General features: G+C 47.4%; 97 protein-coding genes, 11 tRNA genes, 6 rRNA genes, 1 other RNA gene and 1 riboswitch (2 of these 116 cut by a window edge). Of the genes, 101 read left to right on the forward strand and 14 right to left on the reverse strand.

Annotation, left to right across the window (positions count from 1 at the left end; all coding sequences use genetic code 11):
• The 24 genes from spoIIE to MKZ12_RS00395 form a co-directional block, all read left to right on the forward strand.
• Nucleotides 1–2,333, forward strand: the 3' portion of a protein-coding gene (spoIIE, locus tag MKZ12_RS00280; protein ID WP_339238936.1) for a stage II sporulation protein E. Its footprint begins 175 nt before the window's first position; 2,333 of the gene's 2,508 nt are visible here — the last part of the coding sequence; its start codon lies off the left edge, out of view; it ends in the stop codon at nt 2,331–2,333.
• Nucleotides 2,334–2,418: 85 nt separating this feature from the next.
• The gene (locus MKZ12_RS00285; protein ID WP_339238937.1) at nt 2,419–3,171 is read left to right on the forward strand and encodes a VWA domain-containing protein; all 753 of its coding nucleotides are present in this window, start codon (nt 2,419–2,421) and stop codon (nt 3,169–3,171) included.
• Nucleotides 3,155–4,102 carry a serine/threonine protein kinase gene (locus tag MKZ12_RS00290; RefSeq protein ID WP_253428901.1) on the forward strand — a complete coding sequence of 316 codons (948 nt, stop codon included), beginning with the start codon at nt 3,155–3,157 and terminating at the stop codon, nt 4,100–4,102. Before MKZ12_RS00285 ends, MKZ12_RS00290 begins: the two co-directional genes overlap by 17 nt.
• A 44-nt stretch (nt 4,103–4,146) precedes the next feature.
• Nucleotides 4,147–5,586 carry a tRNA lysidine(34) synthetase TilS gene (gene tilS, locus MKZ12_RS00295; RefSeq protein WP_339258170.1) on the forward strand — a complete coding sequence of 480 codons (1,440 nt, stop codon included), beginning with the start codon at nt 4,147–4,149 and terminating at the stop codon, nt 5,584–5,586.
• Between the two features lie 52 nt (nt 5,587–5,638).
• A complete protein-coding gene (gene hpt, locus MKZ12_RS00300) occupies nt 5,639–6,178 on the forward strand; it encodes a hypoxanthine phosphoribosyltransferase (protein WP_017691352.1) in 540 nt (179 codons plus the stop codon).
• Between the two features lie 100 nt (nt 6,179–6,278).
• The gene (gene ftsH, locus MKZ12_RS00305; protein WP_339258172.1) at nt 6,279–8,324 is read left to right on the forward strand and encodes an ATP-dependent zinc metalloprotease FtsH; all 2,046 of its coding nucleotides are present in this window, start codon (nt 6,279–6,281) and stop codon (nt 8,322–8,324) included.
• Nucleotides 8,325–8,623: 299 nt separating this feature from the next.
• Nucleotides 8,624–9,562, forward strand: coding sequence for a quinolinate synthase NadA (gene nadA / locus MKZ12_RS00310; RefSeq protein WP_017691350.1), 939 nt, complete (start codon nt 8,624–8,626; stop codon nt 9,560–9,562).
• A gap of 35 nt (nt 9,563–9,597) precedes the next feature.
• On the forward strand, nt 9,598–11,232 hold the full coding sequence (gene nadB / locus MKZ12_RS00315) for an L-aspartate oxidase (RefSeq protein WP_339258174.1): 1,635 nt from the start codon (nt 9,598–9,600) through the stop codon (nt 11,230–11,232).
• Complete coding sequence (gene nadC / locus MKZ12_RS00320) at nt 11,229–12,095, forward strand: carboxylating nicotinate-nucleotide diphosphorylase (RefSeq protein WP_339258176.1); 867 nt, start codon at nt 11,229–11,231, stop codon at nt 12,093–12,095. Before nadB ends, nadC begins: the two co-directional genes overlap by 4 nt.
• Nucleotides 12,096–12,101: 6 nt before the next feature.
• Nucleotides 12,102–12,872: a type III pantothenate kinase gene (locus MKZ12_RS00325; protein ID WP_026081372.1), complete on the forward strand. Its 771-nt coding sequence runs from the start codon at nt 12,102–12,104 to the stop codon at nt 12,870–12,872.
• 73 nt (nt 12,873–12,945) lie between these two features.
• Nucleotides 12,946–13,866, forward strand: a complete 921-nt coding sequence (gene hslO / locus MKZ12_RS00330; RefSeq protein WP_339238943.1) for an Hsp33 family molecular chaperone HslO — start codon at nt 12,946–12,948, stop codon at nt 13,864–13,866.
• A 23-nt stretch (nt 13,867–13,889) separates the two neighbouring features.
• The gene (locus MKZ12_RS00335; RefSeq protein WP_339238944.1) at nt 13,890–14,840 is read left to right on the forward strand and encodes a peptidyl-prolyl cis-trans isomerase; all 951 of its coding nucleotides are present in this window, start codon (nt 13,890–13,892) and stop codon (nt 14,838–14,840) included.
• 344 nt (nt 14,841–15,184) lie between these two features.
• The gene (gene cysK / locus MKZ12_RS00340) at nt 15,185–16,123 is read left to right on the forward strand and encodes a cysteine synthase A (RefSeq protein ID WP_339238945.1); all 939 of its coding nucleotides are present in this window, start codon (nt 15,185–15,187) and stop codon (nt 16,121–16,123) included.
• A gap of 139 nt (nt 16,124–16,262) precedes the next feature.
• On the forward strand, nt 16,263–17,873 hold the full coding sequence (locus tag MKZ12_RS00345; protein WP_339258178.1) for an anthranilate synthase component I family protein: 1,611 nt from the start codon (nt 16,263–16,265) through the stop codon (nt 17,871–17,873).
• 49 nt (nt 17,874–17,922) lie between these two features.
• Nucleotides 17,923–18,498 carry an aminodeoxychorismate/anthranilate synthase component II gene (gene pabA, locus MKZ12_RS00350; RefSeq protein ID WP_339238947.1) on the forward strand — a complete coding sequence of 192 codons (576 nt, stop codon included), beginning with the start codon at nt 17,923–17,925 and terminating at the stop codon, nt 18,496–18,498.
• A gap of 1 nt (nt 18,499) precedes the next feature.
• Nucleotides 18,500–19,384, forward strand: coding sequence for an aminotransferase class IV (locus MKZ12_RS00355; protein ID WP_339258181.1), 885 nt, complete (start codon nt 18,500–18,502; stop codon nt 19,382–19,384).
• Nucleotides 19,381–20,244 (forward strand): dihydropteroate synthase, encoded by an 864-nt coding sequence (gene folP / locus MKZ12_RS00360; RefSeq protein ID WP_339258182.1) that lies wholly within the window; start codon nt 19,381–19,383, stop codon nt 20,242–20,244. The genes MKZ12_RS00355 and folP overlap by 4 nt, the downstream gene beginning before the upstream one ends.
• Before the next feature lie 116 nt (nt 20,245–20,360).
• The gene (folB, locus tag MKZ12_RS00365) at nt 20,361–20,723 is read left to right on the forward strand and encodes a dihydroneopterin aldolase (protein WP_339238951.1); all 363 of its coding nucleotides are present in this window, start codon (nt 20,361–20,363) and stop codon (nt 20,721–20,723) included.
• A 9-nt stretch (nt 20,724–20,732) separates the two neighbouring features.
• Complete coding sequence (gene folK / locus MKZ12_RS00370) at nt 20,733–21,281, forward strand: 2-amino-4-hydroxy-6-hydroxymethyldihydropteridine diphosphokinase (RefSeq protein ID WP_339258184.1); 549 nt, start codon at nt 20,733–20,735, stop codon at nt 21,279–21,281.
• Nucleotides 21,233–21,436, forward strand: coding sequence for a helix-turn-helix transcriptional regulator (locus MKZ12_RS00375; RefSeq protein WP_026081371.1), 204 nt, complete (start codon nt 21,233–21,235; stop codon nt 21,434–21,436). Before folK ends, MKZ12_RS00375 begins: the two co-directional genes overlap by 49 nt.
• 96 nt (nt 21,437–21,532) lie before the next feature.
• Nucleotides 21,533–22,552: a tRNA dihydrouridine synthase DusB gene (gene dusB, locus MKZ12_RS00380; RefSeq protein ID WP_339238953.1), complete on the forward strand. Its 1,020-nt coding sequence runs from the start codon at nt 21,533–21,535 to the stop codon at nt 22,550–22,552.
• A 244-nt stretch (nt 22,553–22,796) separates the two neighbouring features.
• Nucleotides 22,797–23,276, forward strand: coding sequence for a transcription elongation factor GreA (gene greA, locus MKZ12_RS00385; protein ID WP_076216743.1), 480 nt, complete (start codon nt 22,797–22,799; stop codon nt 23,274–23,276).
• 116 nt (nt 23,277–23,392) lie between these two features.
• Nucleotides 23,393–24,904 (forward strand): lysine--tRNA ligase, encoded by a 1,512-nt coding sequence (gene lysS, locus MKZ12_RS00390; protein ID WP_339238954.1) that lies wholly within the window; start codon nt 23,393–23,395, stop codon nt 24,902–24,904.
• A 206-nt stretch (nt 24,905–25,110) separates the two neighbouring features.
• The gene (locus MKZ12_RS00395) at nt 25,111–26,448 is read left to right on the forward strand and encodes a TrkH family potassium uptake protein (protein ID WP_339258186.1); all 1,338 of its coding nucleotides are present in this window, start codon (nt 25,111–25,113) and stop codon (nt 26,446–26,448) included.
• Nucleotides 26,449–26,533: 85 nt separating this feature from the next.
• Here MKZ12_RS00395 and MKZ12_RS00400 read toward each other — a convergent pair whose 3' ends face one another.
• The gene (locus MKZ12_RS00400; RefSeq protein ID WP_339258188.1) at nt 26,534–27,124 is read right to left on the reverse strand and encodes a TetR family transcriptional regulator C-terminal domain-containing protein; all 591 of its coding nucleotides are present in this window, start codon (nt 27,122–27,124) and stop codon (nt 26,534–26,536) included.
• A gap of 88 nt (nt 27,125–27,212) precedes the next feature.
• Here MKZ12_RS00400 and MKZ12_RS00405 point away from each other — a divergent pair, with 88 nt between their 5' ends.
• From MKZ12_RS00405 to MKZ12_RS00465, 13 genes are all read left to right on the forward strand, one after another.
• Nucleotides 27,213–27,764, forward strand: a complete 552-nt coding sequence (locus MKZ12_RS00405; protein WP_339258190.1) for a hypothetical protein — start codon at nt 27,213–27,215, stop codon at nt 27,762–27,764.
• Between the two features lie 437 nt (nt 27,765–28,201).
• A 16S ribosomal RNA gene (locus MKZ12_RS00410) occupies nt 28,202–29,753 on the forward strand.
• Between the two features lie 339 nt (nt 29,754–30,092).
• Nucleotides 30,093–33,018: ribosomal RNA gene (locus MKZ12_RS00415) — 23S ribosomal RNA — on the forward strand.
• A gap of 76 nt (nt 33,019–33,094) precedes the next feature.
• Nucleotides 33,095–33,211, forward strand: a 5S ribosomal RNA gene (gene rrf / locus MKZ12_RS00420).
• The 16S, 23S and 5S rRNA genes sit together here, the layout of an rRNA operon.
• Nucleotides 33,212–33,577: 366 nt before the next feature.
• Complete coding sequence (gene guaB, locus MKZ12_RS00425) at nt 33,578–35,035, forward strand: IMP dehydrogenase (RefSeq protein WP_339238958.1); 1,458 nt, start codon at nt 33,578–33,580, stop codon at nt 35,033–35,035.
• Between the two features lie 416 nt (nt 35,036–35,451).
• The gene (locus tag MKZ12_RS00430) at nt 35,452–36,840 is read left to right on the forward strand and encodes a D-alanyl-D-alanine carboxypeptidase family protein (RefSeq protein ID WP_339238959.1); all 1,389 of its coding nucleotides are present in this window, start codon (nt 35,452–35,454) and stop codon (nt 36,838–36,840) included.
• Between the two features lie 341 nt (nt 36,841–37,181).
• Nucleotides 37,182–37,772, forward strand: coding sequence for a pyridoxal 5'-phosphate synthase glutaminase subunit PdxT (pdxT, locus tag MKZ12_RS00435; RefSeq protein ID WP_339261265.1), 591 nt, complete (start codon nt 37,182–37,184; stop codon nt 37,770–37,772).
• A gap of 273 nt (nt 37,773–38,045) precedes the next feature.
• The gene (serS, locus tag MKZ12_RS00440) at nt 38,046–39,329 is read left to right on the forward strand and encodes a serine--tRNA ligase (protein ID WP_339258192.1); all 1,284 of its coding nucleotides are present in this window, start codon (nt 38,046–38,048) and stop codon (nt 39,327–39,329) included.
• 192 nt (nt 39,330–39,521) lie between these two features.
• A tRNA-Ser gene (locus MKZ12_RS00445) sits at nt 39,522–39,610 on the forward strand.
• Between the two features lie 192 nt (nt 39,611–39,802).
• Complete coding sequence (locus MKZ12_RS00450) at nt 39,803–40,144, forward strand: hypothetical protein (RefSeq protein ID WP_253428947.1); 342 nt, start codon at nt 39,803–39,805, stop codon at nt 40,142–40,144.
• Between the two features lie 26 nt (nt 40,145–40,170).
• Nucleotides 40,171–40,347 (forward strand): hypothetical protein, encoded by a 177-nt coding sequence (locus tag MKZ12_RS00455; protein WP_017691325.1) that lies wholly within the window; start codon nt 40,171–40,173, stop codon nt 40,345–40,347.
• A gap of 21 nt (nt 40,348–40,368) precedes the next feature.
• The gene (locus MKZ12_RS00460) at nt 40,369–40,521 is read left to right on the forward strand and encodes a small acid-soluble spore protein P (protein ID WP_253428949.1); all 153 of its coding nucleotides are present in this window, start codon (nt 40,369–40,371) and stop codon (nt 40,519–40,521) included.
• Between the two features lie 234 nt (nt 40,522–40,755).
• The gene (locus MKZ12_RS00465) at nt 40,756–41,850 is read left to right on the forward strand and encodes a hypothetical protein (RefSeq protein ID WP_339258194.1); all 1,095 of its coding nucleotides are present in this window, start codon (nt 40,756–40,758) and stop codon (nt 41,848–41,850) included.
• A gap of 264 nt (nt 41,851–42,114) precedes the next feature.
• On the opposite strand, the gene MKZ12_RS00470 is transcribed toward MKZ12_RS00465, so the two are convergent.
• Together MKZ12_RS00470 and tadA are read right to left on the reverse strand one after the other, a co-directional pair.
• A complete protein-coding gene (locus MKZ12_RS00470) occupies nt 42,115–42,684 on the reverse strand; it encodes a GNAT family protein (RefSeq protein ID WP_339258196.1) in 570 nt (189 codons plus the stop codon).
• Nucleotides 42,685–42,727: 43 nt separating this feature from the next.
• A complete protein-coding gene (tadA, locus tag MKZ12_RS00475; protein WP_339238963.1) occupies nt 42,728–43,234 on the reverse strand; it encodes a tRNA adenosine(34) deaminase TadA in 507 nt (168 codons plus the stop codon).
• A 333-nt stretch (nt 43,235–43,567) separates the two neighbouring features.
• Here tadA and MKZ12_RS00480 point away from each other — a divergent pair, with 333 nt between their 5' ends.
• Together MKZ12_RS00480 and rluF are read left to right on the forward strand one after the other, a co-directional pair.
• Nucleotides 43,568–45,907 (forward strand): ATP-binding protein, encoded by a 2,340-nt coding sequence (locus tag MKZ12_RS00480; RefSeq protein WP_339258198.1) that lies wholly within the window; start codon nt 43,568–43,570, stop codon nt 45,905–45,907.
• Between the two features lie 18 nt (nt 45,908–45,925).
• The gene (gene rluF, locus MKZ12_RS00485) at nt 45,926–46,627 is read left to right on the forward strand and encodes a 23S rRNA pseudouridine(2604) synthase RluF (protein WP_339258200.1); all 702 of its coding nucleotides are present in this window, start codon (nt 45,926–45,928) and stop codon (nt 46,625–46,627) included.
• Between the two features lie 122 nt (nt 46,628–46,749).
• Here the strand turns inward: rluF and motB are convergent, their stop codons facing one another.
• Together motB and motA are read right to left on the reverse strand one after the other, a co-directional pair.
• Entirely contained in the window at nt 46,750–47,568 is an 819-nt protein-coding gene (gene motB / locus MKZ12_RS00490; protein WP_339238967.1) for a flagellar motor protein MotB, read from the reverse strand.
• Nucleotides 47,555–48,355, reverse strand: a complete 801-nt coding sequence (gene motA, locus MKZ12_RS00495; protein ID WP_339242860.1) for a flagellar motor stator protein MotA — start codon at nt 48,353–48,355, stop codon at nt 47,555–47,557. The genes motB and motA overlap by 14 nt, the downstream gene beginning before the upstream one ends.
• A gap of 234 nt (nt 48,356–48,589) precedes the next feature.
• On the opposite strand from motA, the gene MKZ12_RS00500 reads away from it, so the two are divergent.
• The 4 genes from MKZ12_RS00500 (at nt 48,590) to rbsK (ending at nt 50,460) form a co-directional block, all read left to right on the forward strand.
• On the forward strand, nt 48,590–48,883 hold the full coding sequence (locus MKZ12_RS00500; RefSeq protein ID WP_253428962.1) for a hypothetical protein: 294 nt from the start codon (nt 48,590–48,592) through the stop codon (nt 48,881–48,883).
• Nucleotides 48,884–48,978: 95 nt separating this feature from the next.
• Nucleotides 48,979–49,104 (forward strand): hypothetical protein, encoded by a 126-nt coding sequence (locus MKZ12_RS00505; protein ID WP_339238970.1) that lies wholly within the window; start codon nt 48,979–48,981, stop codon nt 49,102–49,104.
• 30 nt (nt 49,105–49,134) lie between these two features.
• Nucleotides 49,135–49,431 carry a 4a-hydroxytetrahydrobiopterin dehydratase gene (locus MKZ12_RS00510; protein ID WP_062838136.1) on the forward strand — a complete coding sequence of 99 codons (297 nt, stop codon included), beginning with the start codon at nt 49,135–49,137 and terminating at the stop codon, nt 49,429–49,431.
• Nucleotides 49,432–49,476: 45 nt separating this feature from the next.
• Complete coding sequence (rbsK, locus tag MKZ12_RS00515; protein WP_339238971.1) at nt 49,477–50,460, forward strand: ribokinase; 984 nt, start codon at nt 49,477–49,479, stop codon at nt 50,458–50,460.
• A 74-nt stretch (nt 50,461–50,534) separates the two neighbouring features.
• Here the strand turns inward: rbsK and MKZ12_RS00520 are convergent, their stop codons facing one another.
• The 5 genes from MKZ12_RS00520 to MKZ12_RS00540 form a co-directional block, all read right to left on the reverse strand.
• On the reverse strand, nt 50,535–50,894 hold the full coding sequence (locus tag MKZ12_RS00520) for a cytochrome c (RefSeq protein WP_278297432.1): 360 nt from the start codon (nt 50,892–50,894) through the stop codon (nt 50,535–50,537).
• Nucleotides 50,895–51,044: 150 nt separating this feature from the next.
• Entirely contained in the window at nt 51,045–51,539 is a 495-nt protein-coding gene (locus MKZ12_RS00525; protein ID WP_339258202.1) for a GNAT family protein, read from the reverse strand.
• Between the two features lie 353 nt (nt 51,540–51,892).
• Nucleotides 51,893–52,327 carry a C40 family peptidase gene (locus MKZ12_RS00530; RefSeq protein ID WP_339242862.1) on the reverse strand — a complete coding sequence of 145 codons (435 nt, stop codon included), beginning with the start codon at nt 52,325–52,327 and terminating at the stop codon, nt 51,893–51,895.
• 39 nt (nt 52,328–52,366) lie between these two features.
• Nucleotides 52,367–52,504, reverse strand: a riboswitch (cyclic di-AMP (ydaO/yuaA leader).
• 245 nt (nt 52,505–52,749) lie between these two features.
• On the reverse strand, nt 52,750–53,601 hold the full coding sequence (locus MKZ12_RS00535; RefSeq protein ID WP_339238973.1) for a hypothetical protein: 852 nt from the start codon (nt 53,599–53,601) through the stop codon (nt 52,750–52,752).
• A gap of 10 nt (nt 53,602–53,611) precedes the next feature.
• Nucleotides 53,612–55,603 (reverse strand): M1 family metallopeptidase, encoded by a 1,992-nt coding sequence (locus MKZ12_RS00540; RefSeq protein WP_339258204.1) that lies wholly within the window; start codon nt 55,601–55,603, stop codon nt 53,612–53,614.
• Nucleotides 55,604–55,704: 101 nt separating this feature from the next.
• Here MKZ12_RS00540 and MKZ12_RS00545 point away from each other — a divergent pair, with 101 nt between their 5' ends.
• The gene (locus MKZ12_RS00545; RefSeq protein WP_253428974.1) at nt 55,705–56,208 is read left to right on the forward strand and encodes a YwhD family protein; all 504 of its coding nucleotides are present in this window, start codon (nt 55,705–55,707) and stop codon (nt 56,206–56,208) included.
• Between the two features lie 199 nt (nt 56,209–56,407).
• Here MKZ12_RS00545 and MKZ12_RS00550 read toward each other — a convergent pair whose 3' ends face one another.
• Nucleotides 56,408–58,486 (reverse strand): PBP1A family penicillin-binding protein, encoded by a 2,079-nt coding sequence (locus MKZ12_RS00550; RefSeq protein ID WP_339258206.1) that lies wholly within the window; start codon nt 58,484–58,486, stop codon nt 56,408–56,410.
• A 412-nt stretch (nt 58,487–58,898) separates the two neighbouring features.
• Here MKZ12_RS00550 and speE point away from each other — a divergent pair, with 412 nt between their 5' ends.
• Entirely contained in the window at nt 58,899–59,726 is an 828-nt protein-coding gene (gene speE / locus MKZ12_RS00555) for a polyamine aminopropyltransferase (RefSeq protein WP_339258208.1), read from the forward strand.
• Between the two features lie 14 nt (nt 59,727–59,740).
• Nucleotides 59,741–60,610 carry an agmatinase gene (gene speB / locus MKZ12_RS00560; RefSeq protein WP_278297424.1) on the forward strand — a complete coding sequence of 290 codons (870 nt, stop codon included), beginning with the start codon at nt 59,741–59,743 and terminating at the stop codon, nt 60,608–60,610.
• A 427-nt stretch (nt 60,611–61,037) separates the two neighbouring features.
• Here speB and MKZ12_RS00565 read toward each other — a convergent pair whose 3' ends face one another.
• A complete protein-coding gene (locus MKZ12_RS00565) occupies nt 61,038–61,169 on the reverse strand; it encodes a hypothetical protein (protein ID WP_017691304.1) in 132 nt (43 codons plus the stop codon).
• Between the two features lie 619 nt (nt 61,170–61,788).
• Between MKZ12_RS00565 and MKZ12_RS00570 the strand changes: the two genes are divergently transcribed.
• From MKZ12_RS00570 to argS, 5 genes are all read left to right on the forward strand, one after another.
• Nucleotides 61,789–62,976, forward strand: coding sequence for a hypothetical protein (locus tag MKZ12_RS00570; RefSeq protein ID WP_339258210.1), 1,188 nt, complete (start codon nt 61,789–61,791; stop codon nt 62,974–62,976).
• 218 nt (nt 62,977–63,194) lie between these two features.
• Nucleotides 63,195–64,676, forward strand: a complete 1,482-nt coding sequence (locus MKZ12_RS00575; RefSeq protein WP_339258212.1) for an alpha-N-arabinofuranosidase — start codon at nt 63,195–63,197, stop codon at nt 64,674–64,676.
• On the forward strand, nt 64,676–64,945 hold the full coding sequence (locus MKZ12_RS00580; protein WP_237178610.1) for a DUF6171 family protein: 270 nt from the start codon (nt 64,676–64,678) through the stop codon (nt 64,943–64,945). Before MKZ12_RS00575 ends, MKZ12_RS00580 begins: the two co-directional genes overlap by 1 nt.
• A 265-nt stretch (nt 64,946–65,210) precedes the next feature.
• The gene (locus MKZ12_RS00585; RefSeq protein ID WP_339238980.1) at nt 65,211–65,636 is read left to right on the forward strand and encodes a DUF1934 domain-containing protein; all 426 of its coding nucleotides are present in this window, start codon (nt 65,211–65,213) and stop codon (nt 65,634–65,636) included.
• A complete protein-coding gene (argS, locus tag MKZ12_RS00590) occupies nt 65,633–67,312 on the forward strand; it encodes an arginine--tRNA ligase (RefSeq protein WP_339238982.1) in 1,680 nt (559 codons plus the stop codon). Before MKZ12_RS00585 ends, argS begins: the two co-directional genes overlap by 4 nt.
• A 286-nt stretch (nt 67,313–67,598) precedes the next feature.
• Here the strand turns inward: argS and MKZ12_RS00595 are convergent, their stop codons facing one another.
• Nucleotides 67,599–68,753 carry a S8 family peptidase gene (locus tag MKZ12_RS00595; RefSeq protein ID WP_339258214.1) on the reverse strand — a complete coding sequence of 385 codons (1,155 nt, stop codon included), beginning with the start codon at nt 68,751–68,753 and terminating at the stop codon, nt 67,599–67,601.
• Nucleotides 68,754–69,214: 461 nt separating this feature from the next.
• On the opposite strand from MKZ12_RS00595, the gene rpoE reads away from it, so the two are divergent.
• From rpoE to MKZ12_RS00840, 49 genes are all read left to right on the forward strand, one after another.
• Complete coding sequence (gene rpoE, locus MKZ12_RS00600; protein ID WP_062838121.1) at nt 69,215–69,784, forward strand: DNA-directed RNA polymerase subunit delta; 570 nt, start codon at nt 69,215–69,217, stop codon at nt 69,782–69,784.
• A 453-nt stretch (nt 69,785–70,237) separates the two neighbouring features.
• The gene (locus tag MKZ12_RS00605; protein WP_339238984.1) at nt 70,238–71,842 is read left to right on the forward strand and encodes a CTP synthase; all 1,605 of its coding nucleotides are present in this window, start codon (nt 70,238–70,240) and stop codon (nt 71,840–71,842) included.
• A gap of 229 nt (nt 71,843–72,071) precedes the next feature.
• A complete protein-coding gene (locus MKZ12_RS00610; protein WP_339238986.1) occupies nt 72,072–72,458 on the forward strand; it encodes a response regulator in 387 nt (128 codons plus the stop codon).
• Between the two features lie 261 nt (nt 72,459–72,719).
• Nucleotides 72,720–73,574: a class II fructose-1,6-bisphosphate aldolase gene (fba, locus tag MKZ12_RS00615; RefSeq protein WP_091039193.1), complete on the forward strand. Its 855-nt coding sequence runs from the start codon at nt 72,720–72,722 to the stop codon at nt 73,572–73,574.
• Nucleotides 73,575–73,721: 147 nt separating this feature from the next.
• Entirely contained in the window at nt 73,722–74,975 is a 1,254-nt protein-coding gene (locus MKZ12_RS00620; protein ID WP_339238987.1) for a UDP-N-acetylglucosamine 1-carboxyvinyltransferase, read from the forward strand.
• A 469-nt stretch (nt 74,976–75,444) separates the two neighbouring features.
• Complete coding sequence (rho, locus tag MKZ12_RS00625) at nt 75,445–76,770, forward strand: transcription termination factor Rho (RefSeq protein WP_036607258.1); 1,326 nt, start codon at nt 75,445–75,447, stop codon at nt 76,768–76,770.
• Between the two features lie 97 nt (nt 76,771–76,867).
• Nucleotides 76,868–78,142: a radical SAM protein gene (locus MKZ12_RS00630; protein ID WP_339238988.1), complete on the forward strand. Its 1,275-nt coding sequence runs from the start codon at nt 76,868–76,870 to the stop codon at nt 78,140–78,142.
• A gap of 102 nt (nt 78,143–78,244) precedes the next feature.
• The gene (gene rpmE, locus MKZ12_RS00635) at nt 78,245–78,442 is read left to right on the forward strand and encodes a 50S ribosomal protein L31 (protein WP_056698168.1); all 198 of its coding nucleotides are present in this window, start codon (nt 78,245–78,247) and stop codon (nt 78,440–78,442) included.
• A 151-nt stretch (nt 78,443–78,593) separates the two neighbouring features.
• An RNA gene (ffs, locus tag MKZ12_RS00640) (signal recognition particle sRNA large type) lies at nt 78,594–78,861 on the forward strand.
• A 174-nt stretch (nt 78,862–79,035) separates the two neighbouring features.
• On the forward strand, nt 79,036–80,781 hold the full coding sequence (gene dnaX / locus MKZ12_RS00645) for a DNA polymerase III subunit gamma/tau (RefSeq protein ID WP_339258216.1): 1,746 nt from the start codon (nt 79,036–79,038) through the stop codon (nt 80,779–80,781).
• A gap of 41 nt (nt 80,782–80,822) precedes the next feature.
• Nucleotides 80,823–81,134: a YbaB/EbfC family nucleoid-associated protein gene (locus MKZ12_RS00650; protein ID WP_036607248.1), complete on the forward strand. Its 312-nt coding sequence runs from the start codon at nt 80,823–80,825 to the stop codon at nt 81,132–81,134.
• A gap of 35 nt (nt 81,135–81,169) precedes the next feature.
• Nucleotides 81,170–81,769 (forward strand): recombination mediator RecR, encoded by a 600-nt coding sequence (recR, locus tag MKZ12_RS00655; protein WP_062838113.1) that lies wholly within the window; start codon nt 81,170–81,172, stop codon nt 81,767–81,769.
• 184 nt (nt 81,770–81,953) lie between these two features.
• Nucleotides 81,954–82,229: a DUF2508 family protein gene (locus MKZ12_RS00660; RefSeq protein WP_339258218.1), complete on the forward strand. Its 276-nt coding sequence runs from the start codon at nt 81,954–81,956 to the stop codon at nt 82,227–82,229.
• A 34-nt stretch (nt 82,230–82,263) separates the two neighbouring features.
• Nucleotides 82,264–82,533: a pro-sigmaK processing inhibitor BofA family protein gene (locus tag MKZ12_RS00665; RefSeq protein ID WP_339238991.1), complete on the forward strand. Its 270-nt coding sequence runs from the start codon at nt 82,264–82,266 to the stop codon at nt 82,531–82,533.
• Between the two features lie 347 nt (nt 82,534–82,880).
• Nucleotides 82,881–84,432: ribosomal RNA gene (locus tag MKZ12_RS00670) — 16S ribosomal RNA — on the forward strand.
• A gap of 106 nt (nt 84,433–84,538) precedes the next feature.
• Nucleotides 84,539–84,655: ribosomal RNA gene (gene rrf, locus MKZ12_RS00675) — 5S ribosomal RNA — on the forward strand.
• Between the two features lie 38 nt (nt 84,656–84,693).
• Nucleotides 84,694–84,770, forward strand: a tRNA-Ile gene (locus MKZ12_RS00680).
• A 22-nt stretch (nt 84,771–84,792) separates the two neighbouring features.
• Nucleotides 84,793–84,868, forward strand: a tRNA-Ala gene (locus MKZ12_RS00685).
• A gap of 210 nt (nt 84,869–85,078) precedes the next feature.
• Nucleotides 85,079–88,004: ribosomal RNA gene (locus MKZ12_RS00690) — 23S ribosomal RNA — on the forward strand.
• An 83-nt stretch (nt 88,005–88,087) separates the two neighbouring features.
• Nucleotides 88,088–88,179: transfer RNA gene (locus MKZ12_RS00695), tRNA-Ser, on the forward strand.
• A 43-nt stretch (nt 88,180–88,222) separates the two neighbouring features.
• Nucleotides 88,223–88,299: transfer RNA gene (locus MKZ12_RS00700), tRNA-Met, on the forward strand.
• A 9-nt stretch (nt 88,300–88,308) separates the two neighbouring features.
• Nucleotides 88,309–88,384: transfer RNA gene (locus tag MKZ12_RS00705), tRNA-Val, on the forward strand.
• A 5-nt stretch (nt 88,385–88,389) separates the two neighbouring features.
• Nucleotides 88,390–88,465: transfer RNA gene (locus MKZ12_RS00710), tRNA-Thr, on the forward strand.
• Nucleotides 88,466–88,474: 9 nt separating this feature from the next.
• A tRNA-Asp gene (locus MKZ12_RS00715) sits at nt 88,475–88,552 on the forward strand.
• A 21-nt stretch (nt 88,553–88,573) separates the two neighbouring features.
• Nucleotides 88,574–88,646, forward strand: a tRNA-Phe gene (locus MKZ12_RS00720).
• A 12-nt stretch (nt 88,647–88,658) separates the two neighbouring features.
• Nucleotides 88,659–88,744 (forward strand) — tRNA-Tyr (locus MKZ12_RS00725).
• A gap of 7 nt (nt 88,745–88,751) precedes the next feature.
• Nucleotides 88,752–88,824, forward strand: a tRNA-Lys gene (locus MKZ12_RS00730).
• A 143-nt stretch (nt 88,825–88,967) separates the two neighbouring features.
• Nucleotides 88,968–90,161: a helix-turn-helix domain-containing protein gene (locus MKZ12_RS00735; protein WP_339258221.1), complete on the forward strand. Its 1,194-nt coding sequence runs from the start codon at nt 88,968–88,970 to the stop codon at nt 90,159–90,161.
• Nucleotides 90,162–90,264: 103 nt separating this feature from the next.
• A complete protein-coding gene (gene ugpC, locus MKZ12_RS00740) occupies nt 90,265–91,389 on the forward strand; it encodes a sn-glycerol-3-phosphate ABC transporter ATP-binding protein UgpC (RefSeq protein WP_062837775.1) in 1,125 nt (374 codons plus the stop codon).
• Nucleotides 91,390–91,813: 424 nt separating this feature from the next.
• Entirely contained in the window at nt 91,814–92,752 is a 939-nt protein-coding gene (gene hprK, locus MKZ12_RS00745) for an HPr(Ser) kinase/phosphatase (RefSeq protein ID WP_091011999.1), read from the forward strand.
• Nucleotides 92,753–92,873: 121 nt separating this feature from the next.
• A complete protein-coding gene (gene lgt / locus MKZ12_RS00750) occupies nt 92,874–93,899 on the forward strand; it encodes a prolipoprotein diacylglyceryl transferase (protein WP_339258223.1) in 1,026 nt (341 codons plus the stop codon).
• 6 nt (nt 93,900–93,905) lie between these two features.
• Nucleotides 93,906–94,562 (forward strand): pyrophosphatase PpaX, encoded by a 657-nt coding sequence (gene ppaX / locus MKZ12_RS00755; protein WP_339238995.1) that lies wholly within the window; start codon nt 93,906–93,908, stop codon nt 94,560–94,562.
• Nucleotides 94,559–95,101, forward strand: a complete 543-nt coding sequence (locus MKZ12_RS00760) for a DapH/DapD/GlmU-related protein (RefSeq protein WP_339258225.1) — start codon at nt 94,559–94,561, stop codon at nt 95,099–95,101. Before ppaX ends, MKZ12_RS00760 begins: the two co-directional genes overlap by 4 nt.
• A gap of 389 nt (nt 95,102–95,490) precedes the next feature.
• The gene (locus MKZ12_RS00765; protein WP_339258226.1) at nt 95,491–96,690 is read left to right on the forward strand and encodes an ATP phosphoribosyltransferase regulatory subunit; all 1,200 of its coding nucleotides are present in this window, start codon (nt 95,491–95,493) and stop codon (nt 96,688–96,690) included.
• A 1-nt stretch (nt 96,691) separates the two neighbouring features.
• Nucleotides 96,692–97,351 (forward strand): ATP phosphoribosyltransferase, encoded by a 660-nt coding sequence (gene hisG / locus MKZ12_RS00770; protein ID WP_062837770.1) that lies wholly within the window; start codon nt 96,692–96,694, stop codon nt 97,349–97,351.
• 154 nt (nt 97,352–97,505) lie between these two features.
• Entirely contained in the window at nt 97,506–98,810 is a 1,305-nt protein-coding gene (gene hisD, locus MKZ12_RS00775; RefSeq protein ID WP_339258228.1) for a histidinol dehydrogenase, read from the forward strand.
• A complete protein-coding gene (gene hisB, locus MKZ12_RS00780; protein WP_036674766.1) occupies nt 98,803–99,432 on the forward strand; it encodes an imidazoleglycerol-phosphate dehydratase HisB in 630 nt (209 codons plus the stop codon). Before hisD ends, hisB begins: the two co-directional genes overlap by 8 nt.
• A gap of 3 nt (nt 99,433–99,435) precedes the next feature.
• The gene (gene hisH / locus MKZ12_RS00785) at nt 99,436–100,062 is read left to right on the forward strand and encodes an imidazole glycerol phosphate synthase subunit HisH (RefSeq protein ID WP_339258229.1); all 627 of its coding nucleotides are present in this window, start codon (nt 99,436–99,438) and stop codon (nt 100,060–100,062) included.
• 63 nt (nt 100,063–100,125) lie between these two features.
• A complete protein-coding gene (gene hisA, locus MKZ12_RS00790) occupies nt 100,126–100,860 on the forward strand; it encodes a 1-(5-phosphoribosyl)-5-[(5-phosphoribosylamino)methylideneamino]imidazole-4-carboxamide isomerase (RefSeq protein WP_047841450.1) in 735 nt (244 codons plus the stop codon).
• 30 nt (nt 100,861–100,890) lie between these two features.
• Nucleotides 100,891–101,652, forward strand: a complete 762-nt coding sequence (gene hisF, locus MKZ12_RS00795; RefSeq protein WP_017691268.1) for an imidazole glycerol phosphate synthase subunit HisF — start codon at nt 100,891–100,893, stop codon at nt 101,650–101,652.
• 1 nt (nt 101,653) lies between these two features.
• Nucleotides 101,654–102,379 carry a bifunctional phosphoribosyl-AMP cyclohydrolase/phosphoribosyl-ATP diphosphatase HisIE gene (gene hisIE / locus MKZ12_RS00800; protein ID WP_339261268.1) on the forward strand — a complete coding sequence of 242 codons (726 nt, stop codon included), beginning with the start codon at nt 101,654–101,656 and terminating at the stop codon, nt 102,377–102,379.
• Between the two features lie 12 nt (nt 102,380–102,391).
• Complete coding sequence (hisJ, locus tag MKZ12_RS00805; protein ID WP_339258231.1) at nt 102,392–103,231, forward strand: histidinol-phosphatase HisJ; 840 nt, start codon at nt 102,392–102,394, stop codon at nt 103,229–103,231.
• A gap of 65 nt (nt 103,232–103,296) precedes the next feature.
• Nucleotides 103,297–104,244, forward strand: a complete 948-nt coding sequence (locus MKZ12_RS00810; RefSeq protein WP_036616184.1) for a ribose-phosphate pyrophosphokinase — start codon at nt 103,297–103,299, stop codon at nt 104,242–104,244.
• 255 nt (nt 104,245–104,499) lie between these two features.
• Nucleotides 104,500–106,761, forward strand: coding sequence for a helix-turn-helix domain-containing protein (locus MKZ12_RS00815; protein WP_339239006.1), 2,262 nt, complete (start codon nt 104,500–104,502; stop codon nt 106,759–106,761).
• A gap of 446 nt (nt 106,762–107,207) precedes the next feature.
• Entirely contained in the window at nt 107,208–108,797 is a 1,590-nt protein-coding gene (locus tag MKZ12_RS00820) for an extracellular solute-binding protein (RefSeq protein WP_339239007.1), read from the forward strand.
• Between the two features lie 130 nt (nt 108,798–108,927).
• Nucleotides 108,928–109,827: an ABC transporter permease subunit gene (locus MKZ12_RS00825; protein ID WP_339239008.1), complete on the forward strand. Its 900-nt coding sequence runs from the start codon at nt 108,928–108,930 to the stop codon at nt 109,825–109,827.
• Between the two features lie 70 nt (nt 109,828–109,897).
• Nucleotides 109,898–110,770 (forward strand): carbohydrate ABC transporter permease, encoded by an 873-nt coding sequence (locus MKZ12_RS00830; protein WP_339239009.1) that lies wholly within the window; start codon nt 109,898–109,900, stop codon nt 110,768–110,770.
• A 49-nt stretch (nt 110,771–110,819) separates the two neighbouring features.
• Nucleotides 110,820–111,770 carry a TIM barrel protein gene (locus tag MKZ12_RS00835; RefSeq protein ID WP_339258233.1) on the forward strand — a complete coding sequence of 317 codons (951 nt, stop codon included), beginning with the start codon at nt 110,820–110,822 and terminating at the stop codon, nt 111,768–111,770.
• Between the two features lie 255 nt (nt 111,771–112,025).
• The gene (locus MKZ12_RS00840) at nt 112,026–113,768 is read left to right on the forward strand and encodes a hypothetical protein (RefSeq protein WP_339258235.1); all 1,743 of its coding nucleotides are present in this window, start codon (nt 112,026–112,028) and stop codon (nt 113,766–113,768) included.
• A gap of 164 nt (nt 113,769–113,932) precedes the next feature.
• Here MKZ12_RS00840 and MKZ12_RS00845 read toward each other — a convergent pair whose 3' ends face one another.
• Nucleotides 113,933–114,382: a hypothetical protein gene (locus tag MKZ12_RS00845; RefSeq protein WP_339258237.1), complete on the reverse strand. Its 450-nt coding sequence runs from the start codon at nt 114,380–114,382 to the stop codon at nt 113,933–113,935.
• A 317-nt stretch (nt 114,383–114,699) separates the two neighbouring features.
• Here MKZ12_RS00845 and MKZ12_RS00850 point away from each other — a divergent pair, with 317 nt between their 5' ends.
• A protein-coding gene (locus tag MKZ12_RS00850) for a tetratricopeptide repeat protein (RefSeq protein ID WP_339258239.1) crosses the window boundary here: on the forward strand, nt 114,700–115,343 show its 5' end (the start). 1,090 nt of this gene lie beyond the right edge of the window; only the first 644 of its 1,734 coding nucleotides appear in the window; its start codon is at nt 114,700–114,702; the stop codon falls past the right edge of the window.

The following is a 115,343-nucleotide window of genomic DNA, read 5'->3' on the forward strand; positions in this document are numbered from 1 at the left end:
TCGGAAAGGCGATGATCCTGAATGAGTTATCTCCTTTTGCCATTGCGTACTTCGCCGTAATTGCTTTCATGCGCAGGGATTACATCATTCCGGTAGGCGCCGCTCTACTCGCAGGTAGTCTCTTTGCACCGTTTCCCGTACCACTCATTGTTGCATCAGAGATCGCCATCTTTTATCTGCTCTTCCGCGGTCTGGAGTCATATGATCGTGCTGAATTATCTTATGCGCCGACGATGGTGTTTACCACTACATTTATGGTCAAATTATTCGCGGTTGTGATCGGGCCATCCTTCAGCTGGTACGCTATGCTGATGCTCACGATGGATTCGGTACTAAGCTTTGTGCTTACCCTTGTTTTCATACAAGCCATACCGATCTTCACCTACCGCAAAAAAAAGTTCAGCCTAAAGAACGAGGAGATCCTCTGCCTGATTATATTGCTCGCTTCCGTTATGACGGGAGCCGTGGGGTGGACCATTCAATCCTTATCCGTCGAGCATATGCTCTCCCGTTATCTCATATTAATCTTTGCGCTGGTGGGCGGAGCCCCCCTCGGAGCCTCAGTTGGGGTCATTACCGGCTTGATTCTGAGTCTGGCTGACATGTCAGCGGTGTATCAGATGAGCCTGCTTGCTTTTGCCGGGATGCTGGCAGGGATGCTTCGAGAGGGTAAACGTGCGGGGGTTGCACTGGGCATGCTGCTGGGTTCGTCCATTCTATCCATCTACTTGGGTGGGCCAGGTGATGTGATGAATTCATTATGGGAGACATGTGCGGCTATCGTTCTGTTTATGTTGACACCTAAGAGCTTGATGACGGCGATATCGAAATATGTACCAGGTACGCAGGACCATACCAAATCCCAGCATGAGTATGCCAAGCGGATTAGGGATATCACAGCAGAACGGGTCACTCGCTTCTCGCAGGTATTCCGTCAATTGTCACGCAGCTTTGATCAGATGTCCGGTGCGGGCGAGCCAGTACAGAAAGAAGGTGGAATGGATCATTTCATGAATGCGGTTGCCGAGGGCACATGTGCAAGCTGCTTCAAGCGTACGCAATGTTGGGATGCCAAGTTTATTCAGACCTATAAATACATGACCGATGTGATGAGTACCATTGAAGGGAACCCGGAGATTTCAGGTAAGCAAATTCCAGTCGAATGGAACAGGGTATGTTCCAAGCCGGAAGAGGTACTTGAAGTCATGCGTGCCCAATACGGGCTGCATCAGCATAACATGCAGTGGAAACGCCAGATTATTGATAGCCGGCAGCTGGTTGCAGAGCAATTGTCCGGTGTATCTCAGGTCATGGAGGACCTGGCCAAAGAAATTCAGCGGGAAAGTGAGGAGATGGTGCAACAGGAGGAACAGATTCGGGATGCACTGGAGTCACTGGGCCTGTCCATTCACTCTATTGAGATCATCAATCTGGAAGCGGGCAATGTGGAAATTGAGATAGTACATGCATATACACGGGGATTCGACGAGTGCCGGAAAATGATCGCTCCGCTGATCTCGGATGTACTGGACGAACATATCGCCGTCTTGCATGAGACGATGACCGACCCTCGTCAGGGACTGGCGACTGTTACGTTTGGTTCAGCCAAAACGTTCGAGGTAACCACCGGTGTTGCTGCTGCTGCCAAAGGGGGAGATGTGATGTCAGGCGACAGCTTTAGCACGGTTGAGTTAGGAAACGGTACATTCGCGGTTGCGCTCAGTGATGGAATGGGCAATGGGGAACGGGCTCGCATGGAGAGCAGCGCGGCGCTGAACATACTGGAGCAGTTGTTACAGTCCGGCATGGACGAGAAACTGGCAATCAAATCCGTGAACTCCGTTCTGATGCTGCGCTCCCCTGAAGAGATGTATGCCACAGTCGATATGGCGCTGATTGATGAATATACGGCAGAGACAACGTTTATGAAAATCGGTTCAACGCCAAGCTTTATCAAACGTGGACAGGAGGTTATTCAAGTTTCAGCCAGCAATTTGCCAATCGGTATTATTAAAGATATTGAAGTGGATTTGGTGACGGTACAGCTACAACCAGGTGATATCCTCATTATGATGACGGATGGCATCTATGATGCACCGGGGTATGCTGTTAACAAAGAGCTATGGATGAAACGGCTCATTCAAGAGATTGATACAGACGATCCACAAGATTTGGCCGATTGCCTGCTTGAAAGTGTCATAAGATATCAGCAGCATGAAATTCTGGATGATATGACCGTCGTTGTTGGAAAAGTAGAGCATTTCCGTCCTGAATGGGCCACACTGCGTGTGCCCGGCATTAATCGGATGGAGCGACCACGGACCGTCAGCTAATTGCATATTCTTCTGTTTGAAGTCTCTTCAATCTGGCAATGCTAGTCATAGAGTTGGAGAGTAACGAATAACGGAGGGATATCGGATGAAGCAAATCTTATTGATCACCGACGGTTGTTCCAATGTTGGACCAAGTCCGGTGCTGGCAGCGGCCGAAGCACAGGAAGAGGGCATTACGGTTAATGTAGTTGGTGTGATTGATTATGGAACCATTGGTGAGTTGGGCAGTCGGGAGATTGAGGATATTGCCAGAGCCGGAGGTGGAATCAGCCAAATCGTAGGTACACGGCAGCTTGCCCATACCATGCAGATGATGACAAGGAAAACGGTGGTTCAGACTATTCAGCAGGCGGTTAATAGAGAGTTAACACAAATTTTGGGGGAGAAGGAGCCCAAAACGGTAACCGATCTGGAGCCTGCACAACGCGCCCGGGTCGTGGAAGTGATGGATGACATGGCTGAAACTACAGCCTTACAGGTGATATTGCTAATAGACGTCAGTGCCAGCATGAAGCCCAAACTGGCAGCGGTTGAAGAGGGCATTCGCGATTTAATGTTGAGTTTGCAGGCGCGTGTAGGTCAGAGCAAGCTTTCCGTATTTCATTTCCCGGGACGACACAGTGGAGAAGATGCGGTAATGGATATTGACTGGACAACGGATCCGGGCCGTGTTCGGTCCCTGTTTGGAAGGTTGCAGATGAAGGGCGCAACACCGACAGGTCCTGCAATTCAGAAGGTGATTGATTTTTACCGTTATGGTACACTGGAGGAACAGCAGGAAATAGAAGGGAACTATCGCATTGAAAGAGAAGGGATGCTCGGTGACAACGTTGTCTGACGCCTCTTTCCCGCCAGGAACAGTGGTTACAGGGAAATGGAATCGCAGTCGTTACACGATTCGGAAGCTACTGGGCAAAGGAGCCAATGGCATCGTTTTTCTTGTCCAACGGGGTGAAAATGGCAAACACTACGCGCTAAAAATGGGATTTGATCCGGTAGATCTACAATCGGAAGTCAATGTGCTCAAATCTTTTCAACTACAGCGTAATCATGAAGCCCTTCGGCAGAGCGGCATTCCTTCCTATCTTAAAGATGTGGATGATTATGCCGTTCGTGGCCGGGATATTCCCTTTTATGTGATGCGTTACGTTAGAGGTGAGGCTCTTCATCACTTCATTCGGCGTCAGGGGACAGACTGGACACTTCTGGTGGGACTTAGGCTCTTGCAGAAGCTGGCACAATTGCATCAGGCAGGATGGGTGTTTGGTGATCTCAAACCTCAGAATGTGCTGGTATCCGATTATGGGCAGGTAGAACTGATCGACTACGGCGGAGTTACGTCTATTGGTCGAAGCGTCAAGCAGTTCACCGAATGGTATGATCGGGGCTTCTGGAATGCAGGCAGCCGTACAGCCGATGGTACCTATGATGTGTTTGCATTTGCATTATTGTTGATTCATGTACTTGAAGCAGACGCGCTCAAGGCACTGGCAGCAGAAGGATTACCACAACTGCGAAGTGTGAATCAGCTCGTAGCGCTGGTGGAGCGCAGTGAACGACTGGGTCCTTTTCGCAATTGGACGATTCAGGCACTACGAGGTCAGTTTCGTGATGCAGGTCATGCGGCACAAGCGTGGAAGGAAATGATGGCTCGTCCCACGCCTCTACGCCGTCGTTCCAAAAGTACAACACCGCGCTGGCTTAAGAACGCATTCGCTGTATCTGTGATATTACTTATTGGAGTGCTCATCTATGCACTGCGTTTCTGATCTGTGAGAGTGCATATACATAACGCAAGGAATGAGGAACAGGTATGGAGGCTTTACGCTGGAACATGCTGGTGAAGAACGTGCTGGATGCAGCGGAAGAGCATCAGTTATGGGTTCCCGGGGATCGGATTGTCGTCGCAGTATCGGGCGGGCCGGACTCGGTGGCTTTTTTGCATATCATGCACGAGATCAGCAAGCGGCATGTCCCGCTTGAATTGATCTGTGCGCATGTGCATCATGGTTTCCGTCCCGAATCGGATGATGAAGCCGACAAAATGATGGAACTGGCACAGCAGCTTGGCATTGCATTTGAATGGACCAAGGCCGATGTTCCTTCATATATGGAGCTGACGGGTCAAGGACCACAGGAGGCTGCTCGCAACAAGCGGTATGCTTTTCTACATGAAGTAGCTACCAAGTATAATGCCGCAAGCATCGCTTTGGCACATCATGCGGATGATCAGGCGGAGACAGTCATGCTTCATTTGCTTCGTGGAACCGGCTTGTCGGGACTCTCGGGAATGAAGTTTAAAAGGCAAGAAAAAAATGTGGAACTTATTCGTCCATGCCTTCGTATAAACAAGACAGACCTTGTAGAAGCTTGTAATACCCAGGGTTTTATGTATTTTAATGATGAAAGCAACACCCTGCGTAAATATCGGCGTAATGCCATTCGCTTGGATGTGCTTCCTTTTTTGGGGCAGTATAATGGACAACTCACGCCGTCATTGAATCGGCTTGCCGAAATTGTGGGTGATGAAGACGATTTCATGGAGCAGAGTGCATATGACACATACAGGTGTCTAGTGCAGGTGAACGGCGGAAGGCAAACCTTTGAGGTGCCTTCCTTCTTGAAGTTACATGTCGCTTTACAACGAAGGTTGATTAAACTAATATTGAATTATCTGCCTTTGGACAGTGATTTTGTCGACTTTACCCGTATAGAAACCATTCGACACAAGGTCATGGAGACCGATGTGACGACCTGGAGCCTGGATATAGGACAGACACTCGCCTGCACTCGGGAGTATAATCTGATTTCTTTCGGCATACGGACGGACGTACAGGATCAATCTTACGAGTATCGTCTTGCGCAATGGAGTGGAACTTATGAGCTTTCACTCACCCCAATTAATCGATATATTCGGTTGATGACGGTGAGTCCCGAGGACTATCATGTACCAGAATCGGCGGATCAAGCCGCGTTTGATGCGGATCAACTGCTTATGCCGCTGGTTGTGCGTTCACGGTTACCTGGAGATACCATGAAAGTAATGGGATTAAACGGAAGCAAAAAGGTGAAAAATATTTTCATCGATGAGAAAATCCCCCCATCTGTCCGTCCACGTATTCCTGTGGTATGTGATGGAGCAGGTCATATCATCTGGTTACCGGGTGTTCGACGGTCCAGTGTGGCTCCTGTCAGGGAGGGCACTTCCGCAATCCTGTACATGACTGTAGGCGATTCAGCGATTCAGGGGTAGTGGTTATGGTTCAGGTAAGGCTTTCATAGTATAACTTAGGAGGTTCGCACAGTTGCAGAACGACATTCAAGAAGTATTGATCAGTGAAGAAGAAATTCAGAGTAAAGTCAAGGAATTAGGTGCAACACTAAGTGCCGAATATGCAAACCGCAATCCTTTGGTCATTTGTGTGCTCAAGGGTGCGTTTATATTTATGGCTGATTTGGTTAAAAACATAACGGTACCTGTTGAAATGGATTTTATGGCGGTATCCAGTTACGGCGCTTCCACCAAGTCATCAGGTGTTGTCAAAATCATTAAGGATCTGGATGTGTCCGTTGAAGGACGGGAAGTTCTGATTGTCGAAGATATTATCGACAGCGGACTTACACTCAGCTATCTGATTGAACTGTTAGAAAACCGCGGTGCCGAATCGGTGCGTGTGGTTACGCTGTTCGACAAGCCTTCAGGCCGTAAAGTTGAGTTGGAAGCTCATTACACAGGCTTTGACATTCCTGACGCGTTCATCGTTGGTTACGGTTTGGATTTTGCGGAGAAGTACCGGAACCTGCCCTATATCGGGATTTTGAAGCCGGAAGTCTATAGTAGCTAATATCCTGCCCGACCCAAGCCTTGAGCTGTTCTTGGCTTCTGTTGAGAAGCCATGTCGGGCTATGTTAAAATAATTAAAGTGTCTCGAGAGGAGGTAGGGGATGAATCGGTTCATCCGGAATTCTGGTTTTTATTTGATTCTTTTTTTAGTTGTGGTGGGGATAGTCCAGTTCGTCAGCAATGGCGGCGAAGCCACCGATAATCCTAGATATGATCAGTTGCGTGCAGCGATCAAAGCCAACAATGTCTCTGAATTGACGGTTCAATTCAACGGTCAAACGTATCTCGTGACCGGTCAATACAAGAAGGCACCAGATGGCGCCAAATCAGAAAATTTCTCAACGTATATTCCTCCTACGGATGAGGCAATTAGTGAGCTTGTAGCTGCAAGTGAAACTAACAATTTCCAATATCATCAGGAGCCAATGAAAGGTGACAGCATCTGGTTGACGTTGCTGACTTCCTTTATCCCTTTGATCATTATGTTCCTGCTGTTCTTCTTCCTGTTTAATCAGGCTCAAGGCGGCGGCGGTAAAGTAATGAACTTTGGTAAAAGCCGTGCTCGTCTCTATAACGAAGAGAAGAAGCGGGTTACATTTGAAGATGTTGCGGGTGCTGACGAAGAGAAACAGGAACTTGTTGAGGTTGTAGACTTCCTCAAGGACCCTCGTAAATTCGCAGCAGTAGGTGCACGGATTCCTAAGGGCGTATTGCTCGTAGGTCCTCCAGGTACAGGTAAAACGTTGCTCGCTCGTGCGGTAGCCGGTGAAGCGGGTGTACCATTCTTCAGTATTTCAGGTTCCGACTTCGTGGAAATGTTTGTCGGTGTCGGTGCATCACGTGTACGTGATTTGTTTGAAAATGCAAAGAAAAATGCGCCATGTATCATCTTTATCGATGAGATTGATGCTGTAGGACGTCAGCGTGGTGCTGGTCTTGGTGGTGGTCACGATGAGCGTGAGCAAACACTTAACCAGTTGCTCGTTGAAATGGACGGTTTCGGAGCTAACGAAGGTATTATCATCGTAGCTGCAACGAACCGTGCAGATATTTTGGACCCTGCCTTGCTGCGTCCAGGACGTTTTGACCGTCAAATTACGGTTGACCGCCCTGATGTAAAAGGTCGTGAAGCTGTCTTGAAAGTACATTCCCGTAATAAACCACTGACTAAAGACGTGAAGATGGATATTATCGCGAAACGTACAACAGGTTTCTCTGGTGCAGATTTGGAGAATCTCTTGAACGAAGCGGCATTGCTCGCAGCACGTCGTAATCGTAAAGATATTTCCATGAAAGAAGTTGACGAAGCGATTGACCGTGTCATCGTTGGTACGGAGAAGAAAAGCCGTGTCATCAGTGATCGTGAGAAACGAATCGTTGCTTATCACGAAGCAGGCCATACCATTGTAGGATACTTCCTGGAACATGCTGATATGGTACATAAAGTGACCATTATCCCGCGCGGACGTGCGGGTGGATATGTAATCATGTTGCCAAAAGAAGACCGTATGCTGGTTACCAAGCAGGAACTGTTGGATAAAGTAACCGGACTTCTCGGAGGTCGTGTAGCTGAAGAATTGTTCATCGGAGAGATTGGTACTGGTGCATACAGTGACTTCCAGCAAGCGACAGGTATTGTTCGCAGCATGGTTATGGAATACGGAATGAGTGAGAAATTGGGACCTATGCAATTCGGAAGTTCACAAGGACAGGTATTCCTTGGTCGGGATATCGGTCATGAACAGAATTACTCGGATTCCATTGCGTATGAGATTGATCAGGAAATGCAACGCTTTATCAATGAATGTTATGAGAAATGTAAGGACTTGCTTGTTAAACATTCAAAAGAGATGCATCTGATCGCTCAAACTTTGCTTGAGGTAGAGACTTTGGAAATGGATCAGATCAAGCAATTGATCGAAACAGGTTCCTTAACTCCAAAAGCAGAGAACGACAATGATGGTGAAGGCACACCAACTGAAGGCGGAGAGCCAATCATCGACAACATCGGTGATGTGCGTGTCCGTATTCAAGGTAAAGATGAAACGCCTGAGCCACCAGCCGGAGATATTCCAAACGAAGCTCCGAATCTGGAAAAAGGTAATAACAATAACCCGGATGATGGTGGAACGAAGCCAACGTCTTAATGCATAATCCATCTGGCTAGGATAGCAGGTGAAATCAGGAGAGCCCTCGGGCTCTCTTTTTTTGTCCTTTATTTTAAAAGAGGATAGATAAAGATAAACGGGAGTTAGATGGCGAACCAGTTAGCAAACAGGTGGTTAAGGCGCAGTACTGGGCCTTTTTCATTTATTGACAGAGTCGTGAACGTTGTGTAAATTAGTTGTTAAACCGCTTGTGATTCGTTTCTCAAGCGATGTTAACGACTTAGGTTAGCCCTACGAAACAGCGCATGACGCTGTCCCGATAAAGGAGAGGATCACAGGTGGAAGCTCTGGCTTTAGAGCGCAAGGCTGAGATGAACCGCGAGCTGCGTGAGCGGCTGATGGAATTGAAGAAGGAACGTAATGCCATTATTCTTGCCCATTATTACCAACGTGACGAAGTACAGGAGGTTGCTGACTTCCGTGGAGATTCGTTTCTGTTAGCCCAGAAAGCAGCACAAACCGATGCGGATGTGATCGTTTTCTGTGGTGTTCATTTTATGGGTGAAAGCGCTAAAATTCTGGCGCCGAACAAAACAGTTATTATTCCGGATGAACGTGCGGGCTGCCCGATGGCAGATATGGTGAACGTGGATGGACTACGCAAATTGAAAGCACAACACCCTAACGCCAAGGTGGTTACTTATATCAATTCCTCGGCTGAGATTAAGGCTGAGACTGACATCTGTTGTACTTCAGCGAATGCAGTTCGGGTTATTCAATCGGTGGATTCCGACGAGATTATTTGGGTACCTGATAAAAACCTGGGACATTACGTGCAGCAGCATACAGACAAAAAAATGATTATCTGGGAAGGTTACTGCAACACGCATGATATGCTCACAGTCAAGGATGTGGTGGAGATGAGAGCCAAGCATCCAAATGCAGAGTTTGTTGTTCATCCAGAGTGTCGCCCTGAAGTTGTGGAAATGGGTGATTTTGTGGGCAGCACAACAGCTATTCTGGAGTATTGCAAAAATTCATCAGCGAAGGAATTTATCGTAGGTACCGAAGATGGCACAGGATATCAGCTTCGTCTGGACAGTCCGGATAAACAGTTCCACTTTGCTACCAAGTTCCTCGTATGTCCCAATATGAAGGTGAACAACTTGAAGAAACTGGTGAAATGCCTGGAAACGATGAAGCCGCAGATCTACGTGCCACCGGCTGTTGCCGACAAAGCCAGAGAATCACTAGAGCGCATGTTGTTGGTAAAATAGGATGCGCTACTCTTGCTCCAAGACAGGTGAATAACATGATACCGCAATATTTAGTTAATTTTGATCTGTCTGCGCTACCCATGGTAGAGACGGATGTACTCGTTATAGGCTCAGGGATTGCTGGCTTGTTTACTGCTATTAAGGCCAGTGAACAACAACGTGTATTAATGATCACGAAGAAGTCATTACTTGAAAGTAACACCAGATATGCGCAGGGAGGAATCGCTGCGGTTATTGCTGAGGATGATTCACCTGCTTACCACTTGCAGGACACACTTGTTGCAGGAGCGGGCTTATGCCGCTCCGAGGCGGTAGAGGTATTGGTGAATGAGGGTCCGGACGGAGTGAAGGAACTGATTCGTCTGGGTACTTTGTTTGATCTGGAGAACGGCGAGTTGGCATTGACGCAGGAAGGTGCGCATAGCCACCGCCGTATTTTGCATGCCAACGGGGATGCCACGGGATATGAGATTGTACGTGCACTTGCTGTCGAAGTGAATGAGCATCCCGGGATTGAAGTATGGGATGAGCATTTTGTTGTTGACCTGATTACAGAGCGAGGGGAATGCAATGGCGCACTGGTTCAAAAGGATGACGGATCGCAAGTGTTCGTGAAAGCACAGGCAACCGTTCTTTGCTCTGGCGGGGCAGGGCAACTATACCGATACACAACGAACCCGGATGTAGCTACTGCCGATGGTGTAGCAATGGCCTACCGGGCTGGGGCTATCGTGCGTGACATGGAATTTATCCAATTCCACCCCACCTCTCTTTGTTACCCGGGGGCCCCGCGTTTCCTTGTGTCAGAAGCCGTACGTGGTGAAGGAGCATACTTGCGCAATGTGAAGGGCGAACGTTTCATGGATCGTTATCATGTCCAGCTTGAACTGGCCCCACGCGATATCGTGGCACGAGCGATTGTTAGTGAGATGGAGTCCACCAACAGTACGTTCGTGTATTTGGACATTACGCATGAACAGCCAGAGATGATCAAGCACCGGTTTCCTACCATATATGAGACTTGTATGCGTTATGGATTGGACATGACAACCGACTGGATTCCCGTTGCACCTGCTGCCCATTACATGATGGGTGGCGTGAAAACGGATTTAAGTGGAGAAAGCAGTATCTCCCGATTATTTGCTTGTGGCGAGGTATCTTCTACAGGAGTGCATGGAGCTAACCGACTGGCAAGCAACTCCTTATCAGAAGCGATTGTATTTGGTCGGAGAATTGTTGAGCGTATTCAATCTCTTCCTCCGCTTGGTTCATTACAAGCAAGAGCGGGTGCGCCTTCATCTGCGGGCATGAATAGCAAGATCAACAAGATCATGGAAGAGCAAAAGCCGGTATCCGAAAGACGCTTACGATTACAGAAAATGATGGTTCGTCAGGTAGGCTTGCGCCGGAAAGGTGAGGACCTGCGGAAGGCCATGGAGAAGCTGCAACAGGAATTGCAGTTTTTTGATCAGACACTTACTCATAAGGAAGAGTTGGAGTATGCCAATCTTCTGACCTGTGCCTGGTTAGTTACCGGTGGCGCATTACACCGCGAGGAGAGTCGGGGGGCTCACTATCGTGAGGATTTCCCGGTACGTGATGATATGGTGTGGCAGAAGCATAGTCTGCAGCAGCGAGAACAAGCGATTGTGGAGGAATTGATGTCATGATACTGAACGGATATAATGAAGGGCTTATCGAATCAATCAAAAACTGGCTTCGTGAAGATGTCGGTGCAGGTGACGTTACAACGAGTGTGACGATCCCAGCAGGCAACCAATCCAAGGCTATTATACACGCCAAAGACAATGGTATTATTGCAGGCATGACTGTGGCTGAACTTGTATTTAAGATCGTTGATCCTGATCTTGTATTTACACCGAAGGTAATAGACGGAGACAAGGTTACCCACGGCACAATTTTGGCCGAGGTAGAGGGAAGTACACACTCGCTGCTTACGGGGGAACGACTGGCACTCAACTTGCTGCAACGTATGTCCGGGATTGCTACGCGTACGCGTGCTTACGTTGATCTGCTAGATGGACTTGAGACCAGACTTGTGGATACACGTAAGACAACGCCGGGTCACCGATTACTTGAGAAATACGCAGTGCGCGTGGGTGGCGGAGCGAATCATCGATTTGGACTGTACGATGCCGTTATGATTAAGGATAACCACATCAAGGGTGCAGGCGGAATCACCGAGGCGGTACAGCGTGCGCGAACCGTTATTCCACATACGATGACGATTGAAGTGGAGACTGAAAATCTGGAGCAGGTGAGAGAAGCCTTGCAAGCCGGGGCAGATATCATTATGCTGGATAACATGCATCCAGAGCGGATGCGTGAAGCGGTTGAGCTTATTCGTGAACAGGCTCCTCATGTGAAGGTTGAAGCATCCGGTAACGTATCCCTCCAGACCATTCGTGGTATTGCTGAGAGTGGTGTGGATGTAATCTCGGTTGGCAGGTTAACCTATTCTTTTGAGAGCCTGGATATCAGCCTGGATTTAAATGAAAAGAAAGAGGGGTGAACCTCTTTGATTCTAGTTGTAGACGTGGGGAACAGCAATATGGTGCTCGGCGTATATCAAGGCCGGGAATTGCTGCACCACTTTCGTCTGAGTACATCCCGTCAGTCAACAGTGGATGAATACGGCGTATTGATTTATAATTTATTTCATATGTCGGGCATCAGGGCAAGTGACATCGAAGGTGTCATCATCTCATCTGTGGTTCCGCCACTGGTGAATGTCATCGAAGCGATGTGTGAGAAATATGTAGGCAAAAAAGCTTTACTCGTCGGGCCCGGCATTAAAACCGGCTTGAACTTGCGATATGAGAACCCTCGTGAAGTGGGTGCAGATCGTATTGTGAATGCAGTGGCAGCCGTTGAGAAATATGGTGGCCCTCTCGTCGTGGTCGATTTCGGGACCGCAACGACCTTTGACTGTATTGACGAGAAAGGTCACTACCTGGGTGGAGCTATTGTACCTGGCATTCAGATCGCCACGGAAGCCCTCTATGAGCGGGCATCCAAGCTGCCTCGTATAGAGCTGGAGAAACCTAAAAAGGTCATTGGCCGTAATACTATTCATGCCATGCAAGCAGGTATTATATTTGGCTATGCAGGGCAGGTAGACGGTATTGTAGAACGCATTCGCGAAGAGATGGGTGCGAAACCCAGAGTTATCGCGACAGGTGGTCTCGCTACACTTATCGCAGAAGAAACCCGTAGTATAGAGGAAGTTGATCCGCTGCTTACGCTTGAAGGGCTGCGTATTATATATGAGCGGAACCGGGAAAGGTGAGCATAGAGACGGCATACAGCGGGCTGAGATTACAGCTTAAGTGTTGTGCCGTTTTTTCTGTGTTACGACTATTATGGCGATACGCCAAAGGAGGCTGAATGACTTGGAAAACAACAACAAGCATGACCGGTTAATTCGTGGTACAGCAATGAATGGAAAGGTAAGGGCCTTTGCTATCCAGACTACGGAACTGGTTGAGGAACTACGCAGAAGACATGATACGTTTCCCACGGCTACAGCTGCCATGGGGCGTACGGTTACAACTGCAGCCATTATGGGTGCAATGCTCAAAGGTGAAGAGAAGTTAACGGTACAAGTCAACGGCGATGGTCCAATTGGACAGATTGTAGCCGATGCCAATGCCAAAGGCGAAGTACGAGGATATGTTTCTAATCCACATGTACATCTGCCAAGCAACAGTGTGGGGAAACTGGACGTTGCCGGTGCGGTTGGAACGGAAGGTTTCATTAACATAACGAAAGACCTGGGATTGAAAGAGCCATATCGTGGCAGTGTACCTATTATTTCAGGAGAACTGGGTGAAGACTTCACGTACTATTTTGCTCAATCGGAGCAAACACCTTCTGCTGTAGGCGTTGGCGTGCTCGTTGATACGGATAATTCCGTTATTGTCGCAGGCGGATTCATTATGCAGCTGTTGCCGGGATTGACAGATCAAGAGATCACGGCGATCGAAAATGCTATTAGTGCATTGCCGCCAGTGACGACTTTACTGGAGCAGGGGCTTGAATTGGAAGAGTTGCTTCGCCGATTGTTGCCAGATGTACAAGTAATGGAAGGATTGGATATTCATTTTAGCTGTGAGTGTTCACGTGAGCGGGTAGAGAAGACGCTAATCAGCCTGGGCCAAACGGAGATGGAACAATTAATTGAAGAAGAGGGCCAAGCTGAAGTAGTTTGCCAATTCTGTAATGAAGCTTATGACTTTAATAAAGAACAACTTGAGACCATCCTAGAGCAAGCCAAGAACTGATCTATGCGGGGACGGGATGCCGAATGACAAGACAGGAAAAAGGGTTGTGGACGGCTGTCATTGTCTTGACGCTGGGCATGCTGGTCATGGGTACGGTGATGGCTATGCATGGTCTCAGACAGGGCAAAGACGAGGCAGATGCATCCCATGATGCCAATACGGAAGAAGGAAGCACCGTAGCGACGATCAACGGAGAAGTTATCACGGATAAAGAGTGGACCGATGCGCTGAAAAGACGTTACGGCAGTGAGTTATTACTCCAGATGTTAAACCGTAAAGCGGTATATGCCGAAGCAATTGAACGCAAGCTGATCGTCACTCCCCAAGAGATTGCAAGGGAGCTCGCGGCCGCGATGGATGGTTACGATTCGGAGAAAGCGTATTATGACGAAATGAAGTCTCAATTGGGCCTGTCGAAACAGGAGCTTGAATTGGAAGCCGGCTACAGGCTGCTGTTGGAGAAAATCGCAACGATCGGCATACAGATCAAGGATGCAGATATTGAGCATTACTGGACTGAACACCGTGAGGACTACGTTTCCCCCGAGAAATATGACTTGTCCATTATCGTAGTGAAGGAAGAAGAGGAAGCCGATTCCTTACTGGATGCGTTGGAGAAGGGGGAAGACTTTGAAGAAGCTGCCCGCAGGCAATCGACAGACAGCTTCTCTCGTGATGCTGGCGGCAGGCTGGGCTGGATTGAGCGGAATGATCCATTCCAGTCCGAAGAAATTCTTCAACTCGCTGCCGGACTGGATATAGGTAATATTGGTGGTCCAGTTCAAGTGGAAGAGGGCTATGCGATTATCAGACTCAATGATAAAGAAGAACAACAGGTGCAATCGGCCGAAGAGGTCCGTGAGGAGATTCGAATGCAGCTGGCTCTGAGTCAGGCAGATCCCTTGCCACAGGTCGAACAAATGCTGCGTAACAAGTATGAAGCCGTAATCCTGTCCGAGATTCCTGCCTCCTGAAATTTTATGGGAATATGGTCTCGCTCTGCAGCATCTTGATAAAAATACTCTGTCTGCGGTCTTAGGGCCGAAGGCAGAGTATTTTTTTGAGTACTCATATTGACAATAAGGGTTAACGTTGATAAGATGAAAATAATAAATACCTACTCGTTTACTCGGATATAAAAGCTTTACTTATGAACAAAGAAACTTACGGAAACCTTCACCCTGTCTTGAAATATTAGCAGTAAAGGATGGGAGCAGCAGGATTTCCGCAGTTCTTCTATAACATCCCAGAGGCTATCAGCCGCACAGTATAGTTAACAGGACTCAAGTTTTATTCATCCACTAAGGAGGGCATTCATATGGCTAAAGTAGTTAATAACGTAACAGAACTCATCGGAGGTACTCCGCTTGTTCGTCTGAACCGTATCGTACCTGAAGGCAGTGCTGAAGTATTCGTGAAGCTGGAGTATCAGAATCCAGGTTCAAGCGTGAAAGATCGTATCGCAATTAGCATTGTGGAAGAAGCGGAAAAAGAAGGCAAGTTGAAACCAGGTGATACCATTATCGAAGCAACAAGTGGTAACACGGGAATTGGACTCGCGATGGTGGCTGCAGCCAAAGGCTACAAGTCCGTTATTGTAATGCCTGAGACCATGAGCTTGGAGCGTCGCAACTTGCTTCGTGCGTACGGTGCTGAGCTTGTGCTTACACCTGGAGCTGAAGGTATGAACGGTGCTGTTAAAAAAGCCGAAGAACTGCTGAAAGAAAACCCATCCTATTTCATGGCTGAGCAATTTAAAAATAAAGCCAACGTGAAGATTCACCGTGAAACGACTGGCCCTGAAATTGTTGATGCAATCCAGTCTGTGGGCGGTACGTTGGATGCGTTCATTGCCGGAATTGGTACAGGCGGAACAATTACAGGTACAGGCGAAGTGCTGAAAGAAGCTTTCCCTGGTATTAAAATTGTTGCAGTTGAGCCAGCAGCTTCGCCAATTCTCGCAGGCGGCAAACCAGGACCTCATAAGATCCAAGGAATTGGTGCCAACTTTATTCCTGAGATCCTCGACCAAGAAATTTATGATGAGATCATCCACATTGAGAATGATGATGCATTCGAGACGGCTCGTCAGGTAGCGAAGGAAGAGGGCATCCTGTCCGGAATTTCTTCCGGTGCAGCGATCCGTGCAGGTCTCCAGGTTGCCAAACAGCTGGGTGCAGGCAAACGCGTTGTTGTAATCGTGCCAAGTAACGGTGAACGTTACCTCAGCACGCCGCTTTACAACTTCGAAGGCTAAACCTACAAATAATAAAACCAATCCTCCTTGCCCGCTGACGGGTATGGAGGATTTTTGATGTAATGCTTTTAAAAGGAGCGGCGCTTTAGTATACTATCAGACAATAGAACTAGCGACAGATGGAGGGCGGCAAACCGCAATGACACACCTGATGACAACATACGCCGACTGGATGGAGTGGGCTGAGCAAGGCTGGACCATGATGCCCTATATCACCAAGTCGGATGAGGGGCCGTATCATGGCGGTTTACCGTTATCTTGGGAGGCAGCCTGGGAACAGGCGTCACCCTACGCAATGGTGTTGGAGAATGGCAAAGGCGGAAGATATACATTTCTGGGACTAGACCCCGTTTCCGTTATTTCCGGGAAGGGTCAGGAAGCGGTTATTCGTGATGTACCGGAAGGAACCACCTCGATGGACAGCGGCAAGCCGCTTGATGTATTGAAGAGATGGACAGCCCCTTATCGTGCGCCTAAGGTTACTGGGGCTCCAGACTTTGGGGGTGGATACGCAGGTTATCTCAGCTATGATGTAGCGAGATCGTTGGAGAAGCTTCCAGCCTCGGCTGAAGATAACCCGGCTCTGCCGGATTATTGGTGGATGCGTTTTGAAGAAATATGGGCGTATGACCATCAGCAACAGGCACTTTTCTGCATGGTTCATCTGGCTGTAGAGCCTAATCCGAACGAAACCGATGTGCGTGGTCTATATGCAGTAGCCGAAGCGCGGGCGATAGCGATGCAGCAACGATGGCTTCATATAATGGGGGTTGCACAGGCCGAGGAACAAATGCAGGCACTGGAACACCGCAACAAGCAGGTCAATCGTACACCGCAGCCTGAAGATACGAACGGGGAATCCGAAGGGTGGGCAACCTCCTTCCCGCAGGAGGAATTTGAACAGGCAGTACGCACAGTACAGGAATATATCAGACAGGGCGATGTGTTTCAGGTGAATCTGTCCTTGAGACAGGAAAAACGGCTTCATTCGAGCGCTGAGCATATTTATGAATGGTTACGCCTCGTGAATCCATCACCGTATATGGGTATGCTTCGTAGTCCAGACTTTCAACTGGTAAGCGGATCTCCAGAGCTGCTGGTCAAAGTGGAGAATGGCAAAGTCAGTGCACGTCCCATCGCAGGGACCCGAAGAAGGGGTCGTGATGAGGCAGAGGATAAGGCGATGGCGGATGAACTGCTGAGTAGTGAGAAGGAACGGGCGGAGCATATTATGCTCGTCGATCTGGAACGTAATGATATCGGACGGATTGCAGCCTACGGTTCGGTTCATGTGCCTGAATTGATGACCATCGAGAAGTATTCCCATGTCATGCATCTCGTTTCCCAGGTGGAAGGCAGACTGGCAGAAGGGTTATCCGTATTTGATGTGATTGCTGCGACATTCCCGGGTGGAACGATTACCGGAGCGCCCAAAGTCCGCACCATGGAGATTATCGAGGAGCTTGAGCCTGTGCGTCGTGGACCTTATACGGGTTCCATCGGGTGGATGGATTACAGTGGAAATATGGAATTGAACATCGTCATTCGTACACTTGCCATTAAGGATGGTATTGGTTATGTACAGGCCGGTGCAGGCATTGTCATTGATTCCGATCCATATCGGGAATACAAGGAATGTCGCAACAAGGCAAGAGCGATGATGAGAGCTGTGAATTACAGCGAAGAGGCAGAAGCAAGCAGAGTTATGGAACAGGAACAAGTAGAGCGAGCCGAAGCCATTAAAAAATAAAACGAAGCAACCGTCACTTGATTGACGGAAGATGAGGAGGAGCAGGCATATGATACTGGTTATCGATAATTACGATTCCTTCACGTACAACCTGGTTCAATATCTGGGTGAACTGGGTGAGACGGTGGAAGTTCGCCGCAACGACGAGATTGATTTGGCAGGCATAGAGACACTGGCACCTGATCATATTCTGATCTCTCCGGGTCCTTGTACACCGAATGAAGCAGGTATTAGCCTGGCAGTCATTGAGCATTTCAAGGGAAGCATTCCGATCTTTGGTGTATGTTTGGGGCATCAGTCCATTGGACAAGCGTTTGGGGGCAATGTCATTCGTGCAGAGCGCATGATGCACGGCAAAACATCCGAGATGCACCATAATGGAACATCCGTATTTGCCGGATTGCCATCCCCGTTTACAGCTACCCGTTATCACTCCCTCATTGTAGAGCGCAGCAGTCTGCCGGACTGCCTGGAGATTACAGCGGAGACAGCTGAAGGTGAAATTATGGGTTTGCGTCACAAAGAATATGCGATTGAAGGGGTTCAATTCCACCCGGAATCCATTATTACAGACCATGGGCATCAGATGCTTCGCAACTTCCTGTCCCAACAGGTGAAGGTATAATATGCAATATGCCGCGATAAACGGAGAGTTGGTCAATATGGCGGCAGCCGTGGTTCCTGTAACGGATCACGGCTTTTTGTACGGACTTGGATTGTTCGAGACATTTCGGACCTATCGAGGCATCCCTTTTCTGCTGGAACGGCATTTGGAGCGGATGGCTTCGGGGTGTGAAGAACTGGGCATTCCTTTTACAACGACCGCGGCAGAGGTGACAGATTGGATTCAACGTTTGATGCAGGCGAACGGACTTCAGGATGCATACGTCCGATACACGGTATCCGCAGGTGAAGCGCCGCTAGGTTTACCTTCTGGTGATTATTCGAATCCAAATCATATTTTACTGGCAAAAGCATTACCTGAGCCCACTCCCTCTTTATATGAAAGTGGCAAAATGCTTCAAAGGTTGTCTACACCACGCAACACGCCCGAAGGTGAAGTCCGATTCAAGTCACTGCATTATATGAACAGCATTCTGGCGAAACGGGAGTTGAATGCGTATGGGCAGGATGCACAGGGTGCAGAAGGTCTACAATTAACCCGTGACGGGCATGTCGCTGAGGGTATTGTCAGCAATGTATTTTGGATACGGGAAAATGTGCTCTACACGCCAGCGCTCTCAACCGGCATTCTGCCTGGCATCACGAGAGCCGTGGTGCTTGAGATCGCCACGAAGAAAGGCATTCCTTGCATAGAAACGTTAGCTGCTTGGAAAGATCTTCTGCAAGCAGATGAAATATTTCTAACAGGCTCAGTTGCCGAACTGGTTCCGGTTACGACTCTGCGGGATCAGGACGGAGTCGTAACGATAATCAGCAACGGACATATAGGCCCGGTTACAACAGTCCTTCTGGGTATGTACCGGCAGAAAGCGGGGTATACTTCATGACACTTACACCTGTCATCTATGAACGGAACTATGCATGGGGGCCAGCTGAGTTGAAGCTGGGTGCAAGAACACAGATCATGGGTATTCTCAACGTCACACCTGACTCATTCTCGGATGGTGGTCGGTATACCAACGTGGAGCGGGCGGTTGCTCATGCCATGCAGATGATGGAGGACGGGGCGGACCTTATTGATATCGGCGGGGAGTCCACACGGCCAGGTTCAAATGTAGTGGGCGCCGATGAAGAGCTGAGCCGGATCATTCCGGTTATCGAAGCATTGCATCAGCAAGCCCCGCACATTCCAATATCGGTAGACACGTATAAGGCCGATGTTGCGCGTCAAGCTATTCTAGCCGGTGCCCATATCATTAATGATGTGTGGGGGGCCAAGGCAGATCCAGATATGGCACGCACGGCAGCAGCACTGGAGTGTCCCGTTATTCTGATGCATAATCGACAGGAACGAAACTATACCGATTATTTGAGTGATGTCGTCAGCGATTTGCAGGAGAGCATACAGATTGCGCTGGGATCCGGTGTAAAAGCAGATCAGATTATCCTGGACCCGGGCATTGGTTTTGTGAAGGATCTCGCAGAAAATCTGAAGCTCATGTCATCGCTCGGTTTACTCAATGAAATGGGTTATCCGGTTCTGCTAGCCACCTCACGCAAAAGATTCATCCAGAACACCCTGGATGTTGGTGCCGATGATGCGCTGGAAGGAACGGCTGCGACCGTTGCCTTCGGCATCGCCCAAGGCTGCCAGATGGTTCGGGTTCATGATGTGAAGTCGATTCGGCGGACGGCAGATATGTGTGATGCCATGTTATACGCTTCTCCAGGTATACGGAGGAAATAATTCTGGCGGGTCAGAGTGACCCGTCCAGTGGAAGCGCAGCGTTTTTATAAGGCGAAGCTAAGGAATAACTTCAAATAGATTAGAATTTCAATATATATAGAGGGCAGGCGGATCGTATGGATAGAATGGTTATGCATCGCATGGAGTATTACGGATATCACGGTGTATTTGCCGAGGAGCGGAAGCTAGGGGCACGTTACTATATTGATCTGGAGATTGACATGGACCTGAGTGAGGCTGGACGTAATGATGATCTGACCAAAACGATCAATTATGCGGAGATCCATGAGCTAGTCAAACAGATTGTAGAGAATAAATCATTCCAGTTAATTGAAGCTTTGGGCGAACATATTGCATCTTCTTTACTAGACACTTATACTATTATCAATGCATTGACAGTCAAGGTGACGAAGCCACATCCGCCATTCGATATTCATTTTGAGGGCGTAACGGTAGAGCTTCGCCGCACAAGAAAGTGAGAACCGATCATGATTGCACATTCGACCTCTGAATCTTCAGAGGCTTATATTGCTTTAGGGGCCAATTTGGGTGACCGGGAAGAGACGTTGCTTGAGGCGTTGTCTTTGCTCGATGAACACCCTCATATATTCGTTCTGCGTTGTTCTTCGCTATATGAGACGGAACCTGTAGGATATGTAGATCAGCCTGCGTTTCTGAATATGGCAGTCGCCGTACAGGTGATGCTGACACCGGAGCAGTTACTTACGGAATTACTGGATATCGAGAACCGGCTTGGTCGTGTTCGTGATATTCGCTGGGGACCGCGCACCGTTGATCTGGATCTGCTCTGGATGCAGGGTGAGACGCGAGATACCGAATTGCTCCAATTGCCTCATCCCCGTATGGGCGAAAGGGCTTTTGTACTGGTGCCACTGTCGGATATCGTACCGGAGGACGAGGTTTCAGGTTTGTATACCTTTGTACACGCATCGTTGTCTGTACTGGATGGAAAGGATGGAATACAGCTTTGGAAAACATGCAATTGGCCAATCGAATCCGGGCATTCCGGAAGCTGAAAGGTTTAACACAACATGAACTTGCTGCCGAGACCGGCATCTCGCTGGCCATTCTGGGAACCATTGAGCGGGGGAACCGTAAGGTATCACAGCAAGAACTGGATCGAATTGCTGGTGTGCTGGCAATCAGTATCGAGGAGTTGCAGGGTAACTAGGACCGTTTCGGTTTTGTCATGCTATAACAATAGAGATATCGATCGAACCATAATCGTTGATTTATATAGAATTGTAAAAGGAGTGAAACGACTACCGTGCTTAACATTGGTGGCATTGAAATGAAAAATCAGGTCGTACTTGCGCCGATGGCTGGCGTATGTAATCCGGCTTTTCGATTAATCGCAAAAGAATTCGGAACAGGCCTCGTATGTGCGGAGATGGTGAGTGGCAAAGCCATTGTCCATGGCAACCAGCGTACACGGGAGATGTTGTTTGTAGATGAGCGTGAGAAACCGCTGAGCCTTCAGATTTTTGGAGGAGATCGTGATTCCCTCATAGAAGCAGCCAAGATTGTGGACAAGGAAACGAATGCAGACATCATCGACATTAACATGGGATGTCCTGTGCCTAAGGTAACAAAATGTGATGCAGGTGCACGTTGGTTGCTTGATCCGAACAAGATCTATGAGATGGTATCCGCTGTAGTAGATGCGGTTGAGAAGCCGGTAACGGTCAAGATGCGTATTGGCTGGGATAACGAGCATATCTTCGCGGTTGAGAATGCGCTCGCGGTGGAACGTGCAGGCGGACAGGCGGTAAGTGTACACGGCCGAACACGAGAGCAACTCTATACAGGCACTGCTGACTGGTCACACATCAAAGATGTCAAAGAGGCTGTCTCTATTCCGGTGATCGGCAACGGTGATGTCCATACACCAGAGGACGCACGCCGTATGCTGGATGAAACGGGCTGTGACGGGGTTATGATTGGTCGTGCCGCGCTGGGAAACCCATGGATGCTGTATCGTACCATTCAATACTTAAGCACGGGGGAATTGCTTCCTGACCCGAATGGCGAAGAGAAGATCCGTGTTGCCATCCTGCATATGGATCGCCTGATTGCATTGAAGAATGAGACAGTTGCCGTACGCGAGATGCGTAAACATCTGGCTTGGTATCTGAAAGGCTTGAAAGGATCTGCCCGTATCAAGGATGTTATTATGGAAGGCACCAAGCGGGATGAGATGGTACAGATTCTGGAGAACTTTGTGAGTCAGCTGAAAAGTGAAGGTAATTTGGAGTCAGAACCGGTAATTGCCGGAAGTGCATCGTAATAAGTCTGTAAAACGTTTACAGCTACAGATGACGTAACATTGACTTTTCGAGATCGTTCCCCTATACTTTCACAGTATAAATTCGCCATGTGCGTTAATTAAAGGCTAGTCATCAGGAGGAATATTCTATTTCTCTGGAGAACTTCATATAGTTTTGAAGATGTATGCGGGCGGAGCTATGTAATTACCACTGATTCCGTTGCCGTACAATCAAATTATTCCCATGACAGGAGAATCGGTTGAGATGAGCGACAAGGAAGTTATCCTTACACCAGAGGGACTTAAGAAGCTGGAAGAAGAACTGGAAACATTGAAATCAGTGAAGCGCCGCGAAGTGGCTGAACGGATTAAGGTAGCCATCGGGTATGGAGATATCAGTGAGAACTCTGAATACGAAGATGCCAAGAACGAACAGGCTTTCATTGAAGGTCGTATTATTACTTTGGAGAAAATGCTTCGGAACGCACGCATTATTAACAGTGATGAGATTGACACCGATGTCGTGAGTGTAGGTGCAACAGTTACTGTGGAAGATTTGGAATTCGGCGACATCACAGAATATACAATTGTAGGTTCTGCTGAATCAAACCCGCTTCAGAACAAGATTTCCAACGAAAGCCCTGTCGGTAAAGCGATCTTGGGCAAGAAAAATGGTACAGTTGTTGATGTAAGTGTGCCTGCTGGCGTAATTCAATATAAAATTGTAGATATTAAAAAGCTATAGTAACGAAGCAGTTGGGCATGGTAAACAAAAGCTTCCTTAGGGAAGCTTTTTCAACATTTGAGGAAGAGTGTCCTCACGCGATGCCTGCAATGTAAATAAGGAGATGAATATAGATCATGACGGATGAAGTCTTGAATCAGGAAACCGAACTTAGCGAGCTTTTACAAATTCGCCGTGACAAATTGGACGAGCTCCGCAAATTGGGAATCGATCCTTTTGGCCAAAAATACGTACGTAACGAAGAAGCCGGCTCCATTCTGAAAAAGTATGAAGAACTGACCAAGGAAGAGCTGGAAGAGAAGCACATCGAAGTCAGTATTGCCGGACGGATTATGGCGAAGCGGGGAATGGGTAAAGCAAGCTTTGCACATATTCAGGACCTGAGCGGCAGAATCCAGATCTATGTTCGTCAGGATACCGTGCCTGAGGACAAGTATGCGGCATTCAGCCTGTTGGACCTTGGCGATATCGTTGGGGTAACTGGCGTAATCTTTAAGACCAAAACAGGTGAAACTTCTGTCAAAGTTAAAGACCTTGAAGTGCTGTCCAAATCGCTCTATCCGCTTCCGGACAAATTCCATGGTCTCACTGACGTGGAGCTTCGTTATCGCCAGCGTTATGTTGACTTGATTATGAGCCCGGACGTACAACAGACCTTTATCGCACGTTCCAAAATCATTCAATCAATGCGTCGTTACCTGGATTCCCTTGGATATCTGGAAGTGGAAACACCTACGTTGCATACCATCGCAGGAGGAGCTGCAGCACGTCCGTTCATCACACATCACAATGCGCTGGATATGGAATTGTACATGCGGATTGCGATTGAGCTTCACCTGAAACGTCTGATTGTTGGCGGACTGGAGAAGGTGTATGAGATCGGCCGTGTATATCGGAATGAAGGTATGTCCACACGTCACAATCCGGAATTCACAATGATTGAATTGTATGAGGCATATGCCGACTACAAGGATATTATGCAATTGACGGAGAACCTGGTAGCTCATATTGCACAGGAAGTGCTGGGTACGCAAGTGATCCAGTATGGAGACCATGAAGTAGATCTTACGCCGCAGTGGCGTCGTGTTACGATGGTGGATGCAGTTAAGGAAGTTGTGGGCGTAGACTTCTCCGTACATATGACGGATGAGGAAGCACATAACTTGGCGAAGGAACATAAGGTTCCGGTTGAAAAACATATGACATTCGGTCATATTCTGAACGCGTTCTTTGAAGAATTTGTGGAAGAGACGTTGATTCAACCGACATTCATCACGGGACATCCTCTTGAAATCTCACCACTGGCGAAGAAAAACGATGTAGACCCGCGCTTCACGGATCGCTTCGAATTGTTCATCGTTGGACGCGAGCATGCCAATGCCTTCACAGAGCTGAATGATCCAATTGATCAACGTCAACGCTTTGAAGCACAGATGCTGGAGAAAGAACATGGGAACGACGAAGCTCATGAGATGGATGATGACTTCATCCGTGCGCTTGAATATGGTATGCCACCGACAGGCGGATTGGGAATCGGGGTTGATCGTCTGATCATGCTGCTGACCAACTCCCCTTCGATTCGTGACGTACTGCTCTTCCCGCACATGCGTCCTCGTACGCAAGATTAAATAAGGAACGTACCATACGTTCATAATAGAAGAGGAACCTGCGTTCAGTATGATGCTGAGGCAAGTTCCTCTTTAGGTTTACATAGGCGCTTAAAATAATGTTCATCAGAACGTTCTGTTCAAAGCACAACAACAATATGGTGGAACTGCGTCGTGGATTCAAGTTAGACTAACTTGCTCGTATTTTGTTAAAAGAGGTGCCCTTCATGAAGTTCAGGCTTCACTTTGCCAAATTTTTATCTCCCCCGTTAATCCTGGTCGGTGGTTTTCTGCTTATCATTGCGATTGGAACAGTGCTTCTCATGTTGCCAATCTCTAACCAAAGTGGTGAGCATTTGGCGTTTATTGACGCGCTCTTTACATCAACCTCTGCCGCATGTGTGACAGGACTTGTCGTTGTGGATGTAGGGACGACCTTTAATCTGTTTGGTCAGCTCGTCATTATGGTATTAATGCAACTTGGTGGACTCGGTTTCATGACCATAGCTACCCTTTTTGCACTTGTATTGGGCAGACGAATCTCACTCAAGGACAGGCTACTGCTCAAAGAAGCCATTAATGCAGACAGTATGGAAGGGATTGTACGCATTATCCGCAAGGTGTTGATCTTCTCTTTTACCATTGAAGGGGTGGCTGCTGTCATACTGGCGATGCGCTGGGCAACAGAGATGCCATTGGTTCAGGCTATATACTATGGAATATTTCATTCCGTTTCATTGTTTAATAATGGGGGATTTGATCTGTTAGGCAACAGCTTTCAATATTACACTGGAGACTGGATATTCAACCTGATTGCATCCGTGCTCGTTATCTCTGGTGGACTAGGTTTTGTGGTATTAAATGATCTGTTTGAGTATCGCAAACGCCGTCGTCTATCCCTACAGTCGAAACTGGTGCTGTCTGTGTCGGGAGCGCTGATTGGTATAGGAGCAATTGTGTTGTTTGTTTTCGAATTTACCAATGGACATACACTGGCTTCACTCACCTGGAGCGAGAAGATCTATGCATCCTTCTTCCAGTCGGTCTCTACACGTTCGTCGGGAACAAGTACAATCGATATCACGGAGATGAGGCAGGCTACCCAATTTTTCTTCATTCTGCTGATGTTTATCGGGGCTTCCCCGGGATCGACCGGGGGCGGGATCAAGACGACTACATTCCTGATTATGATTGGTGCAGTGTATGCCATGATTCGGGGAGACAAGGATATTGTGTTTTTCCGCCAGCGTGTGCCGAAGGAATTACTGATGAGGGCGCTGACCATTATTATGGTTTCACTGATCATATTCATGATCGTGGTGATGCTTCTGCTTACGACAGAGGATGCGCCATTCCTTTCACTGATGTTTGAAGCTGCATCGGCTATTGGTACCGTGGGTCTTTCTGTGGGAGTGACGGATGAGTTGACCAATTGGGGAAAAATCATTATTACCGTTACCATGTTTGTAGGTCGTATTGGGCCATTAACCATCGCGTATGCTCTTCGTCCGCGCAAAGAGAAGAAACTGTATCGTCATCCGGAGGGCCGGATTATTATCGGATAAAAAGAAAAACCGTCAGACATTCAGAACTAACTCCTGTTATCGTAACAGGGCTTGGTCATAACGAATGTGCTGCGGTTTTTTTGGTTTAACGGCATAAGGAGGCAAGATGCACACCCAGGATATCATCCATGAGTTTGGCATTCATCTGATCGGGTCTAAGCACCGTATGGATACCCAAGCCATCCACGAGTGCATACAATCTCTCGATCTCAAGTTTAATATCAAGATCTGGTCTCGTGAGATCATGTTCGATCAGGTGAGTGATAACATAGCCTACAGCCTGTCTGAGTTCATCATACACTGTATCGGCAAGTTCTTTGAGCGTTGCATCGGTTTTGGATCTGGCTGTAAAAGCGTACCACACCTCCATTTCGGCCAGTTTTTCATCTGTGTTTGGTAATAACTCGAGTAATAAACATTTCATATTATCCACGGGAGATCCGGTGAAGGACATGTGTTGGATTCGGTTAGATACCCGTTCGGATACCAGATTCATGGCATATCGTAGTAGTTCTGACTGAGTGGAAAAGTAGTGACGCATCGAACCAACCGAAATTCCTGCTTCTTCAGCGATATTCCGAACAGAGGCTTGTTCCATGCCATCTCTTCGTATAATACGCCAAGCTGCCTCGGCCACGAGCATACGCTGTTTATCATGATTAACAATTTTAGGCATAGGAACATTATATCATTGTTGATTATTATGATACAAATGTGCTAAATTATATTTAATACACTCGTATTATAAAAAAGGGGGCTAACAGATGATTGGTTATTTCATTATAGGATGTGAGATTGCCTTTTGGGTGTTTGTGTTTGCGGGTCTAAGTGTCAGGTATCTTCTTGGCATGAAAAGGTTAGGCATCGGTTTGTTGATGGCAACACCAATAGTGGATCTGTTGTTGCTGGTGGCCACTGTGATAGATCTTCAACGTGGAGCTACAGCGAGCATGATTCATGGTATTGCTGCGGTGTATATCGGAGTAAGTATCGCCTATGGTCATCAGATGATCGCTTGGGCGGATCGATATTTCCTGTATTGGTTCAAAGGCGGAGAGAATCCTCGTAGCAACAAGTTATATGGAAGGGAGCATGCACGTCATGAGCGTATTGGATGGTTTAGACATCTTTTGGCTTGGGCAATAGGTAGTGCATTTCTATTCGCCATGATATGGTGGATTGGGGATGCTGAACGTACAGCCGTCTTCTATAATCTGATTAAAATGTGGGGAATCATAATCGGAATCGATTTTATAATAAGCTTTAGCTATAGTTTATGGCCAAGAAAAGTTCCTGCTAGGAATGTTAAACAATAAAAACAAGTGGGACGCGCATAAGAATCTGCTACATTGGGAGGACACTCTATATTCGTTTAGGACGTATCATTTCGGTAACTATAAAAGTTGAAAAAAAGGCTTGCAATCAAAATCTGTACATGGTATATTCTAATTCCGGCCAAGAAAACACGAGAAACACGGTGCGGCAAGCAAATCAAATAAGCTTCGAAAGAAACTTAAAAAAAGAGCTTGCAAAGTTGGTTCGGATGTGATAAGATATAAAAGTTGCTGAAGAGAACAACATTCGGTAACGAAACAAGTTTGATCTTTGAAAACTGAACAACGAGTGAGTAAACATTCTGCTTGCAGAATGAATGCGAAAGTTTGAAACAAGCCTTGGCTTGGATCGACTGGAGCACAAATGAGATGTTTAATCTCGTCAGATTCAAAATGAGCTTATCGCTCTTTTCAATACTTTATTGGAGAGTTTGATCCTGGCTCAGGACGAACGCTGGCGGCATGCCTAATACATGCAAGTCGAGCGGAGTTGATAAGAAGCTTGCTTCTTTGATGCTTAGCGGCGGACGGGTGAGTAACACGTAGGCAACCTGCCCTCAAGTTTGGGACAACTACCGGAAACGGTAGCTAATACCAAATAGTTGTTTCCTTCGCCTGAAGGAAACTGGAAAGACGGAGCAATCTGTCACTTGGGGATGGGCCTGCGGCGCATTAGCTAGTTGGTGGGGTAACGGCTCACCAAGGCGACGATGCGTAGCCGACCTGAGAGGGTGATCGGCCACACTGGGACTGAGACACGGCCCAGACTCCTACGGGAGGCAGCAGTAGGGAATCTTCCGCAATGGGCGAAAGCCTGACGGAGCAATGCCGCGTGAGTGATGAAGGTTTTCGGATCGTAAAGCTCTGTTGCCAGGGAAGAACGCTTGGGAGAGTAACTGCTCTCAAGGTGACGGTACCTGAGAAGAAAGCCCCGGCTAACTACGTGCCAGCAGCCGCGGTAATACGTAGGGGGCAAGCGTTGTCCGGAATTATTGGGCGTAAAGCGCGCGCAGGCGGTCATTTAAGTCTGGTGTTTAATCCCGGGGCTCAACCCCGGATCGCACTGGAAACTGGGTGACTTGAGTGCAGAAGAGGAGAGTGGAATTCCACGTGTAGCGGTGAAATGCGTAGATATGTGGAGGAACACCAGTGGCGAAGGCGACTCTCTGGGCTGTAACTGACGCTGAGGCGCGAAAGCGTGGGGAGCAAACAGGATTAGATACCCTGGTAGTCCACGCCGTAAACGATGAGTGCTAGGTGTTAGGGGTTTCGATACCCTTGGTGCCGAAGTTAACACATTAAGCACTCCGCCTGGGGAGTACGGTCGCAAGACTGAAACTCAAAGGAATTGACGGGGACCCGCACAAGCAGTGGAGTATGTGGTTTAATTCGAAGCAACGCGAAGAACCTTACCAGGTCTTGACATCCCTCTGACCGGTACAGAGATGTACCTTTCCTTCGGGACAGAGGAGACAGGTGGTGCATGGTTGTCGTCAGCTCGTGTCGTGAGATGTTGGGTTAAGTCCCGCAACGAGCGCAACCCTTGATCTTAGTTGCCAGCATTTCGGATGGGCACTCTAAGGTGACTGCCGGTGACAAACCGGAGGAAGGTGGGGATGACGTCAAATCATCATGCCCCTTATGACCTGGGCTACACACGTACTACAATGGCCGGTACAACGGGCTGTGAAGCCGCGAGGTGGAACGAATCCTAAAAAGCCGGTCTCAGTTCGGATTGCAGGCTGCAACTCGCCTGCATGAAGTCGGAATTGCTAGTAATCGCGGATCAGCATGCCGCGGTGAATACGTTCCCGGGTCTTGTACACACCGCCCGTCACACCACGAGAGTTTATAACACCCGAAGTCGGTGGGGTAACCGCAAGGAGCCAGCCGCCGAAGGTGGGATAGATGATTGGGGTGAAGTCGTAACAAGGTAGCCGTATCGGAAGGTGCGGCTGGATCACCTCCTTTCTATGGAGAATCGTTTCCCGCGTGGAAACATTCAAATACAAGTCTTCAGGAAGCATGCTTCCGAAGCGAGCTTTACTTCGTAAAGCTTTTAACTCACTCGTTGCTCAGTTTTGAGAGCTCAAACTCTCAAACAGCTTGCTTTTGCATGGAGCTTGTTCTTTGAAAACTAGATATCGAAACGAAAGTAAATGCGAATTAGAACATTCCTTTTTAGCTGAACTTGTGTTAAACAAGTTTCAATAAAACGGTAGATTGCACGTACGATGGTTTTGGGTGGGAGCGACTTTTGGCTTTGCGCAAGCAAAACAAGGGAAGCGAGCAGCCAATACCGGAGCACGAGGTTAAGCTACTAAGAGCACACGGAGGATGCCTAGGCGCTAGGAGCCGATGAAGGACGTGGCGAACAACGAAACTGCCTCGGGGAGCTGTAAGCAAGCTTTGATCCGGGGGTGTCCGAATGGGGAAACCCAGCTGGGGTAATTTCCAGTTACTCATAACTGAATACATAGGTTGTGTAGAGGCATACCAGGGGAACTGAAACATCTAAGTACCCTGAGGAAGAGAAAACAATAGTGATTCCGTCAGTAGCGGCGAGCGAACGCGGAGAAGCCCAAACCAGAGAGCTTGCTCTTTGGGGTTGTGGGACGTCTCACATGGAGTTACAAAGGAACCGGTTAAGCGAAGAGGTCTGGAAAGGCCCGCCAAAGAAGGTAAAAGCCCTGTAATTGAAAGTCTGTTCCCTCCGAGACGGATCCCGAGTAGTGCGGGGCACGTGAAACCCCGTATGAATCCGGCAGGACCATCTGCCAAGGCTAAATACTTCCTAGCGACCGATAGTGAAGCAGTACCGTGAGGGAAAGGTGAAAAGCACCCCGGAAGGGGAGTGAAATAGAACCTGAAACCGTGTGCTTACAAAAAGTCAGAGCCCGTTTTAGGGGTGATGGCGTGCCTTTTGTAGAATGAACCGGCGAGTTACGTTCCCGTGCAAGGTTAAGGTGAAGAGCCGGAGCCGCAGCGAAAGCGAGTCTGAATAGGGCGATGTAGTACGTGGACGTAGACCCGAAACCGGGTGATCTACCCCTGTCCAGGGTGAAGGTGCGGTAACACGCACTGGAGGCCCGAACCCACGCACGTTGAAAAGTGCGGGGATGAGGTGGGGGTAGCGGAGAAATTCCAATCGAACTCGGAGATAGCTGGTTCTCCCCGAAATAGCTTTAGGGCTAGCCTCGGAAAACAGAGTCGTGGAGGTAGAGCACTGATTGGGTGCGGGGCCCGCAAGGGTTACCAAGCTCAGTCAAACTCCGAATGCCATAGACTTACTTCCGGGAGTCAGACAGTGAGTGCTAAGATCCATTGTCAAAAGGGAAACAGCCCAGACCATCAGCTAAGGTCCCCAAGTGTGTGTTAAGTGGGAAAGGATGTGGAGTTGCACAGACAACCAGGATGTTGGCTTAGAAGCAGCCACCATTGAAAGAGTGCGTAATAGCTCACTGGTCGAGTGACTCTGCGCCGAAAATGTAACGGGGCTAAACACACCACCGAAGCTATGGCTTGATGCTTTGCATCAGGGGTAGGGGAGCGTTGTATAAGGGTTGAAGGTGTACCGTAAGGAGCGCTGGACATTATACAAGTGAGAATGCCGGTATGAGTAACGAAAAGATCAGTGAGAATCTGATCCGCCGAAAGCCTAAGGGTTCCTGAGGAAGGCTCGTCCGCTCAGGGTAAGTCGGGACCTAAGGCGAGGCCGAAAGGCGTAGTCGAAGGACAACAGGTCGAAATTCCTGTACCACCGTAAGCCGTTATGAGCAATGGGGGGACGCAGTAGGGTAGTGACGCGGACTGATGGATGTCCGTCTAAGCAGTAAGGCTGATGTGTAGGCAAATCCGCACATCATAAGGCTGAGCTGTGATGGGGAGCGAAAATTGTAGTAGCGAAGGTCATGATCTCACACTGCCAAGAAAAGCCTCTAGCCAGGTGAAGGTGCCCGTACCGCAAACCGACACAGGTAGGCGAGAAGAGTATTCTAAGGCGCGCGGAAGAACTCTCGTTAAGGAACTCGGCAAAATGACCCCGTAACTTCGGGAGAAGGGGTGCCCCGGTAGTGTGAATAGCACGAGGGGGCCGCAGTGAAAAGGCCCAAGCGACTGTTTAGCAAAAACACAGGTCTGTGCGAAGCCGTAAGGCGAAGTATACGGGCTGACGCCTGCCCGGTGCTGGAAGGTTAAGGGGAGTGGTTAGGAGCAATCCGAAGCTGTGAACCGAAGCCCCAGTAAACGGCGGCCGTAACTATAACGGTCCTAAGGTAGCGAAATTCCTTGTCAGGTAAATTCTGACCCGCACGAATGGCGTAACGACTTGGGCGCTGTCTCAACGAGAGATCCGGTGAAATTTTAATACCTGTGAAGATGCAGGTTACCCGCGACAAGACGGAAAGACCCCATGGAGCTTTACTGCAGCTTGATATTGAATTTGGGTACGATCTGTACAGGATAGGTGGGAGCCTTTGAAGCGTGAGCGCCAGCTTGCGTGGAGGCAACGTTGGGATACCACCCTGATCGTATCTAGGTTCTAACCTGGTACCGTAATCCGGTGCGGGGACAGTGTCAGGTGGGCAGTTTGACTGGGGCGGTCGCCTCCTAAAGAGTAACGGAGGCGCCCAAAGGTTCCCTCAGAATGGTTGGAAATCATTCGAAGAGTGCAAAGGCATAAGGGAGCTTGACTGCGAGACCTACAAGTCGAGCAGGGACGAAAGTCGGGCTTAGTGATCCGGTGGTACCGCATGGAAGGGCCATCGCTCAACGGATAAAAGCTACCCTGGGGATAACAGGCTTATCTCCCCCAAGAGTCCACATCGACGGGGAGGTTTGGCACCTCGATGTCGGCTCATCGCATCCTGGGGCTGAAGTAGGTCCCAAGGGTTGGGCTGTTCGCCCATTAAAGCGGTACGCGAGCTGGGTTCAGAACGTCGTGAGACAGTTCGGTCCCTATCTGTCGTGGGCGTAGGAAATTTGAGAGGAGCTGTCCTTAGTACGAGAGGACCGGGATGGACGTACCGCTGGTGTACCAGTTGTTCCGCCAGGAGCACCGCTGGGTAGCTATGTACGGACGGGATAAACGCTGAAAGCATCTAAGCGTGAAGCCCCCCTCAAGATGAGATTTCCCAGTATGTAAGACCCCTTGAAGACGACGAGGTAGATAGGCTGGGGGTGGAAGTGCAGCAATGCATGGAGCTGACCAGTACTAATCGGTCGAGGGCTTATCCAATAGCAAGTTGTAATTCGCATGTTTCGTTTCGAATCTAGTTTTCAGAGAACAACCACTCTGAAATGTAAGCTACGCGTTTGGTGGCGATGGCGGAGGGGTTCCACACGTACCCATCCCGAACACGACCGTTAAGCCCTCTAGCGCCGATGGTACTTGGACCGCAGGGTCCTGGGAGAGTAGGACGCCGCCAAGCAAAGAACCACTGCCGATGTTATTCGGTGGTGGTTTTTATTTATATACAAATGAGTACTTGAGGTATAAAAAAAGCCTGAAAACGGAAACTTTGTATCCTAAATGGCTCAATAGAAATAAACGTCGGTTGATTTGTGCAGACATTTATAGGTTATATTTTTTCAAGTTGTCCGCACGACAAAAACAGTTGTATTCATCAGGCAATACACCTAATATAACCAAGTACTTTTCCTTGACAGTCTAAATATCGCTTTGCTAAGATGGCAATAATAAATTTTTCAGAAAACGTATTTTCGGCGTAAAATACAGCCTGGAATCTTCGGGTTTTGGACCGTAAAGCTGAGCAACCATAAGGAGGAACACTTGCGTGTGGGAAGATAAATTTGGTAAGGAAGGCCTCACCTTTGATGATGTATTGCTAGTGCCACGGAAATCCGAGACACTGCCTAAGGAAGTAGATGTATCTATTCGTTTAAGCGACACTGTGAAGTTAAATATTCCTTTGATTAGTGCAGGAATGGATACGGTAACTGAAGCGACTTTGGCTATTGCCATTGCACGTGAAGGCGGTATCGGTATCATTCATAAAAATATGTCTGTTGAACAACAGGCTGAAGAAGTAGATCGGGTTAAACGTTCAGAGAGTGGTGTAATCACGAATCCATTCTCACTCACAGCAGATCATCTGGTATCTGATGCTGAAGAAGTTATGGCGAAATATCGGATCTCCGGCGTACCCATTATTGAAGGAGATCAGAAGCTGGTTGGTATTTTGACCAACCGTGATTTGCGTTTTATCCATGATTACGGCATCAAAATCAGCGAAGTTATGACTCGTGAGAATCTGGTTACCGCTCCTGTAGGTACTACATTGCAAGAAGCTGAAGGTATCCTTCAGAAACATAAGATTGAGAAACTTCCATTAGTTGATGAGACGAACACGTTGAAAGGTCTTATCACTATTAAAGATATTGAGAAAGCCATTCAATTCCCTCATGCAGCCAAAGATGCTCAAGGTCGTCTGTTGGTTGGTGCAGCGATTGGTATCTCCAAGGACACCTTTGAACGTGCGGATGCTTTGGTACAAGCTGGTGTTGATTTGATTACGGTAGACTCGGCTCACGGACACCACATTAATATCATTGAAGCAGTACGTCAGCTTCGCGAACGTTTCCCTAGCCTGACCATCGTTGCAGGTAACGTGGCTACTGGTGAAGCTACTCGTGACCTGATTGAAGCAGGGGCTTCGGTAGTTAAAGTGGGTATTGGTCCAGGGTCGATTTGTACAACACGTGTAATTGCTGGTATTGGTGTACCTCAAGTAACGGCAGTGTACGATTGTGCAACAGTGGCACGTGAATATGGAGTTCCGATTATTGCGGACGGCGGAATTAAATATTCTGGTGAAATTACGAAGGCACTGGCTGCAGGTGCACACGCGGTTATGTTGGGAAGTTTGTTTGCCGGTACAGCGGAAAGCCCGGGGGAAACTGAAATTTTCCAAGGACGTAGCTACAAAGTTTATCGCGGTATGGGTTCAATGGCTGCGATGAAACAAGGTAGTAAAGATCGTTATTTCCAAGATGATGACAAGAAACTGGTTCCAGAAGGAATTGAGGGTCGCGTCGCTTACAAAGGTCCATTATCTGATACGATTCACCAACTGATTGGTGGTCTGCGTTCCGGTATGGGTTATTGCGGTACAAGCAACCTGGAGCAGCTTCGGAACGATACTGGCTTTATTCGTATTACAGGTGCAGGCCTGCGTGAAAGTCATCCACATGATGTACAGATTACAAAAGAAGCACCTAACTACTCGTTGTAATCGGAAGAGAGTTAATCATTTCCAGGACAGGCTCGGTGATTTTCACCGGGTCTGTCTTTTTTTGCAGATACCCCTGTGATAGAATAGAACAAGCGGTGACGATCCATGGATGGATTAAGGCGTTGCGGCGGCTATTTGACGTGAATCTATGAATATGGTTATGAAAAGCAAATGCAGTGCAAAAAAAGGCTGCCAGCCAAACAGAAGCGCGGACGTCCTTTTACATAAGCATTCGCAAAATGCGGACTAAGTGACAATCGATAACGAACTTTAGGAGCAATAATATTGCTCGTTCGATACAGCGCATATAGCACACATCTCACACATCAAACATGCAGGTTAGGGAACAAGAAAATCGCAGCATAAGCTGCACTGAAGCAATTAACAATGCTTTGGATCGAAGGGAGTATTCATCATTGAAAGCCAAACACATGAATAAGAAGAAACGCCAAATGCTCAAAAAGAGCGTAGCCTCGGTAATGCTAATTAACATGCTTTGCATGTCTGCAGTAATGCCAGTCATGGCTGCTGCGAACGACTCCGGGCAGGTCCTGACTGCTGCAGCAACAACAACGAAGACGGAGAAAGCTGTACAGGTACCTGGGGTAGACTCATTGGGGCTTGAGGTTAGGTCAGCCGTTCTCATGGAGGCATCAACGGGTCAGATCTTGCTCAATGTCGATGCGGATAAAGCTATGCCACCTGCCAGCATGACCAAAATGATGACAGAGTACATTGTCGCTGAACAAGTTAAACAAGGTAAACTCGGCTGGGACGATATTGTAACTGTTAAAAAGAATGCTGCACAAAGTGTCGGATCACGTATTTTCCTTGCTGAAGGGGACCAACACACAGTTAAGGATCTCTATATTGCTATGGCTGTTGGGTCTGCTAATGATGCTACGGTCGCTTTGGCTGAACATGTTGCAGGTTCGGAAGAAGCTTTCGTGAAAATGATGAATGATGAAGCGAAGCGTATGGGCATGAAGGATACGTTCTTCATCAACTCTTCCGGTCTCGATCGAGCAGATATGCCTGCCGATTTCCGCCCAGCTGAAGACAAGGAAACAGTCATGTCCGCACTGGATGCTGCAATTCTATGCAGATATATCATCATGGATCACCCAGACTACAAAGATTTTACAACCATTCAATCCTATAAGTTCCGTCCCAATGATAAAGCCCCAATTATCAATTATAACTGGATGCTGGAAGCGAATAAAAATATAACCAATTTCAAAAGCTATGCCTATGAAGGTCTGGATGGAATGAAAACAGGCCATACCACGAACGCAGGTAATAACTTTACAGGTACAGCCGAACGTAACGGTATGCGTCTAATCAGTGTCGTGATGGGCACAGATTCCGAATCCGCACGTTTCAGAGAAACTAAAAAGGTATTGGACTTTGGATTTAACAACTTTGAAGTGAAGCAGGCTGTCGCAGGCAAAACCAAAGTGACGGGCTGGGAAGCTGTACCTTTGAAAAAAGGTAAAGAAACAACCGTTCCTGTCGTAACAGATAATGCGGTAAGTTTCGTTGTACCCAAAGGTACTCAGAACCTGGATGTGACGTTCAAAGCTAACGTAACTGAGGCGGACAAGCTGGTAGCACCAATCAAAGCAGGTACGAAGGTTGGTACAGTGACGTATACGTATAAAGCAGATGGAATTGAGCCTCAGGAAAAAACAGTGAACTTGATCACAGCGGAAGAGGCTGATAAAGGCGGATGGTTCCGTTTGTTCTTCCGAGCTGTTAAGGATTTCTTCGTCGATCTCTTTGACGGGATCAAAAACCTGTTCTAGTTTATAGAATATTTTTTGTAAAAGAGTATGATCGTGAATTGGATGATATGTGGTTATATCGTTGCCAAAATACAAGTTATTCGACCGGATGGATTGTATATTTACAGTTTTTCCGGTAAAATATCAAGTTAGAATTCACGTATAATGAGGCGGAAAATTCCAAGGTTTTTTTACCTGGTGGAGTGGGTTAACTGCTCTATATAAGGTAATGAACGACACATACATTACGGGCCGAAGTGTCCAAGTATCTTGGAGCACCGATGAAGGGCATAGAGATATCCAAACTTGCACCTTCCGAGCGTATGCAAGATCGCGGCTGGTATGAGAAGGGGAATGTGCAAATGAAGATCGGCGTATTAGCGCTTCAAGGGGCTGTCACAGAGCATATACGGAGTATTGAACGCGCTGGAGCAGAAGGTGTTGCTATCAAACAGGTTCAGCAATTGCATGATCTGGATGGTCTTATCCTTCCTGGCGGGGAAAGTACAACGATTGGCAAACTGATGCGTAAATATGGGTTTATGGATGCCATTCGAGCGTTTGCTGCTGAGGGCAAACCGGTATTTGGTACCTGTGCTGGCTTAATCGTTATGGCTAAGCACATCACGGGACAGGAAGAGGCCCATTTGGAGTTAATGGATATGACTGTATCCCGAAATGCATTTGGACGGCAGAGAGAAAGTTTTGAAACAGATTTGCCGGTCAAAGGCATCGAGGAAACGGTGAGAGCTGTGTTTATCCGGGCTCCCTTGATTGAGCGTGTTGGAGAGCAGGTAGAGGTACTCTCTACTTACAATGATGAGATTGTTACAGCTCGTCAGGGACATTTGCTGGCTTGCTCGTATCATCCGGAGTTAACGGATGACTATCGTCTGCATGCTTATTTTGTAGACATGGCCAAGTCCTACAAACACGCGGTAGACCCTAAATAGTGTATGATGTACAACCTATGATCTCCCGGTCATCGGATCACTTCCCCAGCAGCCTTGTAAGGCCGCTGATTGGCAGTTGCATCTGAACGGATGCCTGATGTTGCCTGTATCTGCTTCATAGCGGGAATCGCAGCGGAGGGTCGCACCGGGAGCATAGGTTGTTTTTGTGGTTACAGATTCCGATAAGTATATAGTAAGGTATACACAGTAGATTTTTGAGAATCGATTTAACATAAGGCTTCACTTTGTGGGGTTATTTAGGAGGGGTATATCGTGCTTGATGTGAAAATATTGCGGAATGAGTATGCACGTGTAGAGGAAGCATTGACTAAACGTGGCAAATCGTTGGATCTTATCGCTGGTTTTACCGAGATGGATACCAAACGTCGGGAATTGCTTCAAGAGAGTGAGACGCTCAAGAGCCGTCGGAATACGGTCTCTGCGGAAGTTGCTAGAATGAAGAAGAATCGTGAAAATGCAGATGATCTGATTGTGGAGATGCGCGAAGTCTCTGATCGAATCAAAGCCATGGACGAAGAAGTTCGGGAACTGGAAGTGAAGATCAATGATCTCACCATGGCGATTCCGAATATTCCTAACGAAAGTGTACCTGTTGGAGCTTCTGAAGACGACAATGTTGAGATTCGTCGTTGGGAAGAGCCAAAATCATTTACTTTTGCGCCAAAAGCACACTGGGAAATTGCTCAAGATCTCGACATCCTTGATTTTGAAGCTGCAGCCAAAGTAACAGGATCTCGGTTTACCTTTTATAAAGGATTGGGTGCCCGTCTGGAACGTGCATTAATCAACTTCATGATGGATCTGCACAGCGATCAACATGGATATGAAGAGATTCTGCCTCCATACATCGTTAATCGGGATAGCTTGTTTGGAACAGGTCAACTGCCTAAGTTTGAAGAAGATCTGTTCAAGTTGAAAGATACCGAATATTATCTGATCCCTACTGCTGAAGTTCCGGTAACGAACTATCATCGCGAAGAGATTCTGAATGTAGATCAATTGCCGAAGCACTTTGTGGCATACAGCTCATGTTTCCGTTCTGAAGCCGGTTCGGCAGGACGGGATACACGCGGATTGATTCGTCAGCATCAGTTTAACAAAGTAGAGCTGCTCAAGCTCTCTACTCCGGAGACTTCGTATGAAGAGTTGGAGCAAATGACTCAAAATGCGGAGCGTGTGCTTCAATTATTGGGATTGCCGTATCGCGTTCTGACACTGTGTACCGCAGATATGGGCTTCACTTCGGCTAAAACGTATGATATTGAAGTATGGTTACCTGAGAGCAACACCTATCGTGAGATTTCCTCCTGCTCCAACTGTGAGGACTTCCAGGCACGCCGTGCCAATATCCGTTTCCGCAGAGAGCCAAAAGCCAAACCGGAATTTGTGCATACATTGAACGGGTCAGGATTGGCCGTTGGACGGACGGTTGCCGCTATCCTGGAGAACTATCAACAGGAAGATGGTACGGTTGTTATTCCTGAAGCATTGCGTCCCTATATGGGCGGCACAAGTGTGATTGCACGTCGCTCTTAAGCGAAAGTTAACCATCCTTATCAAGAGGAATACAACTCCAACCCGTCATTTTGAATGACGGGTTGGAGTGTTTTGTATTAAAAGGGCATTTGTCTGATATGGATCATAAATTTTAATATAAAAAAGGTTGCATTATGTTGTCGAGATATGGTATGATACTTTTCGTGGCAAGTTTATAAAAGTTAATTCCCTGGAGAGGTACCGAAGCGGTCATAACGGGGCGGTCTTGAAAACCGTTAGGGGGCAACTCCACGTGGGTTCGAATCCCACCCTCTCCGCCATACTACACTTATAACAAGGATTCGAGCGATCTCGCTCGGGTCCTTTTTTGCGTTATGCGATTGTTTAACGGAGTGATGGTACGGGTTGGTGACCCCTGTATACGTTGCTCAGTACAACATTATATTTTGAGTACGTCTGATATGTATAAAAACATCTTCATCGCCGCACTTTATAGGAGTGGAGGTGGTAAGATGAATCGCGAGTTAAACATCGATCAGACAGAGCTTGTAGGGGCTTGGCAAGAGCGTTTGCCTCAAGTCTTGAATGTGGGTGATCAGGCTCAAGTAATGGCGGATGAGGCCGATCAGCAGGCCATTCGGATACACATTGCGACAGCAGGTCATGAGATGTATTCTTTTGATTTCAAATGTGAGTATGTGGATTCCCGTGAAGTCAGTGTCCAGCTGATTGATGTGGAACGGGATGGACGAACGACAGATGAGCGTACAGAGCCAATTCAGGAGCTGGCCCACGATTATACAAGGCACATTCACGAATGTGCTCAGTCGTTACAATCCCAGACGCGACAATAGTTTGAAACCTCAAGGAGTGAACACATTTGACTAAAGCCAAAGCGGGAGTAGACAAAAACCTGCAAAATGTAGTTGATGATCTGGAGCAGCCAGCCGTAAACAGTCACCATGCCCAGCAAATTCAGCAAGATATCAATGATCGCCGTCATCAGGATGCACTAAATCATGATAAAACGGAAGATAGGGACCCATCCCATTCCTAACATTGATGAGGGGGTAACATTATGAGCAAACCGAAAACAATTCCTGTACCGGAAGCGCAAGCTGCCGAACAGCATCATCATTCATCCAAACGTTCTTCCATGCAGGAGCCATTATCCGGTTCCAAAAAAGTAAAAAATCAAAATCATGTGGATCATTTGAATCCCCAAGGTTAATAGAAGAAACAGATTCACGCAAAAGTCCCTTGTTACCTAACAGGGGGCTTTTGCGTATTCATACATATACAAAGACAGGCACATGGTTATTTCCAAACCTCACGTAGGTCTTTGTAGCCATTTTAAAGAGGAAAGATCACATTTTTCCCAAATTAGGTTTCAGTATCTGGTGATATGGTATATCATTGATATTGAATTACTTTTTTTGGGGTTATCACGAGAGGAGAGAAACAAATGACTAAACGTATGGGGGCGCTTCTTCTTACGTTGCTGTTGACCGTATCCATGGCCTTGACAGCATGTAGCAGCAAGCAGGAACCAAAAGAGGCATTGAAGACGGCTGCGGCCAATGCTTCCAAATTAACTTCGTATGAAATGAGTTCCAACTTCACTATTAATGAATTGAGCTATAAACCTGGGGATGCATCTCAAACGGATCCGAGCATGACTCAGTTTATGAGCATGTTGAAGGATGCTCAGTTGAATGTAACAGGTGTATACCAAAGTGAGCCAATGCAGACAGAGATGACTCTTGGCATTGAACTTAAAGGCGATATGGGTATGACCTTTACCATTCCAATGGTGATGACGGCTGAGAAGCTCTATGTGAAAGTGCCGAATATTCCGTTCTTCCCGATTCCGGAGAACGTTGTTGGCAAATTCCTGGAACTTGATCTGAAAGAACTGGCTGAGCAAGAGGGTACGGAGTGGAACCCGGATGCTATGGACGCAGCCAAAACTCAAAAGCTGAGCAACGAAGTCATGGACGCAGTCCTGAGCGAATACGATCAAGCTAAATTCTTCAAAAACCTGGACACCAAAGATGCACAACTTCCTGAAGGTGTAGATGCGAAGCAAGTTGTACAATTCTCGGTGAATAATGACAATGTTAAAGAAGCCGTTACTGTACTGGTAACAAAAGCTATGCCTAAAGTGTTGGATATTCTGTCCAAAGAGGAATATCGTGAAATGCTGCAAATGGATCAGGCTGATATCGACAAAGCTAAAGAAGATTTGAAAATCACTGAAGCAGATCAGGCTGAAATGGCTAAAGACTTGGATAAATTGAAAGATGTTCTGACAATCAACCAATTCAACATCGATTTCGCATTGGACAAAAACGACTTCCCTGTATATCAGAAGATGGTCGCTGATGTGTTGATCAAGCCAGAAGATACGAAAGACGAAGTGAAACTGGCATTTACCGGTTCCAATACGTACACCAAGATTAACGAAAAAGCAGCATTCAAAATCAACATCCCTACGGGCGATGACGTAATTACTATGCAAGAGTTCGAAGAACTGATGAACGCTTCATACGGATACTAATCTCGCTGAGTTCAAACCGTCTGTGATTCAAGTGAAGGATCATCTCCTTCCGCTTGGATACAGGCGGTTTTTTATGTTACATAGCGTTAAGAGGGGATATCCTCCGAATGATTGATCTTGTATTTTTGATAGGGTGGCTAAGGTTACATACCAATAAAACCGCACTCTCTCCTACATAAATAGGGTAGCGCGGTTTTAAAGATTGAATGTGCATCATGTTGAATTGGGGATGCAGACAGCTATGTGGTGGAGCTTCTAAATTAGTTAATCCGCAAGTTCATCCAAGTCTTCAGCAAGTACAGCATAGATCTGATGATCCTGATATTTGCCGTTGATCTTGAGGTATTTGCGAGCCGTACCTTCAAACTGGAACCCGTTCTTCTCCAATACGCGCTGCGAACCTTTGTTGGTAGGCAATACCGCAGCCTGGACCCGATTTAACTTCAGCGCACGGAAGCCATAGGCTACGGCCAGTTTAACCGCTGCTGTCATTCGTCCGCCGCCCTGATAATCTGGATGGATAAAGTAACCCATATCAGCATAATTGGCAACGCCTAATACGACATTGTTAAGACTTACTTGTCCAATCAACAGGCTGTCTTTAATGGTGTAGATCCCAAATTGGTAACCTGTACCTTCTTCTGCAGCATTGACCCGATCCTCAATTCGTCGAGTCTGAGCATCCAATGTATAGAAATCATCTTCTCGCAAGGGTTCTACGGACTGGTATGGGATTCGTGTAATCTGAATCAGGTCCAGATAGGATTGTGTATCTTGGGGTGTGAGCAACCGAAGGCTTATGCCATTGGCTGTGTCATATAGGGTTAGCGCCATTACAGCACACTTCCTTTCCAATTGGGATGTTTGTAGTCGGTGATTATTTTAACTTTTGACGCAGACTTCTGAAAAATTGAGTTAGCATCGTGGAGCATTCGGGCTGAAGAATATCCGGGATCACTTCGGTTCGATGGTTAAATCGAGGCTCCTGTAGCAGGTTCATCAGTGTACCTGCACAGCCTGCCTTGGGATCAGCCGTACCAAAGATTACGCGGGGAACCCTGGATTGTACAATGGCGCCTGCACACATGGGACAAGGTTCCAGTGTGACGTACAGAGAACAATCCAACAAGCGCCAAGCTCCGATGGTCTCGCTTGCCTGACGAATAGCCACCATCTCTGCATGGGCGGTAGAATCCAGTGTCGTTTCTCGCAAATTGTACCCTCGGCCAACAATTTGGTTATTTTGTACAATTACAGCTCCAATCGGCACTTCCCCAAGGGCCTCGGCTTTGTATGCCTCAGCAATGGCCTCCCGCATCCAATGCTCATGTTGAGCTTCCTCGGATAATTGTGAAAGGTCGGGCTGGAGAGAATGGTCATTCATTACAATATAACTCCTTCCAAAAAGCATTTATTCAGCGAACAGGCATTCGGGTTGTTAACATGTTGTGTATAGAAATGTGGATAACCGTATAGTTGCTCACATAGTTATAAACAAACTATCCACAAGCTTGTGGGTATGTGGACAAATACAGTGATTAATTTCATTGTAGAGTTCAAAAATGCAAAAAACAACGAATTTCGAGCTTTTCCGTCATTCGGTAACTTTTGGTCACAGGTCAATTATCCTTTTCAAAAAGACATACAAGCGTTATGATGGAGATAGGTTTTGCCATATATCGCCAGAGGGTACAAGCCGAGAGGTGAACAAAAAAACTTGTCTATTAAAACGAAATTATCCATGATTATGTCCTGCTCAGTGCTCGTTATTTTAGTGTTGAATATCGCACTGAGTTATTATACTACAGAAGAGAATCTGAGGCAGGACAGTGAAACCAAGATGGTACTCACTGCAAAGCAGATTGCAATTGCTGTCGAACAGAATCAATACAGTTCAGATTATGTAAAAAGGCAGATTGGAAACAATCTGTGGCTTGCTGCTGTCATGGCAGCGGAAGAGTTGGACCCGGATATTAATAATATCACAAATGAAGAACTTGTTCGCTTGAGTCAAAAGGTCGGCGTTTCGCATATTTCATTGATGGAACAGACGGATGATGATATTGTGGTTAGCCGCTCATCAGATCCAAGAGAGATCGGGCTGTCCACCAAATCCATGACCTATTGGTATCAGGCGTTTAAACAATTATTTGAAAAACAACAGGTAACGATTCCTCAAGGGCAGAAGCTGGAGCATTTCTGGTCCGATGGTTTCGAGTATTCGACATCCAGTCCCTCGGATATTGATATCTGGGGTTACTACCATGATGGAAAGAGAAACTACATAATCAATCCCTTCTATAATAATACGGAAGTTGATGACTATGTGAAAATCTCTAGTCCGGATGAGATTTTGAATAAAATCCGTGAGGTCAATCCCTCCATTCTGGAGATTACAGGCATCAATCCATTGACTTTTGGCAGCCCGAACATGGGTGATGACGGAAGAGATTCGAATTTTAGCAAGTTGAATAACAGACCTATTCGGTTTGGCACGTATCAATATGGATCTACCGATGAAGATCATCGTGCTGTTGTGCGCGCCATTCGGACAGGGCAGAATGTATCTTTTGTCAGTGAAACGCACGAACAGAAGGTGCTGAAGAGTTTTATCCCTATTTTCACACCTAATCAGTCTTCATATGTCATCAGTATTGTCATGGACTATAAGCAAATATCCTCCATGGTGTCTGAGCAACTGGTGAGCCATGCCTCAATATCGTTGGTGTTGCTGGAGATCGTGATCTTTGGTAGCTATCTGCTCGCAGGTTATATTACGCGTCCGATCCAATCCATACTGGGCAAAGTGAATGATGTAGCGGATGGACACTTTGACTTCCGTCTGAAAGTACGGAGGAAGGATGAACTCGGCCAACTGGCCAATCGGATTAATGCCATGATTCGTAATCTGGGCCATTATACGAGTCGTCTGAAACAGATGTATGAAGAAAATCGCGCGGTAAAAGAGCATCTGGAGTCCATTATCAATCAGACAGCCGATGCCATTCATATTACGGATCTTGAAGGGAAAGTGCTGCGGGTTAACCGGGCATTTGAACAATTATATGGCTTTCGAAGTCGCGAGGTGGAAGGTCGTAATCTGAAAATCATCCCGCCAGAGGCAGAGGAAGAAATGAAACGTCAGCATGCCCAACTCGTTGAGGGAATGTCTATTACGTCCAATGAAACCACCTGGATGAAGAAAGATGGGACTCGTGTAGAAGTCAGTGTCAGTACGGCTCCAGTACGAGACGAAGCTGGGGAGATTACCGCGCTCATTAGTGTCTCCAGAGACATTACGAGCCGTAATCGGATGGAAGAGCTGCTCAGACGCTCTGAGAAGCTAACAACCGTGGGCCAGCTTGCGGCAGGTGTCGCGCATGAAATACGTAATCCACTCACCACGCTGCGCGGATTCCTACAGTTACAGCAAGAGAGCAACAAGCTGAATCATCGTCATCTGGATCTGATGTTATCGGAGCTGGATCGCATCAACCTGATTGTTGGTGAATTCCTGATTTTGGCCAAACCGCAGGCAGTTCATTTTCAGAATCGGGATATTCGTTTTATTCTCGGCGATGTCATCTCTTTACTGGATAGTCAGGCGCACCTGCATGGTGTAGAATTTGTACTGCGTGCCTCATCCGATTCGGCTATGGTACACTGTGAAGAGAACCAGTTGAAGCAGGTATTCATCAATTTGCTGAAAAACGGTATGGAGGCCATGCCAAATGGAGGAAACATCCACATCAAGCTCAAGCATGACGAGCAGTCGAAGCGCGTCAGAATTGAGATCAGGGATGAAGGCATTGGTATCCCGGAAGAGATGATGCCCAAGCTTGGGGAGCCTTTCTTTACGAATAAGGAGTCCGGGACAGGGCTTGGTCTGATGGTCAGTCAGCGAATTATTCAATCACATAAGGGCATGATGGATATTAAAAGCGTCATGAACAAGGGAACAACGGTTATTATTGAACTGCCTGCATCCGAGCAACAACCGGAGGTTATCGAGGCAGATCAGGTAACGGATGAACCAATTACAGATGAAGAGAAATAGATGAGGTGAGATTACCTTTTGCGTATTAATAAATTTATTAGTGAAACAGGTTATTGCTCGCGGCGTGAAGCCGACAAGTTGGTGGATCGTGGGCTGGTAACCATTAATGGAGTTAAGGCTGAGCTGGGCAGTCAGGCAGAAGAAGGCGACGATGTACGCATTAATGGCAAACCGATCAATGAAAAGAGAAAACATGTATATATTGCGCTGAATAAACCGATTGGAATCACAAGTACTACTGAGCAGCATATTCAGGGGAACATTGTTGATTTTGTCGGACACGATGAACGTATCTTTCCAATTGGACGTCTGGATAAAGACTCGGAAGGTTTGATTCTGATGACCAATGACGGAGATATCGTTAACCGGATTCTTAGAGCAGAAGGACGCCATGAGAAAGAGTATATCGTCACTGTTGATCGAACGGTCACGCCGAGTTTCATTAGAGGCATGAGCACCGGAGTTAAGATTCTGGGTGAGATGACACTGCCTTGTACCGTGACCCGGATGACGGATCGGGTATTCCGTATTATCCTGACCGAAGGAAAGAACCGTCAAATTCGGCGGATGTGTAGTGCCTTTGGCTACGAGGTTCGTAAGCTGAAGCGGATTCGGATCATGAACATCCATCTTGGAGAAATGGCAACCGGTTCTTGGAGAGAGCTCACCGCTGCTGAAAAAGCGGAGCTGGGCGGTCTGCTGGACTATTCACTGGAATAGTCGATTCGACTTTCTTTGACCCAATAAGAGCAATAATTATTGAAGAAAATATAAAAGCAAAAGACCGCTCCCTATCGTTAGATGGAGAACGGTCTTTTTGGTCATCGGCGGCCTAGTGGCCTTTAATTTCCTCCGCCAACGGCTTTTACATTGGTATTGTTACTTTGATACTTCCGAATGATAGAAACCTCTACACGGCGATTCTGTGCCCGTCCGGCATTGGTGTCATTACTGGCAACCGGGTGATACTCTCCATAACCACTTGGTGTGAATTTGGAAGGGTCCAATTGTGTGTTCAGCAACAGGATTTTCAGGAAGTTAAGCGCACGGTCTGCACTCAGATCCCAGTTATCCTTATATTGGTTGTTCGAAATGGGAATATTATCGGTATGACCGGATACAACCACTTCGTATTCAGGAAATTCTTGCAGCATGCTTGAAATGGCTTTGGCCAGGGATCGTGATTCAGGCTTCACATCTGCTCGGCCTGAGGAGAACAGGGCGTTATCACTGATGGTGATTTTCAATTCAGACTGATTCAGCTTGGTGTTCAGCTGGTCCGAAAGGCCGTTCTTCGAGATATACTGGTCAAGCCGTTTCTTGAGCTTCTCCAGATCTTCCTGCTCTTTTTGAGCCATTTGTGCATCCGTAATCTGAGCTGGTGTTTTTTTAGTGATTTCTGTAGGTTCCTGTTTGTTCTTACCCAAGTCAACACCTGGCGTATCCGGATTCATGGACGTATGATCCAGAATACCAGAGCCTCCATTCAATGCACTGCTTAGTGCGGAAGCCATCTGCTCGAACTTGGCCGCATCGAGTGAACTCATGGAGAACAACGTGATAAACAGGGCAAGTAACAAGGTCATCAAGTCAGAATAGGGAAGCAACCAGCTCTCGTCTATATGTTCTTCATGTGGTTCGTGCTTTTTAGCCTTTTTCACCTGATGATCCCTCCTTCTCTTCCAGTTGTTTGCGTTCGGAAGGTGTCAGGAATACGGATAACTTTTGATTGATGGCAATGGTGGATACACCAGATTGTATGGATAACAACCCTTCAACCATCATCAGCTTGATCTCCATTTCTTGCTTGGACATCCGCTTCAGTTTGTTAGACATCGGGTGCCATAACACGTAACCACTAAATATACCAAGGAGTGTTGCGATAAATGCTGCCGCAATCGCATGGGAGAGTTTCTCCATGTCACTGAGATCGGCAAGTGCTGCGATGAGGCCTACAACGGCCCCGAGAACCCCGAGCGTTGGCGCGTACATCCCCGCCTGGGCGAAGATCAAGGCACCGCCGCGGTGGCGCTCCTCTGTAGCATGAATATCTTCCATCAGTACATCACTTACAAATTCCTGATCGTTGCCGTCGATAATCATACGCATACCGCCACGAAGGAACTGATCGTCAATCTCTTCTACTTTTGATTCCAGTGCAAGCAAACCTTCACGACGGGTAGTGGAAGCCCAATCCATAAACGTGCCGATCAGAGACACTCGATCAATAAGTACTTGATTTTTGAAAATAATCGCGAAAAGCTTAGGGATTTTCTTAACTTCTGACATAGGAAATGCAATAAAAATGGTTCCTGCCGTACCAACAAAGATAATAACGTAGGCTGCCGGATTGTTAACCAGGTTGATTAAGGGCGCACCCTTCAGGAACATACCGAGTACAAGGGAGACCAGCCCAAAAACTAGTCCAATAATCGTTGAAATGTTCATCATACACCTCATCCATGAGATAAAATTGAATCCTTTCAAGCGGCTGTATTCGGGCTTCCGGACGAATTTTTGGCCGCAATCCGTTCAATGTTAGGCATTCCTTGCGGTTGCTAAAACAGTTCAAACGGTCATATATAGTATTTATCGACCAGAAGGCCTTTTTTTTTAAGGGCTATTTTCAGGTATAATAAGATCAAATCCGCTCCTTAGGGGCCGAATAGGAGTGAAAAGCCAATGGGCGTAAAGCATGGACGGGATTATGAAGGAATTTTGACAGATCTGACAACGGCAATTGGACGCATACCGGATCGGTATGTTTTCTTTGAAATGGACGCGGAAGAGTGGGAGAGACTCGCTGCACCTGAGCAACTTGAAGTGGATGAGGCGTTGGCGGAAGATTTGTTCTATGCACTGGGCGAAGAGTCTGTGATTCCGGTTGGAAGTGGCGTGGTCATCCATGATAAGGAACAGCACCGCATTCATATTCTGATCGGGGAAGAAGAGTTAACATTTGTACCTTTAATCTAGTGTATATACATGCATTTTAAGGTGTATGAATGGAACTGGAATTTTCCATAAAGCCTTATGGTTAGTGGTTCTACGCCATATAAGTTGATTGGATTTTGAAGCTTGTCCGTGGTAAGATGTTACTCGTGAAATGGGCTGATCGCATGGCGATGAGCCTGGCCTTTGAGGTTGCTGACGATAGCACCGAAGGTGTTGGTGGTTATACGGACGCACGTCTGTAATGTACCATCCTATGGGGAGGAAGATAACGCATGGTTTTTTCGCAAGAGGAAGTCGAAGCTCATCTGGGAAGGCTGGAAGGCTGGGAACTGGAAGAGGGACGGTGGATTGTACGCAAATTTGTGTTCTCCAACTACATGAAAGGGATTGCATTTGTGGATGAGGTCGCTGCGATCTCGGAAGCGTTCAATCATCATCCTTTTATTACGATTGACTATACAACGGTTACGCTGCGTCTCACGTCATGGGATGCGGGCGGTATTACATCTGTAGATATTAAGGAAGCAGGGCAGTACAACGAAGCTTATGACAAAATGAGGTCGGAATAACGAAGTTGGTTATTATCGCGCGGCCGGAAGTGAGTGAACCCATACATGTCAGACTATAATCAGGAACAACCTCTTATTGCTGTCGTAGGCAGTCTCAATATGGATCTCGTGGTGAAGACAGATACGATTCCGGAAGAGGGAGAGACAGTGAGCGGTGAGGAACTCCACTATCTCGCTGGCGGCAAAGGTGCAAATCAAGCTGTCGCTGCTGCGCGTCTGGGTGGACAGACCACAATGATTGGTGCGGTGGGATCGGATAGTTTTGGCGAACGTCTGCTGCACAGTCTGACGGAAAGTGGTGCAGATGTCTCGCAGGTTCGCAGATTGGAAGACACGGTTACAGGGACAGCTTCCATCTGGCTCTCTCGAGGAGACAATCGGATTATCGTTATTCCTGGTGCGAACGGGCAAGTAGTGCCTGAGATGCTGGAAGAAGCGGATACGGTAAAAAGCCTGACTGCAGCCGCAGCGGTGCTGCTACAGCTGGAGATCCCGCTGCCAGCGGTTACCCGCGCCGCCCAACTGGCGGCTGAAGGCAGCGCACTGGTGGTGCTCAACCCGGCTCCCGCGGTGCCGGGTCTGCCCCAGGAGCTCCTGCGGTGCGTGGACGTTGTCACGCCGAACCGCAGTGAGCTTGCCGTGCTGACCGGCCGGGATCATCTCCGGCCGGAAGACCTGGATGCGGCGGTCGCAGAGCTCGCCGCATCCCTCGGGGCCGCTGTCGTCACGACGCTCGGCCCCGAGGGGGCTGTGTACGCGGCGGCGCCTGGTGGCCGCGTACAGGCAGGGCGTGCCGGCGCATGCCGTGCGCCCGGCTACGCCGTAAGCGCCGTCGATACGACCGGCGCTGGCGATTGCTTCAACGGCGCGTTGGCGGTAGCCCTCGCGCGCGGTGAGACGTTGGACGCGGCCGTAGGCTTTGCCATGGGTGCGGCCGCGTTATCCGTGACGAAGCTCGGCGCCCAGTCCGGGATGCCGTCCGCACGTGAAGTGGAGGCCTTTCTGGCCGAGCATGCGGCAGATGCCTAATCAATAGCATAACAAAGAGGCTCTTATTCTCCCAAAAGGGGATTAAGGGCCTCTTTGTTATGTGTGTGCAGAGATTACTTCTTCTCTGACAGCCACATGGCGATATTGGCAATCTCTTCATCCTGCAGTTTGCCCTTGAAGGAAGGCATACCGCCACCTTTACCTTTGACAATCGTAGTGTAGATCTTCTCCAGATCATCCTGGCTGCCGATGTTTGCTAGAGCAGGTCCTACGCCACCCTGAAGCTGATCCCCGTGACAGGAGATACAATTGGCTTTGACCAGTGCTTCAGCCTGTCCGGCATCCAATGTGACTTCCGGCATGGTAGGCTTGGCTTCTTCAGCCACTTCTTCTTTCCCTGGAAGCGTAAACATTAAAACAATAGCTAAAGCGCATGCTGCAAAAAATACTCCGCTCATGATCCATTTGTGCATCCCTTATGTCCCCTCCAGAATGAAAGATCATCTAACCTGAAACTATCCATATCATTATAACGGAACCTGTACTGACATCATAGCATTTTGTGGGAAATTTTTGAACTAATCACATAACAAGGCGCAAATTTGGTTGTTTTGCAATGGATTTTAATCACGAGGCCCTTCATAAACCATACAGTGAAAGGGCTTCAAGCCGCTTGGGGTCTGTCGTTCGTATGTATCCTGGGTGACAAATCCACTCTTTAGATAGACTTGAATGGCACGAGCATTCCAAGTGAGCACTTCCAGATCGATCTCATTCATCGGATTTCGGCGAATGGCTTCCTGTACAATGGCCGTGACAAAAGCTGTCCCTTGCCCCTGACCACACAGCTCTGGATGCATGCCGAGGCCAATCCGGGTTACCCCTTGAAGTGGGAAGTATTGAGCAAATCCACATATACGATCGTTCTGATCCAGGACAATCGCATATTGCTCCTGCCGCAGCTGTGCATCTCCGAATTCCACTTCCAGCGCTTTCATCTGCTCCCAGGGGAGCCAGCTGTAGATATTGTAAGGCGGATCATACTGCCAACTGCAGATGAGCTCCGCATGTTCTTCTCGCATGGGTACAACGTGAAACGTTACGGGGGCTTCCTTCATACACCTGCATGCTCCTTTCCTTGAAACAGAACTCTCTGTCCACTCTACAAAAGAGATATTCATTTAGCAAGTCTCTCTTACCAGAAAAAATATGAAACAAAAGTTCCGGTAATTCCGTTTATATTATAACAGGATGGGTAAAAACATCATAAGGGCACGGACGAACGAGGACAAAATGAGCCTGTTGATGTTGTAGGATAGCCCCGAGCGTAACTTGCAATATGAATCAGGATGGAAGCACAAAAAAACCGCCGGATACATTCCTGCGGAGAATGTACCGGGCGGTTCTGTTATGCTTCTTGCTTCGTTACAGTATGGTTCATGGTTACAGTATCATGTTGCTCAGCTTGTCCCTAGTCAAGGGCCAGTGATTCATACGCGTCCGTGCTCATAATCCGTTTAGCGCCAACATAACGATTGGCCCAATAGCTTTCACTCAATGCACTGATCGTAACACCTTTGGAAGAAGAAGAGTGTGCGAACTTTCCATCCCCTACAAAGATTCCTACATGGGATACGCCTTTACCTGTAGTATTAAAGAATACCAGATCGCCAGCTCTCATTTCCATGCGGGATACGGAATCGCCCATGTCGAATTGGGAACTGGATTGGCGTGCCAAATCAATACCCAATTTGTCGAATACATACCGTGTAAATCCGGAGCAGTCAAAGCCGTTAAGCGTTGTTCCCCCACTTTTGTATGTAGTTCCCATTGCTGAATCAATTACTTTATCCATTTTTGAATCTGCGAATGCGCTACCTGCACCAAGCGATAATGCGAATGTGATGCTAAGTACAGCTGCGGTTAATTTCTTCTTGAACAAGAGATATTCCCCTTCCAACGCCTGCGAGGTTAGCTTAAGGATTCGGTTGAAGGTCCCCTATGATCCCTCTGTAGCAAGATCAATTCACCCATAACTGGTTCCCCCGCTTCCCAGGTGCCAGGAATTTGGCTATGCTAGTTATGCACCTGCGAAATCAAGAAATGACGATTTAATTTTAAGTAGTTACAAATATGAATGTAAAGATTACAAAGTTGTTACTAAAAACTCACTGCGATTATTGTAACAGAGGAGTACGTCTTTGGCAACGTTTAGCAACAAAATTAGCAAAAAAAACCTCGACCTTTGACGGGGAAAGGTTGAGGTTTGCCTATTTATAAGTACATAGCAGGCCATGAGTTTAACATGTGATGGTAACAATTTTTAAACTAAATGCTCTCACCTTTGGATACTTTGGACTGCCACAATCGGAAATGGCTGCATATTTTCCACAGACTCAATAGACATCTGGCAAGTGGATACGTCTGTTGTAGTATAAGTCCGGTAAGTCCCGTTAATAACCATGAGGCTGAAGTGAATGCCCCAAAGACGAGTAAGTGGACTCCGCCCAGCAGGAGAGCAATGCCGATAACGGCGATGAGATGACGCAGTGCAATCCAGAGTGCTTTGAGGGTGCCGTGAGCCCCGCCTTCTCCTTCTGGTGCCGACACACCGAACTGCATGTAGAGCATGACATGGTGGATGACCCATCCATATACAATCCAGGCAGCAACATAAGGTATACCAGGCAAAAGTAATTGAAGGGAATGAAATCCGTCCATGAGGATCGAGTAGAGCTTCGGTATGAGCCAGTAGGCGGGCAGAAGTATCAATAATGTACGTATGGTGTGCAGCAGCAGCATCGGTTTCCACAGTTTTTTGATTCCACGGACGAATGGGATGCGCTCTTCTGTAGAATTAAAGTGCTGAAGTGAGTAGAGCAGTCCTGCCTGAATAAGGGGGCTGATCAACATGCGAACCAGCAGCATGCCCCCCAGAATCCATAGATAACGATGAACCTCCGGATGGGTAGATAGGTTAAGTTGGCTTTCCATTTTGAACAAAAGTGTACTCAGTTCCCCGGCATCAGAATCTGGATAGCGCAGGAGGAGTGGGATGACTGCCGATTGTACCATTCGATAGAAGAAATATCCCCAAATGAGTTGATAAAGAAATAAGAGTGCCGCAATGAACATATGCTGACGGACGAGAAACCAGCCTTCACGTATTTTCGCTTTCACCGTATCCACCTCACCATGACAGACCTCCGAATATGGCTTCTATTAGTTTGGTTACACTCATGCTCCAGCGGGACTTCGTCTGCTCATCCAGTCCGGATTTTAGGAAATTGTTCATATGGCGGTTCTCCAGCACGATCGTGTACAGGGGATCGGTCATGGCCCAGGCTACGGGGGATGTGTGCGTTAATTTATAGGTAATTCGATCTTCTATGCCATCCCATTGCTTGGTGAGGGTATGTCCGTCTTCAAAAGCAATGCGAACAGGAACGGCGTTGTAATCACTGCCTTTTTTGACGATCGTCACGGATGACTCGTACCATGTTTGACCGTCTTTCTGTACAGGCGTAACACGAATCTTCTCTACAGCAAAGTCAGCCATTCCATTACCGTAGACGTATTGGTCAAAATAATCAGACCAGGACGTGCGGGTCACTTGTTCCACAACGTTCTGAAAATCTGCCGAAGTGGGATGTTTGAAGCGGTACTTCTTCACATAGGTAGAGAGAATGCGTTCCATCTTTTTTGTGCCGACTTGATGTTCAATACCAAGCAATACAAGCTTGCCACGTGTGTAGACATTGGCTGCATACTCATTCTGTGAATCGAACTTCCAGGATTCTTGTGTTAAGGATGAAGGAGACGTAATCAGGCCCGATTGTACCGGCAGATTCGGAATCAATCCGTATTCCTGCTCCATCAATTTGTCTTCTGCATAAGAGGTGAACCCCTCATCCAGCCAGGCTTCCTCGAATTCGTTGCTGGCAACCATGCCGTAGAAGTACTGGTGTCCGATCTCGTGGACTACGGTACGTTCCAGGTCATAACCTGGAGTAGTGTCATCGGCTCCAAAGGCCGTTACCAGCGTAGGGTATTCCATACCTCCAGCACCGTTCCCCGCTTTGGGTGGAACAACGATGGATAAGGTAGCATAAGGATACGGGCCAAACCATTTGCTATAATTGGATAGAGCGGCCTTCGCGGCGTAGAAATAACGTTCCTTCAGATCCTGATGAGCAGGATCCAAATATAATTTGATTCGTACACCAGGCACATTGGGTGCAGAGAAGGGTTCCTCGGCGTAGACAAAATCCGGTGAAGCTGCCCAGGCGAAATCATGCACATCATCGGCATAGAATTGATAGACTTTTTCTCCGTTCTTCACCACGGCTTGTTGTGTCGGAAATCCGGTAGCGGCAACTTTGTATGTTTCAGGCACCCGAATACGCACACTATATATACCGAAGTCGGCGTAAAACTCTGAATTGCCATGGTATTGGTGCAGATTCCAACCTTCCGTTGTCCGTCCGCGCCTGCCCACAGGTTCATAGGCACTTAATTTGGGAAACCATTGACCTGCCATGACAAAATCATCAGCAGTTCCCATCCGGGCAAAAATCTTTGGCAGATTCACTTGGAAGCGGGTGTGGAGTGTAATGCTTTCTCCGCCTTTGACGGGTTTGGGTAAGCGTACTTTAATGAGGGTGGTGTCCTTGATATTTCCGTCATCTGGTTGCACATACTGCATCCGGTGCAGCAGAGAGAGCCCGTCCTCCGTTTTCATTTCGGTAATATTCATGGAGCCATAACCGTTGGTAGGCATGACATCACCCCGAAGCTTTCCGCCGGATTCCTTCATAAAGGTGGTGTCAGCAGAAGAGAAGGCGTTGGGATACATATGAAAGTAAAGCTCGTTGACGGTTTTTTTACCTGGATGTGTCCAAGTAATCGTCTGAGTCCCTTCCAGTACGTTCCCTTCGACCAGTTTTACATCCATGTGATATTCCACAACACGGTTGCTGTACACTTCGGCAGTAGGGGTCTGTACACTTTCTGGAGGTGCTGGGGTTGGGGACTTTGCCTTAGGCTTGCCCGATTCCGGGGCAAGTGTTGGCAATTCGGAATGAGTTGAGTGAGTATAACCCAGAGTGATCCATATCCCTCCGGCCAGCACACACAGGGCCAGGGATGCGGTGAGCCAGCTCTTGGCGCGTCGTGGAATCATCGATAAATACCTCCCGTTGACAAGCATCTACAGCATGTATATGTTTGCAATGGGCCGATTATTAGTTAAAATATTTGTATCAACCCTTGGAGGCTATAAACATGGACCAAAACGAGCAAAACGGCAAAAAGCAGATTGCCTTGAATATCGTTAGTGCAAAGAGCAAGCATAAAGGCTTCGGTGCAGGCTCCATTGATCTGAATAACCTATCTCCGGTCATTATTGACAATGGTGAAGCCAAAATTGATATTGGTGCGATGCATGCGAAGAGTAAAGTGGAGCGCAATATCAAGTTCTCGACGAATCGTGAGGATGTACCCAACGGTCGCCAAGTATGGCTGGTGTGGGTAGCTGTGGATCGCACGGAAGAGGGACAGTTGTATGGTGGAGCAACAGCATGTGAGATGTGGATCGATACAGAAGCGAGACGCGGATGGAAACTGCTGGCGGAACATGTGAATCGCATGGATTATGCCATGAAGCGCCGTTTCATGCTGGATGAACTGGGGCCGGAAGATCGGGCTGCACTCAAGAAGCTGTTGATCTCACACAACGAAGAATGGTGGAATGCTTCTCCGGATGAATTGAAAGAAGCACTCGCTTAAGGCAAATCATTCAACACCGTATAAAATCAAAAAAAGCAAAAGGACCCTTGACCGTAAAGTTCGGTTTGGGGTCTTTTGCTTGTGTATGATCTGTATTCATCGAACTGAATAATTATGAGTTTTCATCCGAAGTTAATTTCCAAATGCCCAATATAACGAGAAGTTACGAGTGACGCAACTAAGTCATCGTGCATTTGCGTCATTCTACCCACCAACGTTTGAAATCTCCCCACCAGGAATGTTTCTCTTCCTGTATGCCTTGTTGATTCTGTACCTCACGGGTCTTCTCATCTTCTCCAGGATCCGAATCATCCGTCGTACCGTGGCAGACCTCTGTGGGTTCAGTGCCATCAATAAAAACTTCCAGTCGTTTCTCTTCGCAACCGTTGCCTGCCAGCTTACCGGATTCCGGGTCGATATAGACACTTACGACGTGATCAGGAACAGTGAAAATTTTGGGTGGTACGCTCGCAAGCGCCTGCTCTGTGAATTGGGCAAAGATTGGTGCCGCGCGGCGGCCGTCCGAAGTCGATATGGCTTTGCCTTGGTCATATCCAACCCATACGGCGGTAGAAAGTTCTGGTGTGAATCCAACGAGCCAGGCATCCGTGTTGGTTGTGCCTGTCTTTCCGGCTACCGGACGTTTAATTGTGGCAGATACCCGGTTACCGGTTCCTCCATTTTCGAATACACTTTCCATTAATCGAGTTAGTACATAAGCTGCCGCAGGTTCCACAACGGTCTCAGCCTTGGTTTGAGGCGATTCATAGAGTACACGTCCTGCTGCATCCGTCACTTGCAGAATGGCGACAGGCGGCGTCCGTTGTCCGCCAGCAGCAATGACGGAAAAGGCCGACGCCATCTCCAGCGGGCTGACAGGTGACGTTCCCAGTGCGAGAGAAGGTACGGCGCTCAGGTTGCTCGTAATACCGAGGTTTTTTGCCATACTCACAACCTGCTCAGGACCGATCTGCATAATGGTGTTCACCGCATAGATATTGTCTGAAGCGGCGATCGCTTGTCTAAGGTCAATCTCACCCAGATACTTGTCTCCGAAGTTGCCGGGTTTATAGGTCTTACGGTCATTGTCGTAGTGAAATAGGGTAGGTTCACTATTAAATATGGATGCACTGGTGAGTTGCTTGGACTCCAGGGCAGCCAGATACATAATAGGTTTAAACGCCGAACCTGGCTGGCGCGTTGTCGCCAGTACATGGTTAATCTGATTGGTGCGGTAATTCTTGCCGCCCACCATGGCTTTAATGTAGCCTGTCCGAGGGTCGATGGACACCAGAGCTGTCTCCAGCTCACTTTTGGCATCCATACCCTTCGCTATCGCGTCTTCCGCTGCTTTTTGTACACGCAGATCCAGTGTGGTGTAGATGTTCAATCCCCCATGATCCAGCATCGCTTCACTGATTCCCAGTTCTTTGATGGCCAGATTCCGGATATAGTCGCGGAAATACGGGGCACTTTCCACCGTTTTACGTTCGCTTTCCGGTTTGAATGCTAGCATTTGCTCATAAGCTTTATCCGCCTCAGCTTGGGTGATCTTGCCGATATCAGCCATGGCATTCAGCACAATCTTCTGCCGGTCTTTGGCGTTTTTCATATGGTTATAGGGTGAATAGTAGGTTGGTCCTTTTGGGATTCCTGCCAGCATAGCGCTCTCTGCGAGATCCAGCTGTTTGGCGGATTTGCCAAAATACATTCGCGAAGCTGCTTCGATTCCGTATGCACCATGCCCATAATAGATTTCATTCAGATACATCTGTAGGATTTCATCCTTGCTGTATTTCATCTCCAATTGCGCCGTGTACATGGCTTCTTTTGCTTTGCGAGTCCATGTTTTCTCATGAGATAAATATAGATTGCGCGCCAGTTGCTGGGTCAATGTACTCGCGCCTTGCGACATCTGCATATGTTCGAGGTTAACGAGCACGGCCCGTCCCATTCCCTGAACGTCAAAACCGTAGTGATTATAGAACTTGCGATCCTCTACAGCCAGAGTGGCGTTGACGAGATTCGGAGCGATATCCTCCAGTTGAACCGGAACAGAGTCTTTGCCACCGGCGGAGAAGGTAGCGATCACTTCCCCTTGACTGTCCAGCAATCGGGAATTCCGATCAGAGTCTGCGAGGGGCAGGCTGGTTGCGTACAGGTAGACCAATCCTGCAGCGGTAGCAAGCATGGCGAGCACGGCGAGCAGAGACAGGTTTTTAATGAATTTACGTACACGGAACCCGCGTTTGCGGGTCTTTTGATTTGGCTTGGTCATGGAACGGGCTCCTCTCTTTTCTTCCAGTATGGGACTTCATTGGCAGGGATATTCAATCAGGTACATAAGCAGACAAAATGTAGCGTTTTCGCCGGAAAAACCGTTTTGCAGTATAAACGTCAATCGCGTATAATGCAAAAGGGTAATGAAAAGGTAAGATTCGGCACAAGATACTAAAGCGCGTAAGGACGAACAGACGAATGGTCATTGATTCATTGATTAGTCAGACGCTCTGCACGCTCTGGTCAATTTAATCTATATAATGAAGTGAACCGCGGACTTTTCCCGCAGGCCAGCAATCATAACGTGATATGGCGCCGAACGCTGGACGTGCTTGGGCGAACCGATTATAGTGCATCGCACTTGATCGGGTATGGCTGATCATTAACTTTACGGAAAGAAGGTAGAGATTATGGAATTGTGGTTTACGGAGAAACAGACCCCGGTATTCGGGATCACCGCGAAGATTAAGCAGACCTATGTCACAGAGAAAACCGATTTTCAAGATTTGGCCATGGTAGAAACCGAGGAATTCGGTAACATGTTGCTTCTTGATGGCATGGTGATGACGACCGTAAAAGACGAATTCGTATATCACGAAATGGCGGCACATCCTGCGCTGAACACTCACCCGAATCCGAAAAAAGTTCTGGTTGTCGGTGGCGGCGATGGCGGGGTCATTCGTGAAGTGATCAAGCATGCTGCTGTAGAAAAAGCAGTTCTCGTCGAGATCGACGGAAAAGTCATTGAATACTCCAAAAAATATTTGCCTGAAATCGCCGGCAAGTTGGACGAGCCTAATGTTGAAGTGCTTGTCAACGACGGCTACATGCATATTATTGAACATAAAAATGAATACGATGTGATCATCGTAGACTCTACAGAGCCTGTAGGTCCGGCTGCTCCATTGTTTGAGCGCGGTTTCTACCAAGGTATCTATGAAGCGTTAAAAGAAGACGGAATCTTCGTTGCCCAAACGGACAACCCGTGGTTTAAGGCGGATCTGATCCAGAAGGTGAACAAAGACGTCAAAGAAATCTTCCCGATCGTACATGTGTACGGCTGTAATATTCCAACCTATCCAAGTGGTTTGTGGACATTCACGATGGGTAGCAAGAAACATGACCCGCTCAAAGTGGATGAGACCCAACTCCCGGAGATGGATACCAAGTATTACTCTCCGCGTCTGCATAAAGCAGCATTTGTACTTCCTAAATTCGTGGAAGATTTAACGAAATAAAGGGGAAATCATTAATGAAACTGGATCAAGCTTATTCAGGAAACGTATTTATTTGCAGCTCTGAGGATTATGAGAACTCGAAAGCAGTTATCTATGGTATGCCCATGGATTATACTGTCAGCTTCCGTCCGGGTTCCCGTTTTGGCCCATCTCATATCCGTCAAGCATCGGTTGGACTCGAAGAGTACAGCCCATATCTCGACAAAAGTATCGTAGACATGACGTACTTTGACGCTGGAGACTTGCTACTGCCTTTCGGTAACGCGGGACGCAGCCTTGATGTAATTCATGAATACATCGGCAGTCTGCTTGCTGATGACAAGTTCCCAGTTGGTCTCGGTGGCGAGCATCTGGTTACTTGGCCAGTCATCCAACAAATGTACAAGAAATACCCGGATCTTATCCTGATTCATATTGATGCACACGCAGACCTTCGTGAAAATTATGAAGGCGAGCCATTGTCTCACTCCACGCCAGTGCGTAAAGCAGCTGAGTTGATGGGTGGCCAAAACATCTATCAGTTCGGTATCCGTTCTGGTTCCCGTGAGGAGTTCCAGTATGGTCGCGAGAACATCAACTTCTACCCATTTGAAGTGGCAGCTCCGATGAAGGAAGCTCTTCCGAAGATGGGCAACCGTCCAGTATATGTGACCATCGACATCGATGTGCTTGATCCGTCAGCAGCTCCAGGAACAGGTACAGCAGAAGCGGGCGGCATTACGTCCAAAGAACTGCTGGAAGCCATCCATATGATCGCCGGATCTGATGTAAATGTAGTTGGTTGTGACCTGGTTGAAGTAGCACCAATCTATGATCCCACACAACAGACACAGATTGTAGCTGCGAAGCTGATCCGCGAAATGCTGCTTGGATTCGTGAAATAACACAGAATAATTGATAAAGATAACGCTCTCTGTCTGCGCTGTTTCAAATTAGCGCAGGGAGGGCGTTTTTTTGTTCACGTTTATCCCTGTGTCCTCAACTATTCTAGCCTAAGGAACGGAATTGATTGTTAGACCAAAAGTATTCTGGCAAACCAAATGACGAAGTTAAATTAAGTTAAGTTAACTTAACTTAATTTAACTTTTGGAAAGAGCTATGCTATACTGACTACATAAGTTATTCAGTAGTATATTAATTGATATATTACATTCGTGAAGTATATGGTGATCGGGTTCGACCATATACTAAAAAAGAGTCTTCACCGCGCCAACGGCAAAGACTCTTAGGACCCGAAAGGCTGTGGATTGCCACGGCGCGCATGAACTAAATAATGCTATTCAAGCGAAACCCACCGTCAGGCTTCCGACCTTATGAGGTGGGTTTTCGCTTGCTACGAAACTTTTTGCGTAACCAACGGTAAAGCTTTCGTCCACTCAGTACAATACTGAGGATCGCCGCAATCCATCGGATCACATCAAGCAACGCCACAAGTTTGACCATCGACGTCACCCCCTCTCGGGAAGCTGCGCCGTGATCTGGAAAACATCCACCGTTATTCAAGAGTCCATAAAATCAATTATAGCACGTATGTTCCTATGTCTCTACCATTTATTGCTTGTATCAGTACAGGCTCGCACATGCAGATATCTTGCCTTGGCATGAATCTATCACCACACTTATGTATAATATGGAAGTAGAGGAAGGTGAATATGTATGCGTGTGATTCGATCTCAATTGAGTATGTATCCCAAATGGTTTCCTGTAGTTTTTATAGTTTTTTTCATCAATTTTGTATTAGCAGTGACGGTATTTCTTAACTTCACGTTGATGTTGGCTAGCCTCGCGATGCTTTTTGCTGCATATAGTATTCGGGAATATAAATACAACAAAATATACTTTAGTTTATGCCTGTTCTTAAGTGTCAGTTTTGTTATCCTTGGTATAAGAAGATTTCCCATGTAACTTAGAGTGCACTACGTTTAGTAATCAACCACCTCTGCCTACATGATCCAATCATGGGTAAAGGTGGTTTTTTTCTTGCGAAATTGTCATCGAAGTACACCAGATTGTTACGTTATCATCACCCGATTTGGGTAAAACCGTAGAAGGAGGTGTTACGATGACAACTAAGAGTACAGTGACATGGAAACGGATTGGTGCACTCGCATTATCGTTAACGCTGGCTTGGGGGATGGGACCGATACATACGCTATCAGGCGCTAACGCTGCATCCTCGCAGGCATGTGGAAAGGGAGATCATGGACTCTCTGCTATACTGAAAAAAGGTAGTGGTGTGGAAGAGCAACGATTGCAATTTACAGACATTGATTTTCTTAATGATACGACTGGACGAGCTGGGGGTGAAGGCTTCCTGATCGGAACCTCAAATGCAGGATGTACGTGGCAGTCCATATATACCGGACAGTGGCAATTTACACAGCTTGATTTTCCGAATAATGTGAATGGATATGCGTTGGCACAAGTGAAAAATTCACCTGCAACCTATCTGATTCGTACCCATGATGGGGGATCGCACTGGACACGACTCGATACGCCTGGCATTCAATTCAAGCGAATCGATTTTCGCAATAAAGATGTAGGATATGGTTACACCTATAATAGTGCATATCAGACGAAGGATGGCGGGGTAACCTGGAGCAAAATAAATACGCCTGCCAACACACGTGCAGCTGCTTTTGCGACAGAGAAGCAAGGGTATGCTGTCGTTGTTGTACCTGGATCGGGATATCATCTGAAGCAAACGAGTGATGGCGGCAAGAACTGGACAACCTCTCTTCGAGTTGTCTCAGACACATGGAGTGGAGCGGATCTGTATGCACACGGTCAGCAAGTGTGGGCCCTTCTGTATGGTGATGCAGGCATGTCCCAACAATCGTACTCCCTCTATGCGAGCGGCAATCAAGGTAAGAACTGGACCCAAGTATTTGCGCAATCCACAGCAGGAGGAGGTCCTGCGCCAGGTACAAACAGTACGGGGAAAGGAACCGGACCTGCCAATCCAGGTGGTCATCCAGGTAACATGGCGTTGATTGGTAATCAGACAGCTTATCTGTCTGCAGGTTCACCAGCAGCTGGTAAAGTGGGTATTGGACGTTCTTATGATACAGGTTCCACGTGGAAAAACGTTGACTTGAAAGATCCGGGGTACAGTTCCCGTATCTCTTTCCCATCGGCCAAGACGGGTTGGCTCGTCGTAACAAGTGATAACTCCCCTGCGATCTATCAGACTACTGATGGCGGAACAACGTGGACACAAAAAATGTTGTTGCCTTCAGAGCAGGATTAAATAGCCTGTTAATCTGAAATAACAACAGAGCAAATCCAAATTAGAAATGAATGATAATCAATCTGGTATGTCTCTGCATGGATATCTATAATGAATAAGCCTCTTCCTGGCTAATGATGTGGGAAGGGGCTTGTTTGTGTAGAAATAAAAACGGTTGAAACCTGCTTTAAAACAAGTTATTGTAAGCGATAACAATACATTATATGGAGGTTGAAATCATGGTTGATGTTATTCTAAAGGCAGATTCAGACCAAGGATTAATAAATCGCAATATATATGGTCACTTTTCCGAACACTTGGGACGTTGTATTTATGAGGGGCTGTGGGTAGGAGAAGATTCACCTATTCCGAATACGGATGGAATTCGAAATGATGTATTGACGGCCTTGCAGAAGCTTAATGTTCCAGTCCTTCGTTGGCCGGGCGGTTGTTTTGCCGATGAATATCACTGGAAAGACGGTGTGGGTCCGAAGAGTGAGCGTGCTCGTATGATCAATACGCACTGGGGTGGTGTGGAAGAGAACAATCACTTTGGTACGCATGAATTCTTGAGATTATGTGAGTTGCTCGGCACCGAGCCATATATCAGTGGCAACCTGGGTAGCGGAACCGTGCAGGAAATGCAGGAATGGGTGGAATACATTACGTTTGATGGCGAGTCTCCTATGGCGAACTGGCGGAAACAGAATGGCCGGGAAGAACCGTGGAAGCTGAAGTATTTTGGCGTGGGAAATGAGAACTGGGGATGCGGCGGGAATATGCGTCCTGAATATTATGCGGATGAATATCGTCGGTATGCTACATATGTACGTAATTATTCCGGGAACGAGATTTATAAAATCGCTTGTGGCCCGAACGATAGTAACTATGAATGGATGGAAGTGTTGATGCGGGAAGCTGCCCGTTTCATGGATGGCATCAGTCTTCATTATTATACAATTCCGACAGGTGTGTGGGAAGACAAAGGGAACGCTACCGGTTTTGGAGAGGCTGAATGGTTTACCACGTTAAAGAAAACGCTGTTTATGGATGAATTGCTTGTGAAGCACTCCGAAATTATGGATAAATATGATCCAGATGGCCGGGTGGGTATCATTGTAGACGAGTGGGGAACGTGGTATAACGTCGAGCCAGGAACCAATCCGGGCTTCCTCTACCAGCAAAATACGATGCGGGATGCAGTTCTTGCAGCGGTGAACCTTAACATTTTCAATCAGCATAATAAACGGGTACAGATGGCCAATTTGGCTCAGATCGTGAACGTGCTTCAATCGCTTGTGCTCACGGAAGGGGACAAAATGCTCCTGACACCTACGTATCATGTATTTGATATGTATCAGGTTCATATGGATGCGCAGCGACTGGATTTGAATTATGATAGCCCTGGGTATACCTTCGGAGAAGACACCATTCCTCAGCTCAGCTTATCAGCGTCCCGCAACAAGGATGGGGTCATTCATGTGACAGCTTGTAATCTGAGCCACATCGATGAGTTGGAAGTCGTCTGTCAGCTGGACGCAGCTCAAGCGGCTAAAGTATCCGGGCAGATTCTGCACCATACTGATTTTGGCGCATTCAATACCTTTGAACAGCCGAATCATGTTCAGCCTGTGGCGTGGGAGGGACTCACACTGGAGAATAACACCTTGCGTTTTATTCTTCCTCCAGCATCGGTTGGGGTCATCGCTGTAGAGGGATAATGATGAAAAGGCAGGAACCTTGCAAGGGTTGCAATGATCAGTATGATGTGAAGATTAGCGATGCCAAAATGGCCAGACTTGTTGAGATTGCTTCACGCTCGCGTCCGACGGTACAGGATGAGGAATACGAGCGGCGGCTATCCATCTGCTCTGCCTGTCCGGGATTGCAATATGGCACGACTTGTCGGCACTGTGGCTGTCTTGTACAGGTGCGAGCGAAGCTGAGCGAGTCGACATGTCCTTTTCCTTATGAATCACAATGGGCCTGATCGGATGAATGAATATTACTATAATGAAGCAAAAGGGAGCTGCACTTTACAGGTGTAGCTCTTCTTTTTTGGCTTGATGAGGAAAAAACTCTGAATTTGGATTTGAATTGAGCGAGGGAACTGGATATAGTTATACAGTAGAGTGTAGGATAGCGAGCTATCCGGGAATATGAGCGCGTATAGCGACACAACAATACGGGAAGGGCTGTTCTCACCGGCCGTGCCTGATTTTGCGTCGCCTCGAATATAATGGAGGTTAACATTCATGTCGAACATGCGACCGGTACACATCCGGCTGCACAGCCGTTATGAAGGTGAAGATGTGCTGCAGGAAATGCAGGGTGAAGCCGTGTTGAAAGGGTCTGTTCTTTATGTTCGTTATGAAGAACCGGAGGTTGGACCCGAGGGAGGCACAACTCGTACCACATTGAAGCTGGGTGGACAATCCATCAAGATTATACGTCATGGTGAAGTGGAATCGGAGCAGACTTTTGAATTGAATCGGAAGCTTCCTGGTTTCTACCGATCACCATACATGTCGTTTGCCCTGTCCACGCATACACAGAAGCTGGAACTTTCCATTCAGGGATTGAGCGCACGCGCAGCGTGGAGCTACGACTTTTACCGCTTTGATGAAGAATCCGGACATTTCGCGATTAGTTTGCATATACAGGAGGAACCAATTTCATGACACGTAATCCACTAGATACGATTAACGAACGGGTAAGCACGGCCATCGGCAACGCCATTGTGGCGGCCGGAATTGTTACACAGGAAGAATTGCCAGCCATTACATTGGAAGTACCGCGTGAGAAGACACACGGGGACCTGGCTACCAATGCTGCCATGCAGCTGACCAAGATTGCCAAGCGCAATCCGCGCCAGATTGCTGAAGAGATCATTGCCAATCTGAATCTGGCTGAAGCAGGAATCGAGAAGGCTGAGATTGCCGGTCCAGGATTCATTAACTTTAAGTTGGACAAGAGTTACCTTTATCCAGTACTTGCGCTTGTGCAGGAGCAGGGCAAAGACTACGGAAGAATTAGCATCGGAGAAGGGCGCAAAGTCGAGATGGAGTTCGTCAGTGCCAACCCAACAGGCAGTCTGCATCTGGGTCATGCCCGTGGAGCAGCTGTAGGTGATGCTCTATGTAACATCCTTGACTACGCTGGATATGAAGTAACCCGTGAATACTACATTAATGATGCAGGTAATCAGGTGTTTAATCTGGCGCGTTCCATTGAAGCTCGTTATCTGCAAGAGCTGGGTCAGGATGCTGAGATGCCTGAAGATGGTTATCACGGTGAAGATATTAAAGGATTTGCCAAGCAACTCGTTGCTGAAAAGGGTGATGAATTGTTGTCCATGCACCCGGGTGACCGTGCAGCTTATTTCCGTGACTTTGGACTGGAGAAGGAACTGGACAAGATCAAACGTGACTTGAATCGCTTCCGTGTTAACTTTGACATCTGGTTCAGCGAGACCTCCCTGTATGACAACGGAGAAGTTCTGCGAGTGCTTGATGAATTGCGTGACCGCAATGAGATCTATGAGCAAGATGGAGCAACTTGGCTGAAAACGATGCAATACGGTGACGACAAAGAACGTGTGTTAATCAAGAACGATGGCACGTATACTTACCTGACACCAGACATTGCTTATCACCGCGACAAATATGCGCGTGGATACGACACGATGATCAACATCTGGGGTGCGGATCACCATGGTTATATCCCCCGGATGAAAGCTGCGATGCAAGCACTGGGCAATGACCCTGAGAAACTGGTCGTTTTGATTGCACAGATGGTGAGCTTGTTCCAGAACGGCGAGAAAGTGAAAATGTCCAAACGTACAGGTAAAGCTGTAACGATGGAAGATCTGATGGATGAAGTGGGTATTGATGCCATCCGTTATTTCTTCACGATGCGGAGCATGGACTCCCACCTGGACTTTGACATGGACCTTGCAATTTCGACATCCAATGAAAATCCGGTATTTTATGTACAATATGCGCATGCACGTGTATGTAGCGTATACCGTCAGGCTGAAGAACAAGGTATTGAACTGCTGCCACTGGCACAGATCGACCTGTCCAAGCTGACAACAGAGCACGAGTATGACCTTCTTCGCAAAATGGGAGAACTGCCTGAAGAAATCTCGGCAGCGGCAACAGGATATGCGCCTCATCGTATCATCCGTTATGTATACGAGCTGGCATCCCTGTTCCACAGCTACTACCGTGCAGAACGTGTCATTACGGAAGATGCGCAGCAAACTCAGGCACGTCTTGCACTGATCGGTGCTGTGCGTACCGTTATTGCAACGGCGCTTCGTCTGGTAGGCGTAAGCGCACCAGATAAAATGTAAATTCCAGGATTGCGGCCTGCCGCCGCTCCGCCTCAAGCAAAAAGTCTCCATGTCCGCGTTGTGTCTTCAACGTGGTACATGGAGACTTTTTTTTGTTTTGTAACCGGAGCTGAAGAAAACGAATTTCCCTATCTAAGGTACGCTAGCCTCCCCAGACATCACAGCGGGTGCCACTTGAGGATTCAGCCGCAAGCAAGATCCCTTCGCACATTCAAGTCGGGGGTGGGTTACTGTGATTCGCCAAACATCAATCAAACGAGTTCTGCTAATGGTTAGCATAGCCTACTCACTCTTCGCCCTCCTGCATTAGCTTCAGGGCGTCAATCTCACCGCCACGTATTTTGGTTTTCGCTGTGGTAGTCTTGCGGGCTCGCAGTGGGATCGTAGCACGTTTGACGAGGGTCTTGATTTCACTGGGGGATAATCCCGGATGCTTGGCAAGCAGCAAGGCGATAGCACCGCTCACATGCGAGGTTGCCATGGAAGTGCCGCTCATCTCGTGATGCTTGCCTTGCACCCATGAGGAGACAATCTTATCACCAGGTGCATAGACATCCACATATGCGCCACGATTGCTGAAGGAAGCAATACGTCTGTTTTTGTCAGTTGCTCCGACGGATATGGTCTGCGGATAACGTGCTGGATAATCAATGCTGCGTCGTTTGCCATCGTTTCCTGACGAAGCAACAATGACAATTCCGGCATGGTACGCACGATTGACAACATCAAGCAGTGCCTTGCTGCGTGTTTTCATGCCAAAGCTCATGTTGATGATATCGACCCTGTTACGCACACACCAATCGATGCCAAGCACAATGTCGGATACATAAGCCGATCCGTTGTGGTCGAATGCCTTCACGGGATAGATCAGGGACCGTGGAGCTACACCAATCATGCCTGCGGTGCTGTTGGCTGCGGCGATGGTCCCCGCAATGTGGGTGCCGTGTCCATTATCATCATGAGGAAGCAGGCTGCGGTTTAACAGATTGATTCCGCGTGCCAGGGAATATCGAAGATCAGGATGGTGATAATCAGCACCTGTATCAATTACACCGATTTTGATCCGGTGCCCGGTAGATACAGACCATACTTTGGGTGCCCGAATCTGCTTCACTCCCCAGGGTATGCCTTGGGCATTGCTCGGTTTGCTGTGGAGTGCGGTGGCGTGAAGGGAGATGGGGATGTCTTCTTCAATCGTAATCTCATCCCCATAGCGGTATAAATCCTCCGGGCGTTGTACTGTAGCGATAATGGAACGAGCTAGTCGCGAGGAGCGGACGGCCCCAAGGTCGGTAAATTCATTCCGCATTCGGGATAATTCCACGAGGCAGGCCTCGTACTGCTGCGGTTTGGCAAATCGGATCAAATATCGCCCTCCTTGTTCTGGTTCAGGGCGTCTCATTCCGTCAATTAATTGATGCAATAAACCAGTATAGTCCATAATGGGCAGCCCCCTTCGGGATGAACATGCTGAGGTATTCTATGAATGCGCTCATCTCGCCGCATGGGGAACTTGCCCTTTTTTTATAAAAACACATTCACTTCGTGTCAAAACGGGCGCAGGGACATATGATGGATGGAGAGCTAGAGGGCTCTTGCGGGGAACCTGGTGAGGAGCAATCCTTCAAGGGTATACAGTCAAAAGGCGGAGGGGACTCCGTCTTTTTTATTATGGAGTTGTCTCTTTTGCAATGAAGGACACGTATGAGTTTAATGTCGTATCGCGTTGAATATATTGGACAGATTGGAGCTGCTCTCCGTATTTGCGTCACATCCGTACATAAAAACTTGCTTTTTAACGCTAAATAGGTTTTACTTAGGTTTGTTAATGGATATGTTATACGTAACAGTCCAGTTCGTAGGGGTTAAAAAGTGAATTTTGTGTGAGAGGAAGTGTCTGCAGTGAGTACCTCGCTCAATTTGAAAATTGATAAAGAAAAGGTAAAAGAGATCCCTTTGGTGGACCTTGCCTTTATGGTGCTGAAAGCGGCTAATACGCCGTATTACTATCGTGACTTGATGAATGAGGTAGCGAAGCAGCGCGGAATGACTGATGAAGAAATCAACGAGTTTATCGCCCAGCTATATACCGAGATTAATATCGATGGCCGTTTTGCTTGTGTCGGTACAAGTCTGTGGGGCTTGAAGCGCTGGTATCCGGTAGCTGGAACAGAAGATTCCATGACGGGTGCGAAGCGTCCGCGTATCATCAACGATGAAGATGATGATCTGGAAGATGAAGACTTCGGTGAAGAAGAAGATAGCTATAACAGCGATGAAGACTTCGACAGCACGGATAAAGACGAAGATGAAGACGAAGAAGATGAAGACGAAGATGACATCTTTGATGAAGAAGACAGCGAAGAAGAAGTGCTGGTCGAAGATGACGATCTGGAAGATGAAGACCTCGAAGAAGACGAAGAAGAGTCTGAAAACGAGGATGAATTTGACGACGATTCTGATAATCGGTAGTCATTTTTGACGTCTATAATTTACCCGTTTCCCCGGAATAGTCAGCCTTGACAGCAGACGGGGTAACGGGTAAACTATTGCATGGGCTTATGAATGAGCGACAATATATTTATGTTTTTTATAGAAGGTGCCCCGTCCTGCGGGAGTACTTTTTTTTGTATTTTTAGAGGCATAATTTTGCAAAATAATTTCCTTTCCGTATGCTCCCGGCCAACATTTCGTGGCCCGTTTTTGTATATCAAAAACACCAAATGAAATGAAGGCTACCGGAATATTTGCACCATTTTTTGCTGTAAAACAACGTGTATTTAAACCGTCTTCGCAGAAAGAGCAGTTCGCAGATGCAGGGAATTTCTGCCATTGCTCTTTTTAACGATGATTACCTGGGAAACAGGTTACGATAACACCATATATCGCCTGAATTTCTGTACTTATATTAGGAGGGTAATAACAGTGACAAAGTATATTTTCGTGACGGGCGGAGTTGTGTCCTCCCTGGGCAAAGGGATTACAGCTGCTTCGCTGGGCAGATTGCTGAAAAACAGAGGGCTTAAAGTAACCATCCAGAAATTTGATCCGTATATCAACATTGACCCGGGGACTATGAGCCCTTATCAGCACGGCGAGGTTTTTGTAACGGATGATGGCGCGGAAACGGATCTGGACCTTGGCCACTATGAACGTTTTATTGATATCAATCTCTCCAAAAACAGCAACGTCACGACTGGTAAAGTATACTCTTCCGTCATCAGCAAAGAGCGACGCGGGGAATATCTGGGCGGAACGGTACAAGTTATTCCACACATTACGAACGAGATCAAAGAGCGTGTATTCCGCGCTGGACGTGAAGCTGGTTCAGATGTGGTTATTACGGAAATTGGCGGAACAGTGGGCGACATTGAGAGTTTGCCTTTCCTGGAAGCCATTCGTCAGATCAAGAGTGATGTAGGTCGCGACAATGTGATGTACATTCACGTAACACTTATTCCTTATATCAAAGCAGCGGGTGAAGTGAAAACAAAACCAACACAGCATAGTGTTAAGGAACTGCGCAGCATCGGTATTCAACCGAATGTGATTGTCTGCCGTACGGAGTATGAATTGTCTGACGACATGAAAGCCAAGATCGCTCTCTTCTGCGACATTGATGAGAATGCCGTGGTTGAATGTCGCGATGCAGACACCTTGTATCAAGTGCCTTTGAACCTGCGTGAAGAAGGCTTGGATGAGATTGTGGTAAATCACCTGAAACTGACTACTCCTGCACCGGATATGAGCGAGTGGGAAGGGCTGGTTGACCGGATCAACAAGTTGGAGCATACGGTTGAGATCGCTATTGTTGGTAAGTATGTAGCGTTGCACGATGCATACCTGAGTGTTGTTGAGTCGTTGTCTCATGCTGGATTCGCATCGAATGCGGATGTGAAAATTCGCTGGGTTCCTTCTGAAGATATTACGGATGAGAATGTAGGCGACCTGTTACATGGTATTGGCGGTATCCTTGTTCCTGGCGGATTCGGAGATCGTGGTATTGAAGGTAAAGTATCGGCAATCCGTTATGCTCGTGAGAAACAAATTCCGTTCTTCGGTATTTGCCTGGGTATGCAGGTTTCCGTTATTGAATATGCACGTTCCATTGTTGGTTTGAATGGTGCGAACAGCTCCGAGATTAATCCGGCTACAGAATTCCCTGTAATCGATCTGTTGCCTGAGCAAAAAGATATCGAAAATCTGGGTGGTACGATGCGTCTGGGTCTGTATCCTTGTAAGCTTCAAGAAGGTTCTTTGGCGATGGCTTGTTATGATGACGAGCTGGTGTATGAGAGACACCGTCACCGGTATGAGTTCAACAACGAATACCGTGAAGCGATCGAAAAAGCAGGACTGGTTATCTCGGGTACATCCCCGGATGGACGTCTGGTTGAGATCGTGGAACTTCCAGGACACCCATGGTTCCTGGCGGTACAATTCCATCCGGAATTCACTTCCCGTCCTAACCGTCCGCAACCATTGTTCCGTGAATTCGTGAAAGCTTCATTGGAGAATGCAAAGAAATAATCATGTTTTAGCGTTGACGTAATAGATATTGGAGGATGTTCATGGCAACCGCAGAGGTTGCCGTGAACATCCCTTTTTTTTGCGTAAAAAGCAGGCTGAAATGCTTTTTGTCATTTTGTGAAAGTAGCAGGATTTTAATGGAAGAGGTAGAATACTTATCATGACGACTATGGGATAGTTATCCAGATTCGAAGACGTATATGCTTTCCTAATTCTAGGGGGTTACAGAGTGGAAGATAAAAAAGTTTTGATTGTTGATGACCAGAACGGAATCCGAATCCTATTAATGGAAGTGTTCAGCAGTGAAGGGTATAACACCTTTCAAGCACCCAACGGCAAGGTTGCTCTGGAGATTGTAAATAATGACAAGCCTGACCTGGTATTGCTCGATATGAAGATTCCCGGGATGGACGGTCTGGAAATCCTGAAGCATATTAAAGAAATTGATCCGGGGATCAAAGTGATCATGATGACCGCTTATGGTGAACTGGACATGATTAAGGAAGCCACGGATCTCGGAGCGCTCATGCACTTCACGAAACCGTTTGATATCGACGAGATGCGAGTGGCTGTGAATATGCAGCTTCGCAATGGTACTGTCAATAAATGCAGTTGAATCCTGTTGATACAGGATTTTTTTGTATGCGGACAATATAGATGGTACTTGGTGGGGAGAATGGGGTATTTCACCGCTTTATCCGGGGAATATTGGAAATGGGCAAGTTATAAAGCGGTGTCTATGAAAACTGTGCTGCAAAGCACAGCATTTTTGCAAATGCTTGTTTAGTATTTGACATGGGATGTGGTATAATAAGGCCGTATGTGATTTCGGCTAAAAACCATAGACACAACCCAAACCCCTAGGAGGATTGAAACCATGCCATTAGTATCTATGACAGACATGTTGAACAAAGCACTTGAAGGAAAATATGCAGTTGGTCAATACAACATCAATAACCTTGAGTGGACTCAAGCGATTCTTGGTGCAGCTGAAGAAGAAAAATCCCCAGTAATCCTGGGTGTATCCGAAGGCGCAGCACGTCACATGGGCGGCTTCTACACTGTAGTTAAAATGGTAGAAGGACTCATTCACGACATGAAAATCTCCGTACCAGTTGCGATCCACTTGGACCACGGTTCAAGCTTCGACAAGTGTAAAGAAGCGATCGATGCTGGATTTACATCCGTTATGATCGACGGTTCCCACCACTCTATCGATGAAAATATCGAAATGACTAAAAAAGTTGTTGAATATGCACACGCTAAAGGCGTTTCTGTAGAAGCTGAAGTAGGTACTGTAGGCGGACAAGAAGACGACGTTATCGGCGGAATCATGTACGCTGACCTGAACGAGTGTATCCGTATCGTTAAAGAAACAGGTATCGACACATTGGCACCGGCTCTTGGTTCCGTACACGGTCCTTACCATGGCGAGCCTAACCTGGGCTTCAAAGAGATGGAAGAAGTTCGTGACGCGGTACAAGTTCCACTCGTATTGCACGGTGGTACAGGTATTCCTAAACACGACATCGATAAAGCCATTTCCCTGGGTACATCCAAAATTAACGTAAACACAGAGAACCAAATTGCTTTCTCGAAAGTGGTTCGTGAAGTGCTTGCAGCTAAACCAGATGCTTACGATCCACGTACATTCATCGTACCAGGCCGTGATGCAATCAAAGAAACCGTTAAAGGTAAAATCCGCGAGTTTGGTTCCAACAACAAAGCGTAATTTATCTTTGCCAGTTCCATACTGTGAAATGGAAGAACACCGCCTAGCCGGTGTCTTTCCATTTTCACACCTTATTTCTACATCGGAAGCCAACAGCACGTATTGCCGTTCATCGGCTGCAAAACACGTAGGGGGACATTAAGCTTTATGGAAAAATTGATGATTAGTGGCGGACGTCCGTTACAGGGAACTGTAACTATAAGCGGCGCCAAGAACAGCGCCATTGCGCTTATTCCTGCAGCATTGCTTGCCGAGTCAGAAGTCGTGTTGGACAACCTGCCGCTTTTGAGTGATGTGGCGGTTTATGCAGAAATTTTGGAGGAACTCGGAGCACGTGTAACTTGGGAAGGCAGTCAGATGAAAATTGACCCTTCGGAGATCAAATCCATTCCTATGCCGAATGGTCCCGTGAAGAAGCTTCGCGCTTCGTATTATATGATGGGTGCATTACTGGGACGTTTCAAAGAAGCAACGATAGGTTTACCAGGGGGCTGTAATTTTGAGCCTCGTCCAATTGATCAACATATCAAAGGTTTTGAAGCGCTTGGCGCAACCGTAACGAACGAACATGGCTCCATTCATTTGCATGCCAAAGAGCTTCGCGGCGCAAAAATTTATCTTGATGTAAGCAGTGTGGGCGCAACCATTAATATTATGCTGGCGGCTACTCGTGCCAAAGGCTCTACAATTATCGAAAACGCGGCTAAAGAGCCTGAGATTATAGATGTAGCAACACTTCTGAATTCCATGGGTGCCAGCATCAAGGGTGCAGGTACCGAAACGATCCGTATTGAAGGGGTCTCGGAGCTGAAAGGCTGCCGTCATTCCATCATTCCGGACCGTATACAAGCGGGAACGTATATGATCGCTGCAGCGGCGACGCGTGGAGATGTTCTGATTGACAATGTGATTCCCAAACATCTGGAAGCTTTAACGGCAAAGCTGTTGGAGATGGGTGTTGGCATTGAGGAATTGGATGAAAGTATACGTGTTATTGGCAAACCGAACTATAATCATGTTGACGTGAAGGCACTGGTGTATCCTGGTTTTCCGACGGATCTTCAGTCACCAATGACCAGTGTATTAACACAGGCAACCGGTGTAAGTGTCCTGAGCGACTTTGTATACAGCAATCGGTTCAAGCATGTGCCTGAGTTGGTACGGATGGGCGCAAAGATTCGAGTAGAAGGACGGTCAGCAATTATTGAAGGCAGTGCATTAAACGCGGCCAAAGTAAAAGCATCCGATCTTCGCGCTGGTGCAGCGCTGGTGATTGCAGGTCTCACCGTCAGTGAAGGTGTAACTGAAGTAACTGGGGTTGAATATATTGACCGTGGTTATGATCATCTGGTGACTAATCTTCGTTTGCTCGGTGCAGATGTATGGCGGGAAACGGATTAATTAATAGGAAGCATGATGCATGATTCAGTCTTACACATGTTTATTTTAACTGAACTGCATATCTTTTCGGTGATTAGGTAAACCTGTTTTAATAGAGTTCTCAGTCTCTCCGGCATAAGACGAAATGTTACTGTTTCCTTTACCGGAGGGTCTTTTTTTGAATTAAACTTCATATGGCTGTAAGAACATCATTTCTCATCCCCAACCCCCGGTTTTGTTTGAACTGCGCTCCATAGCCGGTCTATCCGGATTGATCGCCTCAATGCATCGTTCACTCAATAGCGGATCATGCCGAATGTTGGCCATCCCACCCGGAAACTTACACTCAAAGACAAGTATTTGCATTATAACGGTTACATTCCGTACAATGGACAGAAGAGATTGTGGCAGATGCTGCGCTCTATAGCCGGAACATCTAGCGAAACTATCCATTTCACACGGACTTATTAATTGAATAGGTGGTTATTATATGGATCTACAAATTTCCGATTTGGAAGAAATGAAACTAACGGACCTCTACAAACTGGCCAAAAAATATCAGATACCTTACTATGGTACGTTAAAAAAGAAAGAATTAATCTTTGCTATACTGCGCGCACAAGCCGAACAGAGCGGTCTGATGTTCATGCAAGGCGTACTCGAGATTTTACCTGAAGGTTACGGATTTCTTCGGCCGATTAACTACTTGCCAAGTACGGAAGACATCTACATCTCAGCTTCTCAGATTCGCAAGTTTGACCTAAGAACAGGTGACCTCGTATCAGGTAAATGTAGAACGCCTAAGGAAAACGAGAGATACTTCGGTTTGTTGCAAGTCAACGCTGTAAATGGTGAGAATCCATCGGCGGCTGCAGAGCGACTTCACTTCCCGGCACTAACCCCACTGTATCCGCAGAAAAAACTGGTTCTCGAAACATCCCCCAACCATTTGTCCACACGAATTATGGATGTGCTCGCCCCGGTAGGATTGGGACAGCGCGGATTGATCGTAGCACCTCCCAAAGCGGGTAAAACGCTTCTCCTCAAAGAAATTGCCAACAGCATCTCAACTAACAATCCTGAAATTGAACTGTTTGTCCTGTTGATTGATGAACGTCCAGAGGAAGTAACGGATATGTCGCGTTCGGTAAAAGGGGAAGTTGTGGCTTCGACATTTGATGAACTGCCTGAGAATCATATTAAAGTGGCGGAATTGGTACTTGAGCGTGCGCTTCGTCTCGTTGAGGCCAAAAAGGATGTTGTTATCCTGCTGGATAGCATTACGCGTCTTGCCCGTGCATATAACCTGGTTATTCCACCATCCGGTCGTACACTTAGTGGTGGTATTGATCCGGCTGCATTCCATCGTCCGAAACGTTTCTTCGGTTCTGCCCGAAATGTGGAAGAAGGCGGAAGCTTGACCATCCTGGCAACGGCATTGATTGATACCGGATCACGTATGGATGACGTCATTTATGAAGAATTTAAGGGTACAGGTAATATGGAGCTTCATCTGGATCGTCGTCTGGCAGAGCGCCGCATATTCCCGGCAATCGACATTCGTCGTTCAGGCACACGTCGTGAAGAAGTATTGCTTAGCAAGGAAGAGTTGGATACAATCTGGGCGATTCGTAAAAACATGAATGATTCCCATGACTTTGTCGAAGGATTCCTGAAGAAACTTCGTAACAGCAAGACAAATGCAGAGTTTTTGGCGGCATTTGATTCGGCTGGTAATAGCCCGACAAGCAATTCCGGGACAACAACTACCCGTCGCTCACCTAGACAGACAGCTACATCAGGTACATCGACGTAAGTGTCGTTCGACTAATCATTTTCTTTTTGCAGCACTGCTGTGAATGTTACAATATACCCGTCGTTAGGTTTAACCCATTAGATGTGAGGAGAACATCATGTATTTAGTATACGCAGATGAAAAAGGTAATGTATTTGATCACCCATCCCTGTACGGGCTTGCCCGCAGTGGAGATATGATCGTTGAGATTATGGAAGATGAGTTAATTCCTTTGCCAGAAGGTGCAACATTAGTTGGACTCCCAAGCACCCGTCCTATTGGTATGGACCCGGATACCGGTGAGATGCTGCCAATGCCAACGGACACACAGGCTGTAGGTGCGTTGCTTCCACAGGGATTCACTCGTTTGTGTCTTCCTGGTTATGTGAAGACAGATAAGGAGTATAAGTTGCCGTTGTTCGGTTATTCCGCAGTAGTCTGGAAAGATGGCGGTTTTTATGTCACCGCTTCGAAGTCGGATAGTCCTGACAAGTGGAATCCGCTCAACTGTGACCGTGACGATGTGCGTTCCGGGGTTAAACGATTGACAGAGCAATACCCCGAGAACCGTCTCTATACCCATCTATCCAACTGTGCGCTTGGATATGAATGTCTGACTTCATCGAACACGTTCCTGAACCGTTGGGAAGGTGGAGTACCAGTATCGTATTCTTGCAATGCAGGTTGTTTCGGGTGTATCTCCGAGCAACCGGATGATAGCGGCTTTGTTTCCCCGCAGACACGTATGAACTTCCGACCACGTGTGGATGAGATTGTGGAGGTTATGCTGGAACACCTGAAGACGCCAGAGTCCATCATTAGCTTTGGACAAGGTTGTGAAGGGGAGCCTTCCACGCAGGCCAAGTTGATTATTGAAGCGATTCGCGAAGTGCGTTCTGTAACGGACATGGGGTATATCAACATTAATACCAATGCCGGTCTGAACGATCATATTAGAGGTATTGTGGATGCTGGATTGGATCTGATGCGCGTAAGTACAATCAGCGCACTGGATGACCATTATAACGCCTACTATAAACCACGTGGTTATACCTTAGCCAATGTTGAAAAGTCGATGAAATATGCGGCGCAGCAGGGTGTATACACCTCGATTAACTATTTGATCTTCCCGGGTGTAACGGATCGTGAAGAAGAGATTGAGGCGATGATTGAGTTTGCGAGAAGAACCGATCTACGCTTGATTCAGATGCGTAACCTCAATATTGATCCGGAGAGTTATCTGGAATTAATCCCTCCTGCTCAAGGAGATATCTTGGGCATGAAGCAGATGATTGAGATCTTTGAAGACGAGTTGCCTGATGTTGTGATCGGATCGTATACCCATGTTCCACCAGCTGGAATGGCACGTCCCAAACGGTTGATTACCTCTTAACAATAATGGATTGCAACAGGCACAAGGCCGTGTTATAATCTCAGAGTTGTGCCATTTACTCTGGGTCCGCTTGAGGCTCAGGGCGGAAAGAGGTGAAAGGTAATGAAAGAAGCAATTCATCCTAAATACACGATTGGTCAAGTATCTTGCGCTTGCGGGAATACTTTTGAGACAGGTTCGGTTAAAGACGGACTTCGTGTAGAGATTTGCTCCGCGTGCCACCCGTTCTTCACAGGTAAACAGAAGTTTATCGATGCTGGCGGCCGTGTTGATCGTTTCAAGAAGAAATACGGAATCTAATAGGACAATTCTTGGAGTTGTCTGCTAATTGCATCCAACACACCCCTGCCGATCTGGCAGGGGTTTTTATATGTTATATGTAAGCATAGTTGCTTCTGCTTCCCTTTCCTCTAGTTGCAATTTGGATGACCTTACGTTATACTATTTCTTACCGTGCTAGATGGGGAGGTAGCGGTGCCCTGTAACTCGCAATCCGCTATAGCGAGGTTGAATTCCTGCTAGAGGTTTTGCCGATGTGAGGTTTGGTCCCTAAACGTGGTGTTGACGGTTGGGTCCTCCGCAATGAGTACTCATGAACCTGGTCAGGTCCGGAAGGAAGCAGCCATAAGTGAGATCACTCTTGTGCCGGAGGGTTGCCTAGCCCGAGCTATTGTTCAGGGGTGCCACTTGGATCGCAAATATCGATAGCAGGTGCACGGCTTACCATTTAAATGTAGAGACCTTTGCAGTTGTATGTATGCAGGGGTCTTTTTGATATGTCTTAAAAAACCACGCATGAATGAGTCAGATAAAGTTTGGATTCACCCTGGAATATAGTATAATGGGGGAACGACAAAGGACTCGAATGCGAAGTGGAAGGAAGGTAACGCATCATGGAGCATATCGCGTTATACCGGGCTTGGCGTCCCCAGTCGTTTCAAGATATGGTGGGGCAACAGCATATTATTCAGACCTTGCAGAACGCGATTCGTGAACAGCGGACTTCCCATGCCTACTTATTTAGCGGGCCCAGAGGAACGGGGAAGACAAGTGCCGCCAAGATTTTGGCCAAAGCTGTGAACTGCGAACGTGGGCCTGCGCCTGAACCTTGTAACGAGTGTGAAGCTTGCCGCAGGATTACGACTGGCGCTGTGATGGATGTGCAGGAGATTGATGCTGCATCCAATCGGGGCGTTGAAGAAATCCGTGATCTTCGGGAAAAGGTTAAATATGCGCCAACCGAAGTCCGGCAGAAAGTCTATATTATTGATGAAGTGCACATGCTGACGACGGAGGCATTCAATGCTTTGCTCAAAACATTGGAAGAGCCACCGCCACATGTGATGTTTATTTTGGCAACAACAGAACCACACCGCCTTCCGGCAACAATTATATCGCGCTGTCAGCGATTTGATTTTCGTCGGGTTTCCCTGGAAGAGCAGACAGCAAGACTTACCCTGATCTGTGAACAGGAAGGTATGGAAGCGGACCAGGATGCGCTCCAATACATTGCCCGTTTATCAGACGGTGGAATGAGGGATGCACTCAGTGTGCTGGATCAGATCTCTTCATTTACAGATGGGCGAGTAACGTACCAGCAGGTTATGGACATGACGGGTGGAATTGCTTCAGAGCAATTTGCCAAACTGGCTGCTTCGCTGCTCAAGGGTGATGTTGGTCATATTCTGCAGATGATTGAAGGTTTCATGCATGAAGGAAAGAGCGCAGACAAGTGCATGGAGAATTTGCTGTATTATTTCCGCGATTTGCTTATGATTAAGATGGTACCTGATGCAGATAAACTGACGGACCGGGTACTTAATCCGGAATCTTTCCGTGATATGGCAGAGTCATTTACCAGGGAACAACTGTTCCACATGATTGATACTCTTAATCGCTACCAGAGTGAAATGAAGTATGCAGTACAACCACAGACATTATTTGAAGTTGCATTGCTTAAACTGTGTAGTATTCCAGCTCAAGTCGAAGCTTCTGTTCAGGTGGGAGCTTCAGCTCATGCAGCACCTGCTGATGGGGGAGAGATCAATCGCTTGAAGCAGCAGCTTGCTGAGTTGGAGAAGAAGTTGGATCGTGCACTAAAGAGTGGGTTGTCTGGTGGCGAAGGTACATCGAGCGCTCCGTCGCGTCCGGCAACAAGAGCTCCTGTATCGAGAGGGAACTCGCCTGCGAAGCTTCCTGCACAGTTGGATCAGTATGTTGCGCGCAAGGGAGCCCCTGAGTTCGCAGAGATCAGCAAAAAATGGAGTCAGATCCTGCAAAGGGTGAAGGAAGAGAGGGTTACCGTTCACGCCTGGTTCGTGGATGGTGAGCCGGTATCATTGCTTGAGGACAATGTGTTGGTTGCTTTTAAAAACAACATTCACCGTGAAACAACGGAGAAGCAGGCTAACCGTGAAGTCATTGAGCGGGTGTTGTCCGAGCAGCTTGGGCGTCCTGCGCGATTGGTGACGATGATGCTCAAAGATTGGACCGGAGCAACGGAGGGAGCTTCTGAAACGCCAAAGGAGGACTTTAAGCTTGAACCCGAGCATGAAGACGGTGGTTCAAGCAGTAAACAGCCTTGGATAGATGAAGCCATTCAACTCTTTGGTGAGGACCTTGTAGTGATCAAAGAATAATGCGCATAGCGCGATAACCATAACAAAGGAGATGAACAATTATGAACAACATGAACCAAATGATGAAACAAGTGAAGAAAATGCAGGAGCAAATGCTGAAAGCACAAGAGGAATTGGCGGACAAAACAGTCCAAGGTACATCCGGTGGCGGTGTAGTGACGGCTGAAGTTAACGGACACAAGAAATTGCTTGCTATCACGATCAAACCTGAAGCGGTAGATCCGGAAGATGTTGAAATGTTGCAGGATCTCGTTATGACAGCTGTTAATGATGCAATGGCCAAAGCTGATGAAATTGCCAACAAGGATATGGGCAAGTTCACTGGCGGCATGAATATTCCGGGATTATTTTAATTAAAAATTGATCCTGTCAAAGGAGACACAATCGATTGTATTATCCCGAACCAATAGCCAAGCTGATTGATGCCTTCACCCGATTGCCGGGTGTTGGCCCCAAGACGGCAGCTCGTTTAGCTTTTCATGTGCTTAACATGAAGGAAGATGACGTTATTGATTTTGCCAAAGCACTCGTAAGTGTGAAGCGTAATCTTCATTACTGTTCTGTATGTTGTAATATTACTGATACCGACCCGTGTCGCATCTGTCAGGATAAGTCCAGGGATGTCTCTGTAATCTGTGTAGTTCAGGATTCGAAAGATCTGGTGGCCATGGAGCGCACCAAGGAATTCGATGGATACTATCATGTGTTACAGGGTGCGATCTCACCTATGGAGGGGATTGGACCGGATGATATTCGTTTGAAGGAACTCCTGATTCGATTAAGTGATGAACGTATTAAAGAGATCATCTTGGCGACAAACCCCAATATTGAGGGTGAGGCTACAGCGATGTACATCTCCCGTTTGGTACGTCCATTTGAGATCAGTGTGACCCGGATTGCGCATGGATTGCCTGTAGGTGGCGATCTTGAATATGCAGATGAAGTGACCCTTTCCAAGGCGTTAGAAGGGCGCAGAGAGATGCGATAGTGTTTTCAGTTTGAATTAAACAATGAACTTCCTTGGAAACTTCGGAAGCTAAATAAGTTTCGATGTTCAAAGAGAGCCCTAGGGCTCTCTTTTTTTGTGGAGAAAATAAATGCTCGAGTTCTAAGTTTGTCCTTTCCTTGATAAGTATGAGAATATGCTGTGCTGATCAGGAGGGGGAGAGTTTATGTTTTTGTGGCGAAATACACGGAACTCAATAGAGAAACAGAACAGAATGTTGAAGGAGCTTGAGGAGGATCAGATCTATGCAGATGTACAGACGGCTAAGCAGGAGTGGGAACGGGCTATGAGACAGTTTGAAGATGCGCAGGGGCAGGATGAGATTGATTATGCCATCTATGTATTGGAGGCAGCTGAGCGAAAGTACCAGATTCATTTGAGAAGAGCAAAGCGAGCCAGAGCTAATGATGATGTTGCATCACAGCGAGGATTGAGTATGTAGAGCTGAGATTACATTAAACATGGAGGTGTACCATATGAAGAGTATTATACTGGGGAGCGTACTAGTTGTATCTTTACTGGGACTTATTGTGGTTTTATTCAGAAAGCGGATAGGGTTGTCGGTATTTACGTCATTTGGAATCCATCTGGTGCTTGCTGCAGTAGGGATATACATCGTGAATTATTCCGGCTGGATTATAGGAACCTACATCCCGTTGAACCCTGCAACGATAGGGACAGTGACTGTTTTGGGATTGCCAGGTGTGGGCCTATTATTGGGGTTGAAATTTTCTTTGTTTGGATAGTTGACTCCCAGGATATTTATATGGTACATTATATCTCGTTGCTTTGCTTGCTTGGTTACATGCTTTCGATGAAATGAAGAAGTTCATTATGAGCTTCAAAAAAGAATTTCAAAAAAACACTTGACCAAAACAAACGAAGTATGATATATTATAAAAGTCGCCGCTGAGAGAAAATGGTGACAAAAAAACAAGTTTGATCTTTGAAAACTGAACAACGAGTGAGTAAACATTCTGCTTGCAGAATGAACGCGAAAGTTGAAACAAGCCTTGGCTTGGATCGACTGGAGCACAAATGAGATTTTTAATCTCGTCAGATTCAAAATGAGCTTATCGCTCTTTTCAATACTTTATTGGAGAGTTTGATCCTGGCTCAGGACGAACGCTGGCGGCATGCCTAATACATGCAAGTCGAGCGGAGTTGATAAGAAGCTTGCTTCTTTGATGCTTAGCGGCGGACGGGTGAGTAACACGTAGGCAACCTGCCCTCAAGTTTGGGACAACTACCGGAAACGGTAGCTAATACCAAATAGTTGTTTTCTTCGCCTGAAGGAAACTGGAAAGACGGAGCAATCTGTCACTTGGGGATGGGCCTGCGGCGCATTAGCTAGTTGGTGGGGTAACGGCTCACCAAGGCGACGATGCGTAGCCGACCTGAGAGGGTGATCGGCCACACTGGGACTGAGACACGGCCCAGACTCCTACGGGAGGCAGCAGTAGGGAATCTTCCGCAATGGGCGAAAGCCTGACGGAGCAATGCCGCGTGAGTGATGAAGGTTTTCGGATCGTAAAGCTCTGTTGCCAGGGAAGAACGCTTGGGAGAGTAACTGCTCTCAAGGTGACGGTACCTGAGAAGAAAGCCCCGGCTAACTACGTGCCAGCAGCCGCGGTAATACGTAGGGGGCAAGCGTTGTCCGGAATTATTGGGCGTAAAGCGCGCGCAGGCGGTCATTTAAGTCTGGTGTTTAATCCCGGGGCTCAACCCCGGATCGCACTGGAAACTGGGTGACTTGAGTGCAGAAGAGGAGAGTGGAATTCCACGTGTAGCGGTGAAATGCGTAGATATGTGGAGGAACACCAGTGGCGAAGGCGACTCTCTGGGCTGTAACTGACGCTGAGGCGCGAAAGCGTGGGGAGCAAACAGGATTAGATACCCTGGTAGTCCACGCCGTAAACGATGAGTGCTAGGTGTTAGGGGTTTCGATACCCTTGGTGCCGAAGTTAACACATTAAGCACTCCGCCTGGGGAGTACGGTCGCAAGACTGAAACTCAAAGGAATTGACGGGGACCCGCACAAGCAGTGGAGTATGTGGTTTAATTCGAAGCAACGCGAAGAACCTTACCAGGTCTTGACATCCCTCTGATCGGTACAGAGATGTATCTTTCCTTCGGGACAGAGGAGACAGGTGGTGCATGGTTGTCGTCAGCTCGTGTCGTGAGATGTTGGGTTAAGTCCCGCAACGAGCGCAACCCTTGATCTTAGTTGCCAGCACTTCGGGTGGGCACTCTAAGGTGACTGCCGGTGACAAACCGGAGGAAGGTGGGGATGACGTCAAATCATCATGCCCCTTATGACCTGGGCTACACACGTACTACAATGGCCGGTACAACGGGCTGTGAAGCCGCGAGGTGGAACGAATCCTAAAAAGCCGGTCTCAGTTCGGATTGCAGGCTGCAACTCGCCTGCATGAAGTCGGAATTGCTAGTAATCGCGGATCAGCATGCCGCGGTGAATACGTTCCCGGGTCTTGTACACACCGCCCGTCACACCACGAGAGTTTATAACACCCGAAGTCGGTGGGGTAACCGCAAGGAGCCAGCCGCCGAAGGTGGGATAGATGATTGGGGTGAAGTCGTAACAAGGTAGCCGTATCGGAAGGTGCGGCTGGATCACCTCCTTTCTATGGAGAATCGTTTCCCGTAGCGGAAACATTCAAATACAAAATCTAGCCAGGTCGGCTAGTTACTCACTCGTTGCTCAGTTTTGAGAGCTCAAACTCTCAAACGTTTGGTGGCGATAGCGAAGGGGTTCCACACGTTCCCATCCCGAACACGACCGTTAAGCCCTTCAGCGTCAATGGTACTTGGACCGCAGGGTCCTGGGAGAGTAGAACGCCGCCAAGCGTAACCCATTCTGGGTTCAAAAAAAGTATATATAATGTGGGCCCTTAGCTCAGTTGGTTAGAGCGCACCTCTGATAAGGGTGAGGCCGGTGGTTCGAGTCCACCAGGGCCCACCATCTATACCTTTAAACTTTATATGGGGCCATAGCTCAGCTGGGAGAGCGCCTGCCTTGCAAGCAGGAGGTCAGCGGTTCGATCCCGCTTGGCTCCACCAAAAATGTTTTATAAGTTTGTTCTTTGAAAACTAGATATCAAAACGAAACAAACGCGAATTAGAACATTCCTTTTTAGCTGAACTTGTGCATAACAAGTTTCAATAAAAACGGTAGTTAATTGCTGTTGCGATGGTATCGAGTGGGAGCGACTTTTGGCTTTGGACGCAGTCCAAAACAAGGGGAGTGAGCAATCGAAACCGGAGCAATTTGGTTAAGCTACTAAGAGCACACGGAGGATGCCTAGGCGCTAGGAGCCGATGAAGGACGTGGCGAACAACGAAACTGCCTCGGGGAGCTGTAAGCAAGCTTTGATCCGGGGGTGTCCGAATGGGGAAACCCAGCTGGGGTAATTTCCAGTTACTCACAACTGAATACATAGGTTGTGTAGAGGCATACCAGGGGAACTGAAACATCTAAGTACCCTGAGGAAGAGAAAACAATAGTGATTCCGTCAGTAGCGGCGAGCGAACGCGGAGAAGCCCAAACCAGAGAGCTTGCTCTTTGGGGTTGTGGGACGTCTCACATGGAGTTACAAAGGAACCGGTTAAGCGAAGAGGTCTGGAAAGGCCCGCCAAAGAAGGTAAAAGCCCTGTAATTGAAAGTCTGTTCCCTCCGAGACGGATCCCGAGTAGTGCGGGGCACGTGAAACCCCGTATGAATCCGGCAGGACCATCTGCCAAGGCTAAATACTTCCTAGCGACCGATAGTGAAGCAGTACCGTGAGGGAAAGGTGAAAAGCACCCCGGAAGGGGAGTGAAATAGAACCTGAAACCGTGTGCTTACAAAAAGTCAGAGCCCGTTTTAGGGGTGATGGCGTGCCTTTTGTAGAATGAACCGGCGAGTTACGTTCCCGTGCAAGGTTAAGGTGAAGAGCCGGAGCCGCAGCGAAAGCGAGTCTGAATAGGGCGATGTAGTACGTGGACGTAGACCCGAAACCGGGTGATCTACCCCTGTCCAGGGTGAAGGTGCGGTAACACGCACTGGAGGCCCGAACCCACGCACGTTGAAAAGTGCGGGGATGAGGTGGGGGTAGCGGAGAAATTCCAATCGAACTCGGAGATAGCTGGTTCTCCCCGAAATAGCTTTAGGGCTAGCCTCGGAAAACAGAGTCGTGGAGGTAGAGCACTGATTGGGTGCGGGGCCCGCAAGGGTTACCAAGCTCAGTCAAACTCCGAATGCCATAGACTTACTTCCGGGAGTCAGACAGTGAGTGCTAAGATCCATTGTCAAAAGGGAAACAGCCCAGACCATCAGCTAAGGTCCCCAAGTGTGTGTTAAGTGGGAAAGGATGTGGAGTTGCACAGACAACCAGGATGTTGGCTTAGAAGCAGCCACCATTGAAAGAGTGCGTAATAGCTCACTGGTCGAGTGACTCTGCGCCGAAAATGTAACGGGGCTAAACACACCACCGAAGCTATGGCTTGATGCTTGCATCAGGGGTAGGGGAGCGTTGTATAAGGGTTGAAGGTGTACCGTAAGGAGCGCTGGACATTATACAAGTGAGAATGCCGGTATGAGTAACGAAAAGATCAGTGAGAATCTGATCCGCCGAAAGCCTAAGGGTTCCTGAGGAAGGCTCGTCCGCTCAGGGTAAGTCGGGACCTAAGGCGAGGCCGAAAGGCGTAGTCGAAGGACAACAGGTCGAAATTCCTGTACCACCGTAAGCCGTTATGAGCAATGGGGGGACGCAGTAGGGTAGTGACGCGGACTGATGGATGTCCGTCTAAGCAGTAAGGCTGATGTGTAGGCAAATCCGCACATCATTAAGGCTGAGCTGTGATGGGGAGCGAAAATTGTAGTAGCGAAGGTCATGATCTCACACTGCCAAGAAAAGCCTCTAGCCAGGTGAAGGTGCCCGTACCGCAAACCGACACAGGTAGGCGAGAAGAGTATTCTAAGGCGCGCGGAAGAACTCTCGTTAAGGAACTCGGCAAAATGACCCCGTAACTTCGGGAGAAGGGGTGCCCCGGTAGTGTGAATAGCACGAGGGGGCCGCAGTGAAAAGGCCCAAGCGACTGTTTAGCAAAAACACAGGTCTGTGCGAAGCCGTAAGGCGAAGTATACGGGCTGACGCCTGCCCGGTGCTGGAAGGTTAAGGGGAGTGGTTAGGAGCAATCCGAAGCTGTGAACCGAAGCCCCAGTAAACGGCGGCCGTAACTATAACGGTCCTAAGGTAGCGAAATTCCTTGTCAGGTAAATTCTGACCCGCACGAATGGCGTAACGACTTGGGCGCTGTCTCAACGAGAGATCCGGTGAAATTTTAATACCTGTGAAGATGCAGGTTACCCGCGACAAGACGGAAAGACCCCATGGAGCTTTACTGCAGCTTGATATTGAATTTGGGTACGATCTGTACAGGATAGGTGGGAGCCTTTGAAACGGGAGCGCAAGCTTCCGTGGAGGCAACGTTGGGATACCACCCTGATCGTATCTAGGTTCTAACCTGGTACCGTAATCCGGTGCGGGGACAGTGTCAGGTGGGCAGTTTGACTGGGGCGGTCGCCTCCTAAAGAGTAACGGAGGCGCCCAAAGGTTCCCTCAGAATGGTTGGAAATCATTCGAAGAGTGCAAAGGCATAAGGGAGCTTGACTGCGAGACCTACAAGTCGAGCAGGGACGAAAGTCGGGCTTAGTGATCCGGTGGTACCGCATGGAAGGGCCATCGCTCAACGGATAAAAGCTACCCTGGGGATAACAGGCTTATCTCCCCCAAGAGTCCACATCGACGGGGAGGTTTGGCACCTCGATGTCGGCTCATCGCATCCTGGGGCTGAAGTAGGTCCCAAGGGTTGGGCTGTTCGCCCATTAAAGCGGTACGCGAGCTGGGTTCAGAACGTCGTGAGACAGTTCGGTCCCTATCTGTCGTGGGCGTAGGAAATTTGAGAGGAGCTGTCCTTAGTACGAGAGGACCGGGATGGACGTACCGCTGGTGTACCAGTTGTTCCGCCAGGAGCACCGCTGGGTAGCTATGTACGGACGGGATAAACGCTGAAAGCATCTAAGCGTGAAGCCCCCCTCAAGATGAGATTTCCCAGTATGTAAGACCCCTTGAAGACGACGAGGTAGATAGGCTGGGGGTGGAAGTGCAGCAATGCATGGAGCTGACCAGTACTAATCGGTCGAGGGCTTATCCAAATATGCAAGTTGTAATTCGCATGTTTCGTTTCGAATCTAGTTTTCAGGGAGCAATCCTTGAATGATGTTGAAGATTGTTATTTGGAGAGATACCCAAGTGGCTATAAGGGGACCCTCTGCTAAGGGGTTAGACTGCGTAAGCGGTGCGAGGGTTCGAATCCCTCTCTCTCCGCCATCTTTACCTTAAGATGGACAAGCAATCAAGACACAACTAATATGGCGGTGTAGCTCAGCTGGCTAGAGCGTACGGTTCATACCCGTAAGGTCGGGGGTTCGATCCCCTCCGCCGCTACCATATTACCCAGGAGGCTTAGCTCAGCTGGGAGAGCATCTGCCTTACAAGCAGAGGGTCGGGGGTTCGATCCCCTCAGCCTCCACCATATACGCCGGTGTAGCTCAACTGGTAGAGCAACTGACTTGTAATCAGTAGGTTGGGGGTTCAAGTCCTCTCGCCGGCACCATTAATGCCTGGAACCGTGGTGTAGTTGGCCTAACATGCCTGCCTGTCACGCAGGAGATCGCGGGTTCGAATCCCGTCGGTTCCGCCATTAATCCTAAAAATTAAATATGGCTCGGTAGCTCAGTCGGTAGAGCAGAGGACTGAAAATCCTCGTGTCGGCGGTTCGATTCCGTCCCGAGCCACCTTTAATCCCTGGAGGATTAGCGAAGTGGCCAAACGCATCAGACTGTAAATCTGCTCCCGTACGGGTTCGGTGGTTCGAATCCATCATCCTCCACCAGTTTTATGAGTCATTAGCTCAGTTGGTAGAGCACCTGACTTTTAATCAGGGTGTCGAAGGTTCGAGCCCTTCATGACTCATCTTTAAAAAAAGAGTGATTAATCATTAATTTGATTAGTCGCTCTTTTTTGTTATGTACTTTTAACGGATTATGGATATTTATTAATGCTTTGCAAGATATGATAAACTAATAGAAAACATGCAGAGTGGTGACGTTCATTATATGAAGTTCATACCTGATCTAAAACAGCAAATTGAAGTCATTATAGGCACAACTTTGGACGAATATGAAATTACAATAGAGGAATGGACGCAATCCGTTACGAATCTGGTGGGTCTTCATGAAAATTCAGAGACCTATGGTGATAAAGGTGAAAGTCTGGAGCTATCTGAACAAACTACATCTCCAAGCTCATCCGATGTGATCAGTCTGAATACGGGAGAGCGCATATTTTTTAAGGTTCGGATGAATGAGAAAGAAGAGACCGTGGTATGTTGGGGATGCGCTGCAAGATCCATCACTGTGGAGAGACGGAGATTTATTGAGCTTTTGATCCGTTCCAACACAGAATTACCCGATGAGACACAGCCTGTTGTATATGAGAATGATAGGGAGCAGTATTTGACTGAATTGGGTCTCTGGCTTAGAGAGCAGATCGAAGAACCAACCAAGCAGGAATCTGAAACGGTTCCTGATCGCTTTGTGGTACCTGCAGATTTGAATACTGAGAAAATTCTGTTCTTGCTGCAAGGAGACACGCCGGATGCACATCGTTTACGATCCAAGGAACTCAACAAGCTGCTTGAGAGTTATTTTGGCGAGGAGATTGTATTGATTCCTTTGGGGGAGCAAGAGTGGGTTTTCATGGGTGATAAAGAAATTGTTACAGAAGAAGCCGAGGAAGATACACCGGATGCCCAAAAGGATTCACTGAACGCTTTTTGCCTTGGGTTACATGAACTGGTTGCCAGTGAGTGGGCTGGAGTGTTCCATCTGTCTGCATCCCTGCCGTGCATACCCGCAGAACAATTAGTATCAGTTACAGCGCTTCTTAAAGAAAGTGTGCAATTGGGGAGAGCATTCCATGTTACGCAGCATATTCATCTCCCATGGGATCTGCATCTCGAACGGTTGGTAGCGAGTATTCCAGATGAACAACGGATACGATTTATACAGGAAACAGGCAAGGACACGGTAATCTTAAATGATAGTGAGACTCTTGCTACGTTAGAAACCTTTTTTAGCCTGGACTGTAATGTGAGCGAGACAGCCAAACGGCTTTTCATTCATCGTAATACGTTGGTTTATCGTCTGGACAAGATCAAACAGGAGATTGGATACGATGTGAGGCACTTCGAAAGTGCTGTTCTAGTGCAGTTTTTGCTGCTTATGTACAAAGTGACGAAAAAGCATTGATATTTTTGTGCAGTTTGCGAATAGTCAAACCTCATACAGATAGGGTAATATAAAAATACAAATTGTATTCGATTACAAAATGATCTCTGAGGAGGCAACAATCATGGCTGGAGTACGTTTAGAGCATATTTTCAAAAAATACCCGGGTTCTGATAAAGCAACTGTAGTTGACATTAACCTGGACATTAAAGATAAAGAATTTCTGGTATTGGTAGGTCCGTCCGGTTGTGGTAAATCAACAACACTGCGTATGATCGCAGGCCTTGAGGAAATTTCTGAAGGTAAACTCTATATCGGTGACCGTGTCGTTAATGATGTTGCACCTAAAGACCGCGATATCGCGATGGTATTCCAATCCTATGCCTTGTATCCGCATATGAGCGTATATCAAAACATGGCGTTTGGTTTGAAATTGCGTAAGGTTAAAAAAGACGAGATCGACAAACGTGTACGTGAAGCAGCTAAAATCCTGGATATCGAGCATTTGCTTGAGCGTAAACCTAAGGCATTGTCCGGTGGTCAACGTCAGCGTGTCGCTCTAGGACGTGCGATTGTCCGTGATCCACAAGTCTTCTTGATGGATGAGCCTCTCTCCAACTTGGATGCTAAACTCCGTGGTCAGATGCGTGCGGAAATCACTAAACTGGCTAAACGTTTGGAAACAACAGTTATCTACGTAACGCATGACCAGATCGAAGCAATGACGATGGGTGACCGGATCGTAGTTATGAAGGATGGTATCATCCAACAAGCAGCTTCTCCGGAAGAGTTGTATAACCTGCCGGCTAACCTGTTCGTAGCTGGTTTCATCGGTTCCCCGACAATGAACTTTATCTCGGGTAAACTGGCTGAGCAAGGTGCTAACCTGCACTTCGTAGCTCCAGGCGTGGACGTTGAAATCCCGCAAGGTAAAGCACAAGTGTTGAAATCTAGAGGATACATTGGCAAAGAAGTCATTCTGGGTGTTCGTCCAGAAGACATTCACGAAGAGCCAGTATTCCTGGAAGCATCCCCGAACTCTGTATTCTCTACTCACGTAGATGTAACAGAGAACCTGGGTCACGAAATGCTCCTCTACTTGAGCGGTGTAGGTAACGATACTACAATCGCACGTGTAGATGGACGTTCTAACACTCGTGATGGTTCCACAGTTAAAATGGCCATCGACATGAACAAAGTTCATATCTTTGACAAAGAGACTGAAGTGAACGTACTTCTTCAAGACTAATATTACTGGGATTCATCGGTGACGATGGAATCTGACAGTTAACGCAATTATACATTGTAATGAGAGCCCCTTCCGTTATTGCTGGAAGGGGCTTTTTTTAAAAAATTAATGAATTCTATAATATTCAGCGGGGCAAGGATTAACAATTACCTGATAAACAACCGCTAAACCATCCATGTAGTATCCCCAATGGGTACTTGATCAGAAGGTTTTTTCTTACTAATGGTTGTCGGAGGCTACGATTGCATTCATCCCGGAATTCATTTAAGATTATTTGAAGGTCTGTCTTCATATATCTGAGAGAACCGACTGTTGGAAGGGTATGCATTCTGTACCCCATGTTGTGAATGCGCTAATAATGGAAAGAACTGATACACGATCTGAATTACATAGAGGTACAGCGAATGCTGAAAGGAAGAGACAAATGGCGAAAAAAGTGAAAGTATCCGAATTGGTACAGCAGTTTCAGTTGGAGGTTGTTTCTGGATCTCACGGATTGAAAAGAGTCATTACGGTAGATGATCTGAACCGTCCTGGTCTGGAAATGGCCGGTTATTTTGAATACCATCCTCAAGAACGGGTACAGCTACTTGGAAGAACGGAGTTAGCTTTCTTTGCAATGTTACCCGAGCAAGAGCGGCGTGATCGTATGCAACGTCTTTGTACGGAAGAGACGCCTTGTATCGTTGTAACGCGCGGACTTGAAGTCCCGCAAGAGCTGATTGATATCAGTGAAGAACGGGATCTGGCTGTATTGCGCAGTAATATGGCAACAACAATTCTGTCCAGCCGGATTACCGGATTTTTGGAAGGCAAATTAGCACCTACTGCCACGATTCATGGTGTACTGTGTGATGTATACGGGGTTGGGATGTTGATTACAGGTAGTAGCGGTATTGGTAAGAGTGAAACAGCACTTGAACTGGTTAAACGTGGACACCGACTGATTGCCGATGATGCGGTAGAGATCCGCCAAACGTCAGATTTTCAGCTTCACGGTACTGCACCTGAATTGATCCGCCACTTGCTCGAAATTCGAGGTGTCGGTATTATCAACGTCATGACATTATTCGGAGCCGGTGCAGTTCGGAATAACAAGCGGATTACCCTGGTTGTACGTCTGGAAGCATGGCAGCAGGATAAACAATACGATCGTCTGGGTCTGGACGAAGAGACTACACGTATCATTGATACCGATGTGCCTCTCGTTACGATTCCTGTTCGTCCGGGACGGAACTTGGCGGTTATTATTGAAGTAGCCGGAATGAACTATCGTCTGAAACAGATGGGTCTTAATGCTGCACTGCAATTCACGAACAAGCTGACAGCAACCATCTCGGAAGATATGGAAGACATGGATTAAGAAACATTTTATACAAGGACATGAAGATAAATGGTTGACGTGTACTGCTTCTCTGGAGGCGCAGGGCATGCCAACCATTCGTCATGCGTGTGATTGATCGAATAAATAGGAGTGTGAATGAATGGATACATTATTACTGTTGAACCCGATTGCGTTCTCTATTGGAGCGTTAAAGGTTCACTGGTACGGGCTTATTCTTGGTGCCGCGGCACTTATAGGACTGCTGCTCGTGATCCGGGAGGGCAAACGCTACAATATCCCACAGGAAGTGTTCATGGACATGGTCCTGCTGGGTGTGCCTTCTGCCATCATTGGTGCCCGCATCTACTATGTCGCATTTAAGTGGGAAGATTACAAGGATAATTTCTGGGATGTCTTTAAAATATGGAATGGCGGTATCGCCATCTATGGTGCCCTTATTGGTGCAATCATCTGTGCAGTTATTTTCTTCCGTCGTAAAGGCTATAACTTCTGGCGTATGGCCGATATCTGTGCGCCTGGACTGATTGTTGGACAGATGATCGGACGTTGGGGGAACTTTGTGAATCAGGAAGCCTATGGCGGTCCTGTGGAAGAATCATTTTTGAGAGACAAGCTTCATCTGCCAGACTTTATTGTGAATCAAATGAACGTAGAAGGCGTATTCCATCATCCTGCGTTTTTGTATGAATCAGTATGGAGTCTTGCTGGTCTAATCTTGCTGCTGATTCTGCGTCGTCAGAAATTCCTGCGTTCAGGTGAACTGTTCATGTCCTATTTCATCTGGTACTCTATCGGTCGTTTCTTCATTGAAGCTTTGCGTACGGACAGTCTGGGCTTCCAGGCTCCGCAATGGGTCGCTTCATTAGTGAACGGGCTGTGGTCTCCAATGACTGTGATGGGCTTCGAACAAGGATATCTTGATCCTGCTTATGGCAACGTAAGAATCTCGCAACTGCTCGCTATTGGTATCATTATTGTTGCTGTTGTATTCATAGTGGTGAGAAGAGTGACAGGTAAAGCCGATGTTCGTTACAGTGATCCGATTGTATCGTCCAAAGTTACCTCTGATGATATGGAACATACGGGAACAGTTGTTGGCAAAGAGAGTAAGTTAACACCTCCAGCCAAAGATGACCCGAAGCAAGTTGATGATAAAAAGGAGTAATGCAACATGATTGACACGGTATTGTTCGATCTGGATGGAACCATTATTGATACCAATGAGCTGATTATCAGCTCATTCCAGCATGTCATGGGGGGATGGGAGCATTCAGCTCCATGGACACGAGAACAGATCATTCCGCATATGGGTGGCACACTGGAGCAGCAAATGCGTACCTTTTCTGGACAAGAGGAAGTCTCTGAGTACGTGAAAGGTTATCGTGCCTATAATGATATCCATCATGAAGCGATGGTTAGACCTTTTCCACATGTCATTGAGGTAGTAGAGGCGTTGCATCAGGCTGGCATTGTGATGGGTGTGGTCACAACCAAAATTCGTCCATCTACATTAAAGGTGCTGGAACGTTTTGACCTACTGAAATATATGAAGACGATTGTGACCGTGACTGATGTGACGAATCCGAAGCCACATGCTGAGCCTGTGTTGAAAGCAATGACGGAACTGGGTGCAGATCCTGCTAAAACGTTGATGGTTGGTGATAGTCCGGTGGATATCCAATCGGCTCAAAATGCGGGTGCACTCTCGGCGGGGGTTGCATGGTCTCTTAAAGGAGAAACAATCCTGAACGGATATGGCCCCGATCACATGTTGCACGACATGAGAGACTTGTTAGAACTCATCCGTATTGAAACGGGTCGTTCATGAGAAAAGTAACCCGCTATCCGGTAGAGGACCAGAATGCACTTTGGCATATCTACAAGACAGTGAGTCCGTGGAAGGGCATTCGTAATTTTATCTGGATCCAGTTGTCACGTTACTGTCCGATCCTATCGGTGAAGAACTGGATTTATCGCCGAATGCTGGGGATGAAGGTGGGAAAACACACGGCCTTTGGCCTGATGGTGATGGTGGACGTGTTTTTTCCGGAGAAAATAACGGTCGGCGAAAACTCGGTCATCGGTTACAACACAACAATTCTCGCTCATGAGTATCTCATTAAGGAGTACAGGCTCGGTGAGGTGATTATCGGGGAAAATGTACTGATTGGTGCCAATACAACGATTCTGCCTGGGGTAACCATAGGGGATGGAGCGGTTGTAGCTGCTGGAGCTGTCGTACATAAGGATGTTGCACCAGGAGCTTTTGTTGGAGGTAATCCACTACGTGACTTATCCCGTGCGGCAGCTTCTACGGAAGAGACTGTCTTTAACACGGATGATTCTTCTCAGGGTAGTGTACATTAAATCCACAACGTAATGAAAGAAGATGGGTTGAAGTAAAAAGCTGCTTATGGCAGCTTTTTTCGTATATAAATACCGATGGGTGAGGGTAACGGTGCGAATATAAAACGAGATGCCGATCCAAGGGCAATCAAGCTTCGGTATTGTTGACGGTAGTGCGGATTTCATGTTATCATATCCCATATCCTTTAGTTTGTTAGCACTTTACCATGTGAAAGTATTGTTGGAGAAATTAAACGTGATAAAGGTTGAACTAAACCAATAGTTAAAAGCTTGTGCAGCAATACGTTGATTCAGGGTTACAAGATAGAATGGGGATTTGCACTACATAAATCCTGTTGAAATAGAATGAGCACCACTCTTAAATTACTGACTCGGGGTGAATAATACCAATGTCCAAACCAAAAGGATTTGAAAAACCGACCGGATTTCGCGACTATACACCACATGTAGTATCCAAGCTGCGTACGATTGAGCGGAATGTACTAGAATGTATGGAACGCTGGGGTTACCGTCAGATCATCACACCAACGATTGAATATTACGACACGGTAGGTGTAGCCAGCTCTACATCGGATCGCAAATTGTTTAAATTATTGAACAGCCGGGGAACCACCCTGGTGCTCCGATCGGATCTAACGGCTCCGATTGCACGTGTCGTTTCGTCCATGCTCAAAGATGAGCAATTGCCACTGCGTCTGTCCTATCATGCGAACGTATTTCGTTCGATTGAAGAGGAAGCTGGACGCGAGGCGGAGTTCTTCCAGACAGGGGTGGAGCTGGTTGGAGATGACTCACCTGAGGCGGATGCAGAAGTTGTTGCGCTTGCGATTGCCTCTTTGCAGGCAGCGGGCGTATCTTCTTTTAAAATAGCGATGGGTCATATGGGATTCCTGAACGGATTACTGGAGGAAGTGATTCCAGGCCAGACAACGGAGCAGGAGCAATTGAAGGAAGGGCTGCTCGGACGTGATTATGTCGGCTATCGCCAGTCCATCGAAGCATTGAACCTGGAACCCAAGTTGAAAGAACAGCTTGAAGCGATTCTGCGTCTGCGCGGTGGCAAGGAAGTCTGCACACATGCGGTAGAGCTAAGTTCAAGCGCTGAAGCAGCACAGTCGATTGCGCATCTGTGTGCAGTATTCGAAGTGTTGGAAGCGTACGGTGTATCCGAACATGTACTGATTGATCTGACGATGATCGGGGATTTCTCCTATTATACGGGCATGACGTTTGAAGGATATGCAGCAGAACTGGGATCTCCGGTATGCAGCGGCGGGCGGTATGACAATCTGTTACAACAATTCGGGCGTTCGTTGCCAGCTACAGGGTTTGCACTGAAAACCAACCGGATTATTGATGGCGTTCACGGTATTACCATTGAAGAGAAGAAACCGATACTTATCCAATATAGCCCGAAACGTCGGGCCGAGGCACTGACAGAAGCGGCAAGATTACGCAGTCTGGGACAAAATGTAGTGACACTCCTTCTTCCTGAAGACGGGGCTGGAGCAAGTGCTGTATCTACTGGAGCAACAACCGTTCAGGCTGAGCAGGTTATTACTTACGGATCTGAAGAAGGAGGACGCTGAGATGTCGGATATTCTGAAGGTGGCCATGCCGAAGGGCCGAATCTATAAAAAAGCCTCCAAATTGTTCCGTGAAGCGGGGCTGGATATTCCAGAAGACGTGGATGATACACGCAGATTGGTCATTGAAGTACCGGAAGCGGGAATGGAATTCATCATGGCGAAGCCAGTAGATGTTCCAACGTACGTGGAGTACGGTGTTGCTGATATCGGAATTGTTGGTAAAGACGTGCTGCTGGAGGAAAATAGGGATGTGTACGAACTGTTGAATCTGGGAATCGCCCAGTGCCGTATGTCTGTAATTGGACTTCCCGACTGGAAGCCAGGCATTCAGCAACGTGTTGCAACGAAGTATCCGAGGATCGCTTCACAGTATTTTCGGGAGCAGGGGCAGCAGGTTGAGGTGATCAAGCTGAATGGTTCCATTGAGCTTGCGCCCTTAATTGGTCTGGCAGACCGGATCGTCGATCTGGTGGAGACTGGTCAGACGCTGCGCGAGAACGGATTGGTGGAGATGACAGGTATTCTGGACATCACCAGCCGTCTTATCGCCAACCGGGTAAGTTATCGAATGAAAAACGCACGAATCCAGGCTTTGTGTGATGCACTTCAGCAGGTTATTCCGGCATCGAATGAGATATCGGCGGGAAGCCTTCGGGGATAAATTACCGATAAGCAAGGACTGCAAGGCAGCAAGGAACGGGAAATATACAAACGGAATAACCAAAGAATGAAACGATAGAAGTAAGGAACGAGGAAAACGAGAAACAAATCGGCCATATAAGGTAGGTATTACAGGGGATGAGGAGGTTGTACGTATGAAAATTGTACCTGCACGTGAGTTTGATCTGAAGCGTGAAGTGGAGTATGGCACGCCAGAGCAAAATGAAACGGTACGGCGTATTGTCAGCGACATTCGCCGTGAGGGTGATGCGGCACTGCTGCGTTACACGGAGCAGCTGGACCGCACGAAGCTGACGGCCGCGGAATTGCGCGTGCCGCAGGAAGAGCTGCAGGCGGCTTATGCAGCCGTGGAGCCATCCTTTGTGACGGCGATTCGGCAAGCCGCCACCAACATTCGTGCGTTTCACGAGAAACAGAAACGAAACTCGTGGATGGATTGGCAGCCGGACGGCAGCCTGCTGGGCCAGGTCATCCGACCGCTGAAGCGGGTCGGGGTCTATGTACCTGGCGGCAAAGCAGCGTATCCATCGTCTGTGCTGATGAATGTGATTCCGGCACAGGTGGCAGGCGTGCCGGAGATTGTTCTCGTGACGCCGCCGTCTACCAACGGTGGCGAAGGCATTAACCCGTACATTCTCGTGGCTGCCGCGGAAGCAGGCGTGAGCGAGATGTACCGGGTTGGCGGCGCTCAAGCCATCGCCGCCCTCGCTTACGGCACGGAGAGCATTGCCCCGGTCGACAAGATCTGTGGACCGGGCAATATTTACGTGGCGCTCGCGAAGCGCGAGGTGTACGGTGCGGTCGATATCGATAGCATCGCCGGGCCGAGTGAGATTGTGGTGCTCGCCGATGATACGGCGAATCCGGTGTATGTCGCCGCCGACCTGTTGTCGCAGGCGGAACATGACGAGATGGCATCGGCCATTCTCGTCACGAATTCGGCCGCGCTGGCGGAAGCCGTGCAGGGCGAAGTGCAGCGGCAGCTTGAAGTGCTGCCGCGGCGTGATATCGCTGCTGCTTCGGTAGAGCAGTATGGCGCGATTATTGTGGTCGATTCCATCGATGAGGGAATCGATGTGGTGAACCGGCTCGCACCGGAGCATCTGGAGATCATGGTGCAGGAGCCGATGGCTTACGCTGGCCGGATTGAGAATGCCGGTGCGATCTTCCTCGGCCCGTACAGCTCGGAGCCGGTAGGGGATTATTTTGCCGGACCGAATCATATTATTCCGACCAATGGAACGGCGCGATTCAGTTCGCCAGTGGACGTGGACGATTTTATCAAGAAATCCAGTCTGATCTATTATAGTAAAGAAGCGCTGCTGCAGAACGGAGCGGCTATTATAGAGTTGGCCCGGCATGAGGGTCTTGAAGGGCATGCCCGTGCAATCGCTGTACGGTTAGAAGAGGAAGGAAAGGCGGAATCGGACAATGGATAAGCAAAATAACGGTGTGGAACTTGAAAACAAAGGTGCAGTGCGCCAAGCAGAGGTTGACCGCAAAACGAACGAGACCAATATTCAATTGGCCTTTAATGTAGATGGAACAGGACAATCCACGATTGAAACGGATGTACCTTTTCTGAACCATATGCTGGATCTGTTCACGAAGCACGGACAATTCGACCTGAATGTACAGGCCCGTGGAGATATTGACATTGACGATCATCACACGGTTGAAGACATCGGCATCTGTCTCGGACAGACGTTGCGAGAAGCATTGGGTGACAAACGCGGTATTAAGCGTTATGCCAGTGTTTTTGTACCGATGGACGAGGCACTCGCTCAGGTTATTATTGATGTGAGCAACCGACCTCACTTTGAATACCGTGCAGAATACCCTTCCCAACAGGTAGGCAGTTTCTCCACGGAGCTGGTACATGAATTCCTGTGGAAATTGGCGCTGGAAGCTCGGATTACGTTGCATGTCATTGTGCACTATGGTCAGAACACCCACCACATGATTGAAGCGATCTTTAAGGCATTGGGACGTGCACTGGATGAAGCAACGATGATTGATCCGCGTGTAACGGGCGTGCCTTCCACGAAGGGAGTGCTGTAGACGATGGCGATTGCAATTGTCGATTACGGTATGGGTAACCTGCACAGCGTCGGCAAAGCGGTCGAACGTCTTGGCTACGAAGCGCTGGTCACGGGTGACCGGGAAGAGATTCTTGGCGCAGATGGTGTCATTCTGCCAGGCGTAGGTGCTTTTGGTGATGCGATGGTTCATTTGCGGGAGAGTGGACTGGATACGGTGGTGAAAGAAGCCGCTGCAGGGTCCAAGCCACTGCTCGGTATCTGTCTGGGGATGCAGTTGTTGTTCAGCTCAAGTGAGGAGCATGGCGAACATGAGGGACTGGATATATTGCCAGGTAAAGTGGTGCGTTTTGCACCCGGAGAACTGAAGGTTCCTCATATGGGATGGAACCGTCTGGAATTCCTGCACGCGGAAAATCCGCTATTTACGGGGCTTGAGGCAGGTCACGTCTATTTCGTGCATTCCTATCATGCGCTTACGGACAACAGGGACGATCTGCTGGCGGTAACGGATTACGGACATCCGGTGACAGCCATTGTAGGCAGAGGATCCAACTTCGGCATGCAATTCCACCCGGAGAAAAGCGGAGAGCTTGGCATGAAGCTGCTCGGCAACTTTTTGGCTCTGACAGGAGCGCCTGTACAACGGTAAAACAATCATCTCTTCTTAACTATAGAAAGCGTACAAATCTAATTCATATTCAGGAGGCCTTGTATGTCATCTTTTATCCTATATCCGGCGATTGATATCCGGGACGGCAAATGTGTAAGACTGGTGCAGGGAGATTATAATCAGGAGACCGTGTACAACGATGACCCGGTTCAAGTGGCTCTATCCTGGGAGAAGCAAGGCGGTACATATGTGCATCTGGTGGATCTGGATGGTGCCAAAGCAGGTCATCCTGTTAACGATGAGCTGATCGGTCGCATTGCCTCGGCTGTGAACGTACCTGTTCAGGTAGGCGGCGGACTTCGTACAGTAGCGGATGTAGAGCGATTGCTGGGTCTGGGTGTTAGCCGGCTGATCATTGGAACAGCGGCCATTGAGGATCGTGCTTTTACAGAGGAAGTACTGGGACGTTACGGCGACAAAGTGGCAATTGGCATCGACGCTCGTAATGGTTACGTGGCAACCCGCGGATGGCTTGAAACATCGGAAGTACAGGCAGAGGTACTCGCGAAGGAATTGGCGGCGTATGGGGCAGAAACGTTTATCTTTACGGATATTTCCCGTGATGGTATGATGCAGGGTCCTAATGTGGAAGCGATTGTGTCTCTAGCCAAGGCAAGCGGACGGACCGTTATTGCTTCCGGTGGTGTGAGTGTAATGGATGATCTGCTTCGTCTGAGTCGTCACGCCGATGATGGTGTTGGTGGAGCGATCGTGGGTAAAGCACTGTATACAGGAAGCATCGATCTGTCTGAAGCGGTACGTGCAGTAAATAAGTAAGGGATATTCGGATAGAGAGGAAGAGGTAGCATGCTGGCAAAAAGAATCATCCCCTGTCTGGACGTGAAGGACGGCCGGGTCGTCAAAGGCGTCAACTTCGTCAATCTCCGCGATGCGGGTGATCCGGTAGAGCTGGCGGCGCTATATGACCGCGAAGGCGCGGACGAATTGGTATTTCTCGATATCTCCGCTTCGGTAGAAGGTCGCGAAACGATGGAAGAAGTCGTGCGGCAGACGGCTGGCGAGATTGCTATTCCCTTTACGGTAGGTGGAGGCATCTCCAAGGTGGAGGACATGAAGCGGATTCTCCGGGCAGGAGCGGACAAAATTGCAGTGAATACAGCAGCGGTACTTAATCCGCAGTTGATTGCCGATGGTGCACGCCGCTTTGGCTCGCAGTGTATCGTGGTAGCGATCGATGCCAAGTATAACGAAGCTTGGGGCGAGTGGGAGGTCTATACACATGGTGGACGTAAACCCTCCGGCATCAAGGCGTTGGAATGGGTTAAACAGGCTGAGAGCTTGGGCGCGGGAGAGATTCTGCTAACCAGTATGGACGCGGACGGAACAAAAGACGGTTTCGATCTGAAGCTGACAGCCGCGGTATCTGAATCTGTGCGTATACCAGTCATCGCATCGGGCGGTGCGGGCAAGGAATCTCATTTCTATGATGTATTCACCACGGGCAAAGCGGATGCAGGTCTGGCCGCAACGATTTTCCATTACAAAGAAATCGCCGTACCGGCGTTAAAACAACATTTGAGAGAACAAGGGGTGGAGATCCGTGACTAAAGTGAGCGATGAAATCAAGGAACAGTTGTCCTTGGAACAGGTTGTGGAACACATTCGTTGGAGTGATGGTTTGGTTCCTGCCATTGTGCAGGATGTGGATACTCGAGAAGTTTTGATGATGGCTTATATGAATCGCGAATCACTGAAGTTGTCGCTTGAATCCGGTGAAACCTGGTTCTGGTCACGCTCGCGTCAAGAGCTGTGGCATAAAGGGGCAACATCTGGCAACGTGCAGACCATTACTTCCCTGAAATATGATTGTGATGGTGATACCTTGTTGGTTGAGGTCAAGCCGAACGGTCCTGCCTGCCATACAGGTGCGGTAACATGTTTCCATAATGAGATCATTGGTTTGCCAGAGAAATCGACAGACAAGGCTCCGGATAAAGCCGGTGAGGCATCTGCTTCTGCAAATTCGGATTCCGAAAGTCGCTTTGAGGTATTGGCTGAACTGGAGTCCGTTATTGCAGAGCGTGAACGTGAACGCCCTGAGGGTGCATATACAACCTATTTGTTTGATAAAGGTGTAGATAAAATATTGAAAAAAATCGGTGAAGAAGCGTCCGAGACGATTATCGCCGCCAAAAATAAAGATAATGACGAGCTTCGCCTGGAAGTCAGTGACCTGATGTATCACCTGCTCGTCCTGTTACAAGAGCGCAAGCTGCCACTGGACGACATTATGTCAGAGCTGAGCCGCCGTCATGAACGGCCTCGCCGCGATTAGGAGGCGAGTTTCGTGCGTATAGACTACCATACACACCATGAGCGGTGTGGACATGCCGTTGGCAAACTGGAAGAGTATGTACAGCGTGGTGTGGAGATTGGACTATCCCAGATTGGATTGTCCGATCACATGCCATTGCTGCATGTCGATCCAGCTCAATATTATCCGGAAATGGCGATGCCTATGGATGAACTGCCGCGTTATGTAGAGGAGTGTTTCTCCCTGAAAGAACGTTACCGTGGGCAGATTGACGTACGTGTTGGTCTGGAAGGTGACTATATTGAAGGCTGGGAAACAGAGATTCGTGCAATCATTGAGCGTTATCCTTGGGATTATGTGATTGGCTCCGTTCATTTCCTCGGGGAATGGGACATTACGGATTTTCGCCAGACCCATCACTGGGAGGGCAAAGACATCCTTGAAGTATATCGTCAGTACTATGATGCCGTGAGTAAGGCAGCTACGACGGGCCTGTACGACATTATGGGCCATACGGATGTCATTAAACGGTTCGGCTATGTTCCTTCAGAGGAGCAAACAGAAGAACGTATCTCACTGGAGAACGCAGCGCTGCAGGCTATTGCAACAAGTGGCTGCGCCATGGAGCTGAATGCTTCCGGGTTATCGAAGCCTTGCGCCGAGATGTTCCCTAGTCGCAGAATGCTGACGGAGGCCATTCGATTGGGCATTCCATTAACCATGGGTTCTGATGCGCATGATCCACTGAAGCTGGGGGATTATTTGCCTGAAGCTGAAGCACTTTTACATGAGTTGGGCTGTACGGAAGTCGCTGTTTTTGAAGGCCGTCATCGCTCGTTCATTCCTTTAAATGTAGAAGCCAGTGGAGTATAATGAGGGTAGGAAATAACCTTTTAGATAAGGGATTATATAGGGGCTTCAACCCTCGGGAGGGCATTATGCAGCATTCGTTACGTATTTTTTCCGGTTCATCGAACCCTAAGCTGGCAGAACAAGTATGTGACAAGCTGGGTGTACAACTGGGCAAGATCAAGCTGTCCAGGTTCAAGAGCGGAGAAATATACGTTCATTATGAAGAAACGATCCGTAATTGTGATGTGTTTCTGGTACAGTCGTTGTCTCATCCGATCAATGAGCTGTTTGTCGAGCTGTTGGTGATGATTGATGCCGCAAAGAGGGCTTCAGCACGCACTGTGAACATCATTGTTCCGTATTATGGTTATGCGCGTCAAGAGCGTAAATCTGCTCCACGGGAGCCGATCTCGGCCAAGATGGTAGCCGATGTATTAACTACGGCTGGCGCCAATCGCGTGGTAACGATCGACCTGCACGCAGCGGCCATTCAGGGATTCTTCAACATTCCAGTTGATCACATGACATCGCTGGATCTGATTAGTGATTATCTGTTGAGCAAAGGTATTGAGAACCCTGTCGTTGTGTCCCCTGATGCGGGAAGAGCATCAATGGCAGAGAAGCTGGCCAATCGTCTGGATTCCCCGTTTGCCATTATGATCAAGAAACGTCCAAGCCATAATGAATCCGTGATTACCCATGTCATTGGTGATGTAGAAGGACGGACCCCGATTATTATTGAGGATCTGATCGACACCGGAACAACCATTCTGAATGTGGTGGAAGGGTTGAAGGAACGCGGGTCCAAAAACGTATATGTATGTGCAACTCACGGATTGTTCTCCGATGGAGCAGTAAGTAAGTTGAATCACCCGTCAATTGAAGAGGTGGTAGTTACGGATTCGATCGCACTGCCAGATGACCACCCCGAATGCTTCAAAGTGTTACCTGTTGCGCCAATGCTGGCTCGCGCCGTACGCATTATTGTGGATGGTGGCTCCATGGCCACATTGTTTAAGGATTCTGGCATTTAGTGCATCGAGGATATAACGGTGTGCTGCCAGATAAAGTGTTCCGTGTCTGAGTTGTTGTCTGCTCAGCACGGTTTTTTTGTTTTGGCTCTTGGAATTCAATTCTTGCATTGCTGCTCCGAGGCATGTGCTATAATAACATAAAATCAGTTATGATAGCGTTATCATTATAGTATTCAGCCCTCAAGGTGAGATGGATGCTGAACAGTAGAACCACGGCTGAGAACATTGGCATCGTGGAGTGAGGAGTGGGGTCTATTGTCTCGTAATTGGTACTACCGGTTACTGTTCTCTTATTTCCCAATTTTTTTTCTTACGGTGACCATACTCATTTTCATCGCGTTTGTTTTCATCAATGACATCTCTAAAGAGGAAACAAAAAAAGCAGACCGGATCTCCTCCAGTTATATGATAGACACGGTGGATCGTACAATCAGGGGGATTGAACTATCCATTTTGGAAACGGTACAGAGTCAGCAGGCATACAGACTCTATTTTAGTAACAGAAACCAGAACAGCTCGGACACAGTGTATGCAATTGCACAGAGTTTACGGGAGCTAACGAATTCGTCCTCATGGATTCAATCCATCTATCTATATGACAAGCGAAATAAACATGTTCTGACCGTAAGTGGCTCCAGAGAAGCGGAAGGTTTCTCGGATAAGGCATGGATTGACCAGATGGGTACCGGTTCTATCGGTTCAGGGTGGCAACCTGTCCGGGAATTCGATACGGACTCTTCTCAACGTACCCCGATTCGCGTATTAACCGTGAACAAGGACATGCCTTTGCCTTTTGGCTCTCAGGGCACATTGGTCATTAATATCAAGATGAGCAGTATTGAACAGAGCGTAGATAGTATGGTTAATGGTCAGCTCTCATTCCTGACGATTACTGATCGGGAAGGTAAGGTTGTGTATAATGCACACTCGGACCAAGAGGGCTCGATAGATGGTCAGGAACTGAACAGGCTATCATTAGAAAGACTGGGATGGACCATATCCAGTGGAATCAAGGCCGGTAACTTATTTGGCTGGGTATCTGTCGTGTCTTATGTATGGGTAATCATTGCGATTGTGACGGTTATCTGTGCAATTGTGTATATCGTGTATATTACTCGTCGTAACTATAAACCCATTCAGATCATCATGAACCGAATTGAGTCTCATCAGATTCGAGCGTTTGAACACTCGGGGGCTCGTACGGATGAGATGAAGATGATTGACGGTGTACTTGAGAATCTGATTAATCACATGATGGATTATGACAAGAAAAGCAGGGAAAATATACTCATGCAGCGCAGTAAGTTGTTCAATGCCCTATTGCACGGTGAACACATCGAAAATGCAGAAGAGCAATTAACAGAGCTCTCTCCACTGAATGACGTGCATGAATCGTCACGCTTTATCGTTGTTGTTGGAGAGATTAATCGTTATGAGAAGGGGTTCCAGGAGAGGTATACGAGAGGTGAACAAAATACGCTGAAGTTTGCCTTGATGAATGTTTTGCAAGAGCTGTCACGTAATACCGGAGTACAATGCTGGACGGAATGGATTAGTGTAGATCAAATTGCAATCCTTTTTGTGTTCAAAGAACAGAGTAATAACAACTTGGACATGTCTGGTCAGATTCGGGTTGTAGCTGAGGAATGCAAATCTTGGGTGGAACAAAATCTGCGCATTTCCTTAAGCTTTGGCATTGGACCTATTGCTCAGGGAATCGGTGCAATAAGAAGTTCTTATGCGGCAGCAGAAGCGGTAATGCAACGTAAACTTTTGATGAACGGAGATGTCGGCCAAGCCGACTGCGGTGAACCACAGCATCCTTTGCTGGATACCTATACTTATCTGCAGATGATTGCGGACTTTGTTAAGCGGTTCCGGATGTCGAGTGGACAGTGGCGGGAACAGTTGGAGGAGATCTTTACCGCATTTGAACAGAACAAATTGCCGGATGACGAGATTCGTTCTCTGATTCAAGCCATGTTACAGATGCTCAGCCGAGAGGTGGCTATGATGTCGGAAGGGCTTCAGGAAGAGCTGTCTGAAGAAAACATCAACAGATGGTTAAGCGCTGTGGAAGAGGCAGAGACGCTTACGGATGTGAAAAGTCTTTTGTTCGATGGTCTGACGGACTTGTTCCGAACCTATGTAGCGGTAACGGAAACCAAGAGTTACAAAGCCATGGTCAACGAAATGAAAAATTATATTGAAGAACAGTTTGCGAATCCTGATCTTTCCTTGAAACATCTGAGCGACCGATTCCAGATTACGGGCAAACATGCGAGTTATTTGTTCAAGACAGAATTCAACATGAAGTTTGTTGATTTTGTTACAGAGCTTCGCATGAAGGAGACGGAGCAGCTTCTGCTCAATACCGATTACTCTTTGCAGGATATTGCCCTGAAGGTTGGGTATGCGAATGGAATTACATTAGGACGTGTATTTAAACGGGTAACGGGTATCACACCAGGAGATTATCGTCGTTTGAAACGAGAACATCGAGAACCCGAAGAGTAACGCAATGATGATCTTATTCTGAGATCTATAGATCAGGATAGCACAGGGTGAATTTCATGCAGTCACTTTCCACCAGGAGAGCAGGCTTGCAGAGGTTCTCCCTGTTTTCGTTGAACAGCTCTCTGCTGGGAGAAATTGATGCAACTGTTTTCGCAGGATAACAAGCTAATATTCCTGATTATCCCCGTTTACGAATATAGGCAGTGTGTGAAAATGGTTTATCCGAATGGGGACAGGCAGTTCTGAGTCGTAAGGTGTTGAGAGCCATCAAAGCCTAGAGCAGCATAGCTTTGGGAAAATAATCAGTCTGCGAAAATAGGCGTAGCATATAAACCATAATCCGTTTGTAAGCGCTTCCGAAACTGGTTTATTGCTAGAGTCCGCGAAGATGTGGAATACTCGGAGCAAGCCTTAAACATTCACGCAAAGTAAAAGGGGATGACAAAATGATTGGAAAAGCAACCAAGGGGAGTAAGAAGAAATGGATGGGTCTGGCACTTACAATGGTAATGGGAGTGTCCTTACTTGCGGGGTGCTCGTCTGCATCAGACAAAGAATCAGCAGAAGGCGGGGCAACAACGAATGGTGAGCGTGTTACTTTGAAAGTGGAGGTTTTCGATCGTGGTAACAGTCCTTCTCCACATACGATCACTAACAACTATTTAACTAAATTTGTTCAAGAGAAATTCGGCGATCCGAATAACATTGATGTGCAATTCGTACCTGTTCAACGTTCAGAAGAAACAACGAAGCTCAACGTGTTAATGGCCAGCCCCAGCGACGTTCCAGATATTGTGTTTGTATACGACTCCAGTGTGTTCTACCGTTATGCTCAGCAAGGTGGTCTAACTGAAGTGGGTGAACTTCTTAATGAACATGCGCCTAACTTAAAAGAATATCTCGGCGAAGACCTATTGAAATTTGGTCAGCTTGAAGGTCAGCAATTCGCTATTCCGGGTAAACGTGCCATTACTTCCCGCTACAATTCCTATATCCGTCAGGATTGGCTCGACAAGGTTGGAATGAAGGCTCCAACAACAACAGATGAGCTTTATGAAACGCTGAAAGCGTTTAAAGAGAAAGATCCGGGTAATCTGGGCAGCAAAAACATCCCAATGGGTATGGCACTTGCCCCAGCCCAGTATGAAACATTGATTTACTCATTTATTAAACCCGTACAAGATGGACTTACGTACAGTCAGCGTTACGAGCTACCATTGCATGATGGGTTCAAAGATGCGATGCAGTTCCTTAATAAGCTTTACAATGAAGGTCTGATCAGCAAAGACTTCAGTCTTGACGAAGAAAAAACGCAATTGGTCAAGGATTTCCAGAACGGTAATATCGGCTACATGTCTGAGGACGTAGGTCAGATTCTGTATGCAGATGGTATGCTTGATAATTTGTCCAAAAATGTACCGGATAGCAAAGTTGTAGCAGTTGACGCTTACACCAACCCGAATGTGGACAATAAACACATCAAATCACGCTATGGTAGCAACGGTATGTACATCATGATTCCAAAAAGCAGCAAACGTTCGGTTGAAGCAGTGAAATACCTGGACTGGATGGCTTCTGGAACGAACCTGCTAGAGATAAACACAGGTGTTGAAGGTGAAAATTTCGATATGGTTGATGGTGTTCCAGTTGTTAAAGATGATGCACCACAGGATGTCAAAGATCGTGTCTACAACGGTGGTGACATGGCCATTATTGCTAACGGTAAAGTTGTTGGAGATCAGGCAGCCAATGAAGCCGCATGGATTGCAGGCTTCCCAGAACGTAACCAAGAGCTGATGAGACAGTCCATTGATATTGCTAATACGGATACGATCGGCCCGGTTATCTTCAGCAAACCAATCGAAGCAGAATCTAAATATGGTACAGCGCTAAATGATAAGTTGAAAGTGCTTATTGTGAAAACTGCGATGGCTAAACCGGCAGACTTCGAAGCGGTATATGAAAAAGAAATGAATGATTTCATGTCACTGGGTGGCACAGAACTGAAGAAAGAGCTTGAAGCAGCACTTCAGTAAGCACTATTAAATAAACAGATTCATCTTGTAATTACTAAATAAATATGTAATTCACTGCATAACTTTGGAAGGGACGTGTGCCGCCAGTATGGGCGGCACAGCCGTTTCTTGTTGATAGGAGGAAACCGATTTGACCATCACATACTTGAAAAGGTATTGGCAATTATACGCGCTCATCTCACTGCCCCTGATCTACTTCTTGATCTTTCGTTACGGCCCAATGTACGGGGTTCAGATCGCTTTTAAGGATTTCAACTTGTTTCAGGGCATTAACGGGAGTGAGTGGATCGGTTTCGATGCTTTCCGTGAAGTATTTGGAATGCGGGACTTCTACACCACATTACGAAATACCTTCATGTTAAATTTCCTCGACTTGCTTGTTTCGTTCCCTGCTCCAATTTTATTGGCCATCATGCTCTATGAAGTTCGTTTTAAATGGTTTAAAAAACTATCGCAAACGATTCTATACATTCCTCACTTTATCTCCTGGGTTATCATTGGGGGAATTGTATACCAATTGTTCGGCAATCAATCCGGTATGGTTAACGGTGTATTGGAGAGTTTGGGCTTAAATTCAATACCATTTTTGACAGAAAAAAATCCATGGCTTGTGACATATCTGTTCACAGGTGTCTGGCAGAGTGCAGGATGGGGTACCATTCTATATTTGGCGGCATTAACTGGCGTGAACAAGGAATTGTTTGAGGCTGCAGAGATTGACGGAGCTTCAAGACTGAAGAGAATCTGGCATATTACGTTGCCAAGTATTAAACCAACCATTGTGACCTTGCTCATTCTTAATCTCGGACATATGGTCAGCATCGGTTTTGATCGGCCTTATATCATTGGTAATACGGCCGTGCGAGAATATTCCGATGTACTCAGTACCTTTGTATACAGAGTTGGTCTTGAATCAGGACAATACACGCTGGCAACTGTCGTTGGACTGTTCCAGGCAGTGGTAGGACTCATATTCGTGCTAGGATCTAACTATATTTCAAAGAAAGCAACGGGTGAAGGTATTTTGTAGGTTGTAGATAAACGGAAGAGACGCCAATCGGCTTGTATGTATAGACCATCAGTAAAGGAGCTGTGCGCATATGAGTGAACGCACCTCAAATCGGATTTTTGATATCGTTAATATCTCCTTTATCAGTTTGTTTGTTATATTCTGTCTAGCTCCATTTTTGCATACCATTGCGATATCTCTAAGTTCTAACCGGGCTATTACTTCGGGAGAAGTGACCATTTTTCCTAAAGAATTTAACTGGAATGCGTATGTTCAAGTATTCTCTGATCAATCCATGCTATATTCACTGGGTTTTACGACTATTCTGACAGTGGTAACCACAGTGTTGTGCATGTTATTCACACTTGCTGCTGCATATCCGTTAACCAAGAAAAAATTGAAAGGGCGCAAGCTCTTCATGTATGTCATCATCATTACGATGTTCTTCAGTGGCGGGATGATTCCCGAGTATTTGCTCATTCGTGATCTCAATATGCTTAATTCAGTGTGGGCACTGATTCTGCCTGGACTGGTCAGTCCTTTTAACCTGATTATCCTGATCTCATTCTTCAGAGGTATTCCAGAAAGTCTGGAAGAATCAGCAGAAATTGACGGTAGCTCACATGTACACACGCTATTCAAAATCATACTCCCATTATCCATGCCTGTACTGGCCACATTAGCTCTATTCTATGCGGTTGGTCGCTGGAATGGATTCCAGGATTCCCTGTTGTATATTAATGATCCCAAGTTGTATCCGTTACAACTGAAGCTCTTCCAAATGGTTCAAAACAACATGGTGAGTGAGCTTACATTAATGGAAGGCGCTAACCGCACACCACTGACTCCGGAAAGTCTCAAGGCAGCTACAGTTGTTTTTGCAACGGTACCTATCCTACTGGTATATCCTTGGTTGCAAAAATATTTCGTCAGCGGTGCCATGCTTGGTGCGGTAAAAGGTTGATATAAACTACCGGGCAAGTACCAGCCTTTGGGAAGGAGAAGGAAAACAGATGCAGCACATAGATAAGGGAATATATTCGTTCTCCACATGCTGGAATATCCGAAAACATGATGTCGGAGAAAATATGATTCGGGAGATTGCAGATCTCGGCTTTCGCCGGGTGGAGCTAAATTATAATGTAACGAAAGAGATGCTCACGACGATTGAGCCCATGATTGAGCGTGGAGAGATCGGAATTTCTAGTGTCCACAATACCTTTCCACATGACCCTGATCCCGATTATGGTACGGATTCCATCCTGCTCGGTTTCGAAGATGAAGTGAAACGTAAGCGGGCGATCGAATTGCTGGTAGAGTCGGCTGAATATGCCCAGCGTTATGGGGGAGAAGCTGTTGTTGTACACCCCGGAGAGGTACCTTTCCCTGAGGATATCAGCAAAGATCTTGGAAAAATCTATAACGAGGAAGGTCCGGATTCACCGAAGTATCGCAGCAAGTGGGCTGAATTGATGGAGCGGCGGGAAGCCCTCAGTTCGAGGTATGTGGAGAAAATTATCGCCAGTCTGGATGAAGTGTGCAATCGGGCGGCAGCCAAAGGTCTGGATGTCCGTTTTGGCATCGAGACGAGATCCAGACCACAACAGATTCCTACCCTTGCTGAAGCCAAGACCATCATTACGGCCCTCAAAGGGGCCCCGGTTGGCATCTGGTACGATACAGGTCATGCCATCATGATGGATCGAATGGGCCTATATGACAGTGTGGGAGAAATGCAGGGGCTGATGGATGATATCGTAGGGGTGCATATTCATGAGACTCTCGGTCTCTCTGATCACTGGTGCCCGTATGTACACAGTAAGGATATGAATTTCTATGATGCCTATCTGCCGATGATCCGCCGTGCACAAGTGAAGGTGTATGAGTTGAAGTCTGCCTGTACGGCAGAAGAGATTCACGAGAGTCATGACTTGCTTATGAAGAAGCTTGGAGTGACAGAGTAGGCGTGGTGATGGGGGAAACAGTGGGCGTGTTCACAGCGTGTGTTCAACGACTTTTTCCTCAGTGACAAAGACCCGTAAATATGAAGTAAAACAAGCACGTATTTTCTAGCGACTTTAATCGGTATATGGTATATACTGACGAGAAAAAATGAACTCACCTACGGGCGGTGTGAGTATGCTTCCGTTCTGAATTGAAGGCGCTGAAGCAACATACTCCGCACATCGGGAGAATGCATTGGTATGGAGGGACTGCACATGTATAAACAGCTGGTGGAGAGTAATGACAGAGCGGTAGAAAGAGGCATATCCCGGCAGATGCTTGATCCTGAAAGCCGTTATTATGGAGGCACCATCGATCCCTATACAGGTGTTGCCTGGGTCAACCACACAACGGGCACGCCCACGGATATGTGTTACTGGGGGGCTGCGATCTCCAATCCGGACTCCATCTATTATCGGGATGAGGCGTTGTTAGATCGACTGCTGATAGCTACGGAATATGTACTCCGCTTCCAGCATGAAGATGGTTCAATATCTCCGGGCTGGACTAATTACCACTCCCCTCCAGACACTGCATTTGTCGTTGTGGGATATTCACAGTTGTATCAGTTACTTCAGCAACAAGAATGGGAGCCATTGCAACCTGTACTGACCAACATGAGGCTGTTTCTGGAACGCACGATTCCAACGATGCTTACAGGTGGTTGTCATACGCCGAATCATCGCTGGGTGCTATGCGCGGCGCTCGGTTCCCTGCATCAAATCTTTGGTCTGGAGGAAGCTGTGCAGCGCGCAGAGCAGTGGCTGGCAGAAGGCATGGATATTACACCCGATGGGGAGTGGACCGAACGAAGCAACGGAATATACAGCGCAGTTAGCGACATCATGTTAATTCATGCCGCACGCCTGCTCAATCGTCCTGAACTGCTGGAACCGGTGAGGCTTAATCTCCGCATGATGGTGTACCTGGTGCATCCTTCAGGTGAGATTGTTACAGATTATTCAGGGCGACAGGATCTGGGCAGTGTTCATGATCTGTCACCCTATTACCTACCGTATGCCATTCTGGCGCGGTTGGATGGTGATCCACTCTTTGCGGGGATGGCAGCCTGGGCGGGAGATACATTGACTGATCCGGGAGTGTGCTCGGTGAATACACTCATTCGGTTAATGCTTGAGCCTGAGCTTCAGCATCCGGATGAGGAACGTGATGCATTACCGAAGCAATACGAAGTTATGCTGAATGAACATTTTGTACGGGGAGACTATCTGGGACAGATGGATTCAGCAGGGCATCACGGACGGATCTCTCACAGTCGGATGCATACGGATTTTGGTGCTCCGGTAGCCCGAATTCGGGATGGTGCTACTAGCGTGACCATGATGACAGAAGTTCCTTCTTTCTTCGCGCTTCGTCATGGTGAGGTGCGTCTGCTGGCTGTGCAACTGGCTTCATACTTTAATCCGGGTTATGTCCCTATGCAGCACATGACCAGATTATCCGAAGGGTACCGTTTGACTGGTGAGCAGAAGAAAGGCTACTATGGTCCAGTTCCTGCGAATCTGTTACCGGAATCTGCTGCATCAGATATAAGTCCATGGTATTTGCTACCTCATCAGAATCGTCAGCTTACTCATGAGCAGACATTCCGTGTAGGCGCAGAAGTGCAACCAACGGAAAATGGATGGACCATGCATCTATCCGGGCAAGAACCGGAGGACATTATGATGCAGCTGTCCTTTGTATTCGGAAGCGAAGGTGAGTTGACCTGTGAGGACGCGATGGAAACAAGTGAGGGTCACTATTTGTGGAAAGGCGGTACGTTACGCTATACCTGCGGAGAAGACTGGCTAGAGATTACCGGGGGCGAACTTGGGCATCTGGCGGCAACGGTTCGTGAGGCAAAACTGCCGGACAAGTGCAAGGTTGTGCTGGTCAATTTCATGACACCGTTTGATAAAACCATTCATATTTCACTCTCGCCTTCGATGGCGTGAGTATGGAGTTATAACTTTAGAAGACCGAGCCTGCGGGCTTGGTCTTCTTTTTTTACGAATGATTACGGCGAACCGTTCGTTACATGCCCAATGATGTGCTCAATCCATGGAACTTCATGAATTTTGATATTTCAGGATACGTCTCATACTGTAGACTTGAACTATCATTGCAGTTGCTCCAGCGCAGTGTCGATGGATTTGGTGAATAGAGGATTATCTTTGGTATTGCTCCAGTAGACGATAAGGGCATTTCCTTTCTCATATAGAAAAGGGAACGTTGTGAAATGGGCATTTTCCATGTGCTTATTGAATTCTTTGGTCCCGTTAATGCGATCTTTCTCTGAATTGAAAATATAGAAATGTAAAAATTCAGGGCTATAAGGCTCTTCTTCCACTGGTACTTCAACGGAGTACACCTCAGGCACAACATCATTTAATTTTAAAGGATACCCGGTTATACCAAAGGACACTAAATTCAAGTTTTGAGACTCAAGCGCTGTTACTACTTCATCAAGTGTAAAATGATTATCATCATTTTTTATCTCTTCCGAACATCCATTCAAAGCAAACAAGCAGATTAAGATGAATATAAGTGGTCTAATTTTCGAGACCATCAATATAACATCTCCTAAAAAAATAATGATGTACCTTTATTTTTATAATTACACACGACATTCCGTGACCGACGGGATTGGACTAATGCAATACTGCAAAGAGATCTTGTGGCAAGTGAGTGAGGGAGTCTCTAGGCAAAAAAGGTATCCTTTTAATAAACAACGCTCCAAGGTGATATGTTTCCTGCAAAATGGAATATCACTTTTCTTTTGCATTTTTTTCATAAACGACATGAAACTACATATTGAGAAGTGGGTCTTAAGATGTGGTATACTGGAGAGTATGAATGAAATGCAAAGAGGAGGTGCCTTGGAAGATGAAGGGCAAGCTAGTGCGGGCTGAGGGACACCTTGCCAATATTATACCGATTCACTTGGATGCTTCTTTCTTCTTTGAAAGAGCTGTCCGCTCGCTGGACCGTAATCATGTTGACAAGGCATTAAAATATTTTCGCAAAGCTGTTGAATACGAACCGGAAAATCCGGTAAATCATTGTAATATGGCGGGTATATTATCGGAGAAGGGGGATTACGAAGCCTCCAATGCCATTCTGGCTAACGTGCTGGAAGTGGTAGATCCGTCGATGACGGAATGTTATTTCTATATGGCGAACAATTATGCAAATATGGATCGGTTTGAGGAAGCCGAGCAAGCACTTGTTACCTATCTGGAGGAGGACACCCAGGGTCAGTTCATGACGGAGGCCGAAGAGATGATGGAGCTTCTGTACTATGAGCTGGATCGTCCGACCAAACTGAATCGAATCAAATCACGTAAAGGTGTAGTGGAGCACGACCAGGCACGGGAACTGTTGGAAGAAGGGAAATTTGCACAGGCTGCTGAATTGCTCGAAGGCATGTCTTCTGATTATCCTGATTACTTGGCTGCCCGTAACAATCTGGCACTCGCCTACTATTATATGGGTCTGTTTTCCAAAGCAAAAGAGACCATTGCCGAAGT

The sequence above is a fragment of the Paenibacillus sp. FSL R5-0713 genome, from assembly GCF_037973325.1.
Lineage (GTDB): Bacteria > Bacillota > Bacilli > Paenibacillales > Paenibacillaceae > Paenibacillus.

Bases quoted from the DNA above. Each gene is read 5' to 3' on its own strand.
- MKZ12_RS00285 (WP_339238937.1), top strand. From the start codon at position 2,419: ATGAAGCAAATCTTATTGATCACCGACGGTTGTTCCAATGTTGGACCA.
- tilS (WP_339258170.1), top strand. From the start codon at position 4,147: ATGGAGGCTTTACGCTGGAACATGCTGGTGAAGAACGTGCTGGATGCA.
- ftsH (WP_339258172.1), top strand. From the start codon at position 6,279: ATGAATCGGTTCATCCGGAATTCTGGTTTTTATTTGATTCTTTTTTTA.
- nadB (WP_339258174.1), top strand. From the start codon at position 9,598: ATGATACCGCAATATTTAGTTAATTTTGATCTGTCTGCGCTACCCATG.
- nadC (WP_339258176.1), top strand. From the start codon at position 11,229: ATGATACTGAACGGATATAATGAAGGGCTTATCGAATCAATCAAAAAC.
- hslO (WP_339238943.1), top strand. From the start codon at position 12,946: ATGGCGATACGCCAAAGGAGGCTGAATGACTTGGAAAACAACAACAAG.
- MKZ12_RS00335 (WP_339238944.1), top strand. From the start codon at position 13,890: ATGACAAGACAGGAAAAAGGGTTGTGGACGGCTGTCATTGTCTTGACG.
- cysK (WP_339238945.1), top strand. From the start codon at position 15,185: ATGGCTAAAGTAGTTAATAACGTAACAGAACTCATCGGAGGTACTCCG.
- MKZ12_RS00345 (WP_339258178.1), top strand. From the start codon at position 16,263: ATGACACACCTGATGACAACATACGCCGACTGGATGGAGTGGGCTGAG.
- pabA (WP_339238947.1), top strand. From the start codon at position 17,923: ATGATACTGGTTATCGATAATTACGATTCCTTCACGTACAACCTGGTT.
- MKZ12_RS00355 (WP_339258181.1), top strand. From the start codon at position 18,500: ATGCAATATGCCGCGATAAACGGAGAGTTGGTCAATATGGCGGCAGCC.
- folP (WP_339258182.1), top strand. From the start codon at position 19,381: ATGACACTTACACCTGTCATCTATGAACGGAACTATGCATGGGGGCCA.
- folB (WP_339238951.1), top strand. From the start codon at position 20,361: ATGGATAGAATGGTTATGCATCGCATGGAGTATTACGGATATCACGGT.
- folK (WP_339258184.1), top strand. From the start codon at position 20,733: ATGATTGCACATTCGACCTCTGAATCTTCAGAGGCTTATATTGCTTTA.
- greA (WP_076216743.1), top strand. From the start codon at position 22,797: ATGAGCGACAAGGAAGTTATCCTTACACCAGAGGGACTTAAGAAGCTG.
- lysS (WP_339238954.1), top strand. From the start codon at position 23,393: ATGACGGATGAAGTCTTGAATCAGGAAACCGAACTTAGCGAGCTTTTA.
- MKZ12_RS00395 (WP_339258186.1), top strand. From the start codon at position 25,111: ATGAAGTTCAGGCTTCACTTTGCCAAATTTTTATCTCCCCCGTTAATC.
- MKZ12_RS00400 (WP_339258188.1), bottom strand. From the start codon at position 27,124: ATGCCTAAAATTGTTAATCATGATAAACAGCGTATGCTCGTGGCCGAG.
- MKZ12_RS00405 (WP_339258190.1), top strand. From the start codon at position 27,213: ATGATTGGTTATTTCATTATAGGATGTGAGATTGCCTTTTGGGTGTTT.
- pdxT (WP_339261265.1), top strand. From the start codon at position 37,182: ATGAAGATCGGCGTATTAGCGCTTCAAGGGGCTGTCACAGAGCATATA.
- MKZ12_RS00450 (WP_253428947.1), top strand. From the start codon at position 39,803: ATGAATCGCGAGTTAAACATCGATCAGACAGAGCTTGTAGGGGCTTGG.
- MKZ12_RS00460 (WP_253428949.1), top strand. From the start codon at position 40,369: ATGAGCAAACCGAAAACAATTCCTGTACCGGAAGCGCAAGCTGCCGAA.
- MKZ12_RS00465 (WP_339258194.1), top strand. From the start codon at position 40,756: ATGACTAAACGTATGGGGGCGCTTCTTCTTACGTTGCTGTTGACCGTA.
- MKZ12_RS00470 (WP_339258196.1), bottom strand. From the start codon at position 42,684: ATGGCGCTAACCCTATATGACACAGCCAATGGCATAAGCCTTCGGTTG.
- tadA (WP_339238963.1), bottom strand. From the start codon at position 43,234: ATGAATGACCATTCTCTCCAGCCCGACCTTTCACAATTATCCGAGGAA.
- motA (WP_339242860.1), bottom strand. From the start codon at position 48,355: ATGAACATTTCAACGATTATTGGACTAGTTTTTGGGCTGGTCTCCCTT.
- MKZ12_RS00500 (WP_253428962.1), top strand. From the start codon at position 48,590: ATGGGCGTAAAGCATGGACGGGATTATGAAGGAATTTTGACAGATCTG.
- MKZ12_RS00510 (WP_062838136.1), top strand. From the start codon at position 49,135: ATGGTTTTTTCGCAAGAGGAAGTCGAAGCTCATCTGGGAAGGCTGGAA.
- rbsK (WP_339238971.1), top strand. From the start codon at position 49,477: ATGTCAGACTATAATCAGGAACAACCTCTTATTGCTGTCGTAGGCAGT.
- MKZ12_RS00520 (WP_278297432.1), bottom strand. From the start codon at position 50,894: ATGCACAAATGGATCATGAGCGGAGTATTTTTTGCAGCATGCGCTTTA.
- MKZ12_RS00525 (WP_339258202.1), bottom strand. From the start codon at position 51,539: ATGAAGGAAGCCCCCGTAACGTTTCACGTTGTACCCATGCGAGAAGAA.
- MKZ12_RS00540 (WP_339258204.1), bottom strand. From the start codon at position 55,603: ATGATTCCACGACGCGCCAAGAGCTGGCTCACCGCATCCCTGGCCCTG.
- MKZ12_RS00545 (WP_253428974.1), top strand. From the start codon at position 55,705: ATGGACCAAAACGAGCAAAACGGCAAAAAGCAGATTGCCTTGAATATC.
- MKZ12_RS00550 (WP_339258206.1), bottom strand. From the start codon at position 58,486: ATGACCAAGCCAAATCAAAAGACCCGCAAACGCGGGTTCCGTGTACGT.
- speE (WP_339258208.1), top strand. From the start codon at position 58,899: ATGGAATTGTGGTTTACGGAGAAACAGACCCCGGTATTCGGGATCACC.
- speB (WP_278297424.1), top strand. From the start codon at position 59,741: ATGAAACTGGATCAAGCTTATTCAGGAAACGTATTTATTTGCAGCTCT.
- MKZ12_RS00565 (WP_017691304.1), bottom strand. From the start codon at position 61,169: ATGGTCAAACTTGTGGCGTTGCTTGATGTGATCCGATGGATTGCGGCG.
- MKZ12_RS00570 (WP_339258210.1), top strand. From the start codon at position 61,789: ATGACAACTAAGAGTACAGTGACATGGAAACGGATTGGTGCACTCGCA.
- MKZ12_RS00575 (WP_339258212.1), top strand. From the start codon at position 63,195: ATGGTTGATGTTATTCTAAAGGCAGATTCAGACCAAGGATTAATAAAT.
- MKZ12_RS00580 (WP_237178610.1), top strand. From the start codon at position 64,676: ATGATGAAAAGGCAGGAACCTTGCAAGGGTTGCAATGATCAGTATGAT.
- MKZ12_RS00585 (WP_339238980.1), top strand. From the start codon at position 65,211: ATGTCGAACATGCGACCGGTACACATCCGGCTGCACAGCCGTTATGAA.
- argS (WP_339238982.1), top strand. From the start codon at position 65,633: ATGACACGTAATCCACTAGATACGATTAACGAACGGGTAAGCACGGCC.
- MKZ12_RS00595 (WP_339258214.1), bottom strand. From the start codon at position 68,753: ATGGACTATACTGGTTTATTGCATCAATTAATTGACGGAATGAGACGC.
- fba (WP_091039193.1), top strand. From the start codon at position 72,720: ATGCCATTAGTATCTATGACAGACATGTTGAACAAAGCACTTGAAGGA.
- MKZ12_RS00620 (WP_339238987.1), top strand. From the start codon at position 73,722: ATGGAAAAATTGATGATTAGTGGCGGACGTCCGTTACAGGGAACTGTA.
- rho (WP_036607258.1), top strand. From the start codon at position 75,445: ATGGATCTACAAATTTCCGATTTGGAAGAAATGAAACTAACGGACCTC.
- MKZ12_RS00630 (WP_339238988.1), top strand. From the start codon at position 76,868: ATGTATTTAGTATACGCAGATGAAAAAGGTAATGTATTTGATCACCCA.
- rpmE (WP_056698168.1), top strand. From the start codon at position 78,245: ATGAAAGAAGCAATTCATCCTAAATACACGATTGGTCAAGTATCTTGC.
- dnaX (WP_339258216.1), top strand. From the start codon at position 79,036: ATGGAGCATATCGCGTTATACCGGGCTTGGCGTCCCCAGTCGTTTCAA.
- MKZ12_RS00650 (WP_036607248.1), top strand. From the start codon at position 80,823: ATGAACAACATGAACCAAATGATGAAACAAGTGAAGAAAATGCAGGAG.
- MKZ12_RS00660 (WP_339258218.1), top strand. From the start codon at position 81,954: ATGTTTTTGTGGCGAAATACACGGAACTCAATAGAGAAACAGAACAGA.
- MKZ12_RS00665 (WP_339238991.1), top strand. From the start codon at position 82,264: ATGAAGAGTATTATACTGGGGAGCGTACTAGTTGTATCTTTACTGGGA.
- MKZ12_RS00735 (WP_339258221.1), top strand. From the start codon at position 88,968: ATGAAGTTCATACCTGATCTAAAACAGCAAATTGAAGTCATTATAGGC.
- ugpC (WP_062837775.1), top strand. From the start codon at position 90,265: ATGGCTGGAGTACGTTTAGAGCATATTTTCAAAAAATACCCGGGTTCT.
- hprK (WP_091011999.1), top strand. From the start codon at position 91,814: ATGGCGAAAAAAGTGAAAGTATCCGAATTGGTACAGCAGTTTCAGTTG.
- lgt (WP_339258223.1), top strand. From the start codon at position 92,874: ATGGATACATTATTACTGTTGAACCCGATTGCGTTCTCTATTGGAGCG.
- ppaX (WP_339238995.1), top strand. From the start codon at position 93,906: ATGATTGACACGGTATTGTTCGATCTGGATGGAACCATTATTGATACC.
- MKZ12_RS00760 (WP_339258225.1), top strand. From the start codon at position 94,559: ATGAGAAAAGTAACCCGCTATCCGGTAGAGGACCAGAATGCACTTTGG.
- MKZ12_RS00765 (WP_339258226.1), top strand. From the start codon at position 95,491: ATGTCCAAACCAAAAGGATTTGAAAAACCGACCGGATTTCGCGACTAT.
- hisG (WP_062837770.1), top strand. From the start codon at position 96,692: ATGTCGGATATTCTGAAGGTGGCCATGCCGAAGGGCCGAATCTATAAA.
- hisD (WP_339258228.1), top strand. From the start codon at position 97,506: ATGAAAATTGTACCTGCACGTGAGTTTGATCTGAAGCGTGAAGTGGAG.
- hisB (WP_036674766.1), top strand. From the start codon at position 98,803: ATGGATAAGCAAAATAACGGTGTGGAACTTGAAAACAAAGGTGCAGTG.
- hisH (WP_339258229.1), top strand. From the start codon at position 99,436: ATGGCGATTGCAATTGTCGATTACGGTATGGGTAACCTGCACAGCGTC.
- hisA (WP_047841450.1), top strand. From the start codon at position 100,126: ATGTCATCTTTTATCCTATATCCGGCGATTGATATCCGGGACGGCAAA.
- hisF (WP_017691268.1), top strand. From the start codon at position 100,891: ATGCTGGCAAAAAGAATCATCCCCTGTCTGGACGTGAAGGACGGCCGG.
- MKZ12_RS00810 (WP_036616184.1), top strand. From the start codon at position 103,297: ATGCAGCATTCGTTACGTATTTTTTCCGGTTCATCGAACCCTAAGCTG.
- MKZ12_RS00820 (WP_339239007.1), top strand. From the start codon at position 107,208: ATGATTGGAAAAGCAACCAAGGGGAGTAAGAAGAAATGGATGGGTCTG.
- MKZ12_RS00830 (WP_339239009.1), top strand. From the start codon at position 109,898: ATGAGTGAACGCACCTCAAATCGGATTTTTGATATCGTTAATATCTCC.
- MKZ12_RS00835 (WP_339258233.1), top strand. From the start codon at position 110,820: ATGCAGCACATAGATAAGGGAATATATTCGTTCTCCACATGCTGGAAT.
- MKZ12_RS00840 (WP_339258235.1), top strand. From the start codon at position 112,026: ATGTATAAACAGCTGGTGGAGAGTAATGACAGAGCGGTAGAAAGAGGC.
- MKZ12_RS00845 (WP_339258237.1), bottom strand. From the start codon at position 114,382: ATGGTCTCGAAAATTAGACCACTTATATTCATCTTAATCTGCTTGTTT.